The sequence below is a fragment of the Anabaena catenula FACHB-362 genome (genome assembly GCF_014698735.1).
Taxonomy (GTDB): Bacteria; Cyanobacteriota; Cyanobacteriia; order Cyanobacteriales; family Nostocaceae; genus Anabaena; species Anabaena variabilis_A.
Genome location: NZ_JACJTQ010000025.1, coordinates 1 through 92,118, shown reverse-complemented (window position 1 = coordinate 92,118; position 92,118 = coordinate 1). Strand labels below are relative to the sequence as shown.

At 40.4% G+C, this 92,118-nt stretch carries 76 protein-coding genes; 28 read left to right on the top strand and 48 right to left on the bottom strand.

The window, feature by feature from the left end; translation table 11 throughout:
* Positions 1–76 precede the first annotated feature (76 nt).
* Together H6G68_RS16645 and ilvN are read left to right on the top strand one after the other, a co-directional pair.
* On the top strand, positions 77–313 hold the full coding sequence (locus tag H6G68_RS16645) for a hypothetical protein (RefSeq protein WP_190907631.1): 237 nt from the start codon (positions 77–79) through the stop codon (positions 311–313).
* Positions 314–553: 240 nt separating this feature from the next.
* Entirely contained in the window at positions 554–1,072 is a 519-nt protein-coding gene (gene ilvN / locus H6G68_RS16640; protein ID WP_071188498.1) for an acetolactate synthase small subunit, read from the top strand.
* A 372-nt stretch (positions 1,073–1,444) separates the two neighbouring features.
* Here the strand turns inward: ilvN and H6G68_RS16635 are convergent, their stop codons facing one another.
* From H6G68_RS16635 to H6G68_RS16550, 18 genes are all read right to left on the bottom strand, one after another.
* A complete protein-coding gene (locus H6G68_RS16635) occupies positions 1,445–3,676 on the bottom strand; it encodes a pentapeptide repeat-containing protein (RefSeq protein ID WP_190907630.1) in 2,232 nt (743 codons plus the stop codon).
* A 4-nt stretch (positions 3,677–3,680) separates the two neighbouring features.
* On the bottom strand, positions 3,681–4,682 hold the full coding sequence (locus tag H6G68_RS16630; protein ID WP_190907629.1) for a zinc-dependent alcohol dehydrogenase family protein: 1,002 nt from the start codon (positions 4,680–4,682) through the stop codon (positions 3,681–3,683).
* Positions 4,683–5,247: 565 nt separating this feature from the next.
* The gene (arsS, locus tag H6G68_RS16625; protein WP_190907628.1) at positions 5,248–6,234 is read right to left on the bottom strand and encodes an arsenosugar biosynthesis radical SAM (seleno)protein ArsS; all 987 of its coding nucleotides are present in this window, start codon (positions 6,232–6,234) and stop codon (positions 5,248–5,250) included.
* Positions 6,235–6,271: 37 nt separating this feature from the next.
* Positions 6,272–7,240, bottom strand: coding sequence for an arsenosugar biosynthesis arsenite methyltransferase ArsM (arsM, locus tag H6G68_RS16620; protein WP_190907627.1), 969 nt, complete (start codon positions 7,238–7,240; stop codon positions 6,272–6,274).
* 95 nt (positions 7,241–7,335) lie between these two features.
* Entirely contained in the window at positions 7,336–8,055 is a 720-nt protein-coding gene (locus H6G68_RS16615; protein ID WP_190907626.1) for a response regulator transcription factor, read from the bottom strand.
* A 586-nt stretch (positions 8,056–8,641) separates the two neighbouring features.
* Positions 8,642–9,460 carry a GNAT family N-acetyltransferase gene (locus H6G68_RS16610; protein WP_190907625.1) on the bottom strand — a complete coding sequence of 273 codons (819 nt, stop codon included), beginning with the start codon at positions 9,458–9,460 and terminating at the stop codon, positions 8,642–8,644.
* Positions 9,461–10,053: 593 nt separating this feature from the next.
* The gene (locus H6G68_RS16605; RefSeq protein ID WP_190712867.1) at positions 10,054–10,974 is read right to left on the bottom strand and encodes an NAD(+) kinase; all 921 of its coding nucleotides are present in this window, start codon (positions 10,972–10,974) and stop codon (positions 10,054–10,056) included.
* A gap of 6 nt (positions 10,975–10,980) precedes the next feature.
* Complete coding sequence (gene nuoK / locus H6G68_RS16600) at positions 10,981–11,286, bottom strand: NADH-quinone oxidoreductase subunit NuoK (protein WP_006199065.1); 306 nt, start codon at positions 11,284–11,286, stop codon at positions 10,981–10,983.
* 118 nt (positions 11,287–11,404) lie between these two features.
* Positions 11,405–12,022 (bottom strand): NADH-quinone oxidoreductase subunit J, encoded by a 618-nt coding sequence (locus tag H6G68_RS16595; RefSeq protein WP_190907624.1) that lies wholly within the window; start codon positions 12,020–12,022, stop codon positions 11,405–11,407.
* A gap of 92 nt (positions 12,023–12,114) precedes the next feature.
* Positions 12,115–12,696 (bottom strand): NAD(P)H-quinone oxidoreductase subunit I, encoded by a 582-nt coding sequence (ndhI, locus tag H6G68_RS16590; RefSeq protein ID WP_127053544.1) that lies wholly within the window; start codon positions 12,694–12,696, stop codon positions 12,115–12,117.
* A 98-nt stretch (positions 12,697–12,794) separates the two neighbouring features.
* On the bottom strand, positions 12,795–13,913 hold the full coding sequence (gene nuoH / locus H6G68_RS16585) for an NADH-quinone oxidoreductase subunit NuoH (RefSeq protein ID WP_190907623.1): 1,119 nt from the start codon (positions 13,911–13,913) through the stop codon (positions 12,795–12,797).
* 728 nt (positions 13,914–14,641) lie between these two features.
* Positions 14,642–15,778 carry a citrate synthase gene (locus H6G68_RS16580; protein ID WP_127053542.1) on the bottom strand — a complete coding sequence of 379 codons (1,137 nt, stop codon included), beginning with the start codon at positions 15,776–15,778 and terminating at the stop codon, positions 14,642–14,644.
* 113 nt (positions 15,779–15,891) lie between these two features.
* Positions 15,892–16,386: a phosphohistidine phosphatase SixA gene (sixA, locus tag H6G68_RS16575; RefSeq protein ID WP_127053541.1), complete on the bottom strand. Its 495-nt coding sequence runs from the start codon at positions 16,384–16,386 to the stop codon at positions 15,892–15,894.
* A 299-nt stretch (positions 16,387–16,685) separates the two neighbouring features.
* Positions 16,686–17,234: a hypothetical protein gene (locus H6G68_RS16570; RefSeq protein WP_190907622.1), complete on the bottom strand. Its 549-nt coding sequence runs from the start codon at positions 17,232–17,234 to the stop codon at positions 16,686–16,688.
* Positions 17,235–17,322: 88 nt separating this feature from the next.
* Positions 17,323–17,805 (bottom strand): DUF4079 domain-containing protein, encoded by a 483-nt coding sequence (locus H6G68_RS16565; protein WP_190907621.1) that lies wholly within the window; start codon positions 17,803–17,805, stop codon positions 17,323–17,325.
* 194 nt (positions 17,806–17,999) lie between these two features.
* Positions 18,000–22,544, bottom strand: a complete 4,545-nt coding sequence (locus H6G68_RS16560) for a PAS domain S-box protein (RefSeq protein WP_190907620.1) — start codon at positions 22,542–22,544, stop codon at positions 18,000–18,002.
* 92 nt (positions 22,545–22,636) lie between these two features.
* Positions 22,637–23,032, bottom strand: a complete 396-nt coding sequence (locus H6G68_RS16555) for a DUF1830 domain-containing protein (RefSeq protein WP_190907619.1) — start codon at positions 23,030–23,032, stop codon at positions 22,637–22,639.
* An 808-nt stretch (positions 23,033–23,840) separates the two neighbouring features.
* Complete coding sequence (locus H6G68_RS16550; RefSeq protein WP_190907618.1) at positions 23,841–24,605, bottom strand: hypothetical protein; 765 nt, start codon at positions 24,603–24,605, stop codon at positions 23,841–23,843.
* A gap of 411 nt (positions 24,606–25,016) precedes the next feature.
* Here H6G68_RS16550 and H6G68_RS16545 point away from each other — a divergent pair, with 411 nt between their 5' ends.
* The 3 genes from H6G68_RS16545 to H6G68_RS16535 all read left to right on the top strand — a co-directional run bounded on the left by H6G68_RS16545 (position 25,017) and on the right by H6G68_RS16535 (position 28,725).
* Positions 25,017–26,609 carry a photosystem II high light acclimation radical SAM protein gene (locus H6G68_RS16545; protein WP_190907617.1) on the top strand — a complete coding sequence of 531 codons (1,593 nt, stop codon included), beginning with the start codon at positions 25,017–25,019 and terminating at the stop codon, positions 26,607–26,609.
* A gap of 101 nt (positions 26,610–26,710) precedes the next feature.
* The gene (locus H6G68_RS16540; RefSeq protein ID WP_190907616.1) at positions 26,711–28,090 is read left to right on the top strand and encodes a DICT sensory domain-containing protein; all 1,380 of its coding nucleotides are present in this window, start codon (positions 26,711–26,713) and stop codon (positions 28,088–28,090) included.
* Positions 28,087–28,725, top strand: coding sequence for a pentapeptide repeat-containing protein (locus tag H6G68_RS16535; protein ID WP_190907615.1), 639 nt, complete (start codon positions 28,087–28,089; stop codon positions 28,723–28,725). The genes H6G68_RS16540 and H6G68_RS16535 overlap by 4 nt, the downstream gene beginning before the upstream one ends.
* Before the next feature lie 495 nt (positions 28,726–29,220).
* Here H6G68_RS16535 and H6G68_RS26900 read toward each other — a convergent pair whose 3' ends face one another.
* From H6G68_RS26900 to clpS, 4 genes are all read right to left on the bottom strand, one after another.
* Complete coding sequence (locus tag H6G68_RS26900) at positions 29,221–29,391, bottom strand: hypothetical protein (RefSeq protein WP_199332620.1); 171 nt, start codon at positions 29,389–29,391, stop codon at positions 29,221–29,223.
* A gap of 242 nt (positions 29,392–29,633) precedes the next feature.
* Entirely contained in the window at positions 29,634–29,927 is a 294-nt protein-coding gene (locus H6G68_RS16525; protein WP_190907614.1) for a hypothetical protein, read from the bottom strand.
* On the bottom strand, positions 29,920–30,753 hold the full coding sequence (locus H6G68_RS16520; protein ID WP_190907613.1) for a CPBP family intramembrane glutamic endopeptidase: 834 nt from the start codon (positions 30,751–30,753) through the stop codon (positions 29,920–29,922). The genes H6G68_RS16525 and H6G68_RS16520 overlap by 8 nt, the downstream gene beginning before the upstream one ends.
* Before the next feature lie 80 nt (positions 30,754–30,833).
* Positions 30,834–31,115, bottom strand: coding sequence for an ATP-dependent Clp protease adapter ClpS (gene clpS, locus H6G68_RS16515; protein WP_190712894.1), 282 nt, complete (start codon positions 31,113–31,115; stop codon positions 30,834–30,836).
* Positions 31,116–31,390: 275 nt separating this feature from the next.
* On the opposite strand from clpS, the gene H6G68_RS16510 reads away from it, so the two are divergent.
* Entirely contained in the window at positions 31,391–31,747 is a 357-nt protein-coding gene (locus H6G68_RS16510) for a hypothetical protein (protein WP_190907612.1), read from the top strand.
* Positions 31,748–31,762: 15 nt separating this feature from the next.
* Here the strand turns inward: H6G68_RS16510 and H6G68_RS16505 are convergent, their stop codons facing one another.
* Positions 31,763–31,960 (bottom strand): hypothetical protein, encoded by a 198-nt coding sequence (locus H6G68_RS16505; protein WP_071188817.1) that lies wholly within the window; start codon positions 31,958–31,960, stop codon positions 31,763–31,765.
* A 468-nt stretch (positions 31,961–32,428) separates the two neighbouring features.
* Between H6G68_RS16505 and H6G68_RS16500 the strand changes: the two genes are divergently transcribed.
* From H6G68_RS16500 to H6G68_RS16485, 4 genes are all read left to right on the top strand, one after another.
* The gene (locus tag H6G68_RS16500; RefSeq protein WP_190907611.1) at positions 32,429–32,734 is read left to right on the top strand and encodes an STAS domain-containing protein; all 306 of its coding nucleotides are present in this window, start codon (positions 32,429–32,431) and stop codon (positions 32,732–32,734) included.
* A 431-nt stretch (positions 32,735–33,165) separates the two neighbouring features.
* Positions 33,166–35,895 (top strand): TIGR03936 family radical SAM-associated protein, encoded by a 2,730-nt coding sequence (locus H6G68_RS16495; protein ID WP_190907610.1) that lies wholly within the window; start codon positions 33,166–33,168, stop codon positions 35,893–35,895.
* 569 nt (positions 35,896–36,464) lie between these two features.
* Positions 36,465–38,636: a ribonuclease E gene (rne, locus tag H6G68_RS16490; RefSeq protein ID WP_190907609.1), complete on the top strand. Its 2,172-nt coding sequence runs from the start codon at positions 36,465–36,467 to the stop codon at positions 38,634–38,636.
* Between the two features lie 8 nt (positions 38,637–38,644).
* On the top strand, positions 38,645–39,313 hold the full coding sequence (locus H6G68_RS16485; protein WP_190907608.1) for a ribonuclease HII: 669 nt from the start codon (positions 38,645–38,647) through the stop codon (positions 39,311–39,313).
* Positions 39,314–39,536: 223 nt separating this feature from the next.
* Here the strand turns inward: H6G68_RS16485 and H6G68_RS16480 are convergent, their stop codons facing one another.
* Both H6G68_RS16480 and H6G68_RS16475 read right to left on the bottom strand, forming a co-directional pair.
* Positions 39,537–40,124 (bottom strand): DUF1997 domain-containing protein, encoded by a 588-nt coding sequence (locus H6G68_RS16480; RefSeq protein WP_190907607.1) that lies wholly within the window; start codon positions 40,122–40,124, stop codon positions 39,537–39,539.
* A gap of 72 nt (positions 40,125–40,196) precedes the next feature.
* Positions 40,197–40,583 (bottom strand): VOC family protein, encoded by a 387-nt coding sequence (locus H6G68_RS16475; RefSeq protein ID WP_127053634.1) that lies wholly within the window; start codon positions 40,581–40,583, stop codon positions 40,197–40,199.
* A gap of 317 nt (positions 40,584–40,900) precedes the next feature.
* Here H6G68_RS16475 and pheA point away from each other — a divergent pair, with 317 nt between their 5' ends.
* Entirely contained in the window at positions 40,901–41,773 is an 873-nt protein-coding gene (gene pheA, locus H6G68_RS16470; protein ID WP_190907606.1) for a prephenate dehydratase, read from the top strand.
* A 50-nt stretch (positions 41,774–41,823) separates the two neighbouring features.
* Here pheA and H6G68_RS16465 read toward each other — a convergent pair whose 3' ends face one another.
* The 9 genes from H6G68_RS16465 to H6G68_RS16425 form a co-directional block, all read right to left on the bottom strand.
* The gene (locus H6G68_RS16465; protein ID WP_127053526.1) at positions 41,824–42,468 is read right to left on the bottom strand and encodes an LON peptidase substrate-binding domain-containing protein; all 645 of its coding nucleotides are present in this window, start codon (positions 42,466–42,468) and stop codon (positions 41,824–41,826) included.
* Between the two features lie 295 nt (positions 42,469–42,763).
* Positions 42,764–43,081 (bottom strand): 30S ribosomal protein S10, encoded by a 318-nt coding sequence (gene rpsJ / locus H6G68_RS16460; protein WP_008232935.1) that lies wholly within the window; start codon positions 43,079–43,081, stop codon positions 42,764–42,766.
* 180 nt (positions 43,082–43,261) lie between these two features.
* Positions 43,262–44,491, bottom strand: a complete 1,230-nt coding sequence (tuf, locus tag H6G68_RS16455) for an elongation factor Tu (RefSeq protein ID WP_127053525.1) — start codon at positions 44,489–44,491, stop codon at positions 43,262–43,264.
* Positions 44,492–44,513: 22 nt separating this feature from the next.
* On the bottom strand, positions 44,514–46,592 hold the full coding sequence (gene fusA, locus H6G68_RS16450; protein WP_190907605.1) for an elongation factor G: 2,079 nt from the start codon (positions 46,590–46,592) through the stop codon (positions 44,514–44,516).
* Between the two features lie 138 nt (positions 46,593–46,730).
* On the bottom strand, positions 46,731–47,201 hold the full coding sequence (gene rpsG, locus H6G68_RS16445) for a 30S ribosomal protein S7 (protein WP_127053523.1): 471 nt from the start codon (positions 47,199–47,201) through the stop codon (positions 46,731–46,733).
* Between the two features lie 368 nt (positions 47,202–47,569).
* Positions 47,570–47,950 carry a 30S ribosomal protein S12 gene (rpsL, locus tag H6G68_RS16440; protein WP_190712914.1) on the bottom strand — a complete coding sequence of 127 codons (381 nt, stop codon included), beginning with the start codon at positions 47,948–47,950 and terminating at the stop codon, positions 47,570–47,572.
* Positions 47,951–48,773: 823 nt separating this feature from the next.
* Positions 48,774–49,100, bottom strand: a complete 327-nt coding sequence (locus H6G68_RS16435) for a HesB/IscA family protein (protein ID WP_190907604.1) — start codon at positions 49,098–49,100, stop codon at positions 48,774–48,776.
* A gap of 213 nt (positions 49,101–49,313) precedes the next feature.
* Complete coding sequence (locus H6G68_RS16430; protein WP_127053521.1) at positions 49,314–49,733, bottom strand: phosphomannose isomerase type II C-terminal cupin domain; 420 nt, start codon at positions 49,731–49,733, stop codon at positions 49,314–49,316.
* A 288-nt stretch (positions 49,734–50,021) separates the two neighbouring features.
* Complete coding sequence (locus H6G68_RS16425; protein WP_190907603.1) at positions 50,022–51,971, bottom strand: phosphodiester glycosidase family protein; 1,950 nt, start codon at positions 51,969–51,971, stop codon at positions 50,022–50,024.
* A 638-nt stretch (positions 51,972–52,609) separates the two neighbouring features.
* Here H6G68_RS16425 and gltB point away from each other — a divergent pair.
* Complete coding sequence (gene gltB, locus H6G68_RS16420) at positions 52,610–57,301, top strand: glutamate synthase large subunit (protein ID WP_190907602.1); 4,692 nt, start codon at positions 52,610–52,612, stop codon at positions 57,299–57,301.
* A 267-nt stretch (positions 57,302–57,568) separates the two neighbouring features.
* Here the strand turns inward: gltB and H6G68_RS16415 are convergent, their stop codons facing one another.
* On the bottom strand, positions 57,569–58,477 hold the full coding sequence (locus tag H6G68_RS16415; RefSeq protein WP_190907601.1) for a polysaccharide deacetylase family protein: 909 nt from the start codon (positions 58,475–58,477) through the stop codon (positions 57,569–57,571).
* A 1,044-nt stretch (positions 58,478–59,521) separates the two neighbouring features.
* On the opposite strand from H6G68_RS16415, the gene H6G68_RS16410 reads away from it, so the two are divergent.
* The 6 genes from H6G68_RS16410 to H6G68_RS16385 all read left to right on the top strand — a co-directional run bounded on the left by H6G68_RS16410 (position 59,522) and on the right by H6G68_RS16385 (position 67,440).
* On the top strand, positions 59,522–61,960 hold the full coding sequence (locus H6G68_RS16410; RefSeq protein ID WP_190907600.1) for a glycosyltransferase family 39 protein: 2,439 nt from the start codon (positions 59,522–59,524) through the stop codon (positions 61,958–61,960).
* A 2-nt stretch (positions 61,961–61,962) separates the two neighbouring features.
* Complete coding sequence (locus tag H6G68_RS16405) at positions 61,963–63,504, top strand: ArnT family glycosyltransferase (protein ID WP_190907599.1); 1,542 nt, start codon at positions 61,963–61,965, stop codon at positions 63,502–63,504.
* A gap of 98 nt (positions 63,505–63,602) precedes the next feature.
* Positions 63,603–64,208, top strand: a complete 606-nt coding sequence (locus H6G68_RS16400) for a Uma2 family endonuclease (RefSeq protein ID WP_190907598.1) — start codon at positions 63,603–63,605, stop codon at positions 64,206–64,208.
* Between the two features lie 51 nt (positions 64,209–64,259).
* The gene (locus H6G68_RS16395; RefSeq protein WP_190907597.1) at positions 64,260–65,753 is read left to right on the top strand and encodes a glycosyltransferase family protein; all 1,494 of its coding nucleotides are present in this window, start codon (positions 64,260–64,262) and stop codon (positions 65,751–65,753) included.
* A gap of 48 nt (positions 65,754–65,801) precedes the next feature.
* Entirely contained in the window at positions 65,802–66,998 is a 1,197-nt protein-coding gene (locus H6G68_RS16390) for a 1-deoxy-D-xylulose-5-phosphate reductoisomerase (RefSeq protein WP_190907596.1), read from the top strand.
* 244 nt (positions 66,999–67,242) lie between these two features.
* Positions 67,243–67,440, top strand: coding sequence for a hypothetical protein (locus tag H6G68_RS16385; protein ID WP_190907595.1), 198 nt, complete (start codon positions 67,243–67,245; stop codon positions 67,438–67,440).
* A gap of 38 nt (positions 67,441–67,478) precedes the next feature.
* Here the strand turns inward: H6G68_RS16385 and H6G68_RS16380 are convergent, their stop codons facing one another.
* The 4 genes from H6G68_RS16380 to H6G68_RS16365 all read right to left on the bottom strand — a co-directional run bounded on the left by H6G68_RS16380 (position 67,479) and on the right by H6G68_RS16365 (position 71,151).
* Positions 67,479–67,976, bottom strand: a complete 498-nt coding sequence (locus H6G68_RS16380) for an acyl-CoA thioesterase (protein WP_190907594.1) — start codon at positions 67,974–67,976, stop codon at positions 67,479–67,481.
* A 241-nt stretch (positions 67,977–68,217) separates the two neighbouring features.
* On the bottom strand, positions 68,218–68,562 hold the full coding sequence (locus H6G68_RS16375; RefSeq protein WP_127053510.1) for a DUF1815 family protein: 345 nt from the start codon (positions 68,560–68,562) through the stop codon (positions 68,218–68,220).
* Between the two features lie 671 nt (positions 68,563–69,233).
* A complete protein-coding gene (locus H6G68_RS16370) occupies positions 69,234–69,449 on the bottom strand; it encodes a DUF2839 domain-containing protein (RefSeq protein ID WP_127053509.1) in 216 nt (71 codons plus the stop codon).
* A 154-nt stretch (positions 69,450–69,603) separates the two neighbouring features.
* Entirely contained in the window at positions 69,604–71,151 is a 1,548-nt protein-coding gene (locus H6G68_RS16365; RefSeq protein ID WP_190907633.1) for a helicase C-terminal domain-containing protein, read from the bottom strand.
* A 226-nt stretch (positions 71,152–71,377) separates the two neighbouring features.
* Between H6G68_RS16365 and H6G68_RS16355 the strand changes: the two genes are divergently transcribed.
* Entirely contained in the window at positions 71,378–72,340 is a 963-nt protein-coding gene (locus H6G68_RS16355) for a M48 family metallopeptidase (RefSeq protein ID WP_190907593.1), read from the top strand.
* A gap of 65 nt (positions 72,341–72,405) precedes the next feature.
* On the opposite strand, the gene H6G68_RS16350 is transcribed toward H6G68_RS16355, so the two are convergent.
* The gene (locus H6G68_RS16350) at positions 72,406–73,344 is read right to left on the bottom strand and encodes an AAA family ATPase (RefSeq protein WP_190907592.1); all 939 of its coding nucleotides are present in this window, start codon (positions 73,342–73,344) and stop codon (positions 72,406–72,408) included.
* A gap of 401 nt (positions 73,345–73,745) precedes the next feature.
* Here H6G68_RS16350 and H6G68_RS16345 point away from each other — a divergent pair, with 401 nt between their 5' ends.
* Together H6G68_RS16345 and H6G68_RS16340 are read left to right on the top strand one after the other, a co-directional pair.
* The gene (locus tag H6G68_RS16345; RefSeq protein WP_190907591.1) at positions 73,746–74,174 is read left to right on the top strand and encodes a hypothetical protein; all 429 of its coding nucleotides are present in this window, start codon (positions 73,746–73,748) and stop codon (positions 74,172–74,174) included.
* A gap of 119 nt (positions 74,175–74,293) precedes the next feature.
* Positions 74,294–74,509: a hypothetical protein gene (locus H6G68_RS16340; RefSeq protein ID WP_190907590.1), complete on the top strand. Its 216-nt coding sequence runs from the start codon at positions 74,294–74,296 to the stop codon at positions 74,507–74,509.
* A gap of 13 nt (positions 74,510–74,522) precedes the next feature.
* Here the strand turns inward: H6G68_RS16340 and H6G68_RS16335 are convergent, their stop codons facing one another.
* Positions 74,523–74,780, bottom strand: a complete 258-nt coding sequence (locus H6G68_RS16335) for a hypothetical protein (protein WP_190907589.1) — start codon at positions 74,778–74,780, stop codon at positions 74,523–74,525.
* 115 nt (positions 74,781–74,895) lie between these two features.
* Here H6G68_RS16335 and H6G68_RS16330 point away from each other — a divergent pair, with 115 nt between their 5' ends.
* Positions 74,896–77,955 carry a HEAT repeat domain-containing protein gene (locus tag H6G68_RS16330; RefSeq protein WP_190907588.1) on the top strand — a complete coding sequence of 1,020 codons (3,060 nt, stop codon included), beginning with the start codon at positions 74,896–74,898 and terminating at the stop codon, positions 77,953–77,955.
* 135 nt (positions 77,956–78,090) lie between these two features.
* Here H6G68_RS16330 and H6G68_RS16325 read toward each other — a convergent pair whose 3' ends face one another.
* Positions 78,091–78,687 (bottom strand): glyoxalase-like domain protein, encoded by a 597-nt coding sequence (locus H6G68_RS16325; protein ID WP_190907587.1) that lies wholly within the window; start codon positions 78,685–78,687, stop codon positions 78,091–78,093.
* Between the two features lie 284 nt (positions 78,688–78,971).
* On the opposite strand from H6G68_RS16325, the gene H6G68_RS16320 reads away from it, so the two are divergent.
* Together H6G68_RS16320 and H6G68_RS16315 are read left to right on the top strand one after the other, a co-directional pair.
* Entirely contained in the window at positions 78,972–79,601 is a 630-nt protein-coding gene (locus tag H6G68_RS16320; RefSeq protein WP_127053502.1) for a sigma-70 family RNA polymerase sigma factor, read from the top strand.
* A 448-nt stretch (positions 79,602–80,049) separates the two neighbouring features.
* Positions 80,050–81,063 (top strand): tetratricopeptide repeat protein, encoded by a 1,014-nt coding sequence (locus H6G68_RS16315; RefSeq protein ID WP_190907632.1) that lies wholly within the window; start codon positions 80,050–80,052, stop codon positions 81,061–81,063.
* Positions 81,064–81,256: 193 nt separating this feature from the next.
* On the opposite strand, the gene H6G68_RS16310 is transcribed toward H6G68_RS16315, so the two are convergent.
* The 3 genes from H6G68_RS16310 to H6G68_RS16300 form a co-directional block, all read right to left on the bottom strand.
* Entirely contained in the window at positions 81,257–82,012 is a 756-nt protein-coding gene (locus tag H6G68_RS16310) for a hypothetical protein (RefSeq protein ID WP_190907586.1), read from the bottom strand.
* A 130-nt stretch (positions 82,013–82,142) separates the two neighbouring features.
* Positions 82,143–82,616, bottom strand: coding sequence for a DUF2267 domain-containing protein (locus H6G68_RS27805; protein ID WP_422596259.1), 474 nt, complete (start codon positions 82,614–82,616; stop codon positions 82,143–82,145).
* Positions 82,617–83,242: 626 nt separating this feature from the next.
* On the bottom strand, positions 83,243–84,688 hold the full coding sequence (locus tag H6G68_RS16300) for a sensor histidine kinase (RefSeq protein WP_190907584.1): 1,446 nt from the start codon (positions 84,686–84,688) through the stop codon (positions 83,243–83,245).
* A gap of 155 nt (positions 84,689–84,843) precedes the next feature.
* Between H6G68_RS16300 and ppk1 the strand changes: the two genes are divergently transcribed.
* Positions 84,844–87,009, top strand: coding sequence for a polyphosphate kinase 1 (gene ppk1, locus H6G68_RS16295; RefSeq protein ID WP_190907583.1), 2,166 nt, complete (start codon positions 84,844–84,846; stop codon positions 87,007–87,009).
* Positions 87,010–87,211: 202 nt separating this feature from the next.
* A complete protein-coding gene (locus H6G68_RS16290; RefSeq protein ID WP_190907582.1) occupies positions 87,212–87,628 on the top strand; it encodes a response regulator in 417 nt (138 codons plus the stop codon).
* A gap of 177 nt (positions 87,629–87,805) precedes the next feature.
* Here the strand turns inward: H6G68_RS16290 and H6G68_RS16285 are convergent, their stop codons facing one another.
* Entirely contained in the window at positions 87,806–87,988 is a 183-nt protein-coding gene (locus H6G68_RS16285) for an SGNH/GDSL hydrolase family protein (protein ID WP_127053496.1), read from the bottom strand.
* A 143-nt stretch (positions 87,989–88,131) separates the two neighbouring features.
* On the opposite strand from H6G68_RS16285, the gene H6G68_RS16280 reads away from it, so the two are divergent.
* Positions 88,132–88,680, top strand: a complete 549-nt coding sequence (locus tag H6G68_RS16280) for a DUF2854 domain-containing protein (protein WP_190907581.1) — start codon at positions 88,132–88,134, stop codon at positions 88,678–88,680.
* A 122-nt stretch (positions 88,681–88,802) separates the two neighbouring features.
* Here the strand turns inward: H6G68_RS16280 and H6G68_RS16275 are convergent, their stop codons facing one another.
* Positions 88,803–89,063 carry a CRR7 family NDH-1 assembly protein gene (locus tag H6G68_RS16275; protein ID WP_190907580.1) on the bottom strand — a complete coding sequence of 87 codons (261 nt, stop codon included), beginning with the start codon at positions 89,061–89,063 and terminating at the stop codon, positions 88,803–88,805.
* Positions 89,064–89,105: 42 nt separating this feature from the next.
* Positions 89,106–90,311 carry a histidine kinase gene (locus H6G68_RS16270; RefSeq protein ID WP_190907579.1) on the bottom strand — a complete coding sequence of 402 codons (1,206 nt, stop codon included), beginning with the start codon at positions 90,309–90,311 and terminating at the stop codon, positions 89,106–89,108.
* 126 nt (positions 90,312–90,437) lie between these two features.
* Here H6G68_RS16270 and H6G68_RS16265 point away from each other — a divergent pair, with 126 nt between their 5' ends.
* Positions 90,438–91,952 carry a hypothetical protein gene (locus H6G68_RS16265; RefSeq protein WP_190907578.1) on the top strand — a complete coding sequence of 505 codons (1,515 nt, stop codon included), beginning with the start codon at positions 90,438–90,440 and terminating at the stop codon, positions 91,950–91,952.
* Positions 91,953–92,118: the final 166 nt, after the last annotated feature.

The following is a 92,118-nucleotide window of genomic DNA, read 5'->3' as shown; positions in this document are numbered from 1 at the left end:
TCAGGTTGACCGTGTTAGCCTGTGGACTGGATAGTGCCGACACGAACAGGATGAAGCAGGAAGAAAAAGCTGGCTCTTGTTAGCATTAGTTAGCTTTTTTGTATCGGATACACTAGAGATTATTGATATTAGTGACCCCAATAACCCTGTTTTTATAGGGAATGATCATATTTCTGATGGTCGGAGTATACAAATAGTAGGCAACTACGCTTTTGGTACGGGTGAGTTATTAGTTACTTTATCTGGTACGTCTGGCTTTGTTGGTGCTGATGTGAATGTGAATCTGTTTGGTGCTAATTTCTTGTTTAGTTAATTAGGGCTTGCTGTTGTTGGTGGGTTAGCAAAAGCGTAACCCACCCTACGCTTAGGGTTTATAGAATTTTCATCTTCATCCTGTTCATCCTTCAATCCTGGAAATCCTGATTCAGACAAGATGCCATAAGTGTATTAAAATAAAAAATTAGACCGAAAATTCAGTGTGGTAGTAAGTCTAGCGCAGCCATGAGTTCAGGTCTGCGTTAATCTTAAGCTCCCCTAGCCTCTGTTGGCAAAAATGAAACATACTCTTTCTGTTCTTGTAGAAGATGAAGCGGGGGTTCTCTCCCGTATTTCCAGTTTATTTGCTCGTCGTGGTTTTAATATTGAAAGCCTTGCTGTTGGTCCGGCTGAACAGGGAGGTGTTTCTCGAATTACAATGGTTGTACCTGGTGATGATCGCGTGATTGAGCAACTCACCAAACAATTATACAAGTTAGTTAATGTCCTCAAAGTACAGGATATTACCGAAACTCCTTGTGTAGAAAGGGAATTGATGCTTTTGAAAGTGAATGCTACTAGCAGCAATCGCTCAGAAGTAATTGAAATATCTCAGATATTCCGGGCTAGGGTTGTAGATGTGGCGGAAGATTCTCTGACTTTGGAAGTTGTGGGAGATCCTGGTAAAATGGTGGCGATTGTGCAAGTGCTGCAAAAATTTGGTCTCAGGGAAATTGCCCGCACTGGTAAAATTTCATTACCTCGTGAATCTGGTGTTAATACTGAATTGCTTAAATCTTTGGAAGCAAAGGTTTAGCTGTTAATGGTATAAGAACCCCACCCCCAACCCCCTACCCGCAAGCGAGGAGGGGGTTAATGAACAGTAGCTGAAAAGCTAACAATTACTACCAATTACTCACTTATGCTCCCCGGCAAAGTCATCAGCTATTGTGACTGTATTGGGATTTTGTTGTAAAATATGTTCATGCTACTAGGATTCAAGACCTTGAGTTCGGCTATGATGTATACTCAAAACGGTTAGGAACTTTACTTTTTATGGATGAAAAGACTCAGTTATAAGCCTCTCCCCGTGAACGGGGAGAGGTTTGGAGAGGGGTTCCATATTTGGTTACACTATGAACCGTTTGCAGCATAACTCATATGATTAGAAAATGCCATAATGAGGAAATTACTTTAAATAAATCAGCAAATTTAATCCGGGAATTGTGCGGGAGAGAGTCCACAAAACCAGTGTGATGTAAAGTAAACCTAAACTCCATTGATACCAAGCCAGTGTAGCGATAATTCCCGGTAAATGTTCATCTCTTAAACGAATGTCGTTAAATCCTAATCGCACTAAATTATTTAAACTAAAGTCGTAGTAGTTTAGCCAATTCCATCGCTGATTCCATAATAAAGGCATATATCTTTCACGGAATGTAGGATTTCTAGGAATGACTGGTAAACGTCCAATTAATAATCTTAATTGTCGTAAAGTTCCATCTTCTGTGAAGTAGGAAATATTCATTAAATCGTGATAACGTCCTTGTTGATAAAGTCGCCATAATAAGATGACAGGAACGGGGACTATAATAATTAATAGACAACCTAAAGTCAGCCAAGGCTGTTCAGTATTGTGAAATATTCCTAATAAGCTTAAAGATGCTAAACAGCTAAAGCTAGTCAATATGGAAATTGTTTCGTAATATGTGGGAATGATGGGGACAGGACGCAGACGACGGTAACGGTCTATTAACCAAAATAATAACCCAAAGTAGGATATAGCTAATCCCCCCACGCCAAATACTAACCAAAGATTCGTCCCATAGCCACTCAATAACAGCAGTACACTCAACAATAACCAGTTCACAGCTTGAATTAACCATCCTCCGAGGGACATAGGTTCACTTGCAACCAAGCGATCGCTTAGTTTATCATAAGTTTCTAAATCAATATCTGCTAAAGTTAGCAATTCCCTATTATTGCGAATCTTTTTTATTAAACTACGTGCTTTGATGGCTTCTGCTTGGGTGGGAGAAAAACCAAGATTAATTAAACTGAGAACAGAAGCATTATTAATATTTGTGGCTACTAAACGTTGGCTTAATTCTATTAATTTTAGTCGTTGTTTTGTATATTCTAGTTGATTTGCATCAGGAATTTGCTGCTGCTGACGGAAATTTTGTCCCAAATTTCGTAAAACATTTTGATTACCTTGTAATGTCGGTACATAAAACTTTTTGCCAATTTCGCCAGGATTCCCCAATATTTTTGCTTGATTAGAATTAAAAGTCAAGCCAGGTACCTTTAAAAATGCGGTTGCTGCAAATTTAGTATCACTAAAATCAGCTTGGTTAAGAATACTTGCACCTTGGAAATCTACAGATTCATTAAATTCTGTTTCTCGAAAAATTACAGCTTGTTTAAAATTAGCTTCTTGCAATAAAAGGACTTGAGAAAAATTGGATTTTATAAATTGGACTTGATTTGCAAAAGTTACATCAGAAAAATCAGCTATTCCTTGCCAAGAACTACTATTAAATTTTGCTAATTGCTGAAAATTGGTTTGATTAAAATTAGCATTTTTAGCAAAAATACTACCTTGGAAATTAGTAACTTCTTTAAAATTAACTTTTTTAAAACTAGCTTTATCAAAAAAAATGCTTCCCTGAAAATTACTGACTTGATGAAAAATGGCAGAATTGAAGCTAACCGGACGGCTAAATCTGGTTTCATTCCAGTTAGTCTCTTTCAGAAAGTTTGCACCTTGAGTATCTATAGATTGAAGAAAAAAAGTTTTATAAAATTGCACCTCTCCATTAAATCGAGTTTCCACAAAAGTCAAAGCCCCACGAAAAACTGTAATTTCACTGGAAGTATTTGACTGATGATCTAAAAGTGACTTGCAATCTTTAGAGTCAGGAAAAGCGATTGCTAAAGATTGCAAACATACTAAACGTAAGCGTTCTAATTGTTCTTGTTCAGTAGGAGTAAAAATTGGCGCTATAGCTTGAACATAAAGAGGAGTCCTTAAACCCAAATCTGTACCAATAAAATCCCCTTGAACTAAAGAATAACTCAAATCTAAACCCAAAGGTTTTGCACCAGTTTTTTGTAATTCTTTTCGTAAAATTTGGTAAAATCCGGCGCGGAAAGTAGTATTTTCTGGACGCAAATCAATCACCATTTGCCGTAAATCAACTGTTAAATTACCTTCCCGTAAAATAGGACTTTTAACTCGTTCTTGTAACAATTCCAGAGTTAAAGGTATACGTTCTGGTTGTGCTGCAAAAGCTGGGAGAGGGAGAAAGAGTAAAACGCAGAGTAACACAAAGGAAAGCGCAGAGTAACACAGAGAAACTTTGCGAAACTCTGCGCTTAACCTCTGCGTACCTCTGCGTTTAAAAAACAAATTATGCAATTTTCTAGTTATCGTGAATTAGTAAAACAATTTTACCTGTAATAGAGCCATTTTCCAGTAACTGGTGAGCATTTGCAGCCGCTTTGAGAGGAAATGTATTACTAACTTGGATTTTTAACTTATTTTCATCTATCCAAGTGGCGCATTGTTGGAGAATTTCGCCATGATGTTGAAGTGCTTCGATATTTCCTAACAGCATTGGTGTTAACATTAATTCTAAGCCAATGCGAAGATTTTTGTTTCTCGCAACTTTCCAAACTGTATTAGCGTCGGGTTCGAGAATGGTGACGATATCGCCATAAGTCCGCACTGCGGGAAAAGTTTTATCAAAAATTTCACCACCGACAGTATCAAAAGCTAAGTCTACACCTTCGCCGTTTGTCCAATCTAAGGTAGCTTGAACAAAATCAGTTTCTTTGTAAAAAATTACTTTGTCAGCACCAAGTTGAGTTACAAAATTCGCTTTTTCTTGAGAACTAATGGTAGTAGCGACATCTGCACCTTTTAGTTTAGCTAATTGAATGGCGACATGACCAACACCACCAGCACCGGCGTGAATTAAAACTTTGTCTCCTGGTTCGAGTTTTCCCCTTTCATATAATGCTTCCCAAGCCGTGATTAAGACTAAGGGTGCTGCTGCTGCTTCCGCAAAAGAAATTGATTTGGGTTTAGAGGCAACAAATCTTTCATCAACAGTGGTATATTCTGCGTAATTGCCTTGGTGTGCGCCTAAACCGCCATAGCAAAAATATACTTCATCTCCAGGTTGAAATTTTTGGACACTAGCACCGATGGCTTCGACGATACCCGCACCATCACATCCTAATATAGCTGGCATTTGTTCGGGGTAAAATGTACCTCGTTTTCGCAATTTGGTATCTAAGGGATTAATCCCAGCTGCTACTAAGCGGACTAAAAGTTCTGTATTTCCTGGTGTGGGTTTGGGAACTTCTTGTAGTTGGAGAACTTCCGGGTTCCCCGCTGCTGTCATTAAGACTGCTTGCATGATTATTTTCTCCTAGATACACGGTTATTTGCAACTTTAGCGTAATTTAGGTTTTGTTTCGCGCAGCCATGCGTATTTGCATTACTCTAAACGAAAATACTGCAAAAAGAAAAAACCGCGAAACCATATGGCTTCACGGCTTTCAATGTGGTGTGAGGAGTTTAACTAAACATCATCATAGACTACCTATTCAGTAACAGTGCGATCGTATCAATTTTGGTAACAGGATTTTTTCAGGATGAATTTACGTCAAATCACAGGATTTACACAAAACAGAAAGTAGCGGTAATGTCCTATGGCTACATGAATTACCGCTACGCAAGAATAGGGTTTTCAGCCACTTCTTGGGTAAGTCTTATTATTATTGACGCTAAAGCGCAAATATGGACTTTATTTAAAAAGTAAAAACCGTGGAGATATAAACCAATCCACGGCTGATAAATGTGGTGTGAGGAGACTTAACTTATATGATCATAAGTCATATCATCATTGATAACTCAATCACCACAAATTTCGTTACATAATTTTTGTTTGATGACAGAAAAACATTTTTATTTACCAAACTTCAAACTAAAGCACCACCACAGCTAGAACCACAACCCGCAGTACAACCATAGCAATAATCAGCAGTTTGTACTTCACCAATCAAATCCAAACTATCAGCTGCTAACAATTTGCTAATTGTGAGGATTTCTCCATTTTTTGTTTTTGCAGGTAAATTCATCATTTGGTTAAAGTCGCAATCATAAACATTCCCTAAATAATCAACTGAAAGTTGATCAAGACACATTAAATTTTCAACTGTCTCAGGGTTAAATTGCAACTCTAAAAATTGTAAATAGCTAGAGTAAAGCTTTTTTCGCTCTAAATGTAACTTTGTTCTACCTACAGGTAGATTAGTGATGGTGAAGAGGTTGTTAAACACAATACCAAAATGTTCTTGTAAGAACGTTTTGTAAGCCAGTTCTAAATTTGTCTGTTCAGGAGTTAAGGAAAATTTTTCACTGGTTGGTAACTGGGGATTATACACCAAATCCAAAATTAAATTTGGATTTTTTCCATAACCAACTTGATTTAGCCATTGTAAAGCTTTGATGGAATGATCAAAAACACCATTACCCCGCATTTTATCAACATTGTCCGCTAGATAACAGGGTAAAGATGCGACAATTCTAACTTTGTTTTGAGCAAAATATTCTGGTAAATCCCCAAACCCCTCAACAAAATAAATTGTCAAATTTGAACGAACAATAACTTGTTTACCCGCTAAAGTTGCGGATTCTACCAGTGGCTTAAAACCATAATTCATCTCTGGTGCGCCGCCAGTCAAATCGACAATTTTAATTTCTGAAAAATTGGATATTAATGAAATTAATTGTTGACAAATTTCTAGAGAAAGTTCTTCTGTTCTTATGGGACTTGCTTCCACATGGCAATGACTACAAGCAAGATTACAACGTTTACCAAGATTAATTTGTAAAACGTTGATCCTCTTTTTTATTAAAGGCGAATTTAGTTTATTTGGAAAAGGTGTAATTGCTGTTTGCACCATGATTTATACCTGAATGAAGTTTTGCATTTTCAATAAATTAACAGCAACCACCACCGTTATAGTGCCATGTAGAGTCAGTAATCATGATTTCTGCTGGCTTTAAAGAGCCTAATTTATTAGCTGTTTTATCACAAACTGCGGCGGGAATACCACGCTGAAGAAGATGACCTGCTCCATCATCAAATAAAGCTTCTACACCTGCATAAATTGCGGTTTTTCCAGTAAAAATACAAGCACCATCTTCAGGAATATCCATTTTGAAAGAAACAGAATCAAGACTTTCTAAAAGAAGATTTGCTTCTAAGTTATAAGTTTGAGTATCTAGTAGTCGATAAGGGCGACGAGCGCGAATTTCAATTTGTCCAAAACCAGCCTTGATAATTAATTGAGTATACTCTTCATAGGTGAGTGCGCCTGATAAACACATAGCGCGTAACCGTTCATCTTGTTGTAGATGTGCAGGAATTGGAGAAGTAGCAATGGGGTCACTCATTTGCAACCTTCCACCTGGTTTTAATACCCGATAAGCTTCTTTTAAAGCACGAGTTAAATCTGCTGGTTCAAAAATGTTAAAAAGACAATTTTGTGCGACTACATCAACAGCCGCATCTGCAACTGGTAAATTAAAGGCATCTCCTGGGATAATTTTGACAAAACTAGTATCAAACCAAGGGTTTTCTTGAGCAGCAATTTCTAAATTACGTGTGGCGGCTTCGCGCATTGCTGCCACTGGTTCAACAGCAATAATAGCACCAGGACGACGGGAAAAATAAGCAAATTGCAATGCTTCTAAACCACCACCAACGCCAACATACAGGACTGATGGTTGATTTACGAGTTCAGTGGGGTGAACTGTAGTCCCACAACCATAATTCATTTCTTGCATTGCTACAGGAATTTTCAGTCCTGGTAATTGCATCGATGTGCTTTGAACACAACACAGTCCTACTTCTGGTATTTGGGCAACTTCGGTGTAAAATTGGGCGGCGGTTTCTAAATAAGTCATTGCTGTTTTTGAGAGTTAACTTTATATATATTAATTGCTGTATTAATATATAACTGCGTACTAGATGAGTTTTTACTGAGAATCCATTAATTAATTCAATTGTCCAACATATAACCGACACCTCGCACGGTTTGCAAGATACGCGTTTCGTTATTGGCTTCGAGTTTCACACGTAAGTAGCGAATGCAAACTTCTATAATATTGGCATCACCGATAAAGTCATAAGCCCAAACTTCTTCTAAAATGCGATCGCACGTAATTACCTGTCGCGGATGGATGAGTAAATATTCTAGTAAATCAAATTCCTGAGTAGTTAACTCAACTAAACGCTGGCCTCGGTAGACTTCCCGCGTGCGCCGATTTAAAACCAAGTCGTCAAATTCTAAGATATCTGTCGTTCCTCCTCCCTGATTACGTCGCAGGTGGATGCGGACTCTAGCTAATAATTCCTCTATACTGAATGGTTTTTGTACATAATCATTAGCACCCGCATCTAGACAAGGAATGCGATTCCTAGGTCGCGCTGAGTGCAAAGCACACGCTTCGCGAACGCTATCGCTCACTTCCTCCTGAGGGGTTAACAAAATTATCGGTACTTTATCGTCCGTATTTCGCAAACGACGACAAATTTCCAACCCCGATACACCAGGTAGCATCCAATCTAAAATAACTAAATCTGGATGAAACGAACGCACTGCCATCAGTGCCGTAAATCCATCGTAAGCGATGCTGACTTGATAGCCTTCATAATTCAGTTCTAATTCTATAAACCGAGCCAATTTGACTTCATCTTCAACCAGTAAGATGTGCGTCATGATAATATTAATGATTTCAGCAGGGGATGATATTAGTAACACCAAATAAGAACTATTAATAGATGTGTTAGCTAGACATCTAATAGATCTACGTTAGCTTAGTATAAAGCTGAATAAGTAACAATAGTAAGTCTGTAATTACCCATCATCGACCGAGAACAGTAATATTTAGGTAATAACGATTGAAATTACACACTAACAGGTAATGGTGAAGCAGGGGAACTACACCAACAAAGTCCGTCTTTCCTGATCTTCGAGACGCTACGCCAACCCAAACTACCCAAACCTTTATTTTTTGTAGTCCGCGCCGTCGGACTAACTCTGTACAGACGCAAGTTACAACCGTTTGGATTTGGTGCAATATATGGCTATCAGTAATAATAAAATTTAAGTCTTAAAAGCTGATTATGTTTTAAACTGTATCAAAGTATCTCCGCATATACGCCTCCTTTTGGCGCTGCGGATTATGCAACTTACAGCAGTTTTCATTTCAGTAAATTGGCACAAAAAACAAAATTATGTGAAGAAAGATGAACTAAGCTAAAATCCTCTTACCCCTATCCTAACGAAAAATATTTATGCCGACCTACTTAGCCTCAGATTGTAGCTGAACGCCCAAAGGTGCAAGATTTGAGTAAAAGTATCTGGCAAAATCGGCGATATTACATATAATCAAAAAATCAATAGTTTTAAAATCTCTATCAATAGCAGGGAGGCTGCATATTTTTGAGCCAATACTCAAATATGCTTGTAAAATCTTAGGAATTTCTACATTATATGAATCTTCAAACTGTTCAGGTATTTTTATAGAAAATTCTAAATTAGGATGAACCAAAATATTTGGATGCATCCAGTCATGATTATGAAAATAATTATAAGCACAAGCCGCTTGGTTATGGCATTGTGTTAACAACGATGCACAGCCAAAAAAATATTGGTTTTTACTCCAAAGAAGATAGTTTGCTAGTCCTTCCCAAAGCAATAAAAGTGTATGACTATTGCGATATTCTTTAGCTATACAAGCGCGTCCAATTTCTACAGATGCTTGCAGCACAAAATTGGGAATTCCATTAAGATTAAATATGTCAGCAGCATCAAAACCTAAGCCTTTACCAGCCATTGTATAGGTTTGCATTCTATAAGTGCCAATCGTTTTACCAGTTTTTTTAGCAATAAGAATCAAATGATGGCAAACCTCATCGAATTTATCTCGATCCATCTGGGCTGTATTAGAACTAGATAATCCCAATCCTAGTTCTAGATTAAAAACCTCAAAACGCAACCGAAAAATAGATTCTAATTCCTCCTCAGTTACCGCAAGTCGTAGGATATATTTTTCATTTTGCAAAACTGGAAAATCAGGAATATGCAGCGGGTAATTGACTTTCTGGTAATACATTTCCATCTGTTTTCCTACTTAGATTTGTGAAATATCCTAATAAAATTGACCTAATACACAATATGTATTAATGTCGATAATTTCATGCCAGCAGCTTTCCAGAAAATTTACCTAAAAAACAACTTTTCAACTAAAATTTCCAACATTTAATTTGCATCACTTTGAACCTGGAAAATTTTCCTGCACTAACCTGCACTAATTTTAGATAACAGGCATTGCCAAAAATTCACTATGCATCATCTAGAATGTAAAGACATTGTGTATAACATCTCTAAACTCTTTGTTAAAGATGACTAATAAAATAGTTTTTTCCACTTTGCTCAGATTGATACCAGATAAATACATATCATGAACCATTGCAGCAATATTAAAAATACAATTCCTTTATTATGAAGATTAATATCAAAAAATTCTGGCAATAAGATACAAATTTGTCTAATTCATAATTTAAATTATCTTGTATTTCGTACATTCTCAAAAAATATAAAAATCCCAAAAATTCCTTTTCAAAAAGCCCTCGAATCTATTCGAGGGCTAGAATAAATAATTTTGCCGTTTCTAACAAACTGCTGTAAAATTCTTGGGAAAATACATCGCAATCAATTGCGGTGATTATTGCTGTAGCGAACCCTTGTACCTGCCCAAAGTAACTTTTCTCGCAGCGTTTGATAATATGAATTGTTTTCCCGCAAAACAATAAACTTAGCCCGACAATCAGCCATCCGCACATCAACACGGTGTCCAGGCCAAATTGAAGTAGATAACACCCCATCCATCCACAATTTAGTACTTAAATCGTAATCTCCCAACGGCCAAATACTGACCACCGAACCCGGTGGTAAAATCAGAGGACGACTAGAAAGACTCATCGGACAAATAGGTGTAATAGTAATTGCCTCCATCCCATCATGCATAATTGGTCCACTAGCAGAAACGGTGTAACCAGTGGAACCAGTGGGAGTAGAGACAATTAACCCATCTCCTACATATTGATCAACTACCTCACCATCAATTTCCATTTCTAGAATAGAGGTAATCATGCGGTCAGCAGAAGCAGGTTTGACACAAAACTCATTTAAAGCCAGGTAATGTTCAGTCACCGGTTCTAAATTCGTTCGATGACCCTCATACACCGCAGCTTGTAACATCATCCGCCGCTGAATAGCATAGCGATCTTCAAACAGCCGATCCCAAACTTGTTCTGGCTCTTGAAATTCATCCACCGATTCAGTTAAAAACCCCAAATGACCACCCACATTCACACCCAGAATAGGGATGCCAGCTGGGGCTAAATGTCTGGCACTGGTTAAAACAGTACCATCACCACCGAGTACCAAAGCTAGATCAATTGGTTGACTTGCAGAAGCTAAGAACACAGGATAAGGGTTATCTTTTGGTCCGCTTGGTCCTACCAACACTTGGCACTGACGATCTTCTAGTTGTTTAGCACAGAGTTCTGCCCAGCGTTTACTCTGGGCATCTCGCGCTTTATAAGCAATGATTACCTGCTTGAGTTGCACGCACTGTTACCACTTCAGGAGATTGAACTGCTCCATATCGACGGTATCACGGTTGCGATAAATGGCCAGCACAATCGCTAAACCAACCGCCGCTTCAGCAGCTGCCACGGTAATCACAAAGACAGTGAAAACCTGACCCTTAATTAATGTTGAATCGAGGAAGTTGGAAAATGCCATTAAATTCAGATTAACAGCATTCAGCAACAACTCAATAGACATTAGCACCCGCACCGCGTTGCGGCTGGTAATTAAACCATAAATGCCAATGCAGAACAAAGCCGCTGCTAGTAATAAAAAGTACTGAAGTTGCATGATTGGTAATTGGTAATTGGAGGCAGTTGAGTACTGAGTACCGAGTACCGAGTACCGAGTGGTTGACTCAGATTTCCACTCATCACTCGTTACTTTCCTGTTCTCATTTCCCCAATCCCTAGTCCTCAGTTCCAGCATTGCTACTGGTTGATACTAGTTCTCTGGGGCGTTCTGGCAAAGTTAAGATAGATTGTTGTAGTTGAGAAGAGTCTGATTCGTCTGGTAAATATTCCCGACGTGCCAAAATAATTGCCCCTACCATTGCCATTAGCAACAAAATAGAAGCCAATTCAAAAGGCAGCAAAAAGTCGGTGAAGAAATGTTCACCAATCAAAACTATAGAACTTTCACCAGCCACAGGAGAAGTGGTATAAGCCCAGGGAGTTGCCAATACCATCGTACTCAACAAGGCAAATAGTCCTATACTTACCACACCTGTGAGTATTTTCCGCAAGCCCGCACTCGGCAAGGGTGAAAAATCCTGTCGCTTGTTCACCAACATAATGGCAAACAAAATCAACACGTTAATTGCACCAACATAAATCAGAATTTGTGCTGCTGCTACAAAATCACCATTTAGCAACAGATACAGTCCTGACATACTGATGAATACACCTCCCAGCAAAAAGGCAGAATAGACAATGTTAGAAAACAGCACTACACCTAGTGCTGCCCCAAGCATCATCACAGCCAGTATGCCAAATGAAACAACCTGTACTCCTTCCGCTAGATTCACTGTTTTAGTCCTTAGTCATTAGTCATTGGTAATTGGTCATCAGTCATCCGTCATTGGTCTGATTTGAAAAATAGACAAATGACTAGTCACATTTATTTTTCTGTTTCTACTAGGTCTTCTGGACGGGAACCAGCACGGGGGGCATCTGCGGGTACACCGTGGGGTTCGAGAACGCCTTTGGGTAAGTAAACCAGTTCGCGCAGTGGTGTCACCATTGGATCATCTGTAACTTTGTAAGGCAGTCGTCCTAATGCTACGCTGTCATAGTTTAATTCGTGGCGATCATAAGTAGAAAGTTCATATTCTTCTGTCATGGATAAACAGTTAGTTGGGCAGTATTCTACACAGTTACCGCAGAAGATACAAACTCCAAAGTCGATGCTGTAGTGATTGAGCTTTTTCTTCTTGCTGGCTTTGTCAAATTCCCAATCAACTACAGGTAGGTTGATGGGACAAACACGAACGCACACTTCGCAGGCGATGCACTTGTCAAATTCGTAGTGAATCCTACCCCGAAACCGTTCACCAGGAATCAATTTTTCGTAGGGATACTGTACGGTAATTGGACGACGCTGCATGTGGTCAAAGGTCACAGATAGCCCCTGACCAATGTAACGAGCAGATTGTACTGCTTCTTTGGCGTAATCACCAACTTGTTTCAGAAACTTGAGCATTGTTTGTGTCTCCTCTCTTTTGGATTTTGGATTTTGAATTTTGGATTTTAGATTTCAGATTCAATCTAAAATCTAAAATCTAAAATCTAAAAATTGCTTTAGCCGCCAAAGGCGACGGGAAAAGCTAATTTCAGTGCGGCGGTTAATAAAAGATTAACCAAACCGACTGGTAACAAGAACTTCCAGCCTAAATCTAACAATTGGTCAATCCGTACCCGTGGAACTGTCCAGCGGATGAGGATGGCAAGAAAGACGAGCAAATAGGCTTTGAGTACGGTCATAGTGATACCTAAAGAGGCAGTCACTACCTGGAGTACAGGGTCTGTTTCACTGACTCCCAGCAAACTACCTATGAGGCTGATGGGAATGGGAAAATGCCAACCGCCTAGATACAAAATTGCTACGAGGAGGGAAGAAAGTATCAAGTTAATGTAAGAACCTAGATAAAATAGACCGAATTTCATCCCGGAATATTCAGTCTGATATCCTGCTACTAGTTCTTCTTCTGCTTCGGGTAAGTCAAAGGGTAGGCGTTCGCATTCAGCCAGGGCAGCTATCCAAAAAATGATGAAACCAAGTGGTTGTCGCCAAATATTCCAGCCGAAAATGCCAAAATTAGATTGCTGATTCACAATATCAACAGTGCTGAGGCTGTTAGACATCATAGCGATCGCTAGTACACTCAGCGCCAAGGGAATTTCATAACTAATTGACTGTGCTGCTGCCCGCAAACCCCCTAAGAGGGCGTATTTATTATTAGATGCGTAGCCAGCCATCAATAATCCAATGGGCTGAATGCTAGATAAAGCAATCCACAAGAAAACCCCCATTCCCACGTTGGTAATGACGATATTTTCCCCAAAGGGAACAATCAAAAATGACAAAAATACCGGAATTACTACAATCACAGGTCCGAGGGTAAACAACCAGCGGTCTGCTTGGGCTGGGACTATATCTTCTTTAAAGATTAGCTTCAGACCATCCGCTACAGGCACTAGTAACCCAAAAGGCCCTTGATATTCCGGTCCAATCCGTTGCTGTGCAGCAGCAGAAATTTTTCGCTCTAGCCAGGTGGCAACCAGTACTCCCACTGTTGCACCAATCAGCATCAATATCATTGGTAATGGCATCCAAATCGCTTTGGCTGCCCCTGGTGGTATTCCTAAATCCTTGACGGATTGTATAAAAGTTCCTTGGAGGTCAATTCCTGCATTCATGTTTACTACTCTTTAAGTCAACTGAAGTCTGTTCGCGTTAGCGTTGCGAAGCAAAGTCTGAAATAAGATTTTTCAATCTTCATACTCTATTCTTCAGCCTTCATCTTTTATCCTTCGAGATGATGTCTGATTGTAGATTTGTTGCCAATTCCCATGTTTAGTATATCCTTGGATGGTTTGAGGCTCCTGAACCAAGATGACAACTTCTACTTATGGTTGGGATTGAAATTGGCTAATACTCGCAACTGGGGAGGTGGGGACACGGGGAGATGAGGGGACGCGGAGATTGGGAGAGTATTGATCTTTATTATTCCTGCCCCCTGCTCCCTGCTCCCTGCCCCCTGCTCCCTATTCCCTGTCACCATATGCCTATAGCTTGCGTGACGACATAGGAGTCATACGGCAGGTTACGTCCAACACCAATGCCCAATGCTACAGACAAAATAAATTGGCCGCTTCCAGATGGGCAACGGTTTTCAATTCTGTCTAAATTGTGTGATATCAAGTCTGGCTAATTGCCTATCAAAAAAACTCTCCACGTCACCACGTCACCGTGTCACCGTGCGGTTTCTTAATGATAAGTCTTAAAACCGACATGATATCATCTGCCAGTACTGTCGGCTGTGATGAAAATGCCAATTTCAGATTCTCGATTACAGATGACAGTTATTAATCTGTCCATCTATTGGCATGAATCCAACATCTAAAATCTAAAATTGATTACTTAGTTAACGTTGGTCGATGGGAAGGTAAGGAACTTCGTGGCGACCGTTGTAAACTTGGGTAGGACGGAAAATCCGGTTTTCTGCGAGTTGTTCTTTCCAATGGGCTAACCAACCAGCCACACGAGCGATCGCAAAAATTGGTGTAAACAAGTCTGTAGGAATTCCCATTTTCCTGTACACCAAACCCGAATAAAAGTCAACATTGGGATAAATCCCTTTGCCACTTAGTTTTTCGGCAACTACCCTTTCCATTTCTTGGGCAATTTCATAATACTTGTCGTAGCCAAACTTCTCGAACAGCTGCTCCGCCAAGGTTTGTAAAATTGTGGCTCTTGGGTCTTTTACTTTGTAGACACGATGCCCAAAACCCATAATCTTCGCTTTGCGTTGTAGAAGATCATCTACATAAGGGCGAACATTATCTACAGAACCAATTTCTTCCAACATCTGAATTACTTCTTCATTCGCGCCACCATGCAGCGGTCCGCCCAAGGTTCCCACTGCACTAGCAACTACGGCGTAGGGGTCAGTCAATGTAGAAGCTGTCACCCTAGCACTAAAGGTAGAAGCATTCATTGTATGCTCGACATGAAGTATCAAGCAGATGTCAAAAATTTTCGCTGCTAAAGGATCTGGTTCCTTCTCATTCAGCATATACAAGAAGTTGCCAGAATAGTCCAAATCATCCCGTGGCTTGATAGGGTCATTACCTTGTCGCATCAACTGAAATGCCGCTACCATCGTAGGAATAGTCGCCACTAAGCGCACTACAGCATCCCGAATATAGACAGGATTATGTAAGTCACGGCGCGAATAAAATAAACCCAATGCAGCGGCAGAGGCTTGCAGCGCATCCATTGGGTGTCCGCTTTCGGGAAAGCATTTCATCATGTCCCGAATGCGATATTTTATCCGTCTGTGGTAGCGAATTTCATGCTCAAACGCTTCCAATTCTTCATTGTTTGGCAATTCACCCCAGATTAAGAGATAAGCAGTTTCTAGGAACGTACTTTTTTCTGCTAATTCCTCAATCCGAATGCCACGATATTCTAGTATTCCCTTTTGCCCATCTACATAACTGATACTCGATTGGGCTGCGGGAATGCCTTCTAAACCAGGCTTGTATTCGCACACCGTCATGGCAACACCATTTGCTTTGTGAAATATCTGATCACGCTAACTTACCAGAGATTGTTTTCACCATAACAGTTGTCGGAACTACGAACCATTCTATGAGAAAGGTCGAAAAACTGTTATGGCAGGTACTTGGGTGGTGTCAACCAGAACATTTGACTACAACCCAGAGGAGATCCAGTTTCTGGTAGTTTTATCCCAATCATACCTGCTTTTTTAAGGACGAGGCTGCCTTTGGCTTCTCCCCAAAGCAGAATTTCTGCCCAATTGCTCAAACAAGGTTCATGTCCCACTAGCACCAACTGGGTTTTATCATCATAATTCCTGGGTTCTAGCCAGTCTGTTAGCCAATTGTTGATGTTACCTTCTGGGGTAAGATGGTCAGATATTTCTAACTGAGAACTGAGTCCAGCCTCAATGAGTATTTCTGCTGTTTGGTGAGCGCGGACTAGGGGACTGGTGAGGATTAAATCAAAATGTAAATCTAGTTTTACTAATTGCTGGGCTACTTTCTTTGTTTTTTGTCGTCCTTCTTTGGTGAGTTGGCGTTCTTCATCTTTTAGCCCTGGTTGATGTTCTTCAGCAATACCATGACGGAATAAATATAAGTTCATAGCTATTTCATCTCCTCTAATTAGGGGGGACGCGGGGATGGGGTGATGAGCAGATGGGGTGATGGAGAGGGCTGACGCTCTTACGCGGGGACGCTCTTACGCGGGGACGCGGAGATGGAGAGGGCTGACGCTCTTACGCGGGGACACGGAGACGCGGAGAAAATTAAGAATAACTTAATCACCAATCACCAATCACCATATGCCTATAGCTTGCGTGACGACGTAGGAGTCATACGGCAGGCTACCGCCAACACCAATTACCAATTACCAATTACCAATTACCAATTACCAATTACCAATTACCAATTACCAAGAATGGCTGTATTAATAGTCCAAGCATCTACTAATAACAGCAGGAGGGTAAAACAAAATAAAATTAGATACATCCAAGGTTGTGCTAGAGGACGGACATCTGTAGTGTCAATGCCTGTTTTAGTTTGGACAATATTTACCAAACGGGCAAATCCAGCCACACGCATTGGTAGTAAATAAGCTTTTCCATCTTGGCTGAGGAAATAATAAACTATACCTCCTTGACCAGTTGTGCGGGGTTTTAACTGTTTAATATCTAACCAAGGTAAAGACCAACCTTTGCGAAAGAAGCGCGGAACCCAAATGGGGTAAGTCACTTGAATTCCCTGGTCATCTACTATGACTCTTTCAGTTAATACCGCATAAAGTCCCACAAAACCAATCATGATTCCTACCCACAATAATTCTGGTGGTGTAGGTGCATCTGTTGCTTGGGCTAAAAAAGGTAAAGGGACTGTGAGTGCTAGATATAGACTCAATAGGGTGATTCTAATCAAAGGAGACAGACGGAAAACAGAAGTTGATGTTGTTGTCACGGCTAAATCACAGTTCTAGTCAAAAGCTCTTCTTCTTTTTATTTTAACGATGACTTATTTTTCTTGTTACCTGTTACCTGTCACCTGTTCAAGGTAAATACTTTTGTACGACAGTCCAGCCAGTTAAAGACACCCAAGTAAACCCGGTAAATAAGACGATATTTAAACCAATGTGTAAAGGTCTAGCCCAAGGTTTTCTGGGACTGATTTGAGTTGCACTAAAAGCCGATCCTAGGACTAATGCTACCACCATTAATCCAGCAATTAAGTGTGATGAGTGACCCAATGAACCAAAGTGTCCGAAAGTGCCAACAATACCAACGACTAGAAGTAGCAGGACTAAGCTAACCATAGTCATGCCGATGATATAGTGGAGCGATAGCAGAGCTAACCTTCGGTAACGCACTTCACCACGATTCCACGGTAGTAAAACCCCCAAAGGTGGCTCTCCAGTAGTTCTCACCCTAAACATCCAAATACCAGTAATTGCTAAAAATAAATATGCCAGCAACGACAACCCCATAGACCATGCGGCGATTTTCCACAACCAGAGAAAAGAAGGTAGATGCATAGTACAAAATTAAAAATTAAAAATTAAAAATTAAAAAACTCCTGGTTGCTAAACCATTAATCTTACTCCTACAATACCTTTGCCAAATTGAAAAAGCCTTGATTCGTAGGTTGGGTTGAGCGTAGCAAAACCCAACAAATGCGTTGGGTTTCGTGCCTAAACCCAACCTACAAAAAAATGGCAAAGGTATTGTTCTAGAAAGAGAATATCATGGACTGATTACGTCCCTGTTGTTTGGCGAGGTAGAGAGCCTGATCTGCTTGCTCGACTAGGGTGGATGCTGATAGTTCAGAAGTAGGTATCAAGACTGCGATACCAAGGCTAATGGTGACTGTATCACTTACCTCAGAGGCTTGGTGAGGAATTGCTAAATCTTTAATTGCAGCATGAATCCGTTGGGCAATTGTGATCGCTCCTTTAATATCAGTATTAGGTAAAATAACCACAAACTCTTCCCCACCGTAGCGAGCTACCAAATCCGCTGGACGGAAGACCACCTGCTGCACAGCCTGCGCGATTTTAATCAGGCACTCATCCCCCATTTGATGACCGTAGGAGTCGTTATAGCGTTTAAAATAATCGACATCAAATAACAGTAAAGATAGAGGTTGCTGTTCTCGGTATAGTCGCTGCCATTCTTGTTCTAAACGATTGTCAAAACAGCGACGATTAGCTATTTGCGTCAACCCATCAAGATTTACCAGCTTTTCCAGTTCTTGATTTGCCAGTCTCAGGTTATATTCTGCTTGCTGCAAAGCTAATTCTGCTTCCTTGCGTTCGCTCACATCTAATACAACACCATAATATGCAATTTCTCCATTTTTCCGCCGTTCTGGTCTAGATCGGGCTTTTATCCACTTGAGTTTTCCTGAAGGGGCGATAATCCGCCACTCATAGTTAAAAGGAGACATAGTTTCCAAACTGTAAGCTACTGCTTCCTCATAGCCAACGCAATCATCAGGATGAAACTGCTCAAAACAGAGCCGAGGATTTTCAAGTATCTGTTCAACAGTAATTTCATGAATATCCTCAAATGCACGACTCATATATTCATAATACCAAGAGCCGTCTAACCGCCTGACCGTAATATAAATTACTCCTGGCGAAGATGCAGAAATCTCGTTTAATTTCTTTTCGCTTTCAAGTAAGGCTAATTCTGCTTTCTTGCGCTTACTGATATCCGTAACTCGCACCAAATCAAAACTTTGACCCGCTATATTAATGCGTTTTACTGCTAAATTGCCCCAGAACTCCCTACCTTTTTTAGTGATATATTCTATTTCCCGACTCCAAAAACCTAATTTAGCTACATCGTCAACAATCATTACCATTTCATCATCAGTAAATCGCTGTTTTTGTAAATTTTGTCCTTGGGTGCCAATCAGTTCCTCCTTATTAACAACTTCAAACATCTCCACAGCACGGCTATTGCAATCGATAATTAACGGATTGGGAACATCAACCAGAAAAATTGCATCGGTAGATTCGTTATAAATAGCTTGTTTGAAATCTCGACTTTTCCTGAGTTCTAACTCGGCTTGTTTGCGTCTAGTAATATCTTGGGATGTTCCTAAAGTTTGCCTGACACTACCATCCGCAGTTCTAGAAAACACCGTATCTCGACTATAAAGCCAACGCCATTGACTTTGAGCATCCCGAACGCGATATTCTATTTCAATGAACTCATTATCTTCCAGATCACCAGTCTGTTGTATCGCCTCATAGACCCGATTTAGATCATCGGGATGACAGATAATAGGAAATAAGTTAGCTCCCATTTCCTGAACAGTTTCAGTAGAATATCCCAATATTTCTGCAACAGAACGATTCATGTAAACATTACGCTGCTCGATGTGGTCGTAAATATAAAGTAGATTTGGCGTTAGCTCTGTAATCTTTTCAATAAAATGCTGGCTCTCCCGCAGTTTATCTTCTACTTGTTTGCGCTCAGTAATATCCTGAGTTGTGCCAAACAGCCGAATGACTTGTCCCTGGGCATTGAGTTCAGCCCTGCCTCTGCCTTCGGTATACCGAAAAGAGCCATCTACATTCACAACTCTCAGTTCCAATTGATAGGATTCTCCTGTAGAGAGCGCCCTTTCAACTGCCTGATGTAGACGTTCGGCATCTTCTGGATGATAAAGTCGCAGATTTTCTTCGTAAGTAGGTTCACCCAGTGTCTGGTCATGTCCCACAATCTGAAATAGCTCAGTAGACCAAGTAATTTTACCTGTAATCACTTCATAGTCCCAGTTGCCAATGTGGGCAACCTGCTGGGCTTCTAATAACATGGCTTCACTCTTTTGCAGAGCTTCTTCTGCTTGTTTACGCTTACTGATATTTAGCAAAACGCCACGCCAAACAACATCACCATTTTCTTGCAATTCAGGGCGAGAATTTGCTTGTATCCACTTCAGTTTGCCCGAAGGAGTGATAATGCGCCACTCGTAAAAAAATGGCTCTAAATTTTTGGCACTAAAGGCAACAGCTTCATTATATCCAGCCCGGTCATCGGGATGAATTTGTTCAAAATAAAGACCAGAATTTGCTAAAATTTCTTCTGGTTCTAATTCTAAAAGATCTCGACAACCTAAGCTGACGTACTCAAAAGTAAAAGATTTATCTGAATACTGCACAAGGGTGTACATTGTTCCGGGAATATTAGACGCTAGTGTTTGGAGTAAATTCTGGCTGTACTGTAATGCTTCCTCTATGTACTTGCGTTCAGTGATATCGTATAAAACGCAATGTGTCCTTGCAAATTGACCATCTGGGTCTTGCTGAACGCGACCTTCGAGGAGAACGACTATCTCACCACCATCCTTTCTCGTGAGATACAATTCTGCCCTGGCCTTTTTATTGCATTTGAGATGTTCAAATGCGTCTATGAAATAGGGTTGTGTCTTCAGTGTCCACAACTCGCCAAAACTCCTACCAATTAACTCGGATTTGGTGTATCCCAATAAGTCACACAATTGTGAATTGACATCAATAAAACATCCCTGTTCATCGAGGGACTGATAAGCAATGGGTGAATTTTCAAACAAGCTTCTAAATCTGTGTTCGCTCTCTAATAAGGTTTCTTCAGCTTGTTTGCGTAAACGAAGCTCATTGTAGAGATCGCTGACATCTCTCATTACGCCAATAACACAATCTTGCCCATCCAACCATTCCACCCTAGCTGAGATCAGAACGGTCTTGATTTGGTTTGAGTAAGTGCGAATCTCTACTTTAAAATTCAGGAGACTTCTTTCATTAACTAGGGTTTGTCTGAAGTGCTGCAAATCCTCTATATTTTCCCACAATCCCAAGTCTAGGCAGCTTTTACCGATGATGTTTTCTTGGAAATCTCCCAAAAACTGGCAAAAACTTTGATTAACATTCAAACACCTTCCTTCCGCTAATGTAGAAATCCAAACGGGGTCAGGAGTAGTATTAAAAATAGTTGAAAATTTGCTTTCCGATTCCTGAAAGGCGGTTTTTATTTGCACAGACATTTGGTTAAAGGCTGTTGCTAAAACCTTCAGTTCTGCTATGGCTATATCTTCAGATAAAGGCTCTTGCCACTCTCCTTTGGCCATAGCTTGACTAGCTCGGCTCAATCGCAAAATCGGTTTAGCTATCCAGTATGCAGTGAGGCTACCCGTGCCAATAGCAATTACCAATGCTAAACTACAAAAGAGAAGGGTTCTGTGGGCATTAGCATGAATTTTTTCCATAAATTCTGATTCAGGAATCACCGTTACCACGAGCCAATCTAAGCCGTAATCGTCGCGGTAAGGCGTAACTCTCACAAAGGGTTTTTGCTCTAAATCAGGGCGGAGACTTTGAGGTTTAGAAATAGCTTTCAAACTCCCAAACCGTTGCATTAAATGCTGCGTCACTTCGCGGATTACAGGTTCACGACTATTCAAGGCTTGCAGTCGTGTAGCTTTACCATTGATGATAGGAGCTGGGGATTCATCCTCGGAACTGGCAACCATCAACCCTGATTGATCCATGATCAAGATGTGACCTGATCTACCCGAATTCAGTGTTTTCAGAAATCGACTGATTTGTGAGAGTTCCAAATCAATACCGAGAACCCCCAGGAGTTTTTTCTGCGCGTCATAGACAGGAGTGCTGGCGGAAATGCAGATACGATCAGGTACATTTGCCCATGTATAAATAGAACTCCAAATCGGTTTACCAGCTTTGACTGCATCTAAGTACCAGGGAGCATTATTATATTGCGGGTTTTTTAGAGTAGCTGCTAACTTGAGCCGATTTCCCTGGTTATCTACTGAGTAACTGCGGCTTTTGCTGAGGTCAGATATGGGAATTTCTCCAATGTCCAATTTATTACCCAGTCCATAACCTGCACCAATAAATCCTCCATCTTTACTGCCAAAGTTGATGTATGTAAAATTGAGCGATCTCGCCTGACGATAAAAATATTTACCCAGGGCATTAAAATCATTTAAGTCTAAGATTCCCGACTCGAAAGCATCTACATTCGTGCGGTTTATTTCCTGGGCTTTCCCTAAATAACTATTTAGATGTAGCTCAATGCGATCGCTCACCTCCATCATCAACTGATCTGCAAGCTTCTCTACCGCCTCCTCTCCGCTACGGTAGGAAAAATAGCCCACCAGTGTCACTACCCCCACTGTTTGTAAAACAAATGGCACAATCAACAGGGTTCGTAGAGGCAGATTGGCAAATGTTTGAGCGAACCAGTTGACGGAGGGATAAGTCATATTCCAACTGCAAAGTAATCAGATTTTAGATCACTTTACTAAACAAAAAAGGCTGCTGAATTCAGCAACCCTAAAATTGAGAAAAATTTTTTTCAATCAACCGATGCTAATCCTAGGATTTGTAAAGGTTTTGTAGTATCTTCAACTTTTGTATTTATGGAAGAAACCATCGCAGTGGTATTTATCGGGGTTATTTCTTCATATGAGTCTGTATCACACTCATCACTAGTAGTTTCACTGAGGGCAAGGCGATCGCACCCAATTGTATCCGATAAAATTGCACTTGCCATCATTCCCGTATGAATCTCCATCTGAGCTTCTTTTGGGGCTTCAAAAACCAGCCTTTGTCCAGGAAACACCACCCTTTCAAAGTACCAGTTAGGAATATTGGAGATGCGAGCCACCTGCATTTTACTCGTGGCATTGACGTAGCAGCAGAGAATTTTCCCCGATTGCTCTGGTGGTAGAGGATCTAATATTTGAGCCATAACTGCTGAGGAGCTTTTACGCCACAATTTTACATTACATAAGCAAAACTAACATCGCCCGATCCCCTGCTGCTGTAACTCCGACTACCAACTGCAATTTTCTGCATTATTTCTATCTAAAGTTATGTCTTTTTTATAAAAATTTCCTGACTATATCTGAGTTTTTGCAAACTCCGTAAGGTGTTAATAGTTCTGTTAGATATTGTTTGGCAAATTGATCATGTATAAAGCGCGTCATCAGATTTTAATTCCTGGTTTCATCCTGTTCATCCTTAAATTCTGGATATCCTGTTCACCTGACTTGAAAATAAGACCCCACCCCTAACCCCTCCCCGCTGTTTCGTGGAGGGGAATAAGAAGTTTTTTTTCATGTGTTCTGGTGTACGCAGTTCATGATGGCTACTTAGTTTGCTGTAGGCATAGCTTGGCGTATGACTCCCGTTAGGGATACAGGATTTTGAGGATTTAAGGATTTACAGGATGGTTTTTTGTTGACATCAGGATTTTAGTTGTAAGCTGTGTCAGACTACATAAACATATCAACAGATGTTTACTATTTAACGCACCCTAATAAATTATCCTGTTAATTTTTAAATCCTGGACATCCTGATCCTTTTTTTCGGGGTGCTTATTCTTCATGTACACCCTACACCCCGCGCACGGTAGCGTGCCGTAGGCAAGGGGATAGTCAAGCCAAACAATTAAATCAGATACAGCAGATTGCAGTACATCAAGTAAACTAATATCGAAGCATCAAAGGGTACGATAAAAGCTTACTCCGTCGAAAACGGAGAAAAATATCTATAACCTAAGCTAAGATATCGATGGCTTTACTTTGCTTGTTTTTTGATATTACCTTCTTTTTTAAAAGCCTTAATCCCAAGAATAATGGTAGTCCTACTGCCAGACTTGTTTCTGTGTTCAAACCAAAGGGTACTGGCGCGGCTGCTGATTGAATGGAAACGTTATCTATTCCAAATTGAAAGTAGGTTTGGTTGTCAACCTGCCTAAAGGCTAATCGTATTGTTTGTCCTGCAAATGGTGTTAAATTGTATCCCGTTACAGAAGTGAAATTGCTCGGACTTGCGGTTGGAGCAAGAACATTTGCCAAAACATTTGTATTAGGTGCAGAATTAAAAGGATCGAATCCTGCACTAAAAGGAGTCATGATATCAACCCTCGCGTGTTGATTTTGAATTGTATTCAAAGACATATTAGAACCAACATAAAGTGGCGCAGCAGTTTGAGCAAAATAATTGAACGAAAGTGAATAGGTGGAACCTGATGATAAGGTTATGTCTTGGTAGAGTACATATGATCCTAGACCATTTTGGTCGGTAACGGCATATCGGGTACCTTGTGTTGGCAAAGGAATTGTAGAACTGCTGATTGGAGATGTTCCTCCAGATGTGATAGAGACATTGCCCATGCTGCCAGTTTGTGATAGTACAGTCCATCCTGTAAAACCGTTTTCAAAACTTCCATTGTTCACAAACTCTAATGCTTGTGATGGATTTGTTAAACTCCCAAATATTGTTGCAGTTAGGGTAACAGTCAGTAATTGTTTCTTCATGGAAATTATCTCCGGTTTGATTTGTGGTTAAAGTAATGATTGTCAACAAACATTGTGAAAGTATTGCACTGCTTTAGCTATGACTACCTAACATTGTCCTTTATTTTCTTGTTTGCAAATAACGTCAGCCACAAAAAGCAAGCGGTGATTCAAAGTCCAGAAAACAACTTGAACACCCAAGCATTAAGATATTAGCTGCATTGTAAAAAAACAACAAATATGTCTAGTATCTTTACTGAAAATTTATATGATTTTGTTGTCTTTCACGTCACCCGAAAGTAGCAGTAATTGAGTAAGAAATTTTCTGCATGGTAAGTAAATTTGCGGATATAAAGAATTGGCTCATTCAACAGTCAAGCAAAATATTGGTAAATTAATATTAAGCCCACAAATCCCCTCACAATCGGTAAGATGGAAGTTAAAACAACTATGACGGAAAACCGAATACTTTACGTTCGCCTTCCCTGTAACCCCATCTTTCCCATTGGGGTTGTTTACCTTAGTGATCACGTCCACAAGCTGTTTCCCAGCATCGAACAGCGGATTTTTGATTTAGGTACAGTACCACCTTTAGATTATGCAACTGCCCTAGATACCTGTATTGATGAATTTAAACCCACTCTCTTAGTCTTCTCCTGGCGGGATATTCAAATATATGCACCTGTAGGCGGACGTGGTGGAAATCCTCTACAAAACGCTTTTGAATTTTACTATGCAAAAAATCCATTCATCAAATTACGGGGTGCATTAGGCGGTTTACGAATCTTTATCGCCTACTATGTAGAACTGTGGCGCAACTTGGGCTTAGTTAAACGCGGTTTAAAACGCGCCCAAAAATATCACTCTCAAGCGCGTGTAGTTTTGGGTGGTGGTGCAGTTAGCGTATTTTACCAACAGTTAGGCAAAAGCTTACCCAAAGGAACTATTATCTCTGTGGGTGAAGGAGAAACCCTGCTGACAAAATTCCTGGGTGGACAAGAGTTTCGAGATGAACGCTGTTACGTAGTGGGAGAAAATCAACCACGAGAACGCCTCATTCATGAACAACCCACGCCTTTAGAAAAAACTGCTTGTAACTACGACTACATAGAAACCATCTGGCCGGAATTTAACTATTACCTGCAAGATCAAGATTTCTACGTTGGTGTACAAACCAAGCGTGGTTGTCCTCATAACTGCTGTTATTGCGTTTATACAGTGGTTGAAGGTAAACAAGTCCGCATTAATCCTGCCGATGAAGTCGTGGCTGAGATGCGACAATTGTATAATCGAGGCATTCGTAACTTCTGGTTTACCGATGCTCAATTTATCCCCGCCAGGAAATATATCGACGATGCTATAGAACTATTACAAAAGATTGTCGATTCTGGCATGACAGATATAAACTGGGCAGCATACATCAGAGCAGACAACTTAACACCAGAGTTGTGTGAGTTGATGGCGAAAACCGGGATGAACTATTTTGAAATCGGCATTACCAGCGGTTCTCAAGAATTGGTGCGAAAAATGCGGATGGGGTATAATCTGCGAACCGTGTTGCAAAACTGTCGAGACTTAAAAGCAGCCGGGTTTAATGATTTAGTTTCCGTCAATTACTCATTTAATGTCATTGACGAACGTCACGAAACCATTCGCCAAACGATCGCTTATCATCGGGAATTAGAACGGATTTTCGGTGCTGATAAAGTCGAACCTGCCATTTTCTTTATTGGATTGCAACCCCATACCCACTTAGAAGAATATGCCTTCAAAGAAGGTATCCTCAAACCAGGGTATGATCCAATGAGTTTGATGCCTTGGACAGCTAAAAAACTCCTATGGAATCCTGAACCACTTGGTTCATTCTTTGGAGAAGTCTGTTTACAAGCTTGGCGACGTAATCCCAACGACTTCGGACGAGAAGTGATGAACATCTTAGAAGAAAAATTGGGTTGTGCTGAGTTAGAAACAGCACTTTCCGCGCCAATAGAGAAACCAAATAAACAATTAGCAGGCGTGTCATAAACAATAGAGTATGGAGAACAGGGAGGCAGAAGTTTTGTAATTTTGATTTGATTTGTCTCCCCACCTCCCTACTTCCCCACCTCCCCACTTCCCCAACCCCCATGTTAGAAGGTTCAATTCTCCAACAACTAGAAACAGCCCACCGTCACAGCACTAGACCAATTCGCTTTGGGGTGTACTACAAAAATACCCTGGTATCTCTGTGTCATGCTTTAGAAGACCATATATTAACTGAGGACGGAGAGCCTTTAGTGATCACGGCCTTCCAAATGGGTAAATGGTATTTGCAAGAAGCAAACAGATATGCAGAGATTGCCCAGCGCAGCCGTGGAATTGCCATTATGGCTTCTGCCGATGCTGGCTTTGCAGAACATCCTACTAGCCAGTTACCAAATGTTGATTTAGTGCCTATAGAAGCGGGTGATCCTGTAGAACAGGAGTGGCACTTAATTATTCTCTCACCTAAATACACAGCAATGGTAATTTGTCAAGAATTATCAGAGGCTGATTATGGTATCGGTGGTTTACCAGCATCGGATTTAGAACGTAAATTTTATGGTTTATGGACATTTGAACCGGAGTTGGTGAGAGAGACAGCAGAAATAGCGATCGCTCACATCGAAAAATATAACCCAGAACTAGCCAGCAAACTCACCGCCCATAAACAAGCAATTCAGGCTGGGATTATCTCACCAAAAGACTTAGGTTTAGTTGTCTCTCGCGTCGTCGATTACCTACAAAATGGGCAAGAGAATTCTATACCCGTCGCCCTAGATCGTAACTTGGTTTCTAACGAAATCCAGGCATTTTTGCGAATGGCGCAATTAATGGATTTAGCAGATATCAACAACCCCATGGCCGCCGCAGAAGTTGTGGCAATTTGTGAAACAATGGGGCAGTTGTTGGATTTACCCGCATGGCAAATTAAAAGATTGCGCCTTGCTGGTTTATTACATCGTATAGATCCACTACAAAAGGCAGAAAGCGTCCTTACTCCTGGCGCATCTACAAGCTATGAAGAAGAAGCCCCCAGTTGTCCTTTAACTTGTCCTCTAGTCCCAGGGGCGCAGGTATTAAGAACAATGCCACGACTGCGAGCAATTGCCCAAATTATCACTCACCAAACAGAGTGGTGGAATGGGACAGGAGAACCAGCAGGTTTAGCTGGAGATGAAATTCCCCTAGAATCAAGAATTTTAGCCTTAGCCGCAGACTTTCAATGGCGAGTTTGTCAACAACAATACTCAGAACAAAGTGGGCAAGATATATTTGCTCAAGCATTAGATTATTGTCGAAAGCAACAATCTACCCGTTTTGATCCTAAACTTGTAGATACCCTAACTTTGTTAGTCATGGGTTTACAACAGGGACTAGACTTACCCCTAATGACACCCAAAGTCAGTAGTAGTATGTGGTTACTTGATTCCCGATGGGATAGCCACAGCAAAAGTAGTCAGGAAATTAATTACCACCCCAAATGAACATTGAAGCTATTAGATTAGGCAAAATCAAACAACTCCCAGGGGCAGACTTAGAAGATGAGGAACTATCCCAACTAGATTTAAACCGCATCAACTTAGCCGGTGCTATCTTGGTGGGGACTAACTTCGCTGGTTCTAAACTTGAAGGTGGGCATTTAGAAGGTGCTAACTTAATGGGAGCAAACCTGCAAGAAACTGACTTGCGGGCTAACCTCATGGGAGCAAATTTGATGCAAGCAGACTTAACTAGTGCTGACTTGCGAGGTAGTAATTTGCGTGGTGCTAATTTAATGGGCGCTACACTCAGCGACGCATCTTTAGCAGGTGCTTTTTTAAGTGGTGCTAATTTGATGAGTGTTAACTTGCAAGGCGTTGATTTGCGAGGCGCTGACCTACGGGGTGTTAACCTGACAGGGGCAAATCTCAAAGGTGCAGACTTGAGTCGTGCTGATTTACAAGGGGCATTATTAAGTGAAGCCAACCTTGAGGAAGCCGACTTGCGAGGTGCGAACTTGGCTGGGGCGAATTTGACAGGGGCGAATTTACTTTGTGCAGAGTTAGAATCTGCTAATTTGCGAGGAGTTAATTTAGATCGGGCTTGTTTGGTGGGTACAATGCTGGAGGTAGTTTCTTAATTCTGATTTTTGCTTAGGGACTTTCTACCAAAAGAATATGGATTAAATGAACCGCGTTCACGCAGTGTCCCGTAGGGATAGACGCGTTCACGAAGTGTCCCGTAGGGATAGGACGCGAAGGACGCGTTAGCGTTGCGAAGCAAAGGAAGAAAGAAGAAGAAGATAAGTAATTTTACACTGGGAAGGGAGTATGAATGATGTATTTAGTCGTTGGCAAGAATGGCTAACTGTATTCGTCTATTTAGGAATTACAGTATTTATTGTTTGGCGTATTTTGGCGATACCGAATAAATAGAAAAGTTTGATCAGAACTACTTTTAAAAAACTCCAAACTATTAACTACCTACTCTACATCGTCCAATCCTCTGTCACTAAACCTGAAACTTTGCTGAATTGTGTCGAGCAACTATTTCACAATTATGCGACAGCCTCATCATTAGGCTTGTCAGCCTGACGAAAGACACGCCCATATTCTAGCTCTACCAGAAAGGCTGCTTAATCAGAGATTGAGCCAATGAGTTCTTCTAGCCAGTTTTCAGAGGTAGGCTTATTTTCAATATTGGCTTTTGTTAACAGTTCAACCAAACCTCTAGCATGGGAACGTTCGCTAATATTTAGAGCTAATGCGTCGTAACCTTTGCTGGGATTTTGTTTGTGCAGTGGCATTAACAGGTCGATACAAACTTTCTCAGGTGTAAGAAAAGGATGCTTGATTACTAATGTAGAACTATATAATTGATGACTTCTGGAAAAAAAGTTCTATAAACTCAATAAAAAACGTCACGAGTAATTCTTTAAACAAGCGCTCATGATCAATGCTTTCAGTCACGAATTTCTATCTTCCTCAATGCTAACTATAATCTACTCAAAGATTACCGTGGGAGAAATGCTATGGCTAGACATGATAATTACTTCTTAAAAAAACTACAAATCATCTCGCCAGGACTATTTTGTGTAAATTGAGCTAAACTCCCATCTTTATTCACCTTAAACTTAGCACGACAATTATAAATTTCCACAGGTGTTTTGACACCATCTACACTTACAGCCGCCCTATATTCCCAATATTTTTTGGCACTGCGTTTGATACTCAAAATGCAAATTTCCTGCCCATCATAATTACGGCAAGTATTAGCTGAGACTGGAGATGCTAAAGAAAAAGAACATATTAATAACAGTAAAATCACAAAATATTTAATCATAATTAAATTTAGTACTTCTGCTTCGCATCCACCAAGACAGTCCACCCATAAACAACACTCCCATTACTCCTTGTAAAGGATTATTATTCACACCTGTCACCCAGTCAGGAACTACTCCCGAATATTTCGTTAATTCTCCCACATTAATAATGTAATAACCCCAAACTAAACCACCATGTAAACCAATTGGTAAACCCAAACGTCCTCTACAAGAATCTTTTCCCCATACTTGCGTTAAACCTAACAATACCAAAGCCGGAAATTGTGGCAATGTATGAATAATTGCCTCTAGAGGTTTAATAAAATGGGCAATAGCAAATAAAGTAGAATTTATCCACATTGCTATGGCTGGTTTATAATCTCCCTGTAACTCATCTAGTAACCAGCCCCGAAATAACAATTCTTCCGCAAATCCAACACCTAAACTTACTAACAACCCTTCTAAAACTATTTTTAGCAGAAAAACTTTCGGTTGTTGCCATACTAACCAACCTAGCAAACCTTGTAAACTAAATAAAACTAAAACACTCAGCAGTCCAATAGCTAACCCACGCAATGCATATACGCCATTTAAGCGTGTAAATTCTAATCCATAATAGCTGAATGTTTGCGATCGCTGATAGACTTGTTTTCCCCATAGCGTGAGCAAAAAAATAAACTCTACATACAGCGCCACGATTGTCAAGATACTTGCTAAATTAGTATCAGGCACTAATCGGTAAATTGGTACAGCTAAGGGCAACCATAAAAGCAGTAAAATCAAAACAAAGCAACCCACCCTCACAAGGACGGGGCGTTGGGCGAGTTTGGCTAAGTTGATTTTCATAATAAGTACATCAATAATCATTAGTCCAGTATATGTATTTATCCTAATGACTAATGACTAATGACTAAAATGACTAATGACTATTCGTCAGGTTCAATGGTGCTACTCAAACCATGACTTTTCAGTGTTTCGCAATAAAACTCAGCGGGTTCCAAAGCGCAGGTAATTACTAAGGCTAACCCGTTTTGATGGGCTTCCATCATGATGCTCACAGCTTGAGGCTGGGTAATGCTCGGCACAGTAGTCATTAATACCTGAACCACATACTCCATAGAGTTGTAGTCGTCGTTATGGAGCAAAACGCGATACTGAGGCGCGAGCTTGCGGGATGTGGAACGCTTCTCAATGGTTTCGACTGACACTACTCTTTGCTCTTTTATACTTGATTTACGACAATACGGTTTCTGTCCAGCATTTGCTTAACAGTTGTTTACTTAATTTTACAACATTTCTGTTTTAATTCCAGGCAGAAAAATTTTTGCTGTCAGGATATTGTTTGTTGTGAGAACTAAGAAATCCTCAGCGCACACATCATACTACATTAGTAGTACATAAAAATCTATCAAAAATACTACCTTCCGACTTCTAAAATTAAGAAAGCTGCAACACAATTTTGCCTCACTGCCGCTCCCTGATTATGGATATTAGCCCCAAATTTCAACCGGGACAAATTGTATCTTTGGATTATGGTGACAGAAATCTTTACGCAGAAGTCGTTCAAGTTGTGATTTCTCGTGACTTGTGCTGGGTTCGTCCTTTATTGTTGGCTAACTTCACCTACGAACCACCGCTAATCAACGATTTGAGAGATGCGCCCGACCTGTTTTGGCCTGTAAATTTATTTCGACCGGCTATGGATACAGAAGTCATTAGCCTATTAAGCCAACTTTCACCCAAACAACCAAAAGCTGATATAGACCCAGTTGCTCAGGATCATCTCAATCAGTTTATTCACCAATTTTGGCCATCATTCCCAGAGGGCAAACAATTGTGAAGTTATGAATGATGATTATCCCCAGGTAGGGACTAGCTTAACTCGACCAGCATCCATCTCTGCCATTAGTAATTCTAGGGCTTCGTAGTCAACATCGGATATGTAACCCAGTTGCGTCAGTTCTGAGTTGATTTCGTTTTCTATTTCTGGAGTTAGTTTTTTGATGTGTAACGCTTTTTCCACCAGTTGACGAATTGCGTATCGAGTGTTCATAGGGAATAAACCAACTGTCATTGTTACTCATTATCCAAGATAAACTTCAGTATAAAAAGTGATCTGGATGCATGATGTATGGTGATCTATATCACCATTGAATTTTAGACACACACTTTGTTGCTAACCCTGTTTCTTGCCATTGGAAAAAGTAACAATTAGGGTTGACATCTACATATACTTTTGCTCAAATCCTCTTGATTTACATATATTGGGAGAGTTTATCACTATATCTACATAAAATTAATCTGCATTTGGGCTATCTATGTTGATTGTTTTTTAACTCGCACAAAAAAAATGTATATAAAAATACATTTTATAGTGTAATTATGACAATCTTTAAACAGAAGCACTAAAGTAATAAAGATTCAGCAAAGAAACTGAAGACGTATAGTCAATCCGGGAAAAACAGTTTATGTTCAAGTAAACTACGCTCTGCGGTTCACACGCTTGAATCAGGATGTGACTATGCTGAAAACTCTCAACCAGCCAAAACTTACAGTTATTCGTCCCCAAGGCTGTTTAAATGCCACCAACGCCTGGGAATTTGAACAAGAGATGACATCTGCTTTGGTACAAGAAGATATAAGTACAATTGTACTTGTGGATTTAGGCTCAGTAGAAGCCATAGACAGTGCAGGCTTAATGGCTTTGGTGTCTGCACTCAAGTTAGCAGATAGTTTAGGACGGACTTTTCGATTAAGTGCTGTGTCCCCGACTATCAGAATAATTTTTGAATTAACCCAACTTGATCGGGTTTTTGAGATATTTTAAGCTGATTCAGATTTGACAACTCAAGGTCTGAAAGTAAAAAAAGCTTCTAATATTGGCTTTGGCATCATTTACAACTTTGATTTTATTTGATTTTTGTGTATCCCTTACGGGAGAGTATGGTTTACGCCACCCAAGCTAGAGCCAAAATGAACTGCACCGGACGCTTAAAAACTCAGTACAACGCGAAGAAGCTGCTTTCCTGGTTCCCTATTTCCTATTCTCTTCTGCCTACCCAACTAAGTGTGGCTACGCCACGCAAGCCATCCAAAATCAAAGCGAACTGCCATACTGTATGAGCCTAAATTTCAGATGAGAAGTAAATTTTTGTAAAACAGTTGTAGTTTAAAACGATGAATGCGGTTGAAAGACATAAATCAATGCTAAGTTAGGTCTGGTTAGCTGTAATTTAAGGTAGCTAAAAGAGAGCATCGGTGGCTGTTTTAGTCGAACAATTAATAACATCGGATATTTTAAAACCCGCTCGTTACCTGGGTAATGAGCGTTTAGCAGTACACAAGCCTTGGAATACGGCAACTATACGCTGGGTGTTAACCTATCCAGAAGTATATGAAGTAGGTGCATCTAATTTGGGGCATATCATTCTTTATAACATTTTGAATGCCCAGCCAAATCAGTTGTGCGATCGCGCTTACCTCCCAGGGACAGATTTAGCAGCAAAACTCCGCACCACCCAGACCCCCTTGTTTGCGGTAGAGTCTAAACGCTGGCTCACAGAATTCGATATTTTAGGTTTTAGTCTCAGTTATGAATTAGGTGCAACCAACATCCTGGAAATGTTGGATTTGGCAGGAATTCCCCTGACTTGGAGAGAGAGGCAGGAGGCAGGAGGCAGGGAGCAGGCTTGCCCTGAGCGAAGTCGAAGGGGAGCAGGGGAGAATCACCAATTCTCATTTCCCTTGATTTTTGCTGGGGGACAAACGGCAACATCTAACCCTGAACCCTATGCCGACTTCTTCGACTTTATTGTTTTAGGAGATGGGGAAGAACTTTTACCAGAAATTGGTTTGGTATTAGAAGAAGGGAAAAAAGCTCTCTTAAGTCGGGAAGAACTGTTGCTAGACTTGGCACAGATTCCTGGTGTTTATGTCCCTCAGTTTTATGAAATGGGAGAAGGAGGTGCAGTATATCCCTTGCGTCCAGATGTACCAAAACGCATTCTCCGCAGAGTAGCAACTCCTATTCCTGCCTATTCTATCGGCTTAGTTCCCTATGTTGAGACAGTACACGATCGCTTGACAATCGAAATTCGTCGCGGTTGCACTCGTGGCTGTCGCTTCTGTCAACCAGGAATGTTGACTCGTCCAGCACGGGATGTAGAACCAGAAAAGGTAGTAGAAGCGATTGAAGCGGGAATGCGGGCGACAGGTTACAATGAATTCTCATTGTTATCTCTGAGTTGTTCTGATTATTTAGCCCTCCCAGCAGTGGGGATGGAAATCAAAAATAGGCTAAAAAATGAGAATATTTCTCTAACCTTACCCAGTCAGAGAGTAGACAGATTTGATGAGAATATTGCTAATATCCTGGGAGGAACACGCCAAGGAAGTTTGACTTTTGCTCCAGAAGCGGGAACCCAGCGGATGCGGGATATTGTCAATAAGGGTTTGACAAATGAAGAATTATTGCGGGGAGTAAAAACAGCTTGGGAGCAAGGCTGGGATAAAATTAAGCTGTATTTCATGATCGGTTTGCCCGGAGAGACTGATGATGATGTTTTAGGGATTGCGGAGACGGTAAGCTGGTTACAGCGAGAATGTTGGGCTAAAGGCAGAAGATCACTCAACTTTAATTTGACGATTTCTAATTTTACGCCCAAGCCACATACCCCTTTTCAATGGCACTCAGTTTCTACCTCAGAGTTTAAGCGCAAGCAAAACTTACTGCGGCAAGAATTCAGGAGAATACGGAATACAAAGGTGAATTTTACTGATATTCGCCTTTCGGCAATGGAAGACTTTATAGGTCGGGGCGATCGCTCTTTAGGTAAAGTATTGCGCCGTGCTTGGGAATTGGGTGCAGGCATGGATTCCTGGTATGACAATGTAGAACAGGCTTTTACAGCTTGGGGAAATGCGATATCTTCGATGGGCTACGCCTACGCTGAAGCTGGACTAGACTGGAAATATCGCTTAGTCGAAAACGGTGAATGGAATCTGTTTGCAGCAGGGAGCAAGGAGCAGGAAGCGGGGGGAAAAATCCTCACTCAGGATTCAAAACTCACCACTCCTCACTTGGTACTCGGTACTCCTTTACCTTGGGATCATATCGACACCGGCATTGATAAAAAGTGGCTGCAAGAAGACTTACAACGCGCTCTAGAAGCGGCAATTGTTCCCGATTGCTCTTTTGAAGGTTGTTCTCATTGTGGTGTCTGTGGCACTGATTTTGGGCATAATATCGTGATTGAGCCACCTGCAATTCCGCCATTTGCTGGCTCCTTTGTCCCCAACACCACCAAAGCACAACGCCTGCGAGTATGGTTTGGGAAACAGGGTGATATGGCTTTGGTCAGCCACCTCGATTTAATGCGCTTATTTGACAGAGTAATGCGACGTGCAGGTTTACCAATTTCTTTTAGTGGTGGATTTCATCCGAATCCCCGTATTTCCCTCACAAGTGCCTTAGCATTGGGAGCTACTAGCAGCGGTGAAATTGTCGATTTTGAATTAACTCAACCAATGGATGTGGAAAGTTTTCGTGAGCAACTAGTGAGCCAATTGCCCACAGACATACCCATATATAATGTGGAAGAGATAGATTTAAAAGCTAGTGCAGCTACCCAAACAATGGAAGCGGCAGAGTATTTGCTAACTGTGTCTACAGTTGGGGAAGTACCAGCAACCGAATGGCAAGGCTGGATTGCGGCTATCAAAGCTAAAAACGAGATATTGTCAGAACATATCACCAAATCAGGAAAACACCAAATCATAAATCTGCGCGATCGCTTGTTCGAGATCGAACTAGTAGAGGTAGATAACTCCCCAACCGAATCAAAAGCCGTCTTGCGTTATTTGGGCAGCTGTCGCCCTGATGGAGTAATATTGCGCCCTGAGCAAATTTTGTCTATACTAGAAATCGTGGTTAGTGCAGAATTTCACCTCCTGCATATCCACCGCAATCGACTAGTTTTAGGGATCTAATCCCTAGAGGGCAACTTGCTAGTAGTTGTCCTGATGCAGCACATCATGGGAATTGATTTTTAGCAAGGTTGCGTTAGAATGAAGTGAAGAGAAATTTTCTGGCGCTGCATTGAATGACTTGGTTCACTGCCCTGATACCCAGGGAGCGAAAGCAAAGATATGAGAGTGCAACTTCTAGGATTGTATCCCAGACAAACTAAGGCAGATTAAAGAACACTCTCTATAGCTACCTCGTGAATCATTAACTGACAATAGCTCCACGCCTGACATCTAACTCTATGCTTTTTACAACACCTGCACTAATACCATGACCCTAGATGGTGAAGGTATTGCATTAGAAATCAACCACGGACGGTTGATTTAACTACTTAAAACTATATGCAGTCGTTCTGGAATAATCAGGCGTATAAACGCAATTACAGTTTTCATAGCTTCCAATTATATGAAGCTACCCCAGATTTGCAATTTTTATTACCAGTAGCGCATTGTAGCAGTGACCGTAGGGACTAGAGGTATAACAGGATCTTCTTCTAATACCCGTTGGTGCTACCAATTTTTGAGGAACTTGAATGCCAAAACAAATTATTATCGCGGAGCAGCATCAGATTGCTGCCGTCTTTTCTGAAGATCAAATACAAGAACTGGTTGTCGCCACGGGGCATCACCAAATTGGTGATATCTACTTAGGAGTAGTAGAAAATGTATTACCAGGCATAGATGCGGCCTTTGTAAATATTGGCGACCCAGAACGCAACGGCTTTATTCATGTCACTGATTTGGGGCCATTGAAGCTCAAACGTAGTGCCGCAGCCATTACCGAACTGTTGACACCACAGCAAAAAGTATTGGTGCAAGTGATGAAAGAGCCAACGGGAACAAAAGGCCCAAGGCTGACTGGTAACATCACCTCACCGGGAAGATACGTAGTGCTAATGCCCTATGGCAGAGGTGTGAATTTATCTCGGCGGATTAAAAGCGAAAGTGAGCGCAACCGCTTACGCGCCCTAGCAATTTTAATTAAACCCGCAGGTATGGGTGTGCTGGTGCGGACAGAAGCTGAAGGCAAGCCCGAAGAAGCAATTATTGAAGATTTAGAAGTACTGCAAAGGCAGTGGGAAGCAATCCAGCTAGAAGCTCAATCTACCCGCGCTCCGGCATTGCTGAATCGGGATGATGACTTTATCCAGCGCGTGTTGCGAGATATGTATGGCGCGGATGTAAATCGAATTGTCGTCGATTCCAGTACTGGTTTGCGACGAGTGAAACAGTATTTACAGAACTGGAGCGGCGGACAAACACCACAGGGATTGCTGATTGACCACCATCGCGATCGCTCTCCCATTTTAGAATACTTCCGCATTAGTGCCGCTATTCGTGAAGCCCTTAAGCCCAGAGTAGACTTACCTTCTGGAGGTTACATCATTATTGAGCCGACAGAGGCATTAACAGTAATTGATGTTAACTCAGGTTCCTTCACTCGATCAGCAACAGCTAGAGAAACAGTTTTGTGGACAAACTGCGAAGCAGCTACAGAAATTGCCCGTCAGTTAAGGTTGCGAAATATTGCTGGTGTCATCGTCGTTGACTTCATTGATATGGAATCGCGGCGCGATCAACTACAAGTATTAGAACACTTTAACAAAGCGCTGAAAGCTGACAAAGCTCGTCCTCAGATTGCCCAACTCACCGAACTAGGTCTGGTAGAACTAACTCGTAAGCGGCAAGGTCAAAACATTTACGAATTGTTTGGGGAAACTTGTCCCACCTGCGGCGGTTTAGGGCATACCGTACGCTTACCAGGAGAAATAGAAAACCGATTACCAATCCCAGCAGCAGACATACCAGAAAGGTTTGCACCGCCGCCGCAAAGAGAACCACGTCTGTCAGCTAACCGCATTATAGAAACACGGGAAAGGGAAAGCTATGATGGCTTTGGGGAAGGATTTGAAGGTGACTCGGAATTGAGTGCCATGGATCTGATTAACCATCCCAGCTATCAAGAATTGGGCGACAATAAGCGTCGTACCCGCACTCGCCGCAGTCGCATTGGTATCAATGGGGCTAACGGAAAAGATGAAGCGCGGTTAGTTGCTAATCCACTAGGTTTTGTGAACGAGCCAGACTTGGATCTGGATACTGACACTGAACTAACACCAATACCAGAAATTCCCTCTCTGCTCTCCGAAACGCGACGTATTAGCGAAGTTCCCCTGAGAGAGGCAAGAGACGCTACCCGCACACCTAGTCTGGGCAAATCTGGATGGACAGAAAGAGTAGAGCGGACGAAAGTTAAGATTGATCCAGTCAAACCGGTAGTAGAGCCTCCACAAATTGTTTCTGTAGAAATGACTCTTCAGGAACAAGATATGTTTGCCTTGATGGGAATTTCTCCTGGGGTGAAGTTAGACCAAGAGGTGAAGAATTCCAAATCAGTGATTTTCAATATTGTTCAACCTGGACAAATACCAACTTCACCAACTGAATCTACTTCAGAACCAACTGTTCTTCAAAGAACCAGTCCTGAAGTGAGTGCAGTCAAAAAGCCAACACCAAAAGTTGAGGTAGAAGAACCATCTTTCCCTAAATTAGCAATCGAGCCATCTTTCCCTGATACTCCGCGAACAGAATTTGAGACTTTCACAGATGAAAATGAAATAAATAGCACTACTATTGCTAATCGCCGTCGTCGCCGTCGTTCCTCAGCATTAGACGCAGATACGTCAAGCCTAGAGGAAAGTTAGCGGGACTTATGGCCAAAACAGTGCAAACAGGTGCAGATGTTTGGTCAACCGCACCCTTAGGTGAATCTAGTTGGCTGGAGTTGTCCACCAGCTTAGGTATTCAGGGGTTGATTGCGGGTATAGATGAAGTGGGGCGAGGTGCTTTATTTGGGCCTGTAGTTGCGGCAGCGGTGATCCTACCTGAACAGGCTTGGTCAAATTTGATGGCAGCCAAAATTAAGGACAGCAAAAAGTTGTCTAGTTCTCGAAGAACTCAACTAGCGCAGCAAATTGATGGGCTGGCTTTAGATTGGAAAATTGGTTATGCTTCAGTTGCGGAAATTGACCAATTAAATATTTTGCAGGCCACGTTGTTAGCAATGAAGCGGGCTGTACTGAAGTTGAAGGTACAGCCTGCACTTTGCTTAGTTGATGGTAATCAGTTAGTAAAGGATTTATTTATACCACAACAAACAATCGTTAAGGGAGATGAGCGATCGCTCAACATTGCAGCTGCTAGTATCATGGCTAAAGTTTGGCGTGATGATCTAGTAGTGCGTTTAGCATCTAAGTATCCCATGTATAACTTGGAGCAGAATAAAGGCTATGGGAGCCAGAGACATTTACTGGCTCTCCAAAAATACGGAACTTCACCCCTGCATCGTCTATCTTTTCGTCCTTGCCAAATTCAGTCATGAGGCAGGAAGAGGGGGTAATATCGTGTCCGGTTGAATACTGATCATGAGGGAACCGTGCGGGGAGTTTTTTTGATCAGCAATTAGCCGGATTTGATGTCAACTCCTCTCAAAGTTATAGCCGTGGACAGGGTGGTTAGGACATCAATTGATAATGAAACTCTCACTACAAGAGGGTTTTACTCCTGACTCCTGACTCCTGACTCCTGCTATACGTGTTCCCTTGTCAATCAAAGTTCAAGATTGGTAATTCAGTATTATCACTTAGAAGACCTGTTTTGTTAGTTTGTGATATTACCCAACGACGATAATCAGCAAGGAGGTGATGCAATAATCTTTGCTTGATAGTCAACAATACGCTTTTGAGCAAACCATTACCTGTGGCTTCTAAAATCGACTTTGGAGTCAGGGAAAATGGTTGGGGAATCTCCACCAGCACTTCTAGATCGGCTTTTCCTTGTAAGCGAGTCTCACTACCTAGTTGATAGGGTGATAAGTATCCCTTTAAATTCAGAGCAAAGCGTTGGTTGATATACTCAAAACCAAGGATTTCACAACCGAGCGATCGCAAATAAATTATTCCATTTGATTCTGCCCAAACTCTCATGTCTACAGTAGGTTGAATACTTAATGACATAAAAGTTAGCGGACGCATTTTCAAACGAAATACATCCTCAGAAAGCTGCTCAATTCGGCTGTTGTCAGCCAAAGCTTTAACCAGACGCTGAGGCTGACGCAAGTAGTGCTGAATGGGAATAGGCTGCTCTGGAACAGCAATTTCCACTGATTGGGAGGCAGTAAACTTGGTAGCCATGAATTCAAGGAAGTAATTGTTTGATACTTCTATTATTGATTAATTTATTATGTTTATTTTTTTTAATTTAGTTTACATTTGGCTAGCAATTTCAACAAGAATTCCATCCAAATCACAGAGATAAGCCACTGTTTGTCCCCAAGGCTTAACTTTGGCATCTACAACAATCACAGCACCAGCTTCTATGGCACGCGATAAAGCTGCTGTTATATCATCTGTTACAAAACCAATCTCAATACCAGCAGGTAGATTTGAGAGACTGTTTTCTCGGAATCCTTGCGGAAGGTTAGATTTTGCAAGTTCATTTGAGGCGAAAGCGAGAGTTGTTCCACCCGTTTCCATCTCGGCATATTGTTTGCTCTCGTGAATAAACTGCTGTTTTAGACCAAACGCCTTTTCATAAAAAGCGACCGATTGAACAACATCCTTTACATAGAGAATTGTGTAAGAGAACTTCATAATCTTTAATTTCTCACTTATAGCTGTAGCCAGGATAATTAGGACATTATTAATCCTTGAAACTTAGATATAATAAGGCTTTCCCTCCTGCCTCCTGCCCTCTGCCTCCTGCCTCCTGCTATAAGTCAAAATAGAACATTTGCTCTATTTAGTCAAGCACTCACACTGTTGTATAAATACAAACTGTATAATTACACCATCTACAAGAGCAGTACGTAATTAAATAAATCAAATTAAAGCAATATTCTTGGTCAATAAAGAAAGGGTGGGTTTACTCACGATATAGTCTATAAATTGAACAGATAACTAATAAACATATGACTATATTGATCGCACATTTGGGACCACCGGGAACTTACGCCGAACAAGCAGCTTTTTTTTATCTCAACTGGCTGAAAAAAACGCCAGGAGTTGAGGCTAGCTTATGTCCTTATCCCACTATTGCCCAGTCACTGCAAGCTGTGGCTACAAACCAAGCCCAGTTAGCTGTTGTGCCTGTTGAGAATTCCATTGAAGGCAGTGTCAGCATGACGATGGATACTTTGTGGCAATTGGAAACTTTACAAATTCAGTTGGCTTTAGTCTTGCCTATCTCCCATACCTTAATTTCCTGTGCTGATAGCTTAGAGAGGATTCAAACTGTTTATTCTCATCCCCAGGCTTTAGCACAATGTCAGGGATGGTTGGGGCAATTTTTGCCCAATGTGAATTTGATTCCTAGTAACTCTACGGCTGAGGCTCTCCAGGGACTCAAACAGGAGATAACAACCGCAGCGATTGCCTCTAGCAGAGCAGCACAACTTTACAATTTACCTATATTAGCCACTGGTATTAACGACTATCCAGACAACTGTACTCGCTTTTGGGTAATTAGTCACAGCCAAAAAGATGCTGGTGTTCAAATATCTTCTAGAGCAATCGCTCCTACTCACACCTCCATAGCTTTCAGCTTACCTGCTAATTTACCTGGCGCACTAGCTAAAGCTTTGCAAGTATTTGCTCATCTAGGTATTAATCTCAGTCGAATTGAGTCTCGTCCCACAAAACGCTCATTAGGAGAATATTTATTTTTCATTGACATAGAAGCAAGTGCAACTCAAGTGCAAACAGCTTTATCTGAGTTACGTAATTACACAGAAATAATAAAAGTTTTTGGTAGCTATAGTGTTACCTTGATTGATAATTTCTAATTCTTGATAGAGCCTACGTTCGCGGATCGTGCTGTAGACTCTATTAAGCATTAATTTTTAAATGTATCTTTAAGAACAGAACGTGCTGCCAGATGATTACGAGTAGAAGTTAAAATTTCTGCTTCCCGTTCTAAGCGAGCCGCAGTATCTTGTATTTCTAACAATGCTTGTTGCTCTGGAGCAACACCATACAGATTACTAGCCACCCAATAGGATAGCTCTGTTGGTAAATCTGGTAAATCTTCTGGTAATTCAATATTTTGTTCAGTTAACTTCCCTGACAGACGGACAACATCTCGCAATAACTGTTCTACCTCAGTAGCTAAAGGTCGCAAATCTTTAGATGGCGGTTGGTCTTCAATCCACTCAACTAACCCAACGCGATAGGGTTTTTCGCGGATATACTCTAAAACGCGAAACCTTTGCTGTCCTAAAGTTAGCATTTCCATCCGGTCGTCAGGCATTCGCTTGTAATGAATAATTTCCGCACAGCAGCCAACGTTGGCAATTGTGCCTTTAACTGGATCTACCATCAAGACTCCAAACCTGCGATCGCTCTCCAAAATCGTGTTCATCATGATTCTGTAGCGAAATTCAAAGATATGTAGGGGTAAAGGTCTAGTGGGGAACAGAACCACTTCAGGTAATGGGAAAAGAGGTAGTTCACGGACTGCAATTTTAGAAGAAGATGTCATTGTTAGTTGAGTATAAATTTAATTCTTAAAAAATTTATTTTTCCTACTTTCTCTCTAATTTACTTATATTCTATCATTTGTTTAATAGCTAATAAAAAGCCCTGAGTTGAAGAAGAGACACGATCATCCGGAGAAAGAAGAAACGGGGGAAATCTATCTCCGCGTCACTGAGTCTCCCCTTCTGCCCATCAGAGAGTCTCTCCCACAAATTTCTCCAGGACAAAGTAAATATTAATACCAAAAAATTTCATTAGTCATTTGTCCAAGCGCTAATGACTAATGACTAATGACTAATTTACAATTTGACTTCGATATCTACACCAGATGGTAAATCCAACTTCATCAGGGCATCGATAGTTTTAGAAGAAGGCTGGTAAATGTCAATAATCCGGCGATGGGTGCGGGTTTCAAAATGTTCGCGGGAATCTTTATCGACGTGAGGGGATCGCAGTACGCAATAGATCCGCCGTTTTGTTGGTAAAGGAATAGGTCCTATAGCTGTAGCGTTAGTGCGGTTAGCTGTATCTACAATCTTCTCGCAAGATGTATCCAATAAACGTCGGTCAAAAGCCTGTAAGCGAATTCTAATCTTCTGCTGCTGTAGAGTTGCCATATGAAAGTTTTCCAGGTTCTGTGAATTTTAGATTTTAGATTTTAGATTTTAGATTTTAGATTTTTAGATGCAATACCAAATCCAAAATTTAAACTCCAAAATTGTTTTGGGGAAGAGAAAGGAGCAGAGATGGTTTGATGCATCCCTGCTCCTTGATTATGAGAAGCAAAAATGTGCTTACTATTTCAGGATTTTGGATACCACACCAGCACCGATGGTGCGACCACCTTCACGAATAGCAAAGCGCATACCTTGCTCAATCGCAATGGGGTTGATCAGTTCTACTGTCATTTTGATCCGGTCTCCAGGCATAACCATTTCCACCTCTTTGCCTTCATCGGAGGTGTAGCTTTTGATAGTGCCAGTTACATCAGTTGTCCGGACATAAAACTGAGGACGGTATCCAGCGAAAAATGGTGTTTTCCGACCACCTTCTTTTTCGGTGAGAACGTACACTTCACCTTCAAATTGAGTGTGAGGTGTAATAGAACCGGGTTTAGCAATTACCATGCCCCGTTCAATATCAGCCTTTTGAATACCCCGCAGCAGTACGCCAGCGTTATCTCCAGCCATACCTTGATCAAGACTCTTCTTGAACATCTCGATCCCAGTTACGGTAGTGGCACGAGTATCTCTGATACCTACCAGTTCGACGTTATCGCCGACTTTGACTACACCCCGTTCAATCCGACCTGTAGCCACAGTACCACGACCTGTGATGGAGAAAACGTCTTCTACAGCCATCAAGAAAGGCTTGTCTACATCCCGCTCAGGAGTGGGGATATAGGCATCTACTGCATCCATCAGTTCGTAGATTTTATCAACCCAAGGATTTTCTCCGCGTTGAGTCTTAGGATTCTTAGTCATGGCTTCGAGAGCTTGTAGACCAGAGCCTTTGATAATGGGGATATCATCACCGGGGAAATCGTAGCTAGTTAACAGTTCCCGAAGTTCCAGTTCTACAAGTTCTAGCAGTTCTGGGTCATCCATCAAATCTTCTTTGTTCAAGAAGACGACCAGACTAGGAACACCCACCTGTTTTGCCAACAGGATATGTTCACGGGTTTGGGGCATGGGACCATCGGTAGCAGCCACTACGAGAATACCACCATCCATCTGAGCCGCACCGGTGATCATGTTTTTTACATAGTCAGCGTGTCCGGGGCAGTCTACGTGAGCATAGTGGCGATCTGTGGTTTCATACTCAACGTGAGCGGTATTGATGGTAATACCACGTGCCTTTTCTTCTGGTGCGTTATCGATTTGGTCGTAGCCCTTGGCTATGGCTTGACCATTAGCAGCCAAAGTCATGGTAATGGCTGCGGTTAAAGTAGTTTTGCCGTGGTCAACGTGGCCAACAGTACCGATATTTAAATGGGGTTTATTTCTTTCAAACTTTGCGCGTGCCATGAATGCTCGTTTCCTTTTTTAATTAAGCGTTCCCTTTACTTTTGGCAATGATAGTTTCAGCCACGCTGCGAGGCACCTCTTCGTAGTGACTGAACTCCATTGTAAAGATACCCCGACCTTGGGTTTTCGACCGGATATCAGTGGCATAGCCAAACATGGTTGCCAGTGGAACTTTAGATGCCACCTTAGCGAGTCCCTGTTCAGTGCTTTGGCTTTCAATCTGCCCTCTGCGGGCGATTAAGTCGCCAATGACGTTCCCAATAAAGTCTTCGGGTACTTCAACTTCAACTTTCATCATAGGCTCTAAGATGACAGGTGAAGCTTTCGATACCGCCTCTTTCATTGCCATTGAGCCAGCAATTTTGAAAGCCATTTCCGAAGAGTCTACATCGTGGTAAGAGCCATCTACCAAAGTAGCTTTGACATCAATGAGTGGATATCCAGCGACAACACCGGATTCACAACATTCTTTCATGCCTTGTTCTGCCGGGCCAACGTACTCTTTAGGTACGGTACCACCAACAATCTTGGAGACAAATTCAAAACCTGTGCCTGGTTCTCCTGGCTCCAAATTGATGACAACGTGACCGTATTGACCCTTACCACCGCTTTGGCGGATGAATTTGCCTTCCACTTTGTTTACGGCTTTGCGAATCGTTTCCCGGTAAGCCACTTGTGGCGCACCGACATTCGCTTCCACTTTAAATTCCCGTAACATCCGGTCTACAAGAATTTCTAGGTGGAGTTCTCCCATCCCAGCAATTACAGTTTGGTTGGTTTCAGGATCTACACGCACACGGAAGGTGGGATCTTCTTCTGAGAGAGATTGCAACGCCTTGGACAATTTGTCCATGTCGTTCTTGGTTTTGGGTTCTACCGCTACCGAGATTACAGGTTCAGGAATGAATAGGGATTCCAAAATTACTGGTGATCCTTCATCACATAAAGTGTCACCTGTCAAGGTGTCTTTTAATCCTAATGCTGCTCCCAAATCACCTGCTCGCAGTTCTTCGACATCTTGTCGGTCATCTGCTTTCATCAGCACTAAGCGGGAAATCCGTTCTTTTTTGTTTTTGCTGGCGTTGAGGACATAACTGCCTTTTTTCAATACACCAGAATAAACACGAACGAAAGTCAGGCGACCATAAGGGTCAGCCATAATCTTAAATGCCAGAGCTGCTAAAGGTTCGTTGTCATCGGCTCGGCGTTCGACAGTCTCGCCATTGGGCAAGATTCCTTGAATCGGTGGCACTTCTGTGGGTGCGGGTAGATAATCTACGACTGCATCCAACATCAACTGCACGCCTTTGTTTTTAAAGGCTGAACCGCACAGTACTGGCACAATCGTCCCCGCAGTTGTGCCTTTACGCAAGGCAGAACGAATTTCTGCTTCTGTAAGTTCTTCGCCCTCGAAGTACTTATTCATCAGCACATCATCGGTTTCTGACACTGCTTCTATCAGCTTGATGCGGTATTCGGCTGCTTTTTCTTGCAATTCGGCTGGTATTTCTGTTTCTTGAATATCAGTCCCTTGGTCGTTAGCGTACATATATGCACACATCCGCACCAAGTCAACGATACCTTTAAATTCAGTTTCACTACCAATTGGCAGTTGAATAGCGATCGCATTAGCACGCAGACGATCAATCATCTGCTCATGAACTCTATAGAAGTTCGCACCCGTGCGATCCATCTTGTTAATGAAAGCGATCCGAGGCACTTTATAGCGATCTGCTTGCCGCCATACTGTCTCAGATTGTGGTTGGACACCACCAACGGAACAAAAGACGGCGATTACACCATCTAACACGCGCATGGAGCGTTCAACTTCAATGGTGAAGTCAACGTGACCAGGAGTATCGATAATGTTAATTTGATGATCTTTCCAGCTGGTACTGATAGCAGCGGCAGTGATGGTAATTCCCCGCTCCCGCTCCTGTTCCATCCAGTCTGTGACGGCAGTTCCTTCATGAACTTCGCCAATTTTATGAATTATCCCAGAGTAAAATAATATTCTCTCTGTTGTCGTTGTTTTGCCCGCATCTATATGCGCCGCAATACCGATATTGCGTACTTTCTCTAGCGGGTTTGTGCGTACCACAGTTACCTCCTATAGTTTTTGCCTCATGATATCTTGTATATTACTCTTTGTTAAGATTCTATACTTTTACGGAAAACCGTCTTTTTCAGGAAATTTTACGATATACCGCTTTCCGGCGGCGATATATCGTTGCTCTAGTTAGTAACGATAGTGTGCAAATGCCTTATTTGCTTCAGCCATCCGGTGCGTTTCTTCCCGCTTGCGAATCGCGCTTCCTGTTTCGTTAGCAGCATCCATCAACTCATTTGCGAGTCGGCTGGCCATTGTGCGGCCTGGTCTGGCTCTAGAATATTGCACTAGCCAACGCAAGGCTAGGGTAGTACCCCTTTCTGTCCGCACTTCCATCGGTACTTGGTAAGTTGCTCCACCTACTCGTCGAGCTTTCACTTCTACTAAAGGCGTTGCATTCCGCACTGCTCTTTCAAAGGTTTCTAAAGCACCATTACCAGTGCGTTCCTCGATAGTTTTCAATGCATCGTAAACGATTCTTGCGGCAAGTGATTTCTTGCCATGACGCATGATCCGCCTGATAATCATGCTGACCAGACGACTGTTATACACTGAGTCAGACGGAACTGGGCGTCTTTGACTAACACCACGACGAGACATACTTCATCCTTAAATTCGGAATTTGGCAACGAAATTATATGCTATCAGAACATAGGAACTTAAAAGCGGTGTAAGTAGCCGCTCTCACTTCCTTGAGTTTTGGCTCTAGTTGCAGCGAGGCTGAACTAATTTACTTGCTGCTCCCCTACCAGATACACAAGGCGAAAACATTGTAAACTTTAATATTTACATTAAAGTGCTGCTATCGCTGACCTTATTCTGCTTGAAAAACCTACACTTGTTCGTTTAGCGCCGAGAGCAACTTTATTTATTAAACAAGAGGAAGCAGTTTGTTGGTTTGGGTTGACTGCGGTTTTAGGTAATAAGGCGATTAATCGTAAGTGATGCGATTAATCGTCTTGTTCCTATTATTTGGCTGCTTTTGGACGCTTAGTTCCATACTTGGAACGACCTTGCTTCCTGTCTTTAACTCCAGCTGTATCTAACGTGCCACGGATAATGTGGTATCTCACGCCTGGTAAGTCTTTTACCCGACCACCACGAATCATCACAACAGAGTGTTCTTGCAAGTTATGGCCAATACCTGGGATGTAAGCTGTAACTTCAAATCCAGAGGTAAGTCTGACTCTTGCTACTTTGCGGAGCGCTGAGTTCGGCTTTTTCGGTGTAGTTGTGTAGACTCTGGTACAGACTCCTCGACGTTGAGGGCATTGTTTCAGAGCCGGGGACTTTGTTTTCTGACGCGCTTGTTCGCGTTCGGTACGTATTAGCTGCTGTATTGTTGGCATGAGTTACAGCGCGTGTTGCTGCTTATAGTCTATTTTAACAAATCCTGATTATAGCGTTTTTCATGATTTTCTGTCAATTATTATTTTGTTATTGTGTCAGTTGCCAGGTATGTTATGACATACACTGATCATAAAAATCAGACACAACAAGACTTTTAACTCTTCACAGATTTATCTGCTATGGTTTTTGATTACTGACCAATAATCTGGCATTGCTATAGACAACTGTCAGGAATAATCAACACATAATTTAGAGTTGATGTTGGGTGATGACACGGTTTAGTGATTTATCTGTGAGCGTTATCAGTTAATTACCGCGTAATACGCCAACTATAATGTATTCACAGCTTCCGCAAGGATTGCTATCTTTTAATACTAAATCATTTTTGAAAAATTTTAATTACTGTAGGCAATGCCCACCCTAGGTGTATTTCAAAAATAAAAAAAGGAATTCTGTAGTCAGGTGTATGATCTACACCACACTCCGCTATCTGGAGTAGATTCGCAGCAATTAATTTTTTCACCTATCCCCCTACTGACGGTTATAACTAGGAGTTTATAGCAACCGCTCAGGTGGTTAGGACACCAACTGATGATATAACAGGAGTCAGGAGTCAGGAGTCAGCACTTCTCTTCTCCTGTCGGAGACACTACGTGAACGAGACGCTTCGCGAACGACTACGCTCAGTGACCGGAGTCAGGAGTAAAACCCTCTTGTAGTGAGAGTTTCATTATCAATTGATGTCCTAACTACCCTGTCCACGGCTATAAAACCTAGACACCAAAAGACTTTATCCAACTGTCACCTATCCCCTCTCACCTGCTATACATTAATAGAGAAGGAATTTCCACAGCTACAGGTAGCGATCGCTAGTGGGTTATGGAAGCGAAAACCACCACCCATCAAGTCTTCTGAATAATCCAATACCAACCCAGTGATATAATTCATGCTTTGAGCGTCTAGGACTACTTGAGTACCATTAACGTCAAAAACCTGATCTTCCACTTTGACCACTTCATCAAAAGAAATATCATAAAACAACCCAGAACAGCCACCAGATTTCACTTGCAAGCGAAACAAGATATTTGGCTGTTGCTTGGATTTTAATCGCCCAATTTCATTCGCGGCTGCTGGACTTAAATTAATCATGGAATTTTTGTCGCACAAACTCCATCATTATATTAACGGGAGTTTGACACTTGGGGACAAGAAGTTCCAGAGTTGAAGAGGTGCAGAAAAATCACCCAATCATATCAAGTCCGGCTAATTGTTAATCAAAAAACTCTCCGCGTCAGAGTGCGGTTACCTAATGATTAAGTATTCAACCGGACAGGATATCACTTCTTTCTCAATTTTCCATGCTTACTTTTCAGTACGAGCGTAATCATCTTGGTAGCGAATAATGTCATCTTCACCTAAATACTCGCCATTTTGGACTTCAATTAATACTAAGGGAATTACCCCAGGATTCTCTAAACGATGAACAGTACATTGAGGTACATAAGTTGACTGATTATTACTGAGTAAAACTTCTTTCTCACCACAAACTACTCTGGCTGTACCTGAAACCACAATCCAGTGTTCGCTACGGTGGTGGTGCATTTGTAGACTGAGGCGATGTCCTGGCTTAACTTCAATCCGCTTAATTTTATATCCGCGCCCTTCTTCCAAAACTGTAAAAGAACCCCAAGGACGTAATTCACTCGCAGCGATACTTCTAGAATTGAGGGCTGCGTTGAGGGTGAGAGTATTAGTCTGTGCTGTTTCTGTAAATGAAGCCATAGTTACCTCAGATGGAGACATACAAAAAATTTATTATTCTTAATAAGGGATGCAAGAATTTGACGTGATATTTAAATAGTGAAAATTAGCAATTTAATTTCACTTTGCTAACCATAGCAAAATTAAATGTCATGGCGTAACTGATTACCAGTAAAACTTTTGGGTCTATACTAACTCTTCATCAAAGAAAATGCCAGCTTGTTCTCAGCTTTAAAAAAGAATGGGAGAGTCAGAATGCAAAATCATGAAAAATGTTTTCTATAATTTTGCATTTTATTATCAATTGGCTTATGGTTCTGGGTTCAGGAAAATACCAATAGCGTTATGGACACGAGCCGCAGTACTGGGGGAACGGTCGAGTAATTGCCCTCCCAAGTATAAACTAGTAGAACTACCACCGTCCAGATTAAGGGCATTCACACAGCCCATAACCTGCATTAATTGGGCGTGTTCGGCTAAGGTAGCCCCTGCTCCACCGGCGCGATTATGTACGGCGGCAATCATCAAATTACCTGTATTGGTGGTACAAATAGCACTGCGAACTGCTTTTTCGGAGATAAAAGCGGCGCTGAATTTTTCGGCTTTGGCATCGAGAACAATTTGCCGATTTTGAATCAAGAGTGGACCGGCTCCGACAATGTGAGGATAACGACTAAAATCGGTGGGAGTAGTAGTACTGGTAATACTGACTTTTGTGCCAATAGGCAATTTATTGGCGTTAGTAGTAGCAGTACCGCGTAAGGTGAGGAGGTAGCCGTTTTGGGGAATGGGAACGGGGGTGACACCTGCTTTACCACCAGGTAGCTGATTGGTAATTTGGTCATTTTGGACAACTAGGAGGATTTCGTTGTCTGTGAGGGGTGTATAAGTACTGCCCCAAACCGATGTGTAACGGGCAATACCAGTTTGGGCATAGCCACTGTTAAGAAAAAGAATGGGTAAAGACTGGTTATTGGCACTGATTAAATTTTCATTTAAGGTGAGGCGGCCAAAGTAAAATTGTCCTGAATCATTCCAAGCGATCGCACCCCGGTTTAAAATCGGCCCAGATATCCACTGATTATCCCGACGAATAGCCCCTAAAGGTAATCTATTATTGCGATTAAAATAGCCGCCATTAATACCGGCTACTGCTAAATAACGTTGTGCAGTTTGAATCAAGGGGGCAGTACCCGCTAAAATATCTGAATTTACCCACATAGGTTTAAGTGTTAAACCTACGACACGGGGATTAATTTCTAACCATACAACTGGAAAGCTGTCTTTACCTGAAGTGACAAACTTTTGTTGCCAGCGCAATCCCTTTGCCCAAGTGATATCCTTTGCTACCAAAGCATCAGGTTGAATATCTATAATTAAGCGATTAGGATTAGCGATCGCACTAATCCGTGGAGATAGGCCAAAGGGAACACTGAGACTGATAATAGTTTGATTATTGACCATCTCCACTTTTTGAATCAGTGGGTCAGGAGTTGGTGCTGATGGTAATTGTTTTAACCCGGTTGGCGGTAATATGATTGGCTGGGGAGTATAACGTTGAATTAAAGCCGGATCTGCGATCCCATCTAGAGTAATTGTCCATTCTCTATTTAGGGGTCTGGTAGTTGAGGAAGTTGGTTCTTGGGGGTCGATGGGTCTTTTGATAGCTTGACCTTGCGTAACTTGCCAAGGAGTGGGAATATCTAAATCCACAACCAGTCTCTCACCCACAGGTCGTTTTCCCAAACGAAGATTGTTGACTTTTGCTTGGGGGGTAGAAATCATCAACGTATTGCCATTAGCCTGTATCTGCCAGCCTGCTGTTTGTGCAAAACTAGAAATATCTAAATAACGATATCCTCCCCACAACTTGGCGTTTAAAGCTAGTGGTGGTTTGATTGACGAAAACCACTCCACCGGTTGTTGAGTAGGGTTACTAGTATTTAATAAATCTACCCCGATTAATTGTCTTAATGCCCCATCACTCAAATGAGTTGTCACCTTACCAGTATTTCCCGATTCCTGTAACCAAGCCCCTGCTAAAGTCCGACCGTTGAGAGAAATTTGATTACCAGATGGGATTTTTTCTCTGGAAGTAGGTGAGGGAGAAGTCAGAATAGGAACTGGTTGAGCGTTAGTAGCAAAAGTAGCAGTTAAGCACAGTGCTGTTGACAGAAGAGGGATAGAGTAGCGGAAAAACCTGTTCTTAAAATTTAGGGTAATGGTATGAAAGTCTGCTCGTCGGCAAGAATTCGGCATTTTTACGATCCTTAACTTCAGTACTTATGAAAATTACCACCCTCAGAGCTACCTGACCGATTTATGAGGAAATCTTAAAAAATTATGACTTTATTTTTCAACAACCGTGATATTATTTAAGGTGGATTTTTATAACCAGTAAAAACAGGCAAGCAACTTTTCCCCCAAAACTACTATCAGTCAATGTTCTAAATGACACTTTTTTAAAAAAGTCTATAATAGTAGTCCCAGCGTTTAAAGCCAAATGTAATTATCTTCTAACCTCACCGATAACTGCTATAGTTGCAAATTCAGTGAAGTACAGTTGTCAATGAAACTAGTAGGAATTGTCAAATGGACATATAGTGTAATAGTTTCAAAAAGCATAGAAATAATTAGATTCAGTATCTAAATACGAATAATGTCAGGGAAAATAAATTATCCAGACAAAGATAGCTTTTCTAACAGTACATAAACACCTAAAAAAAATAACGCGATAATTTTAACACGGGTGATCCATAAAGTAACCCCGAAGTTAAAATTTTTTTTCCCTAAATTTTCGTGATTATGTATTTCTCCATCGTTACAGTTAGAAATTTTTCTTCTCAGCAGTAGCAATATTGGCAAAATCCGTAACTCAACATTTCAGGATATAGAGTATGAATCGTCAATCGTTGAATCAGGGTCAGAACATTACATTGTCAGAGATGGAAATCAAGGATACATACCAGGGACAAAGATGGTTAGTAGAAGAACGAGATGCTTGTGGTGTGGGTTTTATAGCCCATCGCCAAAATCGAGCTAGTCATGAAATTTTGGCAAAAGCCTTAACCGCCCTCACTTGCTTAGAACACAGAGGCGGATGTAGCGCCGACCAAGACTCAGGGGATGGCGCAGGGATTTTGACAGCAATTCCTTGGGAATTGTTCCAACAAGAAGGAATTAATGTTGCCGACACTGATAAAATGGCTGTGGGGATGATATTTTTACCCCAAGATCCGCTTGCTGCCCAACAAGCAAAAGCCACATTTAAGCAAGTTGCAGAGTCGGAAAACTTGACTGTACTGGGCTGGCGAGTAGTCCCTGTGCGTGCAGATTTGTTGGGTGTACAAGCTAGAGAAAATCAACCCCAAATAGAACAGGTATTTCTAGCTTCGGCTGACAAAAGTGGTGATGAACTAGAAAGAGAACTGTATATCACTCGTCGTCGTATTGCCAAAGCGACCAAAAATATTTCTGAAGAATTTTATGTTTGCTCCTTGTCAAACCTGACAATTGTCTACAAAGGCATGGTGCGTTCGGCAGTGTTGGGAGAATTTTATGAGGATTTAAAAAATCCGGCTTTCAAAAGTGCTTTTGCAGTTTATCATCGCCGCTTTAGTACCAACACTATGCCCAAGTGGCCTTTGGCGCAACCAATGCGGCTGTTGGGTCACAATGGTGAAATTAACACACTGTTGGGTAACATTAACTGGATGATGGCACGAGAAGCCACTTTAGATCATCCAGTGTGGAATGGACGTGCTGACGAATTCAAACCACTGGTAAATATTGACAGTAGCGACTCAGCTACACTCGATAATGTACTGGAGTTGCTTGTGCGTTCTGGACGTAGCCCCTTGGAAGCTTTAATGATGATGGTTCCAGAGGCTTACAAAAATCAACCTTCATTGCAGAATTATCCAGAAATTGTTGATTTTTATGAATATTACAGCGGCCTGCAAGAAGCTTGGGATGGACCAGCACTTTTGGTATTTAGTGATGGCAAAAAAGTTGGTGCAACATTAGATCGAAATGGCTTAAGACCGGCTCGGTATGTGATTACCAAAGATGACTATATAGTCGTGGCTTCTGAAGCTGGTGTAGTGGAATTTCCAGAAGCAAATATTCTTGAAAAAGGCCGACTGGGGCCTGGGCAAATGATTGCGGTGGATTTAACAACCCAGGAAGTTCTGAAGAATTGGGAAATTAAACAGCGGATTGCGAAACAGTATCCTTATGGAGAATGGCTGCAACAGTACCGCCAAGAACTGAAACAGTTAGTAAAACCGTCATCTGTTAATGGTAACGGGAATGGTAATGGTAACGGTCATCATCCAACTGACAACGAGCAACTAATCACTGGCAAGATCGATAAACAAACTTTACTCCAACAGCAAATTGCTTTTGGCTACACATCAGAAGATGTGGAAATGGTAATTCAGCCAATGGCCAGTGCTGGTGCAGAACCAACTTTTTGCATGGGGGATGATATTCCCTTGGCTGTGCTGTCAGAAAAACCTCACCTGCTGTATGACTATTTTAAACAGCGTTTTGCTCAGGTGACTAACCCACCCATTGACCCTTTACGGGAAAAACTGGTGATGTCCTTGACAGTGGAACTGGGTGAGAGGGGTAACTTGTTAGAACCCAAGCCAGAACACGCTCGGAAATTAAAGCTAGAGTCGCCAGTGCTGACTGATACAGAATTGGATGCAATTAAGTTATCAGGATTTGCGACGGCTGAGTTATCAACCCTATTCTCCATTGCTTCGGGGCCAGATGGTTTGAAAGCTGCGGTGGAATCTTTACAAAAACAAGCAGCAGAATCAGTTCAGGCTGGTGCGAAGATTTTGATATTGAGTGATAAAGCAGGTGCAGGGATTGGTGCAGAGTTAACCTATATTCCACCTTTGTTAGCTGTGGGTGCTGTTCACCATTACTTAATCCGCCAAGGTTTGCGGATGAAAACATCGCTGGTAGTGCATACGGCTCAATGTTGGAGTACTCATCATTTTGCTTGTCTGCTGGGCTACGGTGCCGGTGCGGTTTGTCCGTATATGGCTTTGGATACTGTGCGGGATTGGTGGTCTGACCCGAAAACGCAACAGTTCATGGAAAGGGGTAAAATTAATCCGTTGACTCTTGAACAAGCGATCGCTAATTATCGTCAAGCTGTAGAGTCAGGTTTGCTGAAAATTCTCTCAAAAATGGGAATTTCCCTCCTTTCTAGCTATCAAGCCGCACAAATTTTTGAAGCTATTGGTATCGGTGGAGATTTGTTAGCGTTGGGTTTCTGGGGGACTACTTCCCGGATTGGTGGTCTGAGTTGCAAGGAACTGGCACAAGAGGTGCTGTCTTTCCACTCCAAGGCTTTCCCAGAACTAACCACCAAAAAGTTAGAAAATCTGGGCTTTGTTCAGTACCGTCCCGGTGGTGAATACCACATGAATAGCCCAGAACTTTCTAAGGCACTACATAAGGCTGTAGACGGTAAGCATTATGACCATTACGAAGTTTACAAAAAACATTTAGAAGGTAGACCAACCACCGCTTTGCGAGATTTGTTGGATTTCCAAAGCGATCGCCCATCTATCCCCATTGAACAAGTAGAATCAGTTAGCGAGATTGTCAAACGCTTCTGTACTGGGGGAATGTCTCTCGGTGCATTGTCACGAGAAGCACATGAAACACTTGCCATTGCTATGAATCGCATTGGGGGTAAATCTAACTCTGGTGAAGGTGGCGAAGATCCAGTTCGTTACAAAGTGTTAAATGATGTTGACTCATCTGGTCATTCACCCACTCTCCCCCATTTAAATGGGTTACGGAATGGTGACACAGCCGCGAGTGCCATCAAGCAAGTAGCATCGGGTCGTTTTGGTGTAACTCCCGGATATCTAGCCAGCGCCAAACAAATTGAAATCAAAATCGCCCAAGGTGCAAAACCAGGGGAAGGTGGACAACTACCAGGGCCAAAAGTAAGTCCTTACATCGCCATGTTACGGCGTTCTAAGCCCGGAGTAACTTTGATTTCGCCACCGCCCCACCATGACATCTATTCAATTGAAGATTTGGCGCAGTTGATTTTTGATCTGCATCAAATTAACCCAAAAGCACAAGTTTCCGTGAAGCTAGTCGCGGAAATTGGGATTGGCACAATTGCGGCTGGTGTAGCCAAAGCCAACGCTGATATTATCCAGATTTCTGGTCATGATGGCGGTACTGGGGCATCACCTTTGAGTTCTATTAAACACGCTGGCAGCCCGTGGGAACTCGGATTAAGTGAAGTGCATCGGGTGTTGATGGAGAATAGTTTGCGCGATCGCGTCATTCTGCGAGTAGATGGCGGTCTCAAGAGTGGCTGGGATGTCCTCATCGGTGCATTAATGGGCGCTGAGGAGTTCGGTTTCGGTTCAATCGCCATGATTGCTGAAGGCTGTATTATGGCACGGGTATGTCATTTAAATACCTGTCCCAAGGGCGTGGCTACTCAGAAAGAAGAATTACGTCTACGGTTCAGTGGTATCCCAGAACACGTTGTTAATTTCTTCTATTTTGTCGCGGAAGAAGTCCGTAGTCTGTTAGCTAGGCTGGGTTATCGTTCTCTATCAGAATTGATTGGGAGAGGCGATTTGTTAACAGTGCGTTCTCATGTCAATCTCACCAAAACCCAAGCCCTGAATTTAGATTGTTTAACTAAGCTCCCAGACGCAAAACAAAACCGTAGCTGGTTGGTACATGAAGAAGTTCATAGCAACGGCGCAGTTGTGGATGACCAATTGCTGGCTGATGCCGATATTCAAGCTGCCATCAAGAATCAAAGCACTGTCAACAAGACAATTTCTATTGTCAACACTGATAGAACAGTGGGTGCAAGATTAGCCGGGGCGATCGCGTCCCAATACGGTGATAGCGGCTTTGAGGGGCAAATTAACCTCAATTTCCTGGGTAGTGTCGGGCAAAGCTTTGGCGCATTTAATCTGCCTGGTTTAACTTTAACCCTGACTGGTGAAGCTAACGACTACGTAGGCAAGGGAATGCACGGTGGGGAAATTATCATTAAACCCCCAGCAGAAGCTACTTATGACCCATCACAAAATGTGATTGTTGGCAATACTTGTCTTTATGGTGCGACCGGTGGTGTGTTATTTGCCAATGGTTTAGCGGGAGAACGCTTTGCTGTACGTAATTCTAAAGGTACAGCCGTCATTGAAGGCGCGGGGGATCATTGCTGCGAGTACATGACTGGTGGGGTGATTGTTGTCCTGGGGAAAGTTGGAAGGAACGTAGGTGCGGGTATGACTGGGGGACTGGGCTACTTCTTAGATGAAGATGGTTCTTTCCCAGAATTAGTCAACAAAGCTATTGTCAAAACCCAGCGGGTAGTAACAGAAGCAGGTGCGAAACAACTTTATGAGTTAATTAAAACTCATAGCGATCGCACCAATTCACCCAAAGCGAAGCTAATTATCCAAAATTGGGAAGAATATTTACCCAAGTTCTGGCAATTAGTCCCACCTTCTGAAGCCGACAGTCCAGAAGCGAATCCTGAAGCAACTTCAGAACAAAAACAGCTAAGTTCTGTTTAGTCAGTAGGGGCGGGGTTTCCCCGCCCTGAAAACAGGTGATTTACTTACAGCAGATTGCAGATCAATGAGGCTTCGCCGTGAGCGTCAGCCGATAGCTTGCGTGGCGTAGCCATACGGTACAGAATCAAAATTGAAACCTAGACACCAAGCCAGTTTTACTCCTGACTCCGGTCACTGAGCGTAGTCGTTCGCGAAGCGTCTCGTTCACGTAGTGTCTCCGACAGGAGAAGAGAAGTGCTGACTCCTGACTCCTGAATTCTGCTGTAATTACTTCTTGTTAGCAATTAACGCCTGGTTTTTATCTTGCATTTCTAAAAGTTCTGGGATAGTAACAAACTTATAACCCTGCTTACGGAACTTACTGATAATTTCTGGCAAAGCTTTGACAGTGTGAGTGCGATCACCACCACCATCATGCATTAATACGATACCGCCTGGTTTGGCTGCCCTGAATATATTGTTAATCAATTTTGGTACACCAGGACGAGAGTAGTCTATTGAGTCAGAAGACCACATAATAATTGCATACTTATTATTTCGGGCGTAACCTACCACTCCATTAGTCATATGGCCGCCGGGTGGACGAAATAAACTGGTTTTCACACCTGTAGTTTTATAAATAATGTCTGTAGTATTAGCAACTTCATAGGCTGCCACTTGCGGGTTCATGTGGTGATACCAATGATGCCAAGTATGGTTAGCAATGGTGTGACCTTCAGCAACTACCCGCTTGGTTAAGTCGGGATAAATCTTGACATTTTGCCCAACAACAAAAAATGTCCCTTTAACTTTATTCTTTTTGAGGATATCGAGTACTTGTGTTGTACTTTTAGGCCAAGGCCCATCATCAAAGGTGAGCGCAATGACTTTTTCTTCTGGAGGGAGTTTTGCTTCCTTAATGGTTGCACCTTGAAACCTTAGTGGCACATCAGGAGCAACGCCTTTTGCTTGTGCTTCTTGCTGCCAACTGTTGAGCATCATTGTCTTAAGTTCTTCAATACGCTCCTGAGTGCCTACATTGGCAGACATCTCATTCACGCTCAAATTTTGGTTGCTTTGAGCTTCAGATGCATTTGGCTTAACCAGGATCATGAAACCAATTCCCACAGTACCAGTTAAGCAAACCAAGGCAATTAATATTCCCTGCGGCCAAAAAAACGACTTATTTTGTTCCACTATGTAGCTCCTTTAAGGGTTGAACCATCAGTCAGGTTTCTGACGGTAGGTTATAACACATTTTGTCTAGATATTAGATACTTAACGGCTGACTAGTAATCATGAAAATTGCGATACAAAGTTACAGAAATTCCGCAATCTAGCATGATAAATTATACGGAGTTGCCTAAAACGTTAGCCTTTAGCTAACCCCTTAAGTGATGAATCTCTAACTTTTGTACTTTTGTCAACACAGTAGGATAATGAATCAATGATTATTCCACATAAATAGCCAATAAGAATAGAGTATCTAACTCCAAATAACGGCACAAACTATCAGTAGCATCACTGTTAATGTGTAGTTTATTTTTTTAGTTCATTCCTTCTTTTTAAAGAAAATATTAAATTTTTAATGGCATATTGTTGTTTTTTGAATTTCATACTGTACGTAGACAACAAATAACTGATTATAGTTTCCCATTATCAAGCCATAGTTAGTCGTTAAGCTAGATACTCTTCTCAAAATTTAAACCTGTTTCATGTTTCAGGCTCTTAATTTAAACTAGACATCTCCAGAAATGAAATATGCGTTATCCAGAACCCTTATAGAGACGTGACCTCGGTAGGGATGCTCGGCTCTACATTCTTTTTCACCAGATGTCTACTGAGACTTGATGACTACAATTTCTAACTAGACTCAGGTAACGCACTCGATTATGATGATGGTGTAATTCGCAGATCATGCTCAAAAAGCAATGCTTACAGCGAGCGAAGCTATCGCGGCTACCGTCCTCAATTAAAATCAGTTCAGCCTTACCATCTAACTGGTAATAACAGGAGTCAGACGGCTATACATTTCTGCAATATTTTCTTCTTCGTTGTCAATGGGGATAACCAGGGAGGAGATGGGCTAATTCACAGTTATTGATAATTTTCTACAAATTTGTTAATCTAGCTTTGTCGAATTTACAACAAATACATAAAGTAAATATTTGATTATTGAAATCTAAATTATTGTCAGCAGATAGATAATTAAACTCGGTAAAATCTTGCATTATTGTAAATATGAATTATTTGAATGATTCTAAATTCAAAAAAGATTATCTGCTCCTATTTATAATTTGGTTAGTGGCATTAGTTATAGATAGAACTTGGTTTTTCTTAGATGACTCTATTCCCGCCCATGATCAAAGCGCACATTTAACAGGAGCATTAAGTCATTATCGCATCTTCGATAATTTCAATATCTTCTCAGGTAATTGGTGGTTATCTCTGTGGGAATTAACCCCTAGTTATCGCGCTCCTTTTGTATATATTTGCACAGTACCTTTTTTGTCGCTCTTTGGCAGAGGATACGATCAAGCAAGTTTAGTTAATTTATTATATACAGCAATAATCCTATTCTCAGTATATCATCTAGGAAAATATTTATTTAAAACCCGCAAAATTGCTATAACTGCCAGCATATTTTGTTTACTATTTCCTATTTTGGGAATTATGCGGACAGATTATTTATTAGACTATGGTTTAACAGCAGTTGTCATAGCAACTTTCACAATTTTAACCATTTGGAAAGATAGTTATACTGGACTTTTGTCATGGGTACTAACTATCTGCTTGGGATTAGGAATAGGTTTAATCATGTTGTCTAAACCTACAGGATTTCTTTTTATTTTAATCCCTGCTATCTGGACATTAATTACCTTTATCAAAAACCGGAAGTTCATCAAACTAATTCAATCAGGTTTATCTTTAATTGTAGCTTGGTTAATTTGTGGTTCTTGGTATAGTGTAAATTGGTTAACAATTATCACTTCTGCCTTGCACGCTAACAGTGTGGGAAAACGGGAAGGTGATCCCGCTGCAACAAGTATTGCTGGCTGGTTCTATTATCCGCAACTTCTACCAGAAACTGTGGGTTTACCAATATTGTGTGTGAGTTTAGGGATTTTATTGGTTTATTTAATTAAACATAAATTTTCTCAAGATGTAATTAAAAATAGTTTGAGGAATTCTGGTTTAAATTGGTTATTAATTTTTCTGGTTAGCAGTTATATACTTTGTTCCCTGGGTACAAATAAAGATATTAGATTTGTTCTTCCTTGCTTTCCTGTAATTAGTTTAATATTGGCGCACTTTTTTAATCTTATAGAAAATATCAGTTTTGATAAACTGAGGTTAGCAACATTAGGATTAAGTGTCATAGTTTTACTTAATAACCTGTTTCCTTTACCATTAATTCAAGCATGGGGAGGAAAACATTTACCCAATGATGATACTAAAAGATATCCCCTTTCTCAATTGATAAATAAAATCAACCAAACAACTCCTTATTTAAGATCAACTTTAGGAATAATTCCGGTTTCTACACCGCAAATAAATGAGTTTACTTTAGATTATTTTGGTAAATTAGCCGATTTTCGAGTACATGGTAGAAAATTAACCACAAAATTAGCTGATGTCAACCAAGATTTACAGTATTTTTCCTGGTATATCACCAGAGAAAATGAACCTGAACAACCAGGAGAAAAAGGAGAAACTAAACGAAAATTAAAATCTTTAGTTGAATCTTCTCCAGATTTGAAATTACAGAGTGAGTGGGAATTACCAAATAATGATAAATTACGATTATATCATCGTAAAAATCCTGATGTAGTTATCGAAAAAATAGGTCTTACTGATGCTCCTGTTACCTTAGAAAAAATTGCAATTTCCAATCAATTCATAAGAGAGAAAAATAACCCTGTTACTTATGAAATAACAGGGAAATGGGATGATTTGCAAAATGGTATTTTACTATTAAAATGGCAAGATGCAAAATCATCCTGGTATCATGATCATGCTATTGCTTTAGGTAATTTATACTGTGGTTTGAAATGTCATCCCCAAGGTAATTTTAAAGTAATTGAAAATCTAGCCACATTTGTACCTAAAACACTACCAGTAGGCACATATAAACTTTCTGCTTTATATTTAGATAGAAGAAATAGCAAAATTACACCTTTAAATATTTCAAACATTACTGTAAATGTGACAGATAAAGGAAACATAGAGAAATCACCACCTTTAGATTTAGTTTCCCGACTCTCACAATTAGCACCGGAATTACAAAAAGGTAAGCTAGAAAATATATTTGAGCAGATAAATAATTTTAATCAATATGATCCTACTCAAGATTATTTAAAACAAATTGAATTTGCAGCTAATTATTACCTACAAGACGAACCAAATAACCTCAATTGGCGCTATACTCTAGTCCTATCACAACTTTTACAGCGCAAAGCCCCAGAATTAATCCAGAATTTAACAGAATTAACTAAATATGATGCTCAAAATCCCTATTCATGGTTGTACTTATCCGTTGTTTATCTGTATGACTTTCAACCAAGAGAAGCGGAAAAACAATTGGTGATAGCAGAAAAAATTAAACCAGATATTCCAGAATTAAAGACTCTAAAAACCGTTACTAATATCATGAAATTTCTGCCATTAATCAAGCTTTAAATATGAGGAATAACCGCTGGTTTTTAGGTTTATTATTTACATCTTTATGCCTATGGCTGATATTTTTAGGAAACTCACCTTTAAGAGATTGGGATGAAGGTACTATAGCCCAAGTTGCCCGTGAAATTTGGCGTAACCCAGTGGATAAAATGGTTTGGCTTTACCCCACTTTAGGAGGTGAACCATATCATAATAAACCACCTTTAATACACTGGTTAATTGCTATTGCTTATTCCTTGGGTGGTGTAAATGAATGGACAACACGCTTACCAAGTGTCATATTAACTGCTTTGGGTGTGCCTTTACTTTACTCTGTAGGAAACTTAGTTTTTAACCAAAGTTTACCAGCATTATTTACAGCTTTGGTTTATATGACTATGTTACCTGTAGTACGTCATGGCAGACTAGCAATGTTAGATGGTGCAGTTATAACATTTTTCTTATTGTTATTATTTTGTATTTTAAAGTCACGTCAGCAGCGGATTTATGCTTTAGGAATTGGCTTGAGTTTAGGATTAATTACTCTTACCAAGGGCATGATAGTTTTGCTTTTAGGGGTAATTGCTGGATTATTTATACTGGCAAATAAACAGTTTTATTTATTAAAAAGTTTATATTTATGGATAGGAATATTCTTAGGAAATGCTTTACCAATTGCTTGGTATATTGCCCAATGGCAACATTATGGAGAGAATTTCTTACAAATAAATTTGCAATCACAAACTTTTGCGCGACTTGTAGAATCTGTAGAAGGTCATAGTGGACCTATTTGGTACTATTTAATAGAAATACTTAAATATGGTTTTCCCTGGTTATTGTTTTTACCTGGAGGTTTATATTTAGCTTGGAAAAAACGTCATACTAGTTGGGGTTCTTTGATTATTATCGGCACAGTAATTTACTTTGGTACTATCTCATTTATGAGTACAAAACTGCCCTGGTATGTAATGCCTATATATCCATTTTTAGCTTTAGCCATTGGTGCTAATTTGAGCGAAGTTTGGCAGGAAGGTAAGTTTAATGTCAAATTTTTGGGAGGATTTTTTGCTTTTTTGACTGTTGCTGGTTTAGGAGGTTGTGTTTATTTTATTTTTGCTGATCCACAACCTGCATTAATTATAATGAGTATTGTTTTAGCAATTAGTATGGGTGTGGCTACATGGTTTGTTTTCAAGCGAAATCGTAATTTTATTCCCGTTTTATTTTCAGGAATGTACTTAGTTTTATTGCTGTTAATGAGTTCCCAATCATGGATTTGGGAGTTAAACGAAGCGTTTCCAGTTAAACCAGTAGCGGCATTAATTCGTCAACATATTCCAGCAGGAACAACAATCTATACTTCTTTTGCTTATAGTCGTCCTAGTTTAGATTTTTATAGTGATTGTAAAGTTCTTGCTGTTCCTATTTCGGTGTTGCAGGAAATGTTGGCGAAGAAATCATATTTGTTGTTAGATAAAAAGGCTATGGAGAAATTGAATTTAAATCAGAGTAAAATTATAGGAGAAGCCAAAGGATTTACATTAATTTCACCACCAATTAATTGAAACAATTTATAATGTAGAATTTTCAAACAATATAGATGAAAATACAAGCGATATTACTAATATGTTAAATTAACATACATAGCTTTCTAATCAAAAATATGCAATTAACAGAAAAGCAATATTACACCCCAGAAGAATATCTGGAATTAGAAGCAACTGCTGACTATAAAAGCGAATACATTGACGGACAATTTATTCCTATGGCTGGTGCATCCATAAATCATAATCGCATCACAGGTAATTTTTACGCTGCGCTGAATCTTGACTTTCGACAACAAGAAAAATACGAGGTTTTCAAAATTTATCTGCGGCTGTGGATACCCCAAAGACTAATATACACTTATCTAGATGTGATGATTATTGCAGATCAGCCAGAATTTTTCAAAAATCGCACAGATACAATTACAAATCCCCAGGTAATTATTGAGGTTTTATCTAAATCTACCAAAGGTTACGACAGAGAAGATAAATTTGAAGCTTACAGGACAATTCCAACTTTTCAAGAATATCTGTTAATTGCCCAAAACCGCATTCATGTAGAACAATTTTCTAAAATTGAAAAGAAAAGATGGAATTTGTGTGAGTATGACAAAGAAGATGAAAACATATCACTGGAAACAGTGCCTTTTGATATTTGCTTAAAAGATTTATACAATAAAGTACAGTTTAAACTTACAGAATCTGAACCAGCAAATAATCAGTAAGTCTTGTTTGCTGATAGTATTCTATAAGAATTTCCTCTCATCATCAAAAAGATGAATCGCCATTTTAAATTAGATAACCTATTATTAGGCATCCTAATTATATTCGCATTAATACTGCGCGTTGGTATTGCTTTAAAATTCCCCAATATATTTTGGGCTGACGAAATTTTTCAATCCCTAGAACCTGCACACCGGCTTGCTTTTGGTAACGGTATTGTTACCTGGGAATTTAGAGACGGTATTCGTTCCTGGGTATTACCAGGAATTCTCGCAGCTATTATGCGTCTAACTGCGTGGCTGGGAGAAGGTTCTACTGGATATATAATAGGAGTTAATTTATTTTTATCTCTACTTTCCCTGAGTAATATCTTAGTCGCATATTTATGGGGAAAAAAGATAGGAGGAACAATTACAGCCTTTATTTGTGCCGCTATTTGTACTATCTGGTTTGAACTTATATACTTTTCTCCCAAAGCTTTTACCGAAGTCGTAGCAACACATTTTCTCTTACCTGGAGTTTTCTTAGGAGTTCAAGAAAATATATTTACAACCAGAAACCGTCTATTTTTGTCAGGCTGTTTGTTGGGAATATCACTAGGATTAAGAATTCACCTAATCCCAGCTATAGTATTTACTGTCATCTATATTTGTAGAAAAGATTGGCGTAATAAATGGTTGCCAATGATCTTAGGTATCATCGCTCCTATACTAATCTTTGGAACTGTTGATGCCTTTACTTGGCCTTATCCTTTTCAATCTTTTTGGTTAAATATTTGGGTGAATCTTGTTGAAGGTAGAAGTAAACTTTATGGAGTTTCTCCTTGGTATGAATACATTATATTCTTGCTTAAAAGTTGGTCTTGGTTTTCTATCCCTATAGTTATTCTGGCTCTCATAGGTTCCCGTCGTAGCCCCATTTTAGCTTGGTTAGCATTAATTATTATCGTGTCTCACAGTTTGTTGGCTCATAAAGAATATCGCTTTATTTATCCAGCATTACTAATGGTGATGATATTAGCAGGAATAGGAACAGGTGAATTAGTTTTAAATTTGTCCCGCAGATGGGTTTCACCTCGAAAAACTGTAATAGCAATATTACTCTGCCTTTCCCTGTGGACTGCCACTTCTGTAGCTCTCCTGAGCCGATTTAATATTTATAATCCTTTGACTTTTTCTACCTTCGGTACTAACTTAGAAAATACACATTTGTATGCTACAACTAATAATTTACTAGCCTTACAAAGTTTAAGTACAGAAAATACGGTGTGTGGTCTTGGTCTTTGGGGGGTTAATTGGGCTTTATCAGGAGGGTATACCTATTTTCACCGGGATGTTCCTATATATCAAGTTGAGAAAGCAGCAGATTTTGAAGAGCTAAAAGCAGGTTTTAACTACATTATTGGCAATCGTTCCATACCATCTCAATATCAAAACTATACTTTGCAGAAATGTTGGCAAGAAACTTGTGTTTATCAGCGGACGGGTTCTTGTAGCCAGATTATAGATCGTGATATCAATTCTGTTCTCAAAAAATCGGGAAATTAGTAGCCGAAGCAATTTATATTTAAAATTACCGTTAATTATTAAATAATTGTGAAAGCTATAACTTTACTTGGTTCTACCGGCTCAATTGGTACTCAAACCTTAGATATCGTCTCTGAACACCCAGATAAGTTCCGAATCGTCGGATTAGCTGCTGGGCGCAATGTTGAGTTATTCGCGGCGCAAATTCGCCAGTTTCGCCCCCAAATCGCTGCCATTTCCGCTGCTGAGAAGTTACCAGAACTTCGGGAAGCTATTAAAGACGTAAATCCTCAACCCATTTTACTTGCTGGTGAAGCGGGAGTGATAGAAGTTGCTAGTTATGGCGATGCCCAAACGGTTGTTACTGGTATTGTTGGTTGTGCTGGATTATTACCGACGATTGCGGCTATTGAAGCAGGTAAGGATATTGCTTTAGCTAACAAAGAAACTATTATTGCCGGCGCTCCTGTAGTGTTACCTTTGGTGGAAAAACACGGAGTGAAACTTTTACCAGCAGATTCCGAACATTCCGCTATTTTTCAATGTCTCCAAGGTGTTCCCAAAGACGGTTTAAGAAAGATATTACTCACGGCTTCCGGTGGTGCTTTTCGTGATTGGCCTGTGGAAAAGTTACCGCAAGTGAAAGTTGCTGATGCTATTAAACATCCTAACTGGTCAATGGGTCGAAAAATCACTGTAGATTCGGCAACTTTGATGAATAAGGGTTTGGAGGTAATTGAGGCTCATTATTTATTTGGGGTAGATTACGATAACATCGAAATTGTCATTCATCCTCAAAGTATTATTCACTCGTTAATAGAATTACAAGATACTTCAGTTTTAGCCCAACTTGGTTGGCCAGATATGCGTTTACCTTTGCTTTATGCTTTATCTTGGCCGGAGCGAATTTACACTAATTGGGAAAGATTGAATTTAGTAAAATCTGGTGATTTAACTTTCCGTGAACCAGACCATCAAAAGTATCCTTGCATGGGTTTAGCCTATGCTGCGGGTAGGGCAGGTGGTTCAATGCCGGCGGTTTTAAATGCGGCTAATGAACAAGCTGTGGCGCTATTTTTAGAAGAAAAAATTAGCTATTTGGATATTGCTCGGTGTATTGAATTTGTGTGCGATCGCCATCAAAATGATAACAAACAAAATCCCTCTTTAGATGACATTTTGGCAGCAGATAAATGGGCTAGGCAAGAAGTTTTTACAGCTATGCAACAGGTAGCAACTCAGCCGCAGATAATTTCTGTAGGGTAAAAATTAGGATAATCCTACACTAATCAAATCAGGTGCAGTGTAGGATGATGTTTTGTTGTAAATTAAAGGGTTTAAAACCCATAATTCTACACATAGCGCCTGTTTCATTCGGGGTTTAAAGAAGAGTCTTTATCCTTTACTTACACCCAAGGCTCTATTTGGCATTTTGAATTGTTGAACTGGTGATTTTCGCCTATAATAAATAGCTTAATTTCGCAGAATTGATTTTCAAGGATCTAATATTATGATCATTACTTTAATAGTTGCTTGGATAATATTTGTTATACTTTGGAAATTAGTAAAAACCACTATCAAAACTGCGATTACTTTTGCAGCGATAGTGGTTTTATTATACTTTGGTTTTGGGATTACACCCCAAGATATTTGGCAGAAACTAGCTGAAATTACTCAAAACATTTCCCAAACCTCTGTACGTAATTAATCCCAGTTCAGGAGCATTAATTTTGAATTTTTAATTGATTACTTATGTGATGTAGCAATCTTTGCTAATGCATCTTTGAATGTAGGAGGTAGCTGACGCATAATTTTACCTCTTTCACGGTCTAATGCAACTAGCGTCACTTGGGCAGTAACATATAATTGCTGCTCATCAGTGGAAACAATCTTATAATCCCAGTTAATTCGGACACCCGTTACCTCAGCCATACGAGTTTTTACCAACGCCATCATCCCTAATTGAAGTGACCGATGATAGCGTACCGACAATTCTACAACAGGCAAATCACAGCCTAAAGCTACTAAATCAGCAAATTCAATACCTATGGAGCGCAAACATTCTACCCGCGCTTCTTCCATCCAAGTTAAATAAGTACCATGCCAAACAATGCCTCCATAATCGGTGTGGTGAGGTTGCACTCTGACAGGATATTCAAACCAATTATCAAATTCCGCTTTCGTCACCCTGTCAATGGCGCTGATTGGTGGTAGTTGTGGTTGATTTGGTGTTTCTTCAGACATCTTAAATCTTTGGAGTAGCAACTTTGACAGGCTACCGAATAATTTTTCTGATTAATGGGTAATAGGTTTAATTCCTCCCCATTAGATTTTAGCAGACGCTGAAAAACACTTAACAAATCAGTAAAAAAACTGTCAATTCCCGGTAATGGTGAATAGGTAATAGATGTTCACGAATCAAGCCACTATTACCTTTTTCCCAATTACCAACAAGTACAACCCATTTGTCATCGATTTTAACAACTTAGCCTTTCTTGACAAGGGTTTTATTAGCTGTAGAAGTTTGCATAGATTGCTTGACAAGATTGGCTAGTTCCTGCAATTGGTTAATTGCCTCTGCACCTTCTAATTTCATTAGCTCGCGGTCATCCCGCATTTCAGTCCAAGTAATTCCGTAATCTGATACTAGAAAACGAATTAGGTGGCTGTCTCCCAAGCTCACCATAAACGAAGCACTATTCATTTGGTCGCCACAGGTATAGCAGGAAGCCAGATAGCCGCTCCGCTCTAATACTATCGCCAAGGCTTGCAGGTTCATTACCAAGTCTTGGACAAATTGTCTATGTTGATGTGCCAGTCTCAGAAACACTTTTTTCCTCCAGACACCACAGTCATTTGAGTCTCTTTTATATTTTCTTTAGATTTTCCCATTCTTTGATATTGTAAACTATTCATTACAATTACAAAAGAACAGTAAAGTTTGTAATTGGCCACCTTGCTTAGGGTAGTGGATAACGATTAGAGTTGTCGTATCAAACTATTCAATTTGCAAGATTATAATTTCAGATACAATTTCTAAAATTAACATTGTCTTTAGACATTTCTGTCATTGTCGCCTCTTACTTACAGCAATCCGCCTTCAGCGTAACTCAAATCTGGTGCTAGTCAACTACAGAAAAGCTCCATATTACAGTTTTATAGGCAGTTTGCAGCACTATTTAAGGTATTCATTTACTCTAGCGCGACTTTTCGGATTTTTGCTTCTATCTATAGTGTAGTGAAATTCTTCTTTACATTACCGAAACAGTGCTGAGTAAAAAAGTAAAATTAATTGCACTCAGTATACAAAGGGAAGGCAGAGGTGAGTAATTCATTAGGAAACCGCGCGGGGACGGGGAGACCCAGAGATGGGGAGAGTATTGAGTTACTTGTAATTCAGCGAACTTGATATCACATCCTACATGGACTTGTTTTAAGTGTGAGCGTAGCGTCTCCTAGAGAAATTTTCTCTAAGAGAATCAACAATCTACGCGGAGAGTGTCAATCAACTATTTGCCACCAACCGAAAGCAGGTCCGATAAAACGGATAGTTACCCAGGCTACAACCATTAAACCAATGCCTATCCAAGCCCCACGAGTAGTTAAACTAACAAATAGTTCAGCTTGAGATTTAGTGATGGGAACCCAGGGTAAGATGGGAGTGTCTTGACCGTATTGTTCACCTAGTGTGGTTTTCCGACGTTTTGCTTCACCCATAATTAGCAATTCAAAATTCAATTTAGGTTCTTAGTATATGTTCCCAGACATCGTGAGATCTGGATCTTGTTGAGAAATTTCATCTCTCGTCTCGAATCGCTACGATTTAACTTGATGATAGCTGTTGGGCTAATCTTTTGTTAGTTATTATGGCTCAGTCAGGATCTTGCTCATTACTCTGAGAAAACAGACTGGGATCGAGATAGTTCAAACGGGCTAGAGGACTTAGGGAAGCGAGAATTTGAGCGCCGTAGCTGCGGTTAACCACACGACTATCCAGTAAAGCTACAATACCTTGATTTTCGCGGACGGGAGCGATCGCTCTTTGCAATTCATTCAAAGCCGTGGGTAACAAATAGAGCCGAAACCAGTCTTGGTGCGATCGCTTATAGTGAGCCACCCTACCAGCCACTAAAGGATTTTCCAGAGATGGTAAAGGTAAAGTCGCAATCATTAACAACCGGGGTGCCGGTAAAACAGTCTGATGCTGCCGCCAATATTCCCACCCAGTTACTAAAATACCATTTTCATCCAAACAAGTTTTTTCTACCTGCACCCGTGAGCCAAATTCAGAAGCCAAAATTGCCCCCACTCGTGACTTAAGTGGCACATCTCCCACTAACACCACCGTTAGCCCTGGTGCGGTAGCACTCAGACACACTAGAGTGCGGACTTTGTGAATAAATGCTGCTTGAAATTCCGGTGTATTGGGTAGAGGCAACTTATAGGGTACATAAAGTTGAATAGCTTCCCCTTGACTATCAGATGAGAACTTCAAGCAAGTTACATCCTCCAACCCCAAACGCTGACGAAATAGAGGAGCCTCTGTTTCTGATTCTAAAGCACTGCCAACTAAAACTACAGGTTGCCGCTGCCAAATAGGAGCGAGAATTTTTCCTAACTCAATCGGGGCATAGTGTAAAGAAAATAAACCTTGACGACGGTCAATGGTAGCCCAGAATAGGGGAGGAGAGGAAAGATTTTCATCAAGGCTGTGGAATTGCTCCCAGAAATGTTTCCAAGCATCTGGAAGACACGTTTGATCTAAAGCCAAAAACAGACGTTGCAGAATTTCTATTTCTGGCTGAGAAATCAGATAACACTCATAGGGATTTTCTGGATGCTGAAATAGTTCGTGTGTCAGTTTTACCCTGGCTTCACGAATTACCTCAGTTTCATAGGGACAAGCCAACATCAGTTGCTCCCAATCATGGGGTTGAATATCTTCAGTCAGCTGATGACGCACCCAATCTTCCAAATCGTCAACACCATCAATAATTGTAGGAATATTTGGGGGAAATGGGTTTTGAGTAGCAAACTGACCCTTTAACCAAGCTTCTGGGGAAGTTAACAGCAACCCTTGAAACTCAGGATTAGGCCAAGCTTCACCGCTTCTAATCGGTTTGTTCGCTGGTAGCCATTGCTGTAACCGGGGAATTTCTACTAACAGCAAGCGTTGCTGTACCGTTTCTGTGGCAACAATGATTACAGGACCATGCCACATTAAAGCAGAGGCGACAAAACTTGTGCGATATCGCCCTTGATAACCACAAACTGCCCCTACTTGAATTAAAGCACTACGTCCCAAGCGCAAGGCGCGTGCTACCAACCTTGCCATCGTCAAGTGATGGGGCCAAGAAGGAAACCCCGCCTGCGATCGCAGGAAGTTATGTAGTGACAAATGAACTTCTGCCTCAATCACACGCTTTTCATCCCATAACAAGTGACTTTTTCCGAACTGCCCCATTTCTATTATGTTGTCATTAGTCAGGGGTGATTGGTAATTGGTAATTGGTAATTGGTAATCGGTAATTGGTAATCGGTAATTGGTTATTAACCCCCCCATTTTCCCTGTTCCCTGTTCCCTGTCATCTGTTCCCTGTCATCTGTTCCCTATCCCCTGTCCCCTGTCCCCTATCCCCTAAATTATGCCAACTTACACAGGAATTTCCAGCGAAGCCTTCAGACATCCACTGGATCGGCAAGCCGAGCAAGCCCTGCGAAGCTTACCTGGATTTGATTTAATCGCTCGTAAATTTGTGGAATTTATTTATGAACGCCCTCAATTAGTTTATCTAATGGGTAACGCCATCCAAGTCGGTCCTCGCCAATATTCCACTATTTACCAGATATTTCGAGAATGTGTGCGGGATTTGGACATTTACCCCGAACCTGCACTATTTATTTCACACAATCCCCAAGCCAATAGCTATGCTTTAGGGCAAGAGAATCCTTACATAGTAGTCAATACAGGAATACTTGACTTACTTAACGAAGCCGAGATTCGAGCAGTACTTGCCCATGAACTAGGGCATATTAAATGTGGTCATACCATTTTAATTCAAATGGCCATGTGGGCAATGAGTGCCGCTTCTGCCATTGGTGAATTAACCTTCGGTTTAGGGAATTTTGTTAGTCAAGCTTTGATTTATGCCTTTTTTGAATGGCGACGTAAAGCCGAATTAACCGCAGATCGCGCAGCTTTGCTAGTAATGGATGATTTAAACCCAGTGATGTCATCAATGATGAAAATCTCTGGTGGTAGTAACAAATATGCCAATGAATGTAGTTTACCAGAATTTATCCAGCAATCCGAAAAATATCAGGCACTAGATGATGATGGACTGAATCAAGTATATAAATTTCTGATGTATAACGGCGCTCAAGGAACAATGCTAACTCACCCTTTCCCCGTCGAACGGTTGCATTATTTACGGTCTTGGGCAGTATCAGAAGAATATCAGCAAATCCGCCAAGGTAACTATCAGCAAACACCAGCTACTGGAGCCGTTAATGTCAAAGTTGAAACCCCAGAAAATGAAGCCGATAAACTGCGGCAGCAAATTGAAGAATTGCAACGAGAAATTGACAAGATGAGAAGGTCTAATTAGCAAGATATAATTGGTCATTGGTGATTGGTGATAGTGTTTCCAATGACCAATGACCAATTACTAAATCAACTTTCTGGTTCACAGTCGGGAACACCTTCTCGGAATACTCGACTAGCCAGAATATCTACGGCTTCGATAGTAATTAAATCTTGCTTATTTAATTTTTTTCCACTGCTGAGTAAACGATTAGCTTGACGTAAACGCGCTCTGTCTATGGCATTACGAACACTGCGAGCATTAGCAAAATGGGGCATGGTCTTCCGTTTAATTAAATATTCACGGAAGGCTTTTTCTGCCTCTGGACTAAAACAATAGTTTTGTGATTTGACTAGAGATTGGGCAATAGTCATTAAACTATCAACGCCATAATCGTTAAATTCAATGTGTAAACCAATGCGAGAATTCATCCCAGGATTACTGTGAAAAAATCTCTCCATGTGATCTTTATAACCAGCCAGAATGACAACTAAATCATCTCGCTGATTTTCCATAACCTGCATGAGAATTTCAATTGCTTCTAAACCAAAATCCCCTAGATAATCTGGGCGGTATAAAGTATAAGCTTCATCGACTAATAAAACTCCACCCATTGCATTGTTTAAAACTTCCCTAGTTTTTGGTGCAGTTTGCCCAATACCTTGCCCAACTAAATCATCTCGCGTCACTAACATAACGTGTTCTTTGCGGATATATTCTAAGCGATAAAGAATTTCTGCCATCCGCATTGCTACAGTAGTTTTACCCATGCCTGGGTTGCCTAAAAATGTCATATGTAAACTAGGCGCACCGGCAGTTAAACCCAGACTTTTACGAATCCGGTCAACCAGCAACAAAGCTGCCATTTCCTTGATTTTGTTTTTGACGGACTTTAAACCGACTAACTCCTGGTCTAACTTATCCAGAATGTCTTGGATATGAGATTCTTGAAAAGCTGCCTCTAAATCGATTTCGCTATCTTGAGTAACGGTAGTCAATGCGGCTGTTTCTAATACTTGTTCACTCATGACTATCACCTCTGGCAATGACCTTGATGATAGCGTTGACTCAGGAAATATAAAAGAACATAATATTAATGTGTCTTATATATTTTTCTTTATTATCAATTCTTGAGTTTAGTCATAGAGAAAACATTATCTCTCCCACCCCACCCCCAATATAAAGACAGCCTGATCTTGTTGGCCCCTATCTTCAATTTCAGAATTTTCGCTAATGAGACTGGTGTACCTGTCCTAGAGGATAATTAAGTATTAAGTGGGTTAATTCCTCATAAGATGTGACACGTAGACCCATAAGTAGGAAAATTATCCCAGCTACTATCCTGCTGGGAAAAATCCACAATTAAATATTGCTTGATTATTCTCTAGTCTTGAATCTCATTTAGGTTTTTATTTAGGTTTTTCTGAACATGATGATTAAATTGACAAAACGGTTGTTGGTGTTATTGCTAGTTGTTGCTTGTAATTTCTTATTTCCCGGAATTACTGTAGCATCAGCAAATCATTTTTTTAGTTCTCCTCAAGTAATATTCACTTCAGTTGACGAAGATACTAGCGACATTATTGCATTTTCTATTGATGATTTGACTCCCCAGGAACGCCAAAAACTCCAAGCTGTACGTCAACGAAGAAATAAGGAAATTCTTGCAGTTTTAGATTCTTCACAACGTACACAACTTGCTCATGAGTTACATATTGGTAGTAATCTTAATCAAGCGTTAGAAGTACTAGATTTAAACGCAGAACAACAGGATTTAATCAATGCTGTTATTGAATTTACTAATTTAAAACTGAAGGGGATTTTTTCTCATCATGCGTTACTTGATGGTCATAAATAAAGTTAGGGAGTGGCAATGATAAATTGTGCCAGTTGTGGGGATGCGATTGTATTTCTGCAACTGACAATAAGAATAGCAAGATTATTTTTGAGAGTAGTGATTTAGTAATATCAGTAATTATGGTTAACCAAAAATTAATTAACCGTCAACAAAGATTAGAAAAATTTTTACAACATTTAGAAGCAGCCCGTCAATTAGAGAATGACATCATGAAATATGGTCTGGATGCAGCTTATTTATATTGTGATGATGTTGATGGTGATTGGTTAGAAACTTGGGGAGATGATGAAGGGAAAACTATCTCTAGCTTAAATAATGACATGGCAGGTCTTTAACCTGCCTACACACTTACCTATTTTTCGATTCTTGAAGGAATTTCAAGACCATAAAGCATAACTTGAGGGTGGGTACAGCCCAAACTGCATCTACCGGAGAAATAAACTTTGCAAAAGTGATCACAGCAGTTTCAATGATTTGAAGTCTTGCTTTGTTATCTTTTGGTTTGGTTGCTAGTTCTGAGGGTTTATTGGTCTTTGAATTTAACCAGGTTAAAGCAAATATTTCTGGATGTTGAATAGCGATTTCTAGTTGTAATTGAGATTTCATAATCAGTACCTAAAGTCATTTATTTGTCATAATTTAACTTTAGGGGTTGCCAAATAGAGATAAAATTGCTTACCAATAGAAATAAATAGAATTAAATAGAAAACACATTTTTTCAATGAATCCTTCAGCAGCTACTACCCCAGAAGACCAGTTTTTAAAAGCAATGGCAACACAGTACGGTTTTACAGGTGATACCTATGCTGTATTCCTCAGTCGCTTTCATTCAGATAACTACAGTAAAACTAATCAGATATTGATATCAGATATTCCCTGGAATAAAGATCCTGTTAACAAGACTCAAAAAATTCAAGATGAGTTGGAAACAATATGTGAGGTATTGAAACAAGATGGTTTTACCAATGAAAAACCAAAGCCGGGAAGACCGCCGAAAGGTAAAAGTCCTTGGGAACAGGCTTATAAATGGTTATGGGAAACCAAATTCCAAGAATGGAAGATAACACAAAATCTAGTTATTCCTAATGAACAAGTAGAAAAAGCAGCGGTTTGTAATTTCTTCAACCAAATAATCAGTGAATTTCAATACATAAAACTATTTCATACAACCCAACCGATTATTCTTAAAGACCAATACATTCCTATTCAGGTAACGCTAGAAAGGAAATACACTCACACCATAGAAAATACTTGGAATTATGCTGAGTCAGAAGCAGAAATCCAACGTGCTTACTCTCTCAAACATTCGGAAGAATCAAAACCAACACAAGTAGATTGGCAAGAAGCACAAAAACAACATCAATATTTAATGGTGTTGGCAGATCCAGGAATGGGGAAAACTACATTATTAAAAAGAGAGGCTTATTTAACTACACAAGTAGCACTGCAAAGTTTGGAAGATAATAGTCAAACACTGGAAAATTTAGTTATTCCTATTTTTTTAAGACTTTCAGAAATAGCAGACGCAACTAAAGACATAACTGCGAAAGTTAGTGATGCTATTTTAAAATTGCTGGCATCAAAGTATGAAAATCACTTTCCACAAATTGAGACTTTCTTAGTAGATAAATTAAAAACTGGTAAATGTCTCTTGCTATTAGATGCGCTGGATGAAGTAGCGAAAGAATCGAGAAATTATTTATCGGAAAAATTAAATAGCTTTATTCGTAATTATAATTGTCCTATTATCTGCACATCTCGCATTGTCGGTTATAGTGGAGTATTTTTAGACGGGGCTAAAGATGTAGAAATTGTTCCTTTTAATGAACCACAGATAAATCAATATATTGAAACTTGGTTTAACTTTGCGGCTGAATCTATAAATGATAATTCTGTTTCTGCGGCTGCTTTAATTCGAGAATTACAGAATAAGCCCCAAATTCGTGGTTTAGTGCAGAATCCTTTGTTATTATCTTTAATTTGCAGCTTGTATCAAGAAAAAGGAATAAATTTACCAGCGCGACGCTATGAGGTATATGAGCAAGCTGTAAAATGTATGCTTACTAAATGGAGAAAAACACATAACCCAGAAGTAGAGGATGGGTGGATAGATGTCAAAATAGAATTGTTAGAAGAACTAGCTTATCAATTTAGCTGTAATAATCAAGAAATTTTTACAATGCGTGAACTTCGTAAAGCTATTGATAGCTATTTGAAAAAAGATGATATTCCTAGTGATTTTAAAAATATTACTAGTTCTACTTTAATAACAGAATTATCTGAACAGGATGGAATTTTACAAAAACTACATGAAAGTGGTCAGCAATATCTGTTTTTACATCGGACTTTTCAAGAGTATTTCACAGCCTGTTATTTGCAACGCTCACCAGATGGTATTGAATTAGCTAAAGCACATTTTTGGGATTATGAATGGCATGAAACATTAAGCTTAATGGCAGGATTGATGCAAAATTCTGTTACTTTGCTACAAGCAATTAAAAACGAAAAAGATGATATTTTTAACACGCTTTTATTACTAGCGGGACGATGTACGGCTGAGGTTAAAGAAAGTAATCACGAATTGGTTAAAAAAATTATTGATGATATTTATGCTTTTTGGCTAAGTTACCCAAACGCTGAGTTTATCACAGCGGTGGTTGTGGCAGTAGGTAAAACGCAATCACAAATGTTTGAAAAGTTAAAAACAATGTTAAACGATAAAGATAAAACTACCTTGAAACAAAGAGTAATATCTATCCTACGTGAAATAGGTAATTCTCAAATTATTCCTTGCTTAATTCAAATTCTGACAAGTTATGAAGATATGTTTGTCAGATTAATGGCGGCAGGAGCATTAGGTGACATTGGTAATACAGAAGTAATTCCTGAATTAATAGAAGCATCAAATAATGATAAATGTGAGCTTGTTAGAAAAATTGCAGAATCAGCTTTAAATAAGCTTACATTTAGCTCATTCAATTCCAACTATATTGGTAAAACTACAAGCAATCATTCAGATGATTTAGAGGATTTAATTAATATTAAAATGATTGACATACAAACTTTGATTAATCTTCTTCTTTGTTCAGAAGATGAAAAAATTAGACGGAGTGCAGCATACCATTTAGGCAGAATTGGTCATCCTGTAGCAGTTAATTCTCTCATTTTAGCACTGAAAGATGGCGACGAAAATGTTCGTGGGTCTGTTGTGACGGCTTTAGAAAAAATTGGAAATGAGGAAGCAATAAATGTATTAATTCAGTCTCTTAACCATCCAGATTATAACGTTCGAGAAGATGTCATAAATGCTTTAGGGAACATTGCTAATACTGGTAATTTGGAAGCTGTAAATGCAGTGATTAAATCGCTTGAACATCCAGATTCTAACGTTCAAAAAATGGCAGCGTTTATTTTAGGAGAAATTTCTATCTATCAATCAGTTAATAGCTTAATTAAAGTTCTGCAAAATATAAATCATGATTCATCAGTTCGTGAAACTGCGGCAGAAGCATTAGGTAAAATAGGTGCAATAAAAGCAATCCCTGTATTAATTACTACTCTCACTGAGCAGGACTCATCAGTTAAAAGAATGGCAGCAGAGGCTTTAGTTAAGATTGGCACATCAGATACTCTAGCAAAGTTAATCCAAAACCCGAATATTGACATCTATGATTCAGATATCTTTTTTTTAGCCAGACAGTTAGCAGTGCGTTTTAGCAAAGAAAAAGTACCCTTTATTCCTGTTTACTCAGAGTTACTTGGTCAAAGTTTTGATGTGTAAATAGATAATAGCTTCTCTACGAGACGTGAACGCTGCACCTCAATAATGACCTGGAATATTTATTTAGGGCATATCAGGAAAAACCCCAACACACCCTAATTACAAATGAATTATGAGGGCGGGGAAACCCCGCCCCTACGCTGCGACTTCAGCCAATTCAATCACGCGCCCTTCATAATCCTTAACCAAAAAATTCAAAGGCTTTTGATTGCGAATCTTAAACTTCAAACCCCGTGTTTCCACCCGCATTAAAATCAATTCCAGACATTCGCGGTCAAAACAAACGTGGCGTTGCTGATTTTTTATCCCCAAACTCGCACCAGTAATGATGTGCAGTTGAGTATTTTTCTTTAATTGATACCACAACCCATCATTGGCATTACTCATCGCTTTATTTGACCAACTGGGACTGGTAGACATATATAGCGGGTCTATCCCTGTCGCACCAATGGTTTGTTCGTAGTTGTAGTAATAGTGCAAAGGTACTTCCGCCGCTGGCAAATCTAGTAACCCTTCATACAACTGTCGGGCAATTTCCAAATCCGACACCATGACAGTATGTACCTTGGGGGCGCTAGTGAGAAACATCCACATAGCCCCAGCATAAGCCGCCAACAGCATAACCATAATGCCTTGGGTAGAGAAAAGGCTATCCAAGGGCAAAGACGGTAAAAACGAGCCTAGAGTAAAATGACTAACCAGGAACGGTATCAAACTAGCTGCTATAACCATGAACAAACGAATATTATATGAGGGAGCCGCGTTTAGTATTGTCGATTAAGACTAACATTAAGTTCTTGTTTTTAGTTTATCTCATAGTTTGAGACAGGGAATAGGGGAGATGGGGAGATGGGGAGACGCGGAGATGGGGAGACGCGGGGACGCGGAGAAAATTAAGAATAACTTAATTAGGTCTTCTCCAGTGACCAATGACCAATGACTAATGACTAATAACCAATGACCAATGACCAATGACCATTAACCTGTATATTTTAACCACTACTATTTAAAGGCTTGTGCAAATTCCTCACTTTCCCGAAGCTAATCACCCCCTGGTTAAGTCGCTGTTTCATCACAGTGACCAGGAACTACTGAGCCTATTTCAGCGCTATCCAGATAGTGGCAAGTTTTTTACGGTGATTTTTTGCCGCTATAGCCCTATAGTCTACACCTTGATTCAACATTCAGCGCGATCGCCTGTGCAAGCCGATTATCTGTTTGCTCTCACCTGGCGACATATCTATTATGAACTCGGTGGACTCGATTTAACTAACCCGGAAACAGGAAAACAAGATTTAACCCTGCAAAACTGGTTAATCAACATCACTGCTTTCTGCATTAATGAAATTAAATTACCGCCCACTGAAGCAATTCATTATTCTCTCCAGGCTACTTCACCGCCATTATGGTGTTATGTAGAACAAGCATTAAATCAACTTCAACCAGTGTTACGCTTAATAGTGCTGATGGCGCAAACCTTTCACTGGAGCGAAACTAGAATTGCGGCTTATCTACAAGCTGAAGGAGAAAACATTTCTCCGGGAGAAGTAGCCAATTTTCTCCAAGAAGGTTATCGTATGCTAGAAGACAAATTACCTGCTGATATTCGCGCTATTTACTTAGGCGAAAACTTAACTCAGTCCTAACTTAGCTAGTACCACTTCCTCGGAATTAAAAATTAAAAATTAAAAATTAAAAAGCGGATTGCATAAGCTTTTCAGCAATTTTTAATCCTTACTTGACTGATGCTGCTGTGTACTAGATTCGGTTAATCACTAAAACTTTTTCTTAAACCTTCTACTTAAATCCAAAATTTCACGGATAAGTGTTATGAAACAGGGGAATTTTTTATCAGGACATACAATTTTTAACTTAAATTCTAATCTAGCCAAACAGCCAGTCAATAAATTAAGACATGGCAGTTTTTATATTTTACTAAGTAGCTTGGCGCAATTAAATATAAAACCTCTCTCCAAACCTCTCACGCCAGTTGCTACAACGGGGGGAACCTCCGCAACGCACTGGCTCCCCTACAAGGGGAGAGGCTTTGACTCCCACTTCCCTGGTAGGGAAGGGGGCTGGGGGGTTAGGTCTATCTTATATTTTTTAACGCCCACCTACTTATTTGCTTGTTTGCTCAGTCCTACAGCAGCTAATGCTATTGATATTACCAAACAAATCCACCGTCCTTTAAATAATTCTGCGGAACGACCATTAAGAGAAGAAGCAGATAGATTGGTACGTCTAGGTAGGCAACAATATGCTTTAGGATATGCAGATAAAACAATTCAATCAGGATTGCAAGCACTAGAGATCTATCACTCAATTCGTGACATAACCGCCCAAGGTCTAACTTACGATTTACTAGCTAGTGCTTATATCCAATTAGGTAATATCAAAGAAGCAGAAGATGTTTTACGTCGTCGGATAGGAATAGCTCGTGATAATAAAGATTTTCAAAATCAGATTTTTGCCTTAAATAATCTGGGAACTGTGTTATTACAAAAAGGTGAACCAAAAGCCGCAGGACAAGTTATTAATGATGCACTGGTAATTGCTCGCAATTTAGAAAATATTGAGGGACAAGGACTTTCTTTAAGTAATCTAAGTTTAGTAACTGCCAGATTAGGTGATTATAACCAAGCCGTAAAATTAGCTGAAACTGCCTTAGGTTTTCGCCGTCAAACTGGTGATGTTATTGGTGAAGTAAATACTCTGAATAATTTAGGTGAAGCCTATCTGATGGTAGGAGACTATCAAAATACCATAGGTAATTATGGAGCAGCAATGCGGTTAGCTAAAATCAATTTTGATCGTCCTAACCAATTACGAGCAATTGATGGTTTAGTTACGGCTCATGCTGCTGTTGGTCGCTATGAACGGGCGTTAGAATTATTAGAACAACGTTTAACAATTGCCAAATTTTTAAATAGTTCTACAGAAGAATTCAAATATTTTATTTCTTCTGGTGAACTTTATGAAAAAATAGGGGATTATGGCAAAGCACGTAATTTTTATCAACAGGCGCTTTCACTAGCGCGAAAATTAGAAGATGTAAAACAAGAAGCTAAATTGCTATATAAGATTAATGAATTACCAAAACGTTAATCTTCTTGATGATTAGTAATTGGTCAATAACTAATCACAACTATAGCAAAGTGATGATACCAATTTTATGTAAAGTCACATAGAATAATGAAATCCATGAATTCATCTGTCTTTATGTGCGGGTAATAATTCTTGCTTGAAATCTTATTCTATGTAACTTGATCTTCAGAAAAGTATTACAACTGATAAAAAACTAATTCAAAAAAACTGATCCATTTGCTTGAATTATCATTGCACTTTTATCCTGGTTGACATCAGTTGTTTCTTTAAATGTCACTTCCAAGGTTCCTTTTTCTCTAGCAGCTTTAGGAGTTACCATGAGTAGTCCCCTGTCTTCCCGCTGAAATGTCACCGTTACTGGTGTGCTTAAACCTGTTAAATTCGTCCTTGACTTACCTGCTAATATGCGTGGGGCTGTATCGCCAATTACTTGATAAGTTACATCTGCTCCAGTATCATTAATTAAAACGATATTTGCTTTATCATCTGCCAGCGCAATTCTCGTACTGGGTTCTTGTCTTTGTTCTGGTGCTGGTGGTTGTAAACTAGTGTCAGGGGAACGGGTTTGTACTGCTTGTTCTGGGGGGATTGTAGAGGTTCCTGGCTGAAAACCTCGTTGAGAAAGATTATAGGGACTTTCATTAAAAATACGAGGATTGGGATTAAGTACAGAGGATGATTCACCACCAACACTTAAGCCGCTTTGATTTGGTAATGGAGTACCAGGAATTAGTCCTTGTTTCATGAATTGCAGAGTTAAGGCATTGGGAGGACATCCAGCGGGAACTAATACGCGATTGTTATGTGGTTCTTCGTAAAAAATTCTGGGACATTGGTTAACTTTAGAAGTAATTTCTTGTGCCATAACTACTTGCGGAATGGCTGGTAAACTAATCACTAATCCACCACAAACAGTCCCAAGTAATTGAGAACACTTGTAAATATGCATTATTATTTTTCTCCTCTGAAAATATTAAGAATAGAGAATTAGAAATAGGGAACCGTAAACGTCAATAATAGATAACTGACCCATACTTCCTATGCTTCCCCTACTCTTTTCTCTGTCACCTGTAATCTACTTATGCTTCTTCCCAAAGTTGGCGAATTTGATCAGGTAGCCAAGTAGAAATTTCTTGAATTCGTTCTGGGGATAATTCGTCTTTCGTAGCTGAAAATACGGCTTTAACTACTTCCTCTCTGTCTACATTTGCTGGCATTCCTCCTTCATTTTCAACTCTAAATAAAAAGCGATCGCTATCAATCTTAAAAATGCCTGGTCCTTGCCAAGGTGGACGAACTCGACTCAAAAAGGCGACAATTGGGTTGGTATCATGCCATAAATCGGCGATTTCTAATTGCAGTGATTTATCTGTAGTTATTTCCGCTGGTTCATGCAGTTCTGCTTCCACTCTGTCCGCTGCTTCTGTTGTCATTAAATCCCGCATCACCCGGAAGACTACTTCCGTTACATCTCTGGCATCAAAGATATCTGGTAAGCCACTTTTTACCATGACCTTTTCTAAAAAAGGCAAATCTTTATCAGCAATAGCTATTGATGGTTTTTCCTCTGAGACTTGGGGAGGATTAGCTTCCAGTTTGTTTAATAACTGCTGTCCTTTTTCCGTCATTTCTGCTTTTTTAAAGGTAATCAAATGCGGTAAAGGTCCATCTGGTGCGCCGAGAGTATTGGCAATTCGCAAATCAAATTCCTGAGGATGAATAAAATCAGGAACGTCTTCTTGAGTTGCATAAGCATTACCTGTAAACTCAGCATTGATATAATGCTTTTGATTTAAGTAATCTAAATGTCCTAAAAAGTCGGCTATTGTTATTTGGTGTCCGGTAAAATCAGCTTGATTAAAGTGAACTTCATGCATTCCTTGCCCAGTTTCGTTAATTTTCTTGAGCAAGGTGTAAGTAATATTGTTTCTGATAGTAATTGGCATGAGTCGCTTTCCTCCAATTCAAATTTCAACATCTAAAATGCAGACAATTCCCAGGCGACAAACTTGGTTATCAATAAATCCTTAGTAGGTGCTTTACCTAAATGAATATTGACAAATTCCTGCCAAGGGTAATTTACATTAGATGTGAGATTTTTGAGTTTTAACTACTTGTATAGTAATCTCCTAGTATATTTCTCTTCATCTATCACAAGAAACAAATGTTGCATCAAGAGTTAATTCTCAAGAGAGATTGGTAAGGTGACAATGAAAGTAGTACCTTTACCAACGACACTATCAACTTGAATTTGACCTTGATGACGTTCGACAATAGCTTGCGCGATCGCTAAACCCAATCCAGAACCCGTAGTAGTGGCTGTAGCTGTCTTCGCAATCTGATGAGTACGCGCAGGATCAACCCGATAAAAACGGTCAAACAAGTGTGGTAAAGACTCTGGGGGAATACCCACTCCTGTATCACTGACTTTAATTTGTAAATAGGAATTGGTGTAACGTAGTGCGATGGAATCAAGCCGTGTTAACTCCACATTCACCCTGCCATTGACTGGAGTATATTGCAAAGCATTACCAATCAAATTTGTAAATAACCGCACCAGTTGATCCCAATTTCCGATTAGAGTAAAGCTGTTTTCCAATAATTCTGGATCAAGTTCTAAGGGAGGATCAACTAAGTTGAGAGTTAGGGAAATTTCTTTTTCTGTAGCTAAAAGTTTTTGTTCTTCCACTACTTCCATCAACAAAGCATCTAGGGGACAGGGTGAAAAAACCTCTTTGCTAATACCACTATCCTGTCGTGCGAGAAATAGTAAATCATTGACTAACTTTCCTAACCGCTGAGTTAGACGTTCGACAATTTTTAATTGTTGTTGATAATTGATAGTAGTAGTTGTTTCTATTTCTGCTAATTCTAAATCAGCCAACGCAACTTGCACATTAGTTTGAATTAACGCAATGGGACTTCTCAATTCATGGGAAGCATCAGCAGTAAATTGTTTCAAACGTTGGTAAGATTCCCCCACTGGTTCCATTGCTTTACCAGAAAGAAACCACCCAGTAGCTGCTACGGAAATCACCATTAACCCAGTACCCAAAGCTAAATCAAATATCAACTGACGGCTAGGTTTAGTAACTTCAAACCAGGGATGACTAACGCGCAGATATCCCAATACCTGTCTTCCCCTTTCTATCCGTTGTGTGACTTGTCTTAATAAAAGTGCTGTTAGCTCGGCGTTTAGCCCGTTCTGGGTTTGGAGTGCTGAATGAGGATCATCATCACCCCATCGTCCCATTCCAACTACGCGCACAGTTTCCCCATTAGGATGATTATGAATAGGAATATTTAAAGGTTCAGAGAGAGTTGACCAAAGTAATTCTCCCGTAGGACTAAACCATTCTAGGTCAATGTGGTCATCTTCTGTGGTGTCAGCATTGTTGCGAAAACTGGCTTTTACATTGACTCGGAGTTTATCTGTTTGCAGGTGAACGGGTTCAATGACGAGCGATCGCTCTACAACTTCCACTACATGATTTAAGGTATCATCAATTCTTTCCACTAAAGTACTGCGGACATATACATACACTCCAGTAGCAAATAGTAGAAGCAATACAGCAGTTACAGCAGTATACCAAAGGGCAAGGCGGCGACGAGTGGCTTGAAACATTTTTACAACTCCAAGAAAACCCAATAGACACTTGGCAAAATCTGGATTTTCTTTCAGATTAAGTCTGACTGTTAAAGTTCACTTAACTAAGACTTACTATATTAGTAGAGTCCCCTGATGTTGAATGGGCGACATCTACTAGCCTTTAGGTAATCATGCCAAAATCTAAGAAGAGCAACCCCAGCCTTAATCTAAGTGATCCAGAATACTATATCAACCGCGAGTTAAGTTGGTTAGAGTTTAATAGTCGGGTGTTGCATGAAGCTTGTGATCCGCGTACACCTCTCCTCGAACGCCTGAAATTTTTAGCAATCTTCAGTTCTAATTTAGATGAATTCTTCATGGTGCGGATTGCAGCCTTAAAGCAACAGGTAGAAGCAAAAGTCAATTTATTAACCCCTGATGGTCGCACACCGCAACAACAGCTAGATGATATTCGCCTCAAACTTAGTCCCCAAGTCACAAAACAGAACGAACAGTTTGAGCAAGTACTGCAACCTTTATTAGCAAGTCAGGGAATTTACATCCTAGATTATATAGAACTGAATCAAAAACAGCGGAATTATCTAGATAGCTATTTTGAAGAACAAATTTTTCCGGTTCTGACTCCTTTGGCTGTTGATCCTAGTCATCCTTTTCCCTACATTTCCAATCTCAGCTTAAATCTGGCTGTAGTCCTGAAAAACCCAGATACAGAAGAGGAATTTTTTGCGAGAGTCAAAGTACCCAAAGTCTTACCGCGATTTTTGCCTTTACCTCCAGATTTGGGAATTCGTCAAGACGGACAAACCGTTCACTGGTCAGGTGTACCGTTAGAACAAGCGATCGCACATAATTTAGAATCTCTATTTCCGGGGATGAATATTCAAGAATATCACCCCTTCCGCATTACTCGTGATGCTGACCTAGAACTAGAAGAAGATGAAGCAGAAGACCTGTTATTGGCAATTGAACAGGAACTCCGCAAACGTCGTATGGGTGGAACTCCGGTACGGTTAGAAATTAAATCCCAAACTCCAGAATCTGTGCGTTGCAGGTTATTACAAGATTTAGAATTAACCGAAAAAGATATTTACGAAGTAGATGGTCTTTTGGGATTGCGAGATTTAATGTATTTTATGGCCTTGCCTGTTCCAGAACTCAAAGACGTACCACGGCAGTCTGTAGTGCCTCCACGCTTGCAACGCCTCAGAGAACCAAGCGTAGATCCAAATGTATTGGAACTGGAAGAAGGAAAAGACTTTTTTTCCATAATTCGGGAAAAGGATTTGTTGGTACACCATCCCTATCAATCTTTTTCCGGCACAGTAGAACGCTTTATTGCTAGTGCTGCCCATGATCCCAATGTGTTAGCCATCAAAATGACTCTTTACCGCACTTCTGGCGATTCACCCATCGTCAACGCCTTAATTGCTGCTGCTGAAAATGGTAAACAAGTTTCTGTGTTGGTGGAATTAAAAGCGCGGTTTGATGAAGAAAATAATATTTACTGGGCAAGGCGTTTAGAAAGAGTTGGTGTCCACGTTGTCTATGGTTTAGTGGGGCTGAAAACCCATAGCAAAATTGTTCTGGTAGTGCGGCGTGAAAAAGACCGGATGCGCCGTTATGTGCATATTGGTACGGGCAACTATAACCCGAAAACGGCTCGACTGTATACAGATTTGGGATTATTTAGTTGTCGGGAAGAATTGGGTGCTGATTTAACAGATGTGTTTAACTTTTTGACGGGATATTCTCGCCAAAAGTCTTATCGAGAAATATTAGTAGCACCTGTGAATATGCGCGATCGCTTTCTTGAACTAATTAACCGAGAAATCGAAAATGTCAAAAATGGTTTTTCTGGTCGCATTGTCGCTAAAATGAATGCCCTCGTCGATCCGCAAACCATCGCTACTTTATATGCAGCTTCCCGCGCCGGAGTCCAAATTGATTTAATTATCCGTGGTATTTGCTGTTTGCGTCCAGGACTCAAAGAGATCAGCGAAAATATTCGCGTCATTAGCATCATTGGGCGATTTTTAGAACACTCCCGCATTTTTTACTTCCATAACAATGGTCAAGAAGAAATATATATTGGTAGTGCTGATTGGATGCGCCGCAATTTAGACAGACGAGTAGAAGTCATTACCCCAATTAAAGACCAAGATATTGCTAAGGATTTGCAAGAAGTTTTGGGAATTATGTTGGCAGATAATCGTCAAGCTTGGGATTTACAATCGGATGGTAGTTATATCCAAAGACGTGCCTTTGATGATTCTCCCGAAACTAATTCACAACAAACTCTTATGTCTATGGTCTTACGTTCTGTCGGCATGATCTAAAATCGAATTGCCTCGGAAAAACAGTTGCATATACCTTAAAAAGGTAGTAAATTAACTGCTTTAGGAAAACTTTATTTTTCTGAGCAATTCTTTGATGATTTTTTATATAAAAACCCCATGTATTCAACCATAAGATAGAGTGATGTCGGCACTGACTCCCATAAACTATAGAGATTACCGTACATAATTTTTATAGCAGGAAATGTTAATGTTGTCCCGTCCGTCTCCTAATTTGCGTGTTTTAGTCGTTGACGATCATGAACTGACTCGCATAAGCTTAAAGTTAGCCCTTGCTTGCCAAGAGAATATTCAAGTAGTAGGTTTAGCAAGTAATGGTCAAGAAGCTATTGAAATGTTTAAGTGTTTCCACCCTGACGTGATTGTTCTAGACTTACATATGCCAGTCATGGATGGTTGGAGCGCGTCTCATTATATTAAATCTATTTCTCCAAATACTCAAATCTTGGCTTACTCTTCCATAGAAGATACCCATTTGCAACGTACAAAGGCAATGTCTAGCTTTGATGACGTTTGCAAAAAAGAAGCTTCTACAACCGAACTCATTGCTTTGGTCAGACAGCTAGGACAACGTGCTGGTAATAGTTCCCTTTCGGGATGAACTGTGCAAATATAGTAGGTGACAGGTGACAGGTGACAGGTGACAGGTGACAGTATTAAAATCAGGCAATTCTAGTTAATAAATATTTTATTTAACGCTAAATAGCGTCGGGTTAACCGTAAATTTACGGATTGCCGACGCAATGATTAAAATGATTAATTTTAGCCTCAATTCAGCTTAATTAATTTCTGTGTCTGGAATACTGCGTCTAAATTCATCGATTAAATCATCTAATTCTTCCAAAGCTTGATTTACGTCAACTCTCAAAGTCCCTAGATTTGGTTGTTCTAGTAGACTCAGCAGGTACTCACGCTTACTTTGAACTGATGCAACTCGTTCCTTTATCGTCTGAAGATCCATTGTTTTTTCCCATCTTTAACTATCTTCAAATTTAAAGTTAACGCAAAATCGGCTGAATTCTTATCTAATATCCTCAGTAACTTATTACTGATAACCGATGATGATAAAACTAATATATGTAGGAATTATATTAATCTCAAATTATGTTAGGCAATCTTTCTTTAGGATCACTCGGTTTAACCGTGGGTGGCATACTTATCATCACAGGCTTTATCGCTTATGGTGTGGATAATGCCACGCTCAATCTGATCGGCTTTTTCTATGGCTTTCCTCTATTTTTGGGAGGTCTAGCGCTTAAAGCCAATGAAATGAAACCAATACCCTTCTCTCAAACTACCACGCCTTCAGTATTGGAACTACGGAAGCAACAAGCAACTGTGACTCAAAACAAAATCCGTAAAGATATTACGCGATATTGCTACGGTCAAGAAGCTCACTTAGATACAGCACTTGCTTACTTAGGTCTGAGTCCTAGCGATGAGGAAAGACCATTAGTCACAGGTTTACGAGAAACGGAAGTCAATGGATCTTATTGTATTATTTTAGAATTTGATTCGCCTCTGATCCCAGTAGATATTTGGCATCAAAAACAGGAAAAAATGACCAAATACTTTGCTCCTAACGTCGAGGTAAAAATTACACAGCCTGGTGAAGATAAAATTGAACTAGCTTTAATTACTACTCAATCGTAATTGCTGAGTCCTGAGTGCTGAGTGCTGAGTGTTGAGTGCTGAGTGCTGAGTGCTGAGTGCTGAGTGATCTCTCTTTCCCCGTGTCCCCGCGTCCCCGCGTCCTCTTCTGACTCCTGCTGTATTCACTTTTCCAAACGCACTGCATACCACTGAAAATATTTTCCAGGGCCAATATCTAACTCACAACTAGTGTCAATTAAATATTGTGCTTGTTCTGATGGCAACTTAAATTTTTGGACATCGGGAGGTAAGTCCTCAAATTTAAGTTGTTGCAAAATATTTTCTAGCTTTTCTAATAACTCGGAAGTCGTTAGAAATTGTTCTGGTTGGTTAGTTTCCAGAATGACAAAGTTATCCTGTTGATACATTAATGGATTTGGCATTTATTAATTTACTCATTCAAGTTGGTTACTAATGAATAATAACTAAGATGGATAAACTGGTAAAGTAAAATGGAACCATGCTCCACCATTAGGGGCTGAGTCTACCCAAATTTGACCATAGTGCGCCCGGATAATGCGTTGGCATAAAGAAAGACCAATTCCATACCCATCCGTTCCTTCATCACGTTGTAGACGGAAATGATTTTCAAAGATGCGATCGCGGTTTTCTTGGGGAATACCAGGGCCAGTATCGCCAATACTAAACTGTACTTTTTGGGTGGTACGGTGTAGCCCAGCGAAGCTAATACAGCCCCCAGCAGGAGTGTATTTAATGGCATTATCCAAAAGATTTACCAGCACTTGGCGGATGCGTTCTGGATCTGCATACACACAGGGTAAGTCTTGGGGGATATCGGTTTCTATTCTTTGCGATTTGGCGATGTAGCGATCGCGCAATTCCTCCAAGACATCAAAACTAAGTTTACCCAGTTCCAGTTTTTGCGGTGTGATCGGAAATTCTGTATCATCACCACGACCAACTTCTAAAAGATCCGCGATCATTCGATCAATAATCCTTGTTTGACTGCGGGCTTGTTTTAATAAATAAGCCGTCATGGCAGGTTTCAGACGCAGAAAGTCACCTTTTTCAGGATTGTAGTTGGACTGGAGAGTTTCTATAGCGATCGCCACAGCTGTCAAAGGATTACGGAGATCATGTGCCAAAATTGCAATCACTCGATCTTTAAACTGTAGCTGTTCTTCCAGTTTCTCTTTTTCCTGTTTCAGGTGAAAAATTTCGTCTGAAAGTTTGATCAGTTCGGCAGAAACGGCGACAGAACGGATTGTAGATTTAGGTGATATCCCCCGGACATTCTCATCTATACGTTCTTGTAAGTCTTCTTGTAACTTTAAGAATGCGTCTACAGCAGTTTGCCAGCGAGGCCACCAGGTTTTCAATTGGGCTATGATATTACTTCCAGCGAGGGTTTGCTGGGGTTCGGGATGGATTTTGATTAAGGCGGGCGTGGCTACCAACTTAAAATGTTCCGCCAAATATGGTTGCTGCCCGACATCAATGATTTGAAGTTCAAAACTATACTCAGCTTCTAATTCTTTTAAGTAGGCGCGGATTCGCTGCACCTGTTGTCGGGATTGTGGTCGTCCATCAACAAACAGTAACAGTTGGAGTGGAGCCTCAGAATAGATAGGCTGATCCTGGGAAACTTGCATGTAATCGTGTTTCAGCACTGGTAACAACCTGGCGACGCTTTACAGAAAGTAAAATAGACTGACGGTTGTCAATGATCGTTGTTTTCTTTCAATTTAATATCTATTTTAGATTTTTCGTACTCCTATCTGATCTGCGTTTTTGACATGAGAAAAATCTTTTTAGGAATTTTGCTCCCTTTTACGTTCGTTTTCATTCCTAACAGCACCTTAGCTATGGAATACTACGCCTCATCTGACCTGAGTCAAAATATTTCTTCAAAGTCAGCATCTGAAAGCTTTTATACCACAGCTGCGCGCCTTGTACAGCAGCAGATTTTTTTAACCGCTCGCCTTGAGCAAGCACTGAGTAGCCCCGATCCCAACAAAATGAGATCCGTGCGGGGACAATTAACCATTTTTACTCATGCTGTGGATACTTTTCTCGCAGGTCAGTACTCAAGTCCGAAAACATTGTGTACCCCAAAAGGAGAGTTGTCTCCACAGTCTTCTGTAGTTGTGCAGTTAACTGAGTCCCAATCACAAATTTACTGCTCTTTGTACGCTTCTAGCCAGGAATTATGGAAGTTGTACCCAGTTGTAGATCGGTTGTTGTCTCGACGAGGTGAGTTAGCCTTAGTTAAACCGTTACCGTTGGTTTCGGGAGAACATGACTCCGATTCTGTGCTTTCCATTGCACCAAAGCAGCGTCCTCATCTTGGCAACCCAGCAACACCTTTTTCTAGTCGGGAACCAAACTTAACTTCATTCCCATTACCAGTAGTTGGCAGCACTGCAAAAACAGCTATAGCCAACTATGTAGCGCCTATGCAACCTGCTATTGCTGTACCGGAAGAAACTATTAGTACTATCAAAACCGTTAATCAAATCTTGACAGCAGTCCAAAAAGCATTTCCGCAAAATATTAAATTTATCAATCCTCAGAAAGATGCTGCGACACTTGACCGATTTGCTTACGACATTGATTCCCAAGAAAAACAAACCTACGCTCAGTTTTTGCAACTGCCTAACACGGGAATCTTTCGGGTATTACCTGATTCAGCGTACCGTCGGCCGTTGAGTCTTCCCCAGAATAGATTACAAGCCAGTGTGAGTGAGCGTTATCCTTTTCCCTCTGTGGGTGAGGTTAAGGAAGATTTTACTCCTAGTTTAGCATTGAAGATGATTGGTGATAACTTCCAGTTAGTCCATCAAGGGATAAATTATGGCTTCATCATTGATGTGGGTGATGTACCCTTAGAAAAGTTAGATGGCAGGCTACAGGCTGTTTCCTCGTCTACGGGAGAATTTTTGCTCAACTACCAGCCACCCAAACAGTTAGAAGCCCTACAAATAGACAGACAAAGGTTTTTAACGGGGAAAGATCAGAATTGGCAGCAAAATCAAATATTGTTAGCTAGTGCTACAGCCAAATTAAATCATACTTATTTAGTGCGATCGCTCCAATTCCAACTTCCACCAATTATCTTGAATCGTCAACCCATCTCTCGCCCTAATAGTGGCATTAGGCAGCAATTAGGACAAGTACCTAGCAGTGATACTATTATCGCCTTCCGTGCCGTCCGTCGCCGTCCTGATGGCAGCTACACCATTCTGTGGCGAGTTCTCAATCAGTTGCCCGCCCCGCAAATTGAAGATTTAGAGAACTATATCAATAACTGATATCTACCAAGTTTTTTTGTGAGTTCTTGAAACTTTTCGACCAATTAGGCTTTCAAAAGGGTTAATTAACAGTAGCTGAAAAGCTAACAATTACTACCAATTACTCACTTATGCTCCCCGGCAAAGTCATCAGCTATTGTGACTGTATTGGGATTTTGTTGTAAAA

Bases quoted from the DNA above. Each gene is read 5' to 3' on its own strand.
- ilvN (WP_071188498.1), top strand. From the start codon at position 554: ATGAAACATACTCTTTCTGTTCTTGTAGAAGATGAAGCGGGGGTTCTC.
- H6G68_RS16630 (WP_190907629.1), bottom strand. From the start codon at position 4,682: ATGCAAGCAGTCTTAATGACAGCAGCGGGGAACCCGGAAGTTCTCCAA.
- arsS (WP_190907628.1), bottom strand. From the start codon at position 6,234: ATGGTGCAAACAGCAATTACACCTTTTCCAAATAAACTAAATTCGCCT.
- arsM (WP_190907627.1), bottom strand. From the start codon at position 7,240: ATGACTTATTTAGAAACCGCCGCCCAATTTTACACCGAAGTTGCCCAA.
- H6G68_RS16615 (WP_190907626.1), bottom strand. From the start codon at position 8,055: ATGACGCACATCTTACTGGTTGAAGATGAAGTCAAATTGGCTCGGTTT.
- H6G68_RS16610 (WP_190907625.1), bottom strand. From the start codon at position 9,460: ATGGAAATGTATTACCAGAAAGTCAATTACCCGCTGCATATTCCTGAT.
- nuoK (WP_006199065.1), bottom strand. From the start codon at position 11,286: ATGCAACTTCAGTACTTTTTATTACTAGCAGCGGCTTTGTTCTGCATT.
- ndhI (WP_127053544.1), bottom strand. From the start codon at position 12,696: ATGCTCAAGTTTCTGAAACAAGTTGGTGATTACGCCAAAGAAGCAGTA.
- nuoH (WP_190907623.1), bottom strand. From the start codon at position 13,913: ATGAATGCAGGAATTGACCTCCAAGGAACTTTTATACAATCCGTCAAG.
- H6G68_RS16580 (WP_127053542.1), bottom strand. From the start codon at position 15,778: ATGACGGTGTGCGAATACAAGCCTGGTTTAGAAGGCATTCCCGCAGCC.
- sixA (WP_127053541.1), bottom strand. From the start codon at position 16,386: ATGAACTTATATTTATTCCGTCATGGTATTGCTGAAGAACATCAACCA.
- H6G68_RS16565 (WP_190907621.1), bottom strand. From the start codon at position 17,805: ATGCATCTACCTTCTTTTCTCTGGTTGTGGAAAATCGCCGCATGGTCT.
- H6G68_RS16560 (WP_190907620.1), bottom strand. From the start codon at position 22,544: ATGACTTATCCCTCCGTCAACTGGTTCGCTCAAACATTTGCCAATCTG.
- H6G68_RS16555 (WP_190907619.1), bottom strand. From the start codon at position 23,032: ATGGCTCAAATATTAGATCCTCTACCACCAGAGCAATCGGGGAAAATT.
- H6G68_RS16550 (WP_190907618.1), bottom strand. From the start codon at position 24,605: ATGAAGAAACAATTACTGACTGTTACCCTAACTGCAACAATATTTGGG.
- H6G68_RS16545 (WP_190907617.1), top strand. From the start codon at position 25,017: ATGGAAGTTAAAACAACTATGACGGAAAACCGAATACTTTACGTTCGC.
- H6G68_RS16540 (WP_190907616.1), top strand. From the start codon at position 26,711: ATGTTAGAAGGTTCAATTCTCCAACAACTAGAAACAGCCCACCGTCAC.
- H6G68_RS16535 (WP_190907615.1), top strand. From the start codon at position 28,087: ATGAACATTGAAGCTATTAGATTAGGCAAAATCAAACAACTCCCAGGG.
- H6G68_RS26900 (WP_199332620.1), bottom strand. From the start codon at position 29,391: ATGCCACTGCACAAACAAAATCCCAGCAAAGGTTACGACGCATTAGCT.
- H6G68_RS16525 (WP_190907614.1), bottom strand. From the start codon at position 29,927: ATGATTAAATATTTTGTGATTTTACTGTTATTAATATGTTCTTTTTCT.
- H6G68_RS16520 (WP_190907613.1), bottom strand. From the start codon at position 30,753: ATGAAAATCAACTTAGCCAAACTCGCCCAACGCCCCGTCCTTGTGAGG.
- H6G68_RS16510 (WP_190907612.1), top strand. From the start codon at position 31,391: ATGGATATTAGCCCCAAATTTCAACCGGGACAAATTGTATCTTTGGAT.
- H6G68_RS16505 (WP_071188817.1), bottom strand. From the start codon at position 31,960: ATGAACACTCGATACGCAATTCGTCAACTGGTGGAAAAAGCGTTACAC.
- H6G68_RS16500 (WP_190907611.1), top strand. From the start codon at position 32,429: ATGCTGAAAACTCTCAACCAGCCAAAACTTACAGTTATTCGTCCCCAA.
- rne (WP_190907609.1), top strand. From the start codon at position 36,465: ATGCCAAAACAAATTATTATCGCGGAGCAGCATCAGATTGCTGCCGTC.
- H6G68_RS16485 (WP_190907608.1), top strand. From the start codon at position 38,645: ATGGCCAAAACAGTGCAAACAGGTGCAGATGTTTGGTCAACCGCACCC.
- H6G68_RS16480 (WP_190907607.1), bottom strand. From the start codon at position 40,124: ATGGCTACCAAGTTTACTGCCTCCCAATCAGTGGAAATTGCTGTTCCA.
- H6G68_RS16475 (WP_127053634.1), bottom strand. From the start codon at position 40,583: ATGAAGTTCTCTTACACAATTCTCTATGTAAAGGATGTTGTTCAATCG.
- pheA (WP_190907606.1), top strand. From the start codon at position 40,901: ATGACTATATTGATCGCACATTTGGGACCACCGGGAACTTACGCCGAA.
- H6G68_RS16465 (WP_127053526.1), bottom strand. From the start codon at position 42,468: ATGACATCTTCTTCTAAAATTGCAGTCCGTGAACTACCTCTTTTCCCA.
- rpsJ (WP_008232935.1), bottom strand. From the start codon at position 43,081: ATGGCAACTCTACAGCAGCAGAAGATTAGAATTCGCTTACAGGCTTTT.
- tuf (WP_127053525.1), bottom strand. From the start codon at position 44,491: ATGGCACGCGCAAAGTTTGAAAGAAATAAACCCCATTTAAATATCGGT.
- rpsG (WP_127053523.1), bottom strand. From the start codon at position 47,201: ATGTCTCGTCGTGGTGTTAGTCAAAGACGCCCAGTTCCGTCTGACTCA.
- rpsL (WP_190712914.1), bottom strand. From the start codon at position 47,950: ATGCCAACAATACAGCAGCTAATACGTACCGAACGCGAACAAGCGCGT.
- H6G68_RS16435 (WP_190907604.1), bottom strand. From the start codon at position 49,100: ATGATTAATTTAAGTCCAGCAGCCGCGAATGAAATTGGGCGATTAAAA.
- H6G68_RS16430 (WP_127053521.1), bottom strand. From the start codon at position 49,733: ATGGCTTCATTTACAGAAACAGCACAGACTAATACTCTCACCCTCAAC.
- H6G68_RS16425 (WP_190907603.1), bottom strand. From the start codon at position 51,971: ATGCCGAATTCTTGCCGACGAGCAGACTTTCATACCATTACCCTAAAT.
- gltB (WP_190907602.1), top strand. From the start codon at position 52,610: ATGAATCGTCAATCGTTGAATCAGGGTCAGAACATTACATTGTCAGAG.
- H6G68_RS16410 (WP_190907600.1), top strand. From the start codon at position 59,522: ATGAATTATTTGAATGATTCTAAATTCAAAAAAGATTATCTGCTCCTA.
- H6G68_RS16405 (WP_190907599.1), top strand. From the start codon at position 61,963: ATGAGGAATAACCGCTGGTTTTTAGGTTTATTATTTACATCTTTATGC.
- H6G68_RS16400 (WP_190907598.1), top strand. From the start codon at position 63,603: ATGCAATTAACAGAAAAGCAATATTACACCCCAGAAGAATATCTGGAA.
- H6G68_RS16395 (WP_190907597.1), top strand. From the start codon at position 64,260: ATGAATCGCCATTTTAAATTAGATAACCTATTATTAGGCATCCTAATT.
- H6G68_RS16385 (WP_190907595.1), top strand. From the start codon at position 67,243: ATGATCATTACTTTAATAGTTGCTTGGATAATATTTGTTATACTTTGG.
- H6G68_RS16380 (WP_190907594.1), bottom strand. From the start codon at position 67,976: ATGTCTGAAGAAACACCAAATCAACCACAACTACCACCAATCAGCGCC.
- H6G68_RS16370 (WP_127053509.1), bottom strand. From the start codon at position 69,449: ATGGGTGAAGCAAAACGTCGGAAAACCACACTAGGTGAACAATACGGT.
- H6G68_RS16355 (WP_190907593.1), top strand. From the start codon at position 71,378: ATGCCAACTTACACAGGAATTTCCAGCGAAGCCTTCAGACATCCACTG.
- H6G68_RS16350 (WP_190907592.1), bottom strand. From the start codon at position 73,344: ATGAGTGAACAAGTATTAGAAACAGCCGCATTGACTACCGTTACTCAA.
- H6G68_RS16345 (WP_190907591.1), top strand. From the start codon at position 73,746: ATGATGATTAAATTGACAAAACGGTTGTTGGTGTTATTGCTAGTTGTT.
- H6G68_RS16340 (WP_190907590.1), top strand. From the start codon at position 74,294: ATGGTTAACCAAAAATTAATTAACCGTCAACAAAGATTAGAAAAATTT.
- H6G68_RS16335 (WP_190907589.1), bottom strand. From the start codon at position 74,780: ATGAAATCTCAATTACAACTAGAAATCGCTATTCAACATCCAGAAATA.
- H6G68_RS16330 (WP_190907588.1), top strand. From the start codon at position 74,896: ATGAATCCTTCAGCAGCTACTACCCCAGAAGACCAGTTTTTAAAAGCA.
- H6G68_RS16325 (WP_190907587.1), bottom strand. From the start codon at position 78,687: ATGGTTATAGCAGCTAGTTTGATACCGTTCCTGGTTAGTCATTTTACT.
- H6G68_RS16310 (WP_190907586.1), bottom strand. From the start codon at position 82,012: ATGCATATTTACAAGTGTTCTCAATTACTTGGGACTGTTTGTGGTGGA.
- H6G68_RS16300 (WP_190907584.1), bottom strand. From the start codon at position 84,688: ATGTTTCAAGCCACTCGTCGCCGCCTTGCCCTTTGGTATACTGCTGTA.
- ppk1 (WP_190907583.1), top strand. From the start codon at position 84,844: ATGCCAAAATCTAAGAAGAGCAACCCCAGCCTTAATCTAAGTGATCCA.
- H6G68_RS16290 (WP_190907582.1), top strand. From the start codon at position 87,212: ATGTTAATGTTGTCCCGTCCGTCTCCTAATTTGCGTGTTTTAGTCGTT.
- H6G68_RS16285 (WP_127053496.1), bottom strand. From the start codon at position 87,988: ATGGATCTTCAGACGATAAAGGAACGAGTTGCATCAGTTCAAAGTAAG.
- H6G68_RS16280 (WP_190907581.1), top strand. From the start codon at position 88,132: ATGTTAGGCAATCTTTCTTTAGGATCACTCGGTTTAACCGTGGGTGGC.
- H6G68_RS16275 (WP_190907580.1), bottom strand. From the start codon at position 89,063: ATGCCAAATCCATTAATGTATCAACAGGATAACTTTGTCATTCTGGAA.
- H6G68_RS16265 (WP_190907578.1), top strand. From the start codon at position 90,438: ATGAGAAAAATCTTTTTAGGAATTTTGCTCCCTTTTACGTTCGTTTTC.